Here is a 111,459-nt window from a genome sequence, read left to right on the forward strand (position 1 = left end):
TCGCCCGAGCGCCAAGCGGGTTGCCGGGACCGCCTGCCATGAACCGCGGCAGATAGGGCTGACGCGAGACCATCTCCGCAGGCGGATGCCAGTCCGGCCATTCTGCCTTGCGAGCCACCGTCTGCTCACCGGACCATGTGAAACCTTCGCGGCCAACACCGATGCCGTAGCGCAGTGCTTGCGCGTCGTTCAGAACGAGATAGAGGAATGTGTTCTTGGTATCGATGATCACGGTGCCCGGAGTCTGGCGGCTGGCGTAGTCAACCACCTGCCGAACGAATGCTCCGGGAACGTCGGCCGCTTTGGGCGGTTCGACCAGAGGCGCCGGGGCCGGAAGCGGAGCCGGAGCCGGGGCTGACGGTGATGCATGAACTGGCGTTGAGACGTAAACCGGAGTTGACGACGCTTGGGCTTCGTGCGCGGACGACTTTCGTGTCGGTTGCACGTTCGCCGGCCCGGACAGCAAACCGTACCCCAAGGCGGCGACGGCCACGGCGCCAATTGCAACTCTTGCGGCCATCGGGATTGCGAACGTCTCCGCCTTTCCGCGTTTGGCCCGCTTACCCATACTCTTTCCCCCAGGTCACCATGCCCACGAGAGGTACCCAGTAAAATTTAAGAAACTTCGAAGCGATTTCGCTCAGGCTGGAACCTCAGCGATGGTTAACGCCGGCTCTCGTTCGCAAGATAGGGTTCCCTCGCCTCGCGGATCGCCCGCGCCGCTGGCCGCGGCTAAACTCTCCCGATTCGTGGAGACCGTTTTGGCTTTCCTCTTCGTCCTCATCGTCGGCCTCGTCGCAGGCACCATTTCCGGCATCGTCGGCACGGGCTCGTCGATCATGCTGATGCCGGTGCTGGTCTATGCTTACGGGCCCAAAGAGGCGGTGCCGATCATGGCGGTGGCCGCTGTCATGGCCAACTTCTCACGAATCCTGGCTTGGTGGCGCGAGGTCGACTGGCGGGCCTGCGCGGCCTATTCGGTGACAGGCATTCCGGCCGCCGTGCTCGGCGCGCGGACGCTGCTGGCCCTGCCCTCGCACGCCGTCGATCTTGCCATCGGCGTCTTCCTGATCGCGATGGTGCCGGTGCGCCACTGGCTGGCGCGGCACGATCTCAAGGCCAATCTCTGGCATCTGGCGATCGGGGGGGCCGTCATCGGTTACCTCACCGGCATCGTCGTCTCCACCGGCCCGCTCAGCGTCCCGCTATTCCTGTTCTACGGCTTGTCCCGGGGCGCCTTCCTCGCGACCGAAGCGGCTTCTTCGCTCGGGCTCTATGCCGCGAAATCCGTGACCTTCGAACGGTTCGGGGCGCTGACCGGCGACGTGTTCGTCAAAGGCCTGGTCGCAGGATCGTCGTTGATGGCGGGCGCCTTCATCGCCAAACGCTTCGTGCTGCGCCTGAAGCCGGAGATGTTCCGCGTGGTGATGGACGCGATCATGATCGTGGCCGGCCTCTCCATGCTCTGGAACGCCGCGCAGGCGTAGCCGGGCTTCGGGATGCGCCCGGGCTCACTCTCTCGACCCGTCATTCCGTGCTATCAGCAAACCTGAAACTCCCGACTCGCTGTCCCGAACTCGCTGTCCCCATGGCCAAGAACACACTTTCCTTCGTCTGCCAGAACTGCGGCGCGGCCTATAACCGCTGGCAGGGCAAGTGCGAGTCCTGCGGCGAGTGGAATACGCTCGCGGAGGAGGACACGACCGGCAGCGTGCCGGTGTCGATCCGCTCCAAGCGAAAGGGGCGGACCTTCGCGCTGGAGAGCCTGTCCGGAAAAACCCAGGACGCCCCGCGTCTGTCCTCGGGCATGACGGAGCTCGATCGCGTCACCGGCGGCGGCTTCGTCCGCGGCTCGGTGCTTCTGGTCGGCGGCGATCCCGGCATCGGCAAGTCGACGCTGCTGACGCAGGCCACAAGCCTGCTCGCGCGCGCCGGGCACCGCGTCGTCTATATCTCCGGCGAAGAGGCGGTCGCGCAGGTTCGGCTGCGCGCCGAACGGCTCGGGCTGTCGGATGCGCCGGTGCAGCTCGCCGCCGAAACGTCTGTTGAGGACATCGTCTCGACGCTGTCTGAGGGCGCGGTGCCCCGGCTGATCGTGATCGATTCGATCCAGACGATGTGGACCGACACGGTGGAATCGGCGCCCGGCACGGTGACGCAGGTGCGCGCCTCGGCGCAGGCCCTGATTCGTTTTGCCAAGAGGACCGGCGCGGCCATCATCCTGGTCGGCCATGTCACCAAGGACGGCCAGATCGCCGGCCCCCGCGTGGTCGAGCACATGGTCGATGCGGTATTGTCGTTCGAGGGCGAAGGCTCGCAGCAATTTCGCATCCTGCGCGCCGTGAAGAACCGTTTCGGGCCGACCGACGAGATCGGCGTGTTTGAGATGACCGGGCTTGGCCTGCGTGAAGTCACCAATCCCTCCGAGCTGTTCTTGTCGGAGCGCGATCTCGGCACGCCCGGCACCGCAGTCTTCGCGGGCATCGAGGGCACAAGGCCCGTTCTGGTCGAATTGCAGGCGCTGGTGGCGCCCACTTCGCTCGGCACCCCGCGCCGGGCCGTGGTCGGCTGGGATCCGAGCCGGCTGTCGATGGTGCTGGCGGTGCTGGAAGCCCATTGCGGGGTCAAGCTGTCCGGCCACGACGTCTATCTGAACGTCGCGGGCGGCCTGCGCATCCACGAGCCCGCGGCCGATCTGGCCGCCGCCGCGGCGCTGGTGTCCTCGCTGGTTAATGCGCAGTTACCCACCGATGCGGTCTATTTCGGCGAGATCTCGCTGTCCGGCGTGGTGCGCCCGGTGGCGCAGACCCCGGCCCGGCTGAAAGAAGCGGCAAAACTCGGCTTTCAGCGTGCCGTGCTGCCCGAATCGGCCCGGGGCGAAGCCGGCGGCGATGCCGGCCTGTCGCTGAACGCGATCAACAGCCTGACGACATTGGTCGCCGAGATCGCCGCACGCGGCTCCCGGCGGGGCGACTCAAGTGCGCCGGCAGAGAAAAATGCCACACCGGCAAGATTCCGCCGTGGAGAGGGTTAGCCGGTGGTGACGTCTCCCGCCCCCGCCGCTATACAGCCGTCACAAAAGCAGCATGGGATTGCGTGGTTGCGGCCTTGCCGGGAACGTCGTCTGGCCTTCACTTAGGGCGGCGGCCAAGCACCGATTCGCTGAGCACCTTGAAGTACGAGCGGACCAGACCAGCCGATGCCAGTAACCATCCTCGACCTGATCCTGCTCGGTGTGATGCTGATTTCGGGCCTGCTCGCCATGGTTCGCGGCTTCATGCGCGAAATCCTGTCGATCGCGGCCTGGGGCACGGCGGCAATCGTCACCCTTTATTCATTCTCGAAGCTGCTGCCGACCGCAAAGACCTATTTCAACAACGATACCGTCGCGAGCGTGGTCGTGGTCGCCGGCGTGTTCGTGGGCACTTTGGTCGTGGTCTCCGTGATCACGGTCCGGATCTCCGACATGATCCTGGATTCGCGCATCGGCGCGCTGGACCGCACCCTCGGCTTTCTGTTCGGGCTCGCGCGCGGGCTTTTGATCGTCGTGGTCGCGTTCCTGTTCTTCACCTGGCTGGTGCCGGACAAGCAGCGCCCGGACTGGGTCACGGGGGCCAAATCCCGCGTGGTGCTGCAGGGAACCGGCGATTGGCTGATGGCCCTCTTGCCTGACGACCCCGAGAACACCATCTTGAAGAGATTCAAGAAAAACAAACCAGATGAAGAGCAAACTGATTCCGAGCAGCAGCCTTCGGGCAGTGGCGACGGATACAGCAAACCGGCTCGTGACAGCCTTAAAAAGCTGATCGAGAAACCCGCGGCGCGTTGATAAGCCCTAACGAGAGGCTCGGACGAGATGCGAAATCCTGACCAGGACGCCCTACTTGATCTCGGCCCGGCCGCGCTGGAACTTCAAGACGATCTGGAGGGGGATACGCTGCGCGAGGAATGCGGCGTCTTTGGCATCTACGGCCACCCCGATGCCGCCGCCATCACGGCGCTCGGCCTCCACGCCCTTCAGCACCGCGGCCAGGAAGCCGCCGGCATCGTCTCCTATGACGGCGGCCGCTTTCATTCCGAACGCCGCCTCGGTCTCGTCGGCGACACCTTCTCCCGCCGCGAGGTGATCGACCGCCTGCCCGGCACAATGGCAGTCGGCCATGTCCGCTATTCCACCACGGGCGCGACCATCCTGCGCAACGTGCAGCCGCTGTTCGCCGAACTGAATGCCGGCGGCCTTGCTGTCGCCCACAACGGCAACCTCACCAACGGCCTGACGCTGCGCCGCGAGCTCGTGAAGAACGGCGCGATGATGCAGTCGACCACCGACACCGAGGTGATCCTGCATCTGGTCGCGCGCTCCAGGCGCAGCCGCTTCATCGAGCGCTATATCGACGCGCTGCGCGAGATCGAGGGCGCCTATGCGCTGGTGTCGCTGACCAACAAGAAGCTGGTCGGCGCGCGCGATCCGCGCGGCATCCGCCCGCTGGTGCTCGGCGAACTCGATGGTTGCCCGATCCTGACCTCCGAGACCTGCGCCCTCGACATCATCGGCGCACGCTTCGTCCGCGACATCGAGCCCGGCGAGGTGATCGTGTTCGACGAGAACGGTCAGGACATTCACAAGCCGTTCCCGCCGATCGCGCCGCGGCCCTGCATCTTCGAGTACATCTACTTCTCCCGTCCGGACTCCATCGTCCACGGACGCTCGGTCTACGAGGTGCGCAAGGCCTTCGGTGCCCAGCTCGCGCGCGAGAGCCACGTGCCGGTCGACGTCGTGGTGCCGGTGCCGGATTCCGGCGTGCCCGCGGCGGTCGGCTACAGCCAGCATTCCGGCATCCCGTTCGAACTCGGCATCATCCGCAACCATTATGTCGGCCGCACCTTCATCCAGCCGACGCAGGCGATCCGCGAATCCGGCGTACGCATGAAGCATTCGGCCAACCGCGCCGCGATCGAAGGCAAGCGCATCATCCTGATCGACGATTCGCTGGTGCGCGGCACCACCTCGAAGAAGATCGTGCGCATGATGCGCGATGCCGGCGCCAAGGAAGTGCATTTCCGCCTCGCCTCGCCGCCGATCCTCTATCCCGACTATTACGGCATCGACCTACCGGACCGCGGTGGTCTTCTTGCGGCGACACATTCGCTCGAAGAGATGCGCGAGATCATCGGCGCCGACTCGCTCGCCTTCCTGTCGATCGACGGCATGTACCGCGCCATGGGCGAGCCCGGCCGCGACCCCGCCAATCCGAAATTCTCGGATCATTGTTTCACCGGGGCCTATCCGACCCACCTCACCGACCAGACCCAGACCGAGCAGCAGCCCCGGCAATTGTCGCTGCTGGCAGAGGCGAGCTGACGGCGCAGCCGTCATCCCGGGCGGTCCGCAGGATTGTCTTGCAACCTCTGGATTGCGGGTTCGATGCTTCGCATCACCCCGGAATGACGGCGTATTGGGGGCTTGTCCCGGCCATCTACGCCTGTAAAACCCCGCCATGACAAATCCCCTCGCCAACCGCATCGCTCTCGTCACCGGCGCCTCGCGCGGCATCGGTTTTGCCACGGCCAAGGCGCTGGCCAAGGCCGGCGCGCATATCGTCGCCGTGGCGCGCACGCAGGGCGGGCTGGAAGAGCTCGACGACGAGATCCGCAAGGACGGCGGCACCGCAACCCTCGTGCCGCTCAACCTCACCGATTCCGACGGCATCGCGCGGCTCGGTGCTGGCCTGCACGAACGCTACGGCAAGCTCGACATCCTCGTCGGCAATGCCGGCGTGCTTGGCCCCTCCTCGCCGATCGGCCATATCGAGCTGAAGGCCTTCACCGATGTGATGGCGGTCAACGTTTCCGCGAACTTCCAGCTGATCCGCTGCATGGAGCCGCTGCTGAAGCAGTCCGACGCGGGCCGGGCCGTGTTCGTCACTTCAGGCGCTGCCAACAAAGCCACCGCCTATGTCAGCCCCTACGCCGCCTCCAAGGCGGCGCTGGAAACGCTGGCGCGCGCCTGGGCGCAGGAGACCGCGAATACCAAGCTGCGCGTCAACCTGTTCAATCCCGGCCCCGTCCGCACCCGCATGCGCGCGACGCTGATGCCGGGCGAGGATCCGGCGACGCTGGATACAGCCGAGCAGGTCGCCGAATTGATCGTGCCGATGTGCGCGCCTGATTGGACCGAGACCGGCAAGTTCTACGACTACGAGAGCCGCAGCCTGATGAGCTTCCGCTCGCCGGCCTGATTGACTTGACGGCCTCCCCGCGATTGACTGCCCGCGCTCAAGCGGCAGCAAGCTGCAGGCCAAAAAGGGAGGTTGCCATGGCGTCATGGCGGAATCGCGCAGGCTCAACGAATGCGCTCGCAAATGTCTCTCGCGTCCTCTCCGTCCTGATCGCGGCTATCGCGTTTGCGCTTCCGGGCGCGGCTATCGCCAGCGATGTCCCGACCTTCGCGGTCGATGCTTCCTGGCCGAAGCCGTTGCCGAACAACTGGATCCTCGGTCAGGTCGGCGGCATCACCGTCGACTGGCAGGGCCACATCTGGGTGATCCATCGGCCGCGCTCGCTCACCGACGACGAGAAAGGCGCGAGCCTCACCCCGCCGCGCTCGAAATGCTGCGTCTCGGCGCCGCCGGTGCTCGAATTCGACAGCGACGGCAATCTGCTGCGATCGTGGGGCGGCGCGGGCGAAGGCTATGAATGGGTCGGCCGCGAGCACGGCATCGAGGTCGACGAGCGCGGCTTCGTCTGGGTCGGCGGCAATGCCGACAACGACAACGCTATCCTGAAATTCACGCTCGACGGCAAGTTCGTCGCCCAGATCGGCAAGATCGCGCCGAGCCTCGGCAGCAGCGACACGACGCAGCTCGGCAAGCCCGCCGAGACCGCGATCGACAAGGCTGCCAACGAAATCTACGTCGCCGACGGCTACGGCAACCGCCGCGTCATCGTCTTCGACGCGACCACTCTCGCCTACAAGCGGCATTGGGGCGCCTACGGCAACAAGCCCGACGACACCAAGCAGGCGGCGTACGATCCCAAAGCGCCGGTGTCGCAGCAGTTCGGCAATCCCGTCCATTGCGTAAAGCTCGCCAATGACGGTCTCGTCTACGTCTGCGACCGCATCAACAACCGCATCCAGGTGTTCAGGAAGGACGGCACCTTCGTGAAGGAGTTCTTTTTCGAGAAGAACACGCTTGGCAACGGCGCGGTGTGGGACATCGCGATCTGGCCCGATCCGAAGCAGACCTGGCTGCTCAGCGCGGACGGCGAAAACAACGAGATCAGGGTCATCAAGCGCGAGGACGGCAGCGTGGCCGGAAGCTTCGGGCACAGCGGCCGCAACGCCGGACAATTCCACTGGGTGCATGCCATGGCGATCGACGCCAAGGGTAACGTCTATACCGCCGAGGTCGACACCGGAAAGCGCATCCAGAAATTCAAGCTGACGTCGGACGCGCTGAAATAGCGTCTCGACGCATTTTGCCCAAAAGTTAACGGAGGGATGACGCTCCGACTCAGCGTCATCCGGCTTTAGGCGCATTGCCGCCGGCCGTGGGACACGGTAGAGCCATCAGCCGGAACAAGGCTCCCATCCAAGAGAGCTGTCCGCATGTTTGACAATGGAGGAAACCTTTTATGACGACGACGTTCGCGCGCCGCTCCGCGGCCCTTCTGGCCTGTGCCGCCTTCGGTTTTGCCACATCCGCCTACGCCCAGGACAAGACCGTCAAGATCGGCGTGCTCAACGACATGTCCAGCCTCTATGCCGACATCGGCGGCCCGAACTCCGTGGTCGCGATCAAGATGGCGGTCGAGGATTCCGGCCTGCTCAAGAAGGGCTGGAAGATCGACGTGCTGAGCGGCGACCACCAGAACAAGCCCGACATCGGCGTTAACATCGCCCGGCAATGGATCGACAACGACAAGGTCGATGCGATCGCGGACACGCCGAGCTCCGGCGTGGCGCTCGCGGTGAGCAACCTCGTCAAGGAGAAGAATGCGGTGCTGCTCAATTCGGGCGCCGCCACCGCGGACCTCACGGGTAAGGCCTGCACACCGAACACGGTCTCCTATACTTACGACACCTACATGCTCGCCAACGGCACCGGCAAGGCGTTGACCAAGGCCGGCGGCGACAGCTGGTTCTTCCTCACCGCCGACTACGCGTTCGGACATGCGTTGGAGCGCGATACCAGCGCCGTCGTGACCGCCAATGGCGGCAAGGTGCTCGGTGGTGTCAAGCATCCGCTCAACACCGCAGACTTCTCCTCCTTCCTGCTGCAGGCCCAGTCGTCGAAATCAAAGATCGTCGGTCTCGCCAACGCCGGCGGCGACACCACCAATGCGATCAAGCAGGCCGCCGAGTTCGGCATTGTGCAGGGCGGGCAGAAGCTCGCGGCGCTGCTGCTGTTCATCAACGACGTGCATTCGCTGGGTCTGAAGACCGCCCAGGGCCTGACCTTCACGGAATCCTTCTACTGGGACATGAACGACCAGACCCGCGCCTGGTCGAAGCGCTTCTCGGCGCTGGCCAGCAAGAATGCGATGCCCTCCATGACCCAGGCCGGCAATTACGCGATGGTGCTGCATTATCTGAAGGCGATGGACGCGCTCGGCGGCAACCCGCATGACGGTGCCAAGGTCGTCGCCAAGATGAAGGAGCTGCCGACCGACGACCCGCTGTTCGGCAACGGCCCGCTGCGCGCGGACGGGCGCCGCCTCATCCCGGCCTATCTGTTCGAGGTGAAGAAGCCCGAAGAATCGAAGGGACCGTGGGACTACTACAAGCAGATCGCCACGATCGCGGCGGAAGACGCGGCCAAGCCGCTCAAGGACAGCGAGTGCCCGCTGGTGAAGAAGTAAGAAGTCGTAGGGTGGGTTAGCTCTGCGGCTGCGCAAAGCGCAGTCCGCAGGGCGTAACCCACCTCTTCTCGCGCGTCGGACAAGGTGGCGGATTACGCTTCGCTAATCCGCCCTACGGTTCTGATCTCGCCGCTCCCAGCGCCCGCACCGCGATCGCCACGCACGCCACCATCAGGACCGCCGCGAGCAGGAACGGCGCCCCGGGCAGCTGCCATGGCGCGCTGGCGCCGATGAAGTATGAAAACGTCAGCGTGAACAGGAACGGGCCGACGAGCTGCGACACGCTCTGCACGCTCGCGGTCGCGCCCTGCAACTGGCCCTGCTGATCGGGCGCGACCAGGCGCGTCATCAGTGATTGCATGGCGGCGCCGGAGATGCCCCACAGCGACATCACGGGAATGCCGATCCAGAACAGCGGCCCGGTCGGCGCCGCGCCGAAGATCACGAAGCCGATCGCGCCACAGCATAGGCCCATCAACAAGGCGTTGCGCTCGCCGAGCACGCGCACGATCGGGCCGATCGCGAGCCCCTGCACCACCATGGCGCAGATGCCGACCATCGCCAGCGTCAACCCCACGGTTTTCGAATCCCAGCCGTAGCGATAGGTGGCGTAGAGCACGAAGGTCGAGGGAAGCACGACATGCGCGACCTGCGCGATGAAGTTGACGACGGACAACGCAGCGAGCACCGCGTTGGAACGCAGCAGGCGGAGCGCACCGAGCGGATTGGCGCTCCTCCAGCGGAACGGCGCACGCTTGTCCGGCGCCAGCGATTCCGGCAGGACGAAGAGCCCATAGAGCGCGTTGGCAAAGCTCAGGGCCGCCGAGGCCCAGAATGGCAGGCGCGGATCGATATCACCGAGCAGGCCGCCCAGCGCCGGGCCCAGCACGAAGCCGGCGCCGAACGCAGCCCCAATCCGGCCGAACACCGCCGCGCGCCGCTCCGGCGGAGTGATGTCGGCGATATAGGCAAAGGCGGTCGAGATGCTCGCCGAGGTAATGCCCGAGATGACGCGGCCGATGAACAGCCAGAGCAGCGACGGCGCCAGCGCCATCAGCACGTAGTCGGCCGCGAGCCCGAAATTCGACAGCAGCACCACCGGCCGCCGCCCGAAGCGATCCGACAGCGCGCCGAGCACCGGCGAGAACACGAACTGCATCAGCGCCCAGGCGGTGCCGAACAGGCCGAAGATGCGGGCCGCATGCGCCGTGTCGTTGTCGACGAAGCTCTCGATCAGTTTTGGCAGGATCGGCATGATCACGCCGAGCGCGAGCATGTCGAGCAGGATGGTGACGAAGATGAAGGCGACCGCACCGCGCCGGACCGGCGCTGCGCCCTGCGCCATCGCCTCGCCGGCATCGTTGCTCACGACGGCCGCTTGCGCTTATGGGCGAACGGATTGGCCTTCTCGCGCAGGGTGATGCGCACCGGCGTACCCGGTAGCTCGAAGGCCTCACGCAGCGAATTGGTGAGATATCGCAGATAGGACTGCGGCACCGCGTCTGCGCGCGAGCAGAACAGCACGAAGCTCGGCGGGCGCGCCTTGGTCTGCGTGATGTAATTCAGCTTGAGGCGTCGGCCGGACACGGCCGGCGGCGGATTGGCCTGGACCGCCTCCTCGAACCAGCGGTTCAGCGCCGCCGTCGACACACGCCTGTTCCAAAGCGCATAGGCATCCTGGATCGCCTGCATCAATCGATCGATGCCCTCGCCCATCAAGCCGGAGACGGCGACGATCGGCACGCCCTTGATCTGCGGCAGCAAGTGATCGGCATCGCGGCGCAGGTTCGAGATCGCACCGCCGCCCTTGCTCTCCATCAGGTCCCATTTGTTGACGGCGAGCACGACGGCGCGACCCTCGCGCTCGATCAGGTCGGCGATGCGAAGATCCTGCTCTTCGAAGCGGTTCTGCGCATCCATCATCACCACGACGACTTCGGCAAAGCGCACCGCGCGCAGTGCGTCGGCGACCGAGAGCTTCTCGAGCTTCTCCTCGATCCGCGAGCGCCGGCGCAGACCTGCGGTGTCGAACACGCGAAACTCGCGGCCCTTCCAGTTGATTTCGACTGCGATGGAATCCCGCGTGGTGCCGGCCTCCGGGCTCGTCAGCAGACGCTCCTCGCCCAGCAGATGATTGATCATCGTCGACTTGCCGGCGTTGGGCCGGCCGACGATCGCGACCCGGATCGGACGCGTGGCGGCCTCTTCCTCGGTCAGCGGCTCGTCATCTTCGAACTCATCCTCCTCCACCGGCTCCGGCATCAGCACCCTAAGAGCGTCGTAGAGCTCACCCATGCCCTCGCCGTGCTCGGCCGAGATCTGGATGGGATCGCCGAGGCCGAGCGCGAAAGCCTCCATCGCGCCGGCATCGCCATGCTTGCCTTCGCTCTTGTTGGCGACGAGCAGCACCGGCTTGTTGGCCTTGCGGGCGAAATCGGCGAAGGCGCGATCGTTGGGCGTGAGGCCCATACGGGCATCGATCACGAAGAACAGCGCGTCGGCCTGTGCGATCGCGGCCTCCGTCTGCTCCTGCATGCGGGCGGTCAGCGAACCCTTGGCACCTTCATCGAGGCCGGCGGTGTCGATGATCGTGAAGTCGAGATCGCCGAGCCTGGCCTCGCCCTCGCGGCGGTCGCGGGTGACGCCGGGCAGATCATCGACAAGCGCGAGCTTCTGCCCGACGAGGCGGTTGAACAGCGTCGACTTGCCGACATTGGGCCGGCCGATAATGGCAATCTTAAAGGACATGGGTCATTCGTGCGCTGCCGGAGCCGCGCCTGTCAATGAAATGAAAAATCAGCGCGAGAAGCTGCCGCTCGGCATCGGCGCCGGGAAGGCGCCCTGCGTTTGCTGCTGGGTGGTCTGGGTCGGCTGCGCCTGCTGGACAGGCTGATCGGGCGGCGGCGCGGTGGTGCGCTTGCGCACGATCTTCTGCCTGGGCGGCGGAGTGGCCGCGGGCGGTGCGGCCTCGGGCTGGGCCTCGCCATCGACTTCGCCGGCGGGCGCCTCAGATGGCGCGACGGCCGCGCTGGCCGGCTGCCTGGTCTTTTTCGCCTTGGCGCCCTTCGCCGGCTTCGGCTCGGGCTGGGGCTCCACAGGCAAGGCCACGACGGCGGGTCCGTTCGGATCGGGCTGTTGCTGCGCGCCCTTGTACATATCCTTGGGCACACCCTGCTCGAGGCCCGGCACGCCTTCCGGGAACACCGGCTTACGGTCGCCCGGCAGCTTCTTCTTGGTATCGAGGAAGTCGAGCATGTCGCTCGGATCGAAGCTGGAGCAACCGCCCAGCACGCCCGTGAAGGCGATCAGGACGGCGGCTGCGATCAAGCGTGGCGTGCGGCGCATATCGGTATCTCGTCTCAGCTCTCGGCTCAGCTCTTCGCGACGGGCGGCAGCAGGGCCTGCAGCGCCTCGGCGCGTGAGCGCAAGCCGGGCGGCGTTTCGCCATCCTCGGCAATTGCGTCGAGCCATTTGCGGGCGGCAGTCATGTCGTTGTTGCGCCAGGCCGACAGCGCCAGCATTTCGCGGGCGGTATGACGGAAGGTCGATTTGGGCGCGGTGGAGGCTTCCAGCCGCTGCTGCATGTCGGCATAGCCGGCGCTGTCGAGCAGGAGACCGGCCGCGCGAATCTTTGCCAGATCCTGCCACTCGCCGCCCACGCTGCGGTCGGCGGCGATGTCGTCATACAGCTTGGCGCCTGCCTTGGGATCGCGGGCTGCCGCCTCGGCCGCGGCACGCAGCCGCGCCAGGGTGCGATAGCCCGAGGGAGCCTTGGCTGCGAGCTCGGTGAAGGCCGCCTCGGCCTCCGCATGCTTGTCCTGCTCGGACAGCTCGGCGGCCTTTTCGAAGGCGGCGCCGGCCTCGGCAGCCTTCTTGGCCTCCACATACTGGTAAGCGCGCCAGCCACCCAGGGCGGCGACGATCAGCACCATCAGGGCGATGAAGACAATCGAATACTTGTCCCACAGCTTCTTGAGCTGTTCGCGACGTACTTCCTCGTCGACTTCGTCAAATAATTCAGACACTTATGCTAATCCCATGCCCGTCCGGGTGCGCGCGCCAAAGCGTTCGCGTCAGGAATCCCGTCCCCCACGTGGCGGCGGGGTACCCTAACGATATGGCGGTGGCAAGGCAAAGCGAGCCCGATCAAGGCGTTAACCACCGGGACAGCCCGGAGAGACGCCTCGCCGGGTCAGGCTCCCAACAGCTCCCGCAGCCGCCGCTTCAGCACCTTGCCATTGGCATTGCGCGGCAGCGGCTCCGCGGTGATCACCATCGTTTCCGGGACCTTGTAGTCGGACAACCGCTCCGCGCACCAGGCGCGCAAGGCCTCGCTGTCCACCGGCGCGCGCGTCACCACCACGGCGTGGACGCGCTCGCCCAGCACCGGGCACGCCTTGGCGACGATCGCGCTCTCGACCACGGCGGGATGGCCGGCCAGCACGGATTCGACCTCGGCCGAATAGATCTTCAGGCCACCGCGATTGATCATGTCCTTCTGCCGGTCGAACACCCGGACATATCCTTCCGTGTCGACCGAGCCGAGATCGCCGGAATGCCAGAACCCGCTGGTGAAGCTTTCGGCCGTTGCTTTTGGATTATTCCAATAGCCCTTGATCACGGAGGCACTCTGGATCCAGAGCTCACCGATTTCGCCAGGCGGCAGCTCACGCCCGTCCGCCCCCATTGCCAGGATGCGCGCACCCGGACACGGCAGGCCGACGCTGTCGATATGGCTCGCCGTCAACTCGCCCGGCATGATCGTGGACGGCGACGTGGTCTCGGTCGCGCCGTAGCAGTTCGCAAGCTGGAGGCCGGGAATGATCGCCTTGAGCTTCTCGATGGTGGCGACCGGCATTGGGGCACCGCCAAAGCCTCCGATACGCCAGCTCGACAGATCGTAGCTCTCGAAATCGGGCTGGAGCAGGCAGAGATTGTACATCGCCGGCACCATCACCGTATAGGTGACGCGCTCGCGCGCGGCGAGCTTGAGATATTCGCCGGCCTTGAACTCCGGCATGATGATCAGCGCGCCGCCGCAGCAGATCATCGTCGTGATGTTGGCGACGACGCCCGTGACGTGGCCGAGCGGCACTGCCGCGATCGAAAGGTCGGCTTGCGTCAATTGCAGGCAGGACACGAAGATCATCGAGGAATGGACGATGTTGCAATGGGCCAGCATCGCGCCTTTCGGCTTGCCGGTCGTCCCCGAGGTGTAGAGGATCATCGCGGTGTCCTCCTCGCTCGTCTCGACCGGCGCCGCGGCCGGCGCGTTGTCGACGAGCACAGCGAAATGCGACAGAGCCGGATCGTAATCGACGGCGATGCGATGGACCATTTCGGGCACATCCCGTGCATCCGGCAGCCGCTCCGCAAGTGCCGCCTCGTGGATCAGGATTTTGGCACCGCAGTCGGCGAGCACATAGGCGATTTCCGGCTTCTGCTGCCGCGTGCTGAGCAGCACCGTGACAAGCCCCTCATGCGCGGCAGCGAACAGCAGCAGCGGAAATTCGACGCGGTTGCCGAGCAGGATCGCGACACGATCGCCCCGCTGCAATCCGAGCTTGCGAAATCCCGCCGCGATCCGCGCAGCCTGCTCCGCGGCCTGCCGCCAGCTCAGCCGGACATCGCCCGAGATCAGCGCTTCGCCGTCGGGATTGCGCGCGCAGGCATCTGCGATCATGGCCCATATGCTCACGGGGCGGTCGGCGAAGGCCGGCACCACGCGATCGCCAAAGCGCGTCTCGAGCCGCATCGGCGGGATCTGAGAATGCGACCAGTCCATCGGGATGCCCTCGGCTTGTTGCTCTTGTTACCTTCCGCGCATGGGCATGCCGGTGCTGTCTTGTGCTGATCGGCTAGCCGCCGATCACGGGAACACCGATCACGACCGGATGGAACGCAAACGCCAGCGCCAGATATGCGACGATTCCAACCACGATCGCGATCAGATCGTTGGTGACCCCGCCCACCGGAATCGGCGGACCGCCACCATCGGTGCGACGCTTCAGCGTGATGCGATCATATACCGCCCAGCCGAGGAAGGAGCCGAACAGGATGATGGAGCCGAGGTCACCATTGGCCAGAAGATGCGCCGCCGCCCACAGCTTGATGCCGGCCAGCATCGGATGCTTCAGCGTCGCATAGATGCGGCCGCGCAGATAGGACGCAACCACCAGGATGACCGCGGGCAGCATCAGCGCGAGCGTGATGTGCTTCAGCGCCTTCGGCGGATACCAGACGTCGATCCAGCCCGTCGCACGATAATGCGCGAAGCCCCAGATGATCAACGCGAGCCCCGCGAGCGAGGCAAGCGAATAGAGGATCTTGTAGGTCCCCTCGCCCAGCCTCGCGATGGCCTGCGCGCGCGCCTCGCGTTTCGTCGTGAACACATGCGCCGTAAAAAACAGCGCAAGCCCCAGGATCATGACCAGCAGACCCACGAGATTCTCCCCTCAACCAGCGCCCCAGCCCATGGCGTATCATCGATTGGCCGCGGGTCGCAACTGATGGGCTACTTGCCGATCTGGCGATTGTCGACATACCGGATCGCGATCGGCCGCCCGGCGAGGGCGCCGCCAAGACTGCCGGTGAATTTCAGCGGCAGGCAGGCTTTCAGCGATGAATTGATCGCATTGAGATAGGTGGTTCTCGTCTCGGCGGGCACGCCCGCGGTCGCAAAGGTCAGGCGCGGCGGGCCGATCAGGCCGCCCGACTTGTTGAAGCTGAAACGCACGGCCATCTGCATGCCCGCGCGCGCATTGTCCGATGGCGGCGACCAGCAGCTGCGCAGCTCGGCGAAGAGGTCGCCGATCGTATCGAGATCGTGATCCGGCTTTTGATATTTGCCGCGATCCGCCTCCGGTGGCACGCTTTGGATCGTGAGCTGGAGGTTCTGGCCGTAGGGATAGTCGATCTCGGGAATACAGGGACCAGGCTCGAGCGGGCTGCAATAGGACGGCGTGCAGGGCCTGCCGTCGAGCACGCTGCACGGCTCGTGCGAAAACGGAATCGGGTTGATTTGCCGCGGCCGCGCGTCGGCGGCGATCGTCGAGATCGCCAGCAGGAGGAAAACAAGGATGCCGCGCCACATGACCAGAACGTGGCATCGCCGGAGAAGCCGTCAAGCCCGCAAGCGTTCACATGCTCGCGCGTACACGCGGTGTCGTCGTCCGACTTGACCGGACGACCCAGTATTCCAGAGGCGTTTGTGATTGAGCCGAGAGGCTGCGGCGTGCTGGATGCCCCGCTTTCGCGGAGCATGACAGCGGGGGGAGTGGCTGCAGAACGGGCGAAGCCCCACCCTACCCCTTCTTCTTGACGTCCTTGACGTTGGTGAACTCGATGCCCTCGGCCCGTTCCCTGGTGTAGCCGAGATAGAACTCGTTCCGCGCCAGATAGACGGGATCCCCGTCGACATCATCGGCGATGCTGGAGGTGTTGGCCGCGATGAAGGTATCGAGCTTCTTGCGGTCGTCCGAAGAGACCCAGCGCGCAAGCTGGAACTCGCTGATCTCGAATTCGACCGGCAGGGAATATTCCGCATCCAGCCGCGCCTTGAGCACGTCGAGCTGGAGTGCGCCGACGACGCCAACCAGCGCGGGCGCGCCGTCGCGCGGGCGGAACACCTGCACAACGCCCTCTTCCGACATCTGCTGAAGCGCTTCCTTCAGCTTCTTCGCCTTCATCGCATCGGTGAGACGCACGCGGCGGACGATTTCCGGCGCGAAGCTCGGCACGCCAACGAAGTTGAAATCCTCACCGTCGGTCAGTGTATCGCCGATGCGAAGCGTGCCGTGATTGGGAATGCCGACGACGTCGCCGGCATAGGCTTCGTCCGCGACCGAACGGTCCTGCGCGAAGAAGAATTGCGGGCTGGACAGCGGCATGCTCTTGCCGGTGCGCACCAGCTTCGCCTTCATGCCGCGGCTCAGCTTGCCGGAGCACAGCCGCGCGAAGGCGATGCGGTCGCGGTGGTTGGGATCCATGTTGGCCTGGATCTTGAACACGAAGGCGCTCATGCGCGGGTCGGTGGCTTCGACCTTGCGCTGGTCGCTCTCCTGCGCGCGCGGCTCGGGCGCGAACTTGCCGAGCCCCTGCAGCAGGTCGCCGACGCCGAAATTGCGTAGCGCGCTGCCGAAATAAACCGGCGTCAGATGGCCCTCGCGAAACGCTTCGAGCTCGAACGGTTTTGAAGCCGCGGTGACGAGCTCGAGCTCGTCCTTGACCGCCGACACGTCGAGATTGGCGTTGAGCTTTCCGAGCTCGGCGATCTCGATCTGCTGCGCCGCGCCGGTCTTGGCGCCGCCGCCTTCGAGCAGGCGCACGCCGCCATTGACGACGTCGTAGGTCCCGAGGAAATCGCGGCCGCGGCCGACAGGCCAGGTCATTGGCGTGGTATCGAGCGCCAGCGTCTTCTCGATCTCGTCGAGGAGCTCGAACACGTCGCGGCTCTCGCGGTCCATCTTGTTGATGAAGGTGATGATCGGGATGTCGCGAAGACGACACACCTCGAACAGCTTTCGCGTCCGCGCCTCGATGCCCTTGGCGGCGTCGATCACCATGACGGCGGAATCGACCGCCGTGAGCGTGCGATAGGTGTCTTCCGAAAAGTCCTCGTGGCCCGGCGTGTCCAGCAGGTTGAACACGAGGCCCTCGAACTCGAAGGTCATGACCGAGGTCACGACAGAGATGCCGCGCTCGCGCTCGATCTTCATCCAGTCCGAACGCGTATTGCGCCGCTCGCCCTTGGCCTTGACTTGGCCGGCCAGATTGATGGCGCCACCGAACAGCAGCAGCTTTTCGGTCAGCGTGGTCTTGCCGGCGTCCGGATGCGAGATGATCGCAAAGGTACGCCGCCGCGACACTTCAGCGGCAAGCGAGGAACGGGCCGTCGATTCGGCTGTGGTGGCGATGTCGGACATTGCGGCAGCGTTTGGCAGGGAAAATGAGCCTGATCAAGCCTCATCTGGTGATTGCGGAGCCTTCCGGCCAGCCCCATATCGGGCTTGGGTTGGGAGGACGGCCTTCCCCTCCCACAGCACACCAGTCGCGGGGACGACCCTGCCTTGAATGGAGGGTCGTCATGGCCTGGAGCATCCTGTTCGTCGCCGGTCTGCTGGAGATCTCCTGGGCGATCGGCCTCAAATATACCGAGGGGTTCTCCAAGCTCGTTCCGTCAGTCCTCACGCTCGGCGCCATGGCCGGCAGCATCATCCTGCTCGGGCTCGCCCTCAAATCGCTGCCGATTGGAACCGCTTATGCAGTCTGGACCGGCATCGGCGCGGTCGGTACCGCGACGCTCGGCATCGTCCTGTTCGGCGAGCCGGCCACCGCGTTCCGCCTCGCTAGCATCGGGCTGATCGTCGCCGGGATTGTCGGACTGAAGCTGGTTACCTGACGAAGAGCTTGACCGCCCACCAGCTCAGCGCGGCGACGATGGCCGAGGCCGGCATCGTGATCACCCAGGCATAGACGATCGAGCTGGCGACGTTCCAGCGCACCGCCGAGAGGCGGCGGGCGGCGCCGACGCCGACGATGGCGCCGGTGATGGTGTGGGTGGTCGAGACGGGAACGCCGAGAAAGGTCGCCATGAACAGGGTCGCGGCACCGCCTGTCTCGGCGCAAAAGCCCTGCATCGGGGTCAGCTTGGTGATGCGCAGGCCCATGGTGCGAACGATGCGCCAGCCGCCCATCAACGTCCCCATCGCCATCGCGGCCTGGCAGGAGAGCACCACCCAGAAGGGGACGAAGAATTCGCCGCCGAGCTGGCCCTGCGAATAGAGCAGCACGGCGATGATGCCCATGGTCTTCTGCGCGTCGTTGCCGCCATGGCCGAGCGAATAGAGCGAAGCGGAGGCGAATTGCAGGATGCGGAAGGCGCGATCCACGGCAAAGGGCGTGGAGCGCACCGAGGCCCAGGACACGATCGCAACCAGCACCATCGCGAGCAGGAAGCCGACCAGCGGAGACAGCACGATGGCGATCACCGTCTTGGACAATCCGCTCCAGACCGCCGCCGAAAGGCCGGCTTTGGCCACGCCGGCACCAAACAAGCCGCCGATCAATGCATGAGACGAGGACGATGGGATGCCGAGCGCCCATGTCACCAGGTTCCAGACGATGGCGCCGACGAGCGCGGCGAAGATCACCTGAGCATCTACGATCGCGGGATCGATGATGCCGGTGCCGATGGTCTGGGCGACGTGCAGCCCGAACACCAAGAAGGCGACGAAATTGAAGAACGCGGCCCAGAACACCGCGTATTGCGGCCGCAGCACGCGGGTGGAGACGATGGTCGCGATCGAATTGGCGGCGTCGTGCAGGCCGTTCAGGAAGTCGAACAGCAGCGCGACGGCGATCAATCCGACCAGGACGGGAAGACCCAACGCAACATCCACGGCGTGGCCCCTGCCCTAAACTTGCTCGATGACGATGCTGTTGATCTCGTTGGCGACGTCGTCGAAGCGGTCGGCGACTTTCTCGAGATGGTCGTAGATCTCTGCGCCGACGATGAAATCCATCGCGTTGCCGTCGCGATGCTTGAGGAAGAGTTCCTTCAGCCCGATATCATGGAGATCGTCGACGCGGCCTTCCAGCTTGCCCAGCTCTTCGGTGATCGCGGTCAGCATCGCCACGTTCTGACCGATCTTCTGCATCAACGGCAGCGCACGGCCGACCAGATTGGCGCATTCGATCAGGAGCCCGCCGATCTCCCGCATCGGCGGCTCGAAGCTGCGGACCTCGAACAGCATCACGGCCTTGGCGGTCTGCTGCATCTGGTCGATGGCGTCGTCCATCGAGGTGATCAGGTTCTTGATGTCGCCACGGTCGAACGGGGTGATGAAGGTACGGCGCACCGCCGTCAGCACCTCACGGGTGATGTTGTCGGCATCGTTCTCGAACTGGTTGACGCGCTGGCAATAGACCGGCGTCTCCTCGCCCCCGTTGAGCATGCTCTGGAGCGCGATCGAGCCCTGGATCACGGTCTGGGCGTGGCGGTCGAACAGGTCGAAGAACCGTTCTTCCTTGGGCAGGAAAGCGCGAAACAATCGCATCATGGGGGAGAGACTACCGGTTGGATTATGGCCTGGCCCAAGCGGGCCGTCATGAAACTGTCATAGACCATTTTCGATCCACGCGCGTGCCACCTCACGCCCGTGGAGCCGGATCATCCACCGCTGTCGCGTGTCAACACATCTTACATTATATCAATAACTTACAGCGACCGCCGGAAGTAATGCGCGATTTCACCGATGACGCCGCGGCGGAAGGTGAGCACGCAGATCACGAAGATCGAGCCCTGGATCACGGTCACCCACTGGCCGAACCCCGCCAGATATTGCTGCATGGCGATGATCACGAAGGCACCGACCACGGGACCGAACACGGTTCCGAGTCCGCCGACCAGCGTCATCAGCACGACTTCGCCCGACATCGACCAGTGCACGTCGGTGAGCGAGGCATTTTGCGCCACGAAGACTTTCAGCGCACCGGCAAAGCCGGCCAGCGTGCCCGACAGGACGAAAGCCAGGAACTTGTACTGATCGGTCCGGTAACCCAGCGAGATCGCCCGCGGCTCGTTCTCGCGGATCGCCTTCAGGACTTCGCCGAACGGCGAGTTGATGATGCGGAAGATCAGCAGGAAGCCGGCGAGGAAGCCGACCAGAACCACGTAGTAGAGCACGGTCGGCTTGGTCAGATCGAACAGGCCAAACATACGTCCCTGCGGGATACCCTGGATGCCGTCTTCGCCATGGGTGAACGGCGCCTGGAGGTAGATGAAGTACAAGAGCTGCGACAGCGCCAGCGTGATCATCGAGAAATAGATGCCCTGGCGGCGGATCGAGATATAGCCCGTGATGAGCGAGAGCACGAAGGCACCGGCGACGCCGACGAGGATGCCGAGTTCCGGCGGCAGCGCCCAGACCTTCAGCGCATGCGCGCTGCAATAGCCGGCGGTACCTAAGAACATCGCATGGCCGAAGGACAGCAAGCCGCCATAGCCGATCAGCAGGTTGAAGGCGCAGGCGAGCAGCGCGAAGCACAGCGCCTGCATCACGAAGAACGGGTAGACTCCGGTGAATGGCACCGAAGCCAGCAGCAGCGCCATCACCACGAACACGATCATCTCGTCGCGGATCGAGCGCGGGGTTGCCGGCAGCGTGTCGTCCGTCAAGGCTGTCATATCAGGCCGCCCTTCCCGTCAATCCCGTTGGCTTCACCAAGAGCACCAGCACCATGAGCACGAACACGACGGTGTTGGAGGCCTCGGGGTAGAAATACTTGGTCAGGCCCTCGATCACACCGAGCGCGAAGCCGGTGATGATGGAGCCCATGATCGATCCCATGCCGCCGATCACGACCACCGCGAACACCACGATGATGAGGTCGGCGCCCATCAGCGGCCGCACCTGGTTGATCGGCGCCGACAGCACGCCGGCGAGCGCGGCAAGGCCGACACCGAGGCCGTAGGTCAGCGTGATCATGCGCGGCACGTTGACGCCGAAGGCGCGCACCAGCGTCGGGTTTTCGGTGGCGGCGCGCAAATAGGCGCCGAGCCGGGTCTTCTCGATCAGAAACCAGGTCGCGATGCAGACCACCAGCGAGAAGATGACGACCCAGCCGCGATAGACCGGCAGGAACATGAAGCCGAGATTCATGCCGCCCTTGAGCTGATCCGGAATGGCGTAAGGCAGGCCGGAGGAGCCGAAGTAGTTCTGGAACACGCCCTGCACGATCAGCGCAATGCCGAAGGTCAGGAGCAGACCGTAGAGATGATCGAGCCCGGTCAGCCATTGCAGCATGGTCCGTTCCAGGATCATGCCGAAGATGCCGACAATGATCGGCGCAAGCAGCAACGCCCACCAATAGTTGATGCCGCCGAGGTTCAGCAGGAAATAGGCGACGAACGCGCCCATCATGTAAAGCGCACCGTGGGCGAAATTGATGATGTTGAGCATGCCGAAGATCACGGCAAGCCCGAGACTGAGCAGCGCGTAGAACGAGCCGTTGATCAGTCCCACCAGTAGCTGAGCGTAAAGAGCCTGCATCGATCCCGCACCCGGTCCCTTCGGCGTTACCTGAAAGTCGCCCGCAGTCCTGATGGCCTGCGGGCGGTTATCTTACTTCTTCAAGAGAGCGCACTTGCTCTCGGACAGCGGCGTGAAGGCCTGGTCGCCCGGCACCGTGCCGACCAGCTTGTAGAAGTCCCACGGTCCCTTGGACTCCGAGGGCTTCTTCACCTCGAACAGATAGGCATTGTGGATGGTGCGGCCGTTGGGCTGGATCTCGCCCTTGCCGAACAGATCGTCTTCCGTCGGCATCGACTTCATCTTTTCGACGACCTTGGCGCCGTCATGCGGGTTGCCGCCGAGCGCTTCCAGTGCCTTGAAATAGTGACGCACGCCCGCATACACGCCCGCCTGCACCATGGTGGGCGGCGCGTTGTTCTTCATCTTCTCGGCGAAGCGTTTGGAGAACGCCCGGGTCTGGTCGTTCATGTCCCAGTAGAAGGTCTCGGTGAAGTTGAGGCCCTGTGCGGTCTCGAGGCCGATCGCCTTGACGTCGGTGAGGAACAGCAGCAGCGCCGCGAGCTTCTGGCCGCCCTTGACGATGCCGAATTCGGCCGCCTGCTTGATCGTGTTGGTGGTGTCGCCGCCGGCATTGGCAAGGCCGATGATCTTGGCCTTGGAGGCCTGCGCCTGCAGCAGGAAGGACGAGAAGTCCGGCGTGTTCAGCGGGTGCTTGACGCCGCCGACCACCTTGCCGCCATTTGCGGTAACGACAGCGGTGGTGTCGCGCTCCAGCGCCGCGCCGAAGGCGTAATCCGCGGTCAGGAAGAACCAGGTGTCGCCGCCGGCCTTCACCAGCGCCTGGCCGGTGGTGTGGGCCAGCATGTAGGTGTCGTAGGTCCAGTGCACCGTGTTGGGCGAGCACTGCGCGTTGGTCAAATCCGAGGTCGCCGCGCCCGAGTTGATATAGACGCCGTTCTTTTCCTTGATGACGTTGTTGACCGCAAGCGCCACGCCGGAATTCGGCACGTCGACGATGAGGTCGACCTTGTCGACGTCGAACCACTGCCGCGCGATCGCGGTGCCGATGTCGGGCTTGTTCTGGTGATCACCCGAGATGATATCTATCTTCCAGCCCTTCGCGACCAGGCCGGAATCTTCAATGGCCAGCTGCGCGGCGAGCGTCGAGCCGGGTCCGCCGAGGTCGGCATAGAGCCCGGACTGATCGGACAGCGCGCCGATCTTGACGGTCTTGTCCTGCGCGAAGGCTGCACCGGTGGCAGTCACGGCCAGCGCCGTGCCGAGCAGAAACGACGCAATCGACTTTGTGATCATGCTACTTCCCTGTGAATCTTTTTGTTCTAGACGCCGAGATAGGTGTGGAGCTTGTCCATGTTGGCGGCAAGCTCCGCATTGGCAAATCCGTCGATGATCTTGCCGTGCTCGACCACGTAATAGCGGTCGGCGACGGTGGATGCGAACCGGAAGTTCTGCTCGACCAGGAGGATCGTAAAACCCTCCTTCTTGAGCCGCGCAATGGTGTGGCCGATCTGCTGGATGATGACGGGCGCGAGACCCTCGGTCGGCTCGTCCAGCATCAGGAAGTTCGCGCCGGTGCGCAGGATGCGCGCGATCGCGAGCATCTGCTGCTCGCCGCCGGAGAGTTTGGTTCCCTGGCTGTTGAGCCGTTCCTTCAGGTTCGGAAACAGATCGAAGATCTGTTCGAGCGGCAATCCGCCGGGACGCACCACCGGTGGCAACAGCAGGTTCTCCCGGACATCGAGGCTGGCGAAAATTCCCCGCTCTTCCGGGCAGAATGCGATTCCCATCCGCGCGATCTTGTCCGAGGTCGTGCGGATGATGTCCTGGTTGTTGAACTTCACCGAGCCGGTGCGCTTGCCGATGATGCCCATGATCGACTTCAGCGTGGTGGTCTTGCCGGCGCCGTTGCGCCCGAGCAGGGTGACGACCTCGCCCGCGTTCACGTCGAAGTTGATCCCGTGCAGGATGTGGGACTCGCCGTACCAGGCTTCGAGGTTGCGGACCTGGAGGAGGTTGCCGCCGCTCGCGGCCTTTGCGGGAGCTTCCGCCGATGCAGTCTCAGCCATGACCGGCTCCCAGATAGGCTTCCTTGACGCGTTCGTCCTTGGTGAGCTCGCTGTAATGGCCCTGCGCGAGCACCTGCCCGCGCGTCAACACGGTGATGATGTCAGAGAGATTGGCCACGACGCTCAGATTATGCTCGACCATCAGGATGGTATATTTCGCGGAGATGCGCTTGATCAGCGCCGCGATCTTGTCGATGTCCTCGTGGCCCATGCCGGCCATCGGCTCGTCCAGCAGCATCATCTCTGGGTCGAGCGCGAGCGTGGTTGCGATCTCCAGTGCGCGCTTGCGCCCGTAGGGCATCTCGACCGCGGGCGTATTGGAAAACTCGCTGAGGCCGACATCGTTCAACAGCTCGCGCGCGCGATCGTTGAATTGGTTGAGCACGGATTTGGAGCGCCAAAAATCGAAGGAGCTACCGTGCTGGCGCTGAAGCGCGACGCGGACGTTTTCCAGCGCGGTGAGATGGGGAAATACCGCCGAGATCTGGAACGAGCGAACCAGCCCCAGGCGGGCCACGTCGGCGGGCGCCATCGCGGTGATGTCCTGTCCCTTGTACAGGATTTTTCCGGCAGACGGTTTGAGGAACTTGGTCAAAAGATTGAAGCACGTCGTCTTGCCGGCGCCGTTCGGGCCGATCAACGCGTGAATGCTCCCACGGCGAACCTTGAGCGCAACGTCGCGGACGGCGAAGAAGCCCGCGAACTCCTTGGTCAAGCCTTCCGTTTCGAGAATGAACTCATCGGCCAAACAGTTTTCCCCCTGCCCGCACAACGCGCGTGGCTATCCTTGTTGCTTCGGCTTTCCGGAGGCCTTGGAGCCACTCCTTGGAGCCCATCCGGAACGCCGCCTCCGGGCGCGGAATATGCCGGAGGTGACGGGGGTTAGGCAAGGCGGAAAGCTGAGCAGGTCAGGCCTCCGGCCGGGAGACTTATGCTCCCTTAGTCGGACGTGTTTTGATGTCGCGCCTGCCCGGCCTCCCGGTTCGCAAAGCGCCGGTCATCAAGCCGTCGTTAACGGTCTTTCGTTCCCTACGCCAGCCTTCATAGAAAATTTTCCCGCAGCGAGGATCATGCGCGGGTTTCATGCGTCCGGAATTTCTATTCGCCGGGAATATTGTCTTGGATTTTGCAAGCGCGGCTCCTTCCGTGGTCAAGTCGATCAGGCAGCGTGATCTCCTGAACACGTGGCTGCGGCTTTATGCGCGCCAGCAGACGGCCCCGGCGATCTGGGAGTACCAGCCTGCGCGGCTCGAGGAAGAGCTCTCCGATCTGATCTATTATACGGTGGATGCGTCGACGCCGACGCCGCGTCTGACCATCCAGAGCGAAGGTACGCGAATCTCTCGCGCCTATGGGCACACCGGCAAGGGCGTTCTGCTCGACGAGTATATCGGGCCGCGTCTCGTGCCTTTGGTGATGCCGGTCTATCATGAATGCGTGGCGCGCGGGCTGCCTGTCTACAGCGTTGCCGACATCGATGACATCTACGGCCGCATCGTCGCCTATGAGCGCCTGCTGCTGCCTTTCCAGACCGACGGCAAGGTCTGTCACATCATCGCATCGCTCAAGACCTTCTGCGAGGACGGCGGCTTCGAGATCAAGAATCTGATGCGCGGAAATGACGCGCTGCCGCGCCCGAGATTGCGCGCGGTGATCGACCGCGACCTGTTCCATCGCACCCCCGGCCGCATCGCGCCCGCCGAGCCGATCGAGTTCGCGGACCAGCAGGGCTCCGGTGTTCCCACCGAGATCATCGAGCTGAACTAGCGGTCAGCGCGATTTGGCGCCGCCTTCCTTGGTCGTGACTTCCTTGGCATAAATGTCCGGCTTGAAGCCGACCAGCAGCTTGCCGCCAACTTCAAGCACCGGCCGCTTGATCATCGATGGTTGCGCTAGCATCAACGCCAGCGCCTTTTTCTCGGAGAGGCCTTCCTTGTCGGCATCGGGCAGCTTCTTGAAGGTCGTCCCGGCGCGGTTGAGCAGCGTCTCCCAACCGACCTTGTCGCTCCACTGCTTGAGCTTGTCCTTCTCCACGCCCGCCGTCTTGTAGTCGTGAAACGCGTAGGCGACGCCATGGGTGTCGAGCCAGGCGCGCGCCTTCTTCATGGTGTCGCAGTTCTTGATGCCGTAGATGATATTGGGCAAGACAGTCCTCGCGCATGCGTCGTATCGTGATGCTTCGGCGTTGTACGCAACTCCGGTTCGCGCGACAATGTTACGAACGACGCCAGCTCCCCGAACGGACACTCCATGCACGTCACCCACGATCCAGCCGCGACCGCGTCGCCGACCATCGACTTCAACGCCTTCCTCGCGGTCGATATCCGTGTCGGCACCATCATCGATGCAAAGCCGTTCCCGGAAGCGCGCAAGCCGGCCTGGCGGCTGTGGATCGACTTCGGTCCCGCGATCGGCGTCCGCAAGAGCTCGGCCCAGATCACCGAAAATCATCCGCTTGAAACGCTGGTCGGCCAACAGGTAGCTGCGGTCGTGAATTTCCCGCCGCGCCAGATCGGCCCTGTTGTCTCGGAGGTGCTGACCCTCGGTTTCCCCGATGCCGAAGGCAAGGTCGTGCTGGTGCAGCCGAGCAAGCCGGTGCCGAACGGCGGACGGCTGTTCTAGCCTCAAGCCGCTTCGAACCTCACGGCCGCTTCGGAATGTTCAGCCCGCGCTCGACCGCCGGACGCGCCAGCCCGCGTTCGAGCCAGGCCGCGACGGATTGGAACTGGCTGAACTCGACGAGATCGCCTGCGCCGTAGAAACCGATGAGGTTGCGCACCCAGCCGAGCATGGAGATGTCGGCGATGGTGTAATCGTCGTCCATGAACCATTGCCGGCCGGCAAGATGCATCTCCATCACCCCGAGCAGCCGCTTGGCCTCGCCCACGTAGCGCTCGAGCGGCCGCTTGTCCTCGAAATCCTTGCCGGCGAATTTGTGGAAAAAGCCGACCTGGCCGAACATCGGCCCGATGCCGCCCATCTGGAAATGCAGCCACTGGATGGTCTGGTAACGGCGCGCGGCATCCTGCGGCAGCAGCTTGCCGGTCTTCTCCGCGAGGTATTGCAGGATCGCCCCGGATTCGAACAGCGGCAGCGGCCTGCCGCCAGGACCATCGGGATCGAGGATCGCCGGGATCTTGCCGTTCGGATTGAGCGAGAGGAATTCCGGCGTCTTCTGGTCGTCCTTGCCGAAATCGACGAGATGGACTTCGTAGGGAAGCCCGATCTCCTCCAGCATGATCGAGACCTTGACGCCGTTCGGCGTCGGCAGCGAATAGAGCTGGAGCAGCTCCGGGTGCTTGGCCGGCCAGCGCTTGGTGATGGGAAAGGCGGACAGATCGGACATCAGGACCCCGGCTTCGTTCACGAGATGCCGCCTAGTCTAGGCGAGCGAACGAACGACGCAAGGTCGAGTGGTCAGATCATTTTCCCGCGCAGGTCACAACGGCCGCAGCAAATGGTTGGTGGCGTGCATCACATCGCGCTGTGCGCGTTGCTCGATGAAGAGCTGGCCGGTGACGAGCAGTGCTCCGGTGAAGACGAGCGCAAGCATCGCGGTCGCGAATTGACTGGCATCCCTCATCGGACGAGCTTCTCCCTGGTCGGTTCGCAGGGGAACGCGGGCCGGCCGTCGTCAGTTCCTGCAAGCTTCAAATAATTGCAGCTTTTTCCCGAACCGCCACACAGACGGCCTCAATAATTGATCTCCATCCGCAAGCCCCGCGGATCGGCCTCCTCCCCGCCGACACATTGCGTGCTGTCGCGCGCTGCGACGGCGCAGGCACAGGCATCGATGAGATCGTCACGGCCGATGCCGGTGCCATGTCGCTGAGTCAGCCATTTTGGCAAGCGCGCGAAGCCGCGCTGCTCCAGGAGCGCGATACGCTGCTCGCGGCCCTCCGCCGATGTCTTCTTTGCAAGCCGGACCTGCCCAGCCAGATTCCAGAAAATCAATTCCGGATGCGCTTCGCCGAAGGTCGCCTGCCGCGTCGGCGTCATGATCTCGTCGACCTCCCTGATCTTGTCCCTGATGTTCCAGAGCTGCGCCGACACGCCCCTGCCCTTGCCCTCGCGCTCCCAGTAGTGGCGATTGGCTGCCGGCATATCGGCGAATGTCCAGAGATCACGGCGCGCGCCGAGAAACACGGCGGGACCGACCAGCTCGCGCGCGCGCAAATCGCAGATGCGATAGCCGCTCGGCTTCAAGCCGACCGGCATGTCGATCATCGCGCGCGCATGCGGCAGCGCGAGCAGCCGCGCGAGACCCGGCGAATAGTCGAAGCCATGATCGCCGCACTCGTCGATCCATGCGGCGACCCAGCCGAAGTGAAATCCGTCAAGGCCGAGATAGTTTGGCAAGCTCCTGATCCCTGACGGGCATCCGCCCGCTCCTCTATCCCAGTTCCTCGCCCCGATGCCGCTCGAACAGGCGCTGTGCCAGCAACGCATGGCCGAGCGTACCGCCGGCGCGGACCGCCGCCGCGATCAGCGCGGCTTCCGCGATTTCTTCGCGCGTTACACCGGCCTTCGCCGCCTGCGCCGTGTGCACATCGAGGCAATAGGCGCACTGCGTGGTGAGCGCGACCGCGAGCGAGATCAGCTCGCGATATTTTGGCGAGATCAATCCGTCCTTGCGCTCGACCGCGTGGTTGAACGCAAGGAACGCGTTGGCCTCGACCGGCGCCAGCGCCACGAAGGCCGGGATGGATTTCAGATCGTCAGGGCTTTGATAATCGGTCACGGCTCATCTCGTCAGGTATTCGCGCATCAGCGCGCGGGCGCGATGCAGGCGGGCCTTCACAGTCTGCCGGGTCGCGCCGAGTGCGACGGCAATCTCGTCGATGGTCATTTCCTTGACGTCGCGCATCAGCGCGACATCGCGGTAGTGCGACGGCAGCGCCTCGAAGGCCGCTGCGACGTCGAGCCGCAAATCGGCTTCAGGACGCGACAGCAACAGCGCCTCCGCCTCTGCGTCTTCGATCGCCGGCGCGAGGCCTGCCTTACGGGCGAGCCGCAGGCATTCGCGGCGGACAACACTGAACAGCCAGGCCGAAAACGCGAGCCATGAGCGGATCGTGCCGACATGGCGAAACAGGATCCACAGCGCCTCCTGCGTCGCATCCTCGGCATCCGCCGAGCTGCGACAGGTGGCGCGGGCATAGCGGCGGATGTTCGGCTGCGCCGTCTCGAGCAGAGACGCGATCGCCTGGGCATCGCCGAGGCGCGCGGCCTCGAACAGGTCCGGCGAGATCACAGCGGCGCTCACGAGACGCCTCCTCTTCCGATGCCGGCCATCGCGCACATCGGACAATAGCCGACGAGGCCCGTCAGCGCGAAGCCGCCACCGCCGAGCGCCACCAGCCATGCCGCGGCGCCGGTGAAATAGACGAATGCCGCGACGGCCACCGCGGCGCCCAAGGCGATCCGCACGGCCTGATGCAGGCCCCCGATGTTCTTCCTGTAAAATGCCATCCCATCCTCCGACATAAGCCGAAGCAAAATGCCTCGGCCGTCAAGAGAGGGCGCGACGACCGGAAAGGATTCGCGGGAACGTGCAATTTTTTTCGCGATCAGCCTCCGACAGCCTGATAGGCCAGACGCTTGAATTCGAAGAAGAACGGATTCCAGAAGCCCATGTAGCGCTGCGCCATCAGCACACCGGCGGTATTGGCCTGCGGGCAGATCCACCAATGGGTGCCGGCAAGGCCGCCCCACTGGAATTCGCCGGTCGAGTTGGGAGGATCGAACGGCATCGGCGCGAAGGTGACGGCGCCGCCGAGGCCAAAGCCCTTGCCGGGGATCGGGCCGAGATTGGCGAAGCGGATGTTCTCGCCGGCGGGCAGCTGGTTCGTCATCATCTGCCGCAGCGTCTCCGGCTTCAGTAGCGCATCCGAGCCGGGGAGCAGCGCCCGTATCAAAGCGAGCATGTCGGGCAAGGTCGAGACCAGTCCGCCGCCGCCCGACAGCCGCGGGAATTGCCGCCGATAGGCCTGCGGATAAGGCAGGTCGTCGGCCCGGGTGAGGCCGGGCTTCATGGGATCGAGCACATCCGTGCCGTTGTAGAGCGCGACCAGCCTGCCCTGCTGCTCGTCCGGCACGTGGAAGCCAGTGTCGGTCATGCCGAGCGGATCGAAGATGCGCGCCTTGACGACGGCGTCGAGCGGCTTGCCGGAGACGAGCTCCACGACACGCCCAAGCACGTCGGTCGCCACCGAATATTCCCAGGACGCGCCGGGATGAAAGGACAGCGGCAGATCGGCGAGTTGATCGATCATGGCCGCCAGCGGCGTCGACGGATTGAGAACGCGCGCCTCATTATAGCCTTTGAACAGCACCATACCGGGATCGAAGATGCCGTAGCTGAGGCCGGAGGTGTGGGTCAGAAGCTGCCGGATCGTGATCGGGCTCTTCGCCGGCTCGACGTCGGCAAGGCTCAAAGCACCCGGCTTCAGAACCTTGCGATTGCCGAGTTGCGGCAGGAATTTCGCGACAACGTCATCGAGCCCGATCCGGCCGTCCTCGACCAGCAGCATGATCGCGCAGGTGACGAAGATCTTGGTATTGGAGAACGCGCGAAAAATGTGATCGGGCCGCAGCGCGGTGCCCGCCTCGCGATCGGCGAAACCGACGCATTGCTGATCGACCACCTCGCGGCCCCGCAGCACCGCCCAGGATGCACCTGGAATGATCTCCTGATCGACGTAACGCTGCATTGCTGTCCGCGTGGCGGAAACATCAGGTGTTCTGGCGTCCATGTGTTTCCCCAATGATGGCCGGGATCGATATAGCGTGAATTCGCCAGATGAGAAGCCTGTCCGGACGGCGCAGCTCATTCCTGCTTCATGAACGCAGTCACGTGCAGGCTGCGCCGAATCCACATCCCCTGCCGCTCGTACAGCGCGATGGCCGAGGAGTTGCTCGAGAACACGTGCAGGAACGGAATTTCGCCGCGCGCCTCGATCTGGCGCGCGACCGCCGCCAGCAGCGCCTGCGCGTAGCCCCGCCCGCGATGGTCGGGGCGGACGCAGACAGCCGTCATCTCGACGAAATTGCCGGGCCTCATACGCTCGCCGGCCATCGCGACCAATTCGCCGCCGGCGCGGATGCCGAGAAACGTTCCGAGCTCGTGCGTGCGCCGCGCAAATGGACCGGGCTTCGTCAACTCCGTCAATGCCATCATGGCGGGAACGTCGGCCGCACCCAGCTGGACGATCTCGGCATCGCGAAGCGGACTGTCGGCCGGAGCACCGATCATCTGCTCGCAGGGTCCGGCCAGCACGACCTTGAAACCTGCGGGAACATCGACGGCCTCCGGTGTGAACAGTGCGGCGACCTGCGAGCCCGACAGGAGATCACGGAGCGCGGCAAAGCTCGCCTCGGACATGTCGACCATGTCAGCAAAGGGCGTCACGTCCACCGGATAGCGCAACGCTCGCGGGCCACCTTCGGCCAGATGTTTGTGGCTGGTCGTCAGCGCGCTCCAGATCGGGCGATCCAGCAGCGTCACGTCACTGTTGGACACCGGCCTAGTCCTTTTCGAAGCTGACGATGACGGCGGCATTGGCGATGAGGATGGGGTCGTTGCCCTGTTCCGGGGCCGAGGGAATCTCCAGTCCGCCCTTCACCGCGTTGACGGTGACCGTGCCGTAAGGCAGCTCCTTCGCGACCGCATCCTTGTCGACGGCTTCGGGATTCGGCACCGCGATCGTGACGTCCACGAACATGTCGTTCGCAGTCTTGTCAATCATCCGGAAGAAGCCGAGGCTCGAATGCCTGATGGCATCAGAGACGGCACGCTTCGCCGCCTTGGTGGCGTCCCTGCCATGGACGTCGACACCCATGCCCATCTCGGTGATACAGCGAACGCGAGCCATGTCTTTGTCCTGTGATTGATTAGATTGGTTGATGCAAGTTGTTATCGCATTTTGGTTGATCGTCATACTCCGTCATTGCGAGGAGCGAAGCGAGGAAGCAATCCAGACTGCCCCTGCGGAAAAAGTCTGGATTGCTTCGCTTCGCTCGCAATGACGACGGAGGCAACCGCATCGCACAAACTCACGCCTTCGACTTCTCCCGCGCCCGCAGTTCGTCGACGAGCACCCGCACATTCTCCGAATAATCGATTGGGATCACGACCAGATGCACGCCGCCCTCCTTGAAGGCGGCATCCAGCGTCGGGCCAAAAGTGTCGATGCTCTCGATGCGATGTCCCTTCGCTCCATAGGCCCTCGCGTACAGGACGAAATCGGGATTGCCAAAGGTCATGCCAAAATCGGCGAAGTGATCGACGGCCTGTTTCCAGCGGATCATGCCGTAGGCGTTGTCCTCGAGCACCAGCACGACCAGATTGAGCTTGAGGCGGACGGCGGTCTCCATCTCCTGGCTGTTCATCATGAAGCCGCCGTCGCCGGCGACCGCGAGCACGCGGCGCTCCGGATAGAGCATCGCGGCCATCATCGCCGACGGCAGGCCGGCGCCCATCGTCGCCAGCGCATTGTCGAGTAGCAGCGTGTTGGCGACGCGGGTGCGATAGTTGCGCGCGAACCAGATCTTGTACATGCCGTTGTCGAGCGCGACGATGCCGTTCTCCGGAATGACCTGCCGGATGTCGTGCACGATGCGTTGCGGCGTCGGCGGCCAGCGCGCTTCGGTGGCGCGGTCGGCGATCTGCGAGAGAATCTTTTCGCGCAGTGGCAGTAGCGCGGCGGCTTGCGGCAGCTTGCCTTCGAGCCGGTCGGCGAGCAGCTCCAGGCTCGGGCCGACATCGCCGACGACTTCCGCATCGGGAAAGTAGACAAGCTCGACGCTGGCCGGCGTGTAGCTAACGTGAATCACCTTCGGGCCCGACGGCCCCATGATGAAGGGCGGCTTCTCGATCGGGTCGTGGCCGATCGCGACGATCAGATCGGCGGCGTCGATCGCGTCATGAACGTAGTCGCGCTCGGACAGCGCGGCGGTGCCCATGTAGAGATTGGTGCCGCCGGGCACCGTGCCCTTCCCCATCTGCGTGGTGAAGAAGGGAATGCCGGTCCGCCGCACGAAGCTGGCGATGCCGTGGGTCGCGCGCGGCCGGCTGGTCGCGGCGCCCATCATCACCAGCGGGTGCTTCGCGGCCAAAATCATCTCGGCGGCGCGGTCGAGCGCGGCGCGATGGGCGACCGGGATCTCGATCGGATGAACCGGGATTATCGGGACATCAGGCACTTCATCGCCTGCGATGTCCTCAGGCAGTTCGAGATGCACCGGCCCCGGTCGCTCCTCCATCGCCACGCGAAACGCGTCGCGGACCACGGTCGGGATGCTGGAGGCGCTGATGATCTGCCGTGACAGTTTCGTCAGCGGCTTCATGGTGGCGACCACATCGACGATCTGGAAACGCGCCTGCCGGCTGCTCATGATCGGCTTCTGGCCGGTGATCAAAATCATCGGCATCGCGCCAAGATGCGCATACGCCGCGCCCGTCGACAGATTGAGAGCGCCCGGGCCGAGCGTCGAAAGACATACTCCGGGCTTGCCGGTCAGCCGTCCGTGCGTCGCGGCCATGAAGGCGGCGGCCTGCTCGTGACGGGTCAGGATCAGTTCGATTTTGGAGGTGCGGAGCGATTCCACCAGATCGAGATTCTCCTCGCCGGGCACGCCGAAGATGCGGTCGACACCTTCGTTCTCCAACGCGGCGACAAACAGGTCGGATCCTTTTGCTTTGCGTTCCTGCCCACTCATGTCGCCTCCCGGTCACAATGTCGGCTCCCGTGTTCCACGGCAGCCGGTGCATGGTAACGGTCCGCGGCGCGGGCACAACTCACAAAGAGGCGCGCAGCTGCATCATCCCCGTGGCGACAAGCTCATCCCTTCGTGTCCTTGCAAGCCCCATGCGCTGTGCTATCGCTCAGGCGATGACTCCCAAAACTTTCGAAACCCGCTGCCTGCGCCTGCCCGCCGTCACCAAGGTGGTGCAGTGGGAGGGCACCTCCGTGTTCAAGGTCGGCGGCAAGATGTTCGCACTCGGCGGCGGCTTTGCCGCGCGCTCCGGCGGCTACATGTTCAAGGTCTCGAACATGGCCTATGCCATGCTGATCGAGCACGGCCTCGCGCGGCCGGCGCCGTATCTAGCGCGCGCCAAATGGGTGCAGCTCGTCGGCAACAACGCACTGCCGGACGCCGAGCTCACGGGCTATCTGGCGCAGGCGCACGCGCTGATCGCGGCGAAACTCACGCGGAAGTCCCGCAAGGCGCTGGGCCTCGACTGAAGCGCAGCCGCAGCTGAAGCGAAAGCCTGCACAGATTGACTCCGATGATATGCCTGACTAAAGTCAGACATCATGCTCGACCCTGTTTCCCGCGTCCGCCGCTTCAACCGCGCCGTCACGTCCGCTGTCGGCGCGCTCGACACGTCGTTCCTGGGACGCGGACGGCCATTGGGGGCGGCGCGCGTGCTCAACTCGATCGGGCATGGACGTTCGGACGTGGCCGAGATCCGCGACTATCTGGCACTCGATTCCGGCCTGATGAGCCGTCTGCTCCGCAGCCTCGAGGATGAAGGGCTGGTCGAGACCAACGCGCATGACGACGATGCCCGCCGCCGCGTGGTATCGTTGACGCGTGCGGGCCGGCGCGAGTTCGCGGCCTATGAGGCGCTGTCGAACACGCAGGCCGAGGGCTTCCTCGCACAACATTCGCAACGCGAGGCGCTGCTGGCGGCGATGGATTTGATTGCTTCCGCATTGACGCGCGAGCGCGTCGCGCTGGAGGAGATGGATCCGCGCAGCGAACAGGCCCGTTATTGTCTCGGCGAATATTATGGCGAGCTCGGCCGCCGCTTCAAGCAGGGGTTCGACGTCTCGCTGTCGCGCGATCCTGACGCCAAGGACATGCGCCGCCCGCGCGGCACCTTCATCGTGGCGATGTCGGACACGCTGCCGGTCGGCTGCGTCGGGCTGAAGGGCACGGATCACGGCTATGCCGAGATCAAGCGGCTGTGGGTCGCACCGGCGGCGCGCGGATTGCGGCTCGGCCGGCGCCTGATGGACGCGACCGAGGATGCCGCGCGCGGGCTCGGCATCAAGCTGCTGCGGCTTGACACCAACAGCGCGCTGGCGGAGGCCGGCCAGCTCTACCGGCGAAGCGGCTGGAGCGAGATCGCCCGCTTCAATGACGATCCCTACCCGGACCTGTTCTTCGAAAAACGTCTGTGAGCGCCGGCGCCGATCGCAGCGTTGCCGCGTTATGGTCGGAGCCGCAGGAGCAACGCCATGACCAGGTCAGACCTCGCCGACATCTTCCGCAACTACATCGCCTGCCTGAACCGGCAGGATTGGCCCGCCCTCGGACAGTTCGTCCACGATGACGTCGTCCACAATGCGCGACCGTTCGGACTGTCCGGCTATCGAGCCATGCTGGAGCAGGATTTTCGCGAAATTCCGGATCTGCATTTCAACGTCGAGCTGCTGGTCTGCGATCCGCCCCACATCGCGTCCCGGCTGACGTTCGATTGCACGCCGGCTGGAACGTTTCTGGGGCTGGATGTGAACGGCAGGCGCGTGTCCTTCTGCGAAAACGTGTTCTATCAATTTCGCGACGGAAAAATACGGCAGGTGTGGTCCATCGTCGACAAGCCCGCGATCGAGGCGCAGCTCTAGCGCTGCGCCTCGATGAACCTGCTTAGGCCGCCGCGGGCGCCAATTCCGCTCGCGGCTTCGGGAACGGCTTGAAATTCATCGCCATCAGGAAGGCGCCGAGGCCCATCGCCCAGGAGGCGATATAGAGCCAGACGTAGCTCGAGAACGCATCGTAGATCAGGCCGCCGGCGAGCGGGCCCGTGGCCATGCCGAGACTGCCGGCCATCGCGGTGCCGCCGATCACCGTCCCCATCATCTTGAGCGGAAAGTTTTCGCGGATCAGCACCGCGTAGAGCGGCATGGTGCCGGCATAGATGAAACCGAAGACGGCCCCGACCGCATAAAATGTCGTGAGCTGGTGCGCGAAGACATAGGCGAGTGCGCCAAACGCCTGCAGCAGCAGGCCCGAGACGAGCACGCGCTTGGCGCCGAAGCGGTCACCCATCAGGCCGAAGGCGATGCGTCCGCCGAGGCCGGCAAAGCCCTCGATGCTGTAGATCGTCACCGCCGCGACCAGCGGGATGCCGCAGCTCACGGCATAGGAGACGGTGTGGATGATCGGGCCGGAATGGGTGGCGCAGCAGAAGAAGTTGGTCGCGAGCAGGATCAGGAATTGCGGTGAGCGCAGCGCCTCTCCCATCGACATCTCACCTTGCACGGCGCTCTCGCCCGCTGGCGCGACGGCGGCGTGCGCGAGCGCCGGCGGGCGGCGCACCAGGAACGAGACCGGGATCATGATGGCGCCGACCACCAGCGCCACGATCTGCATCGAGGTGCGCCAGTCGTGGCCGGAGACGAGCCAGGCCGCGAGCGGCGCCATCGTCATCGGCGCCATGCCCATGCCGGCCGAAACCAGCGAGACCGCAAGGCTGCGATGGGTGTCGAACCAGCCGGTCACGGTCGCCATCATCGGCGCGAAGATCGCGGCACAGGACGCCCCGACCAGAAGGCCAAAGACGAACTGAAACGCCAACAGCGAGGTGGCATGGCTCGCCGCGAACAGGCTCACGGTCAGCGCCGTGGATCCCGTCAGCACCACCGGCCGCGGCCCGAACCGATCCGTCAACGTGCCCCAGGCCATGCTGGTGCAGGCCATCGCCAGAAAGCCGATCGTCATCGCGCTCGAGATGCCGGTCACGGACCAGCCGGTATCCTTTGCGATCGGCTGCAGGAACACCGGCAGCGAAAACATGCCGCCGATGGCGACGCAGCCGAGCAAGCCGCCCGCGGCGACGATCACCCAGCGATAGGAGGAAGAGTTCATTTTGGTTTCCCGTCAGGTCTGTCTGGGTGGAAGACGAATGGGAACATGGTGGACCGGCAGCCCGGCGCAAGTTTTTGCGGCACGCTTTTGCGACCTGCCAAACAAAAAATGCGAAAACAACCCCATGCACAGTAGCCGGACGCTTTGGGATCAAGGACTTACAGCGCAGCTCTTTGGGGTGCGAGGAACCGGCGTTTGACTCGTCGGGCAAAACACCTGCATGATGGCAGCATCCCGCAAATCCTATAGCAAGGCTTCAAAGCGCAAGGCTTCAAACAGCCTCGCTGCGCCGCCACTCGCCGACCGTGAGCCAGATCGCCGAGACCAGGAAGTAGAGCGCACCAACGCCGGCATATCCCGCGACAGTCGCGATCGAGGGAACCGCAGGCGTCGTCGCCTGAACGATGAAGAAGCCGCCTGCAAGCGCCGACTGGCCACCGCTGAGCACCATGGCCCATTGCGCGCCAAAACTCCGCCAGCGGCGGATGGCCGTCCCCAACTGCAGCAGTCCAGACACAATCGCCCACGCCCCGAAGATTCCGAGCACCCAGTTCATGCTCGACTGGAGGGCGACGACGACCGCGATGGTTGCCGCAACGCTTGCCATAGCGTTGAAAACCTGGGTGCGATTCTGATCGAAGCCGCCGCTGCGCAAGGCGTCCGCGAAGTTGGCCGCGGCGTCCCATGCCGGATAGAGGACCAGCAAGGCGCCGGCGATGACTGGAGAAGAAGCCCCGGCGGCAAACGCAGCAGCAACCCAGGCGACCGAGAACGCCGCTCGCACGAAGTAGTATTGCTTCAGCCATCGCGCACGATCGGCACGAACCAGATCCAATTGATATTGCGCCACTGCAGTCTCTCCTATACCTACTAGTTGGTAGTCTCGCACGCAGCGAAGCCGACTTCGCTCCAGCCCACCTGCGAGCTGCGTTCGTTCGCTGATGTCTCTCAGTGCTTGTTGGACAGCCGGTCCAGCAACGGGGTGGTGATCACACCGAACATTTTTGGATCGCCATAGGCACGCGCCGACAGCATCGCGCCGTGAATGGTCGCCATGAATCCTTCCGCCTCGACCCGGGCTGTGCCGGAGAGCTTGAGTTGCCCCTTCCGCTTGCCACGCTCCATGACGGCCGTCAGCCAGGAAGCCAGTGAGCGGAAGTGCGCACGGACTTCGAGCGCGACCTCCTCCGGCAAGATCGGGAGCTCGCTCGCCAGCAGCGCGCAGACGCAGAACGGCGCCGTCGCATCATTGATGCACGCCTTCCAATACGCGACATAGTTTTCGAGCTGGTCGCGCGGATCAGGGACATTGCGCTCGAGCGCGGACAGTCCGGCCTCGGCTTCGGCGCGGTAGCGCGACACGAGGGTGCGGACCAGATCGACCTTGCTGGCGAAATGGTGGTGGATGCTTGGCTTGCGGATGCCGACCACATCGGCCACGTCGGCGTAGCTGAAACCATTATAGCCGCCCGCGATGATCAAGCTGCGCGCGCAGGCCAGGATGTCGTCGGCAGTCGAGGAAACATTAGTCATGACCTTAAGCTACCTTCCAGTTGGTAGGGCGTCAAGAACAGGATGCTTCAACCATCCGTGAGTGCTAGGAGCCTGCATGACCATCCGCCCGATCGTCGGCTATCCCGACCGCCGCCTCGCGATGCCGGCCCGCCCCGTCACCGCATTCGATGCAACGCTGCGCGAGCTTGCAGCGGATCTGCTCGAGACCATGCGCGCCGCGCCCGGCATCGGCATCACGGCGCCGCATATCGGCGTGCCCTTGCGCGTCGTCGTGCTTGAGCTCGACGCCAAGGAGGGTGCGCTGACCTTGGTCAATCCGGAGATCGAATGGGCCTCACCCGAGATGATCCTGCATCGCGAAGGCAGCGTCTCGATGCCCGGCGTCAACGACGAGGTGCAGCGCCACGCCCGCGTGCGGATCAGCTATCAAGATGTCGACGGCAACGTGCACAGCGAGGAGTCGGAAGCCTTGCGGGCCGTCTGCCACCAGCACGAGATCGACCAGCTCGATGGCATGTTCTGGATCCAGCGGCTGTCGCGGCTCAAGCGCGAACGGCTGGTGAAGAAGTTCGAGAAGATGTCGCGCGGGTGAGCGCGCCGGCGAAGATCGGACTTGTGTGAAATCGCGCCGCCTGTTCGATGTGGAGAAATCAAACCAGCCTGATATGATCAGACCGGTCGGCCCCGTCGGGAGCGAGACGAATGACATATTCAGGTCGTTGCGCCTGCGGCGCGGTTTATTACACCATTGCGTCCGCGCCGATCCGCGGCTTCCAATGTCAGTGCTGCGACTGTCAGCGCGATACCGGCAGCGGCCACAGCTCCATCTTCGTGTTCGCGCGCAGCGCAGTCTCGGTGACAGGCGAGGTGCGCGAAATCGAGCGCATTGCCGACCGCGGCGCAGTCAAGCGCAAGGGGTTCTGTCCGAACTGCGGCTCGCCGATCTACAACAAGCCGGACGAGAAGCCGGAGTTCATCGGCATCTATGTCGGCACGCTGGACGATGCCAGCACGTTCAAACCGTCCGTCGTGCTGTTCTGCTCGCGCGGATATGCCCGGGATCACCTCGATCCCGAGATCTCCAAACTCCCGGAATGGCACTCGGGATCGCGCTGATTTCTTGCAGATTGGGGGACAGCCAATGGCGATGAGCTTCGAGCTATCGATGCTGGCCGCCGCAATCGTCTGGGGCTTCGTACAGCTTGTCGCGGCCGCGCAAGCCGCAAACCTGCAGTACGGCCTCAGATGGGCTGCGAGCCCGCGCGACACCGAGATGCCGCCGCTCAAGCCCATACCCGGCCGGCTCAACCGAAATTTCCGCAACTACATGGAGACGTTTCCGTTCTTTGCCGCCGCGATCCTCATCTCTCATTCCGCAGGCGTTCACAATGAGCTGACTTATTGGGGATCGATCGCCTATCTCGGCGGACGCATCGCCTACACCGCGCTTTACTTATCCGGCATACCGCTCGTCCGCTCGCTGTTCTGGAATATCGCCAGCTTTGGCATGCTTGCAGTTTTGGCCGCGGCTTTCGTGCCTCACTGAAGCGGCGCCATAGCGACTTTGCCGTTGCCGCGATGCCTTCACGCCCGCTTGCCGCTCCGCTTGGTCATTGGCGCGTTACGACGCTCGCGTTTGCCGCGTGCGATCTCCGTCGCCAAGGCGTCCAGCTTCGGCTCCCAGAAGTTCCTGAACTGGCCGATCCACGCGTCGACCGCGCGAAGCCCCGCGACGTCGACCGAATAGAGCCGTCGTTGCGCCTCCGCCCGAACGGTCGCGAAGCCGCTCTCGCGCAGCACCTTGAGGTGCTGCGACACGGCGGCCTGCGTGATCCCGAACTCCGCCCCGATCGCCTCGACGACCTCACCGGACGCCATCTCGCAGTGCGCAAGCAGTTCGAGGATGCGACGGCGGACGGGGTCAGCGAGGACCTCGAAGATTTGCATCAGCTTCCTGTGCCCGGATGCGCGACGTCGGGCAGCGTCTCGCCGCGATAGAAAGCGATGGTGCGGTCGGACCGCTGCTTCGCGGAGGCAGGATCCACGCCGCTAGCGACATGCGCCGCGCGCCAATACTCGCCGCTGCTCGTCATGAATTCCTTACCCGCGGGAGAGCCCATCCATGCCTCGGCCGTCTCATGGTCGACCGATGTCCCGGTCGCAACATATCGCTCTAGCCCCGCAATTGCGAGATCCCAGCCGATGCCTACCGCCCCTGGACCGAACTGCTCCCAATGATCCTCGATGATCGCGGTGTGCTCAAGCGTCAACCGCGCCTGGTTTCGTTCTGCCGTCAGCTTGACATCGATCCAGCTCATCGCACCGCCGAATTCCCACGTCGCCGCAAAATGGGTCGGCGGCGTACACGTCGTGATGGTCCCGGCTGCATTCCCCTTGAGCTGGTACTTTCCGCCGAGCCGGAGGTCTCCCTCGACCGGCAGAAACCAGCGCGGAATGCGTTGCTCGCTGGTCACTGCGTCCCAGAGATCGTCGACGCTGGTCTCGTAAAGCCGCGTCAGTGTCACCGCACTGGCCGCTTTCCCGTCCTTCTCGAAATTCCTCACCGACCGCGTAACCAGCCCCAATACCCTGACGACGTCGATCTCCATGGCGCTCCTCCTTGTCGTTTCGTGCCAGGATGAATATCGGTCGACGCTAATATAAATCAACTCTTATATTTTGGGAAGATACCGCTCAGATATTTCCCCGGCGGTTTCCCGAGCGCCTTCTTGAACATGGTGATGAAAGCCGCGACGGAGTCGTAGCCGAGACCCGAACGGATCGGGCCTGCCACCCTGGCCCGCCTATGACGAGAACGACGTCGTGCAGATCCTTGGCACACCGATCGAAGCCCGCCCCAATCCGCAAGCCGCCCGCTTCCGCTTCCTCGACAGTTTCAGGCAGGATGGCATTTTGCCGATGCGCTGGCGGGAGCTGCCGTAGGCGCGCTCACCCGCCCGCCATCAGCTCCTTCGCCAGCGCCATGTAGGCCGGCAGCGTCACGGGGTCGTTGGCGGCGTTGCCCGCTGCGGGGTGCGAGGCGTAGCGCGCGATCACCATCTCGGCCCTGGGATCGACGTAGATGCCCTGGCCGTGAACGCCGCGCGCCACGTAGGCGCCGTGGGCGTTGTGCGTGACCCACCATTGATTGCGATAGGACGCACCGGGCAACGTAGTGTAGCCGGCCGGCTTAAATTTTTCGGGATCGCCGCCGCGCGCGATGTCCTCGACGACAGATGAAGGCACGATCTGCCTCCCGTTGAAGCGGCCGTGATTGCGCATGGTCTCGCCGAAGCGGGCGAGATCGCGCAAGGTGGTGGAGAGGCCGCCGCCGCCGCTTTCGGTGCCGATGCGATCGACGTGGTAATGCGCGTCCTCCTCCGCGCCGATACGGGTCCAGATCCGTTCCGAGAGAAAATCGGACAGCGTCATGCCGCTGGCGCGCCGGATGATCCAGGCCAGCACATCAGAATTAACGGTCTTGTAGGCGAAGACCTTGCCGTGCTCACCCTGCTTCTTCTGACCGACGAGGAAATCGAAAATGTTGGTCGCGCCGTCATAGCCCGGTTCGATCGGCGCCATGCCGTTCGCCCGCCGCAATCCCCACACCGCGGAATTCCTGTCGGTGTAGACTTCGGTGTAGGCGAGCCCGGTTGTCATATCCATGGCCTCGTGCACGCGCGCATCGCCGAACGCGCTGGCCTTCAGCTCCGGCACATACTCAGTGACAGGCGCCTGCGGATCGATCTTGCCTTCGGCGACCAGAATGCCGGCGAGCACGCCCGTGAACGACTTCGTCACCGACATCGCGATATGCGGCTTGTGTGGCTTCAACGCGCCGAAATAGCGCTCATAGATCAGCCTGCCCCGATGCAGCACGACGATGCCGTCGGCATAGGTTTCCTCGAGCATCTTCGCGAACGTCATGGGCCGGCCGTCCATCGTGGTCGACGCGGAGGCGCCGATGTCATGGTCTTGGCGCGGCAGCACCGATGCAGGCTCCGCCCCACGCCAGACGTTCACGGTCGGCACCAGCTGGCGGATGTTGCTCCAGGCCCAGCGCAGCTCGGGGAAGCTACGGAACGACCCGTTCTGGAAGCTGATGGTGCGGTTTTCCGGTGGCGGGAAGCCCTTCATCCAGCCGACTGTTTCCGGATCGGTTTCGGCGGCGGTTGCGGGCGGCTGACTCGGGGCGGTGGCGGCGGACATGAATATTGGGCTCCGGAAGCGAACGACGGGGATCTCGTATCATGGCGATCGGTGGCGAACATCCAGTGTTTACGCCGAGGTGACCGTCGCCGCGCGCTGGGCACCAACCGTCTCCTGCGCTCCACCATCGTCCGCGCCATCTGCGTCAAACCGCCCCGCAAGGCGCGTTGAACAACACTTGCCTGGTGCTTCTATCGTCCTCAACCCTCCAACTTTGAAAAGATGGAAGACATCTCATGCAAGTTCGCAAGTTTGCCATCTCGGACGCAACGCTTGAGCGTTCGCCGGGACAGGACGGCGACATATTCGTCGGCAATGTGATCGACCAGCGTCACGACGCGCCGATCACCATCGGCTACGGCCGCTACGCGCCGAACCAGATCCTCGACGAGAAAATCGCTGTCGACGACGTCATGGTCGTGCTCGAAGGGAAGCTCTCGGTGTCAAGCAACGCCGGCACCGTGACCGCCGGTCCGGGCGAGATCGTCCACATGCCCAAGGGTGCGCAGGTCACCATCCGCTCGCATGAGCAAGGCGCCGTCACCGCCTATGTCACCTATCCGCACTGGCAGGAGCCGCGCGGGTGAGGCAGGCCCTCGCGCACCGCACCCCGTCATGAACTGGTCTGATCGACGGCGCAGAGCCCCGTCTATCAAGCCCCAGCGGGTTCGTCGTCACGTCAGGCGCACCGACATGCCGCCGTCAACCGTCATGGGGCTGCCCGTCATGAACGATGCCCGGTCGCTCAGGAGAAAAACGGCTGCCTGCGCGATCTCCTTGGGAGTGGCCATCCGCTTCATCGGATGAAGCCCGGCGATGAAATTCAGGGCGTCGGGATTTCCTGCGCCTGCCGCCGGGGTGATGGTCCCTCCAGGCAGAAGCGCGTTGACGCGAATGCCTTCGGCCGCATGCTCGGCGCCCAGCGATTGAGCCAGGCCGATCAGTCCTGCCTTTGAGGCTGCGTACGCCGCCATTCCCGGCATGCCCCCGTTGCTGAAGCCAACGAAGGACGAGGTGAAAACGATCGAACCGCCGCCCTGCTTGCGCAGCGCCGGGATCTGCGCCTTCGCGCCGAGGAATGCCGAGGTGAGATTCACCGCAAGCACATCGGTCCAGTTTTCGACGCTCATCTCGGGGACCGGCGTCATGTCGCCGACGATGCCGGCATTGTCGAAAGCGCCGTCAAGTTTTCCGAAGGTCTTGACGGCGTGCTCGACAAGGCGGGCGGCATAGCCGGTGTCCCGAACGTCGCCCGGGAGAAAAGTCGCGCGCCCTCCGGCGCTCTTGATGCTTGCAACAACGGTCTGCAGCTCGGGGGCGCGACGAGCCCCGAGCACCACATCGGCGCCTTCGGACGCGAACAGCGACGCCGCGGCAGCACCGATACCGCTGCTGGCGCCGGTTATGATGATCGTTTTGTTTGCCAGTTCCACCGCGAAACTCTCCTGATGTCAAAAGTAGCCGAACAAGACATCAGGCACCTGCGAGCCGCCACCCGTTTTCCGAGTTGAACGCGGGATCACGTCGTGGCGGTATTGATCGGGAATGGTGGCCTGCCGGCTGCTTGCGACCGAAAGGCCACGCCGCCTCCAGGGCTATTTCAGCGGCAGAAAGAGCTCCGCGACCGTCTCGTGCTCCGGCACCTCCGGGAAAAAGCTCAGCCGCTGGCAATAGATCGGGAAGTCACGTGCTTCCTCGCCGCTAGCCGGAAGCCAGTCGCGATAAAGGAAGAGCGCGGCCGGCTCGAGGTTGTCGGTGTAGCCGATAACGCGCAGCACCGCGCAGCGTCCGCCGGGGATGTCGCCGGCCTTGATTTCTTCGCCGTTCGCCACGATCGGCTGGTCGGTCCCGACGCAGAGGTCGACGCTGTAATCGGCGGGTGACGCAGGCCGCCGCTCGGAGCGCCAGACCGTGAAGGTCGGACTTGTCCTGGGGTGCAGGTTCGCCGCCTTGCGCCACGCGATGAAGCGCTGGATCGTGGCGGGAAGCGTCGCCGGGTCGCCGCGATGCTCCATGATCGCCACCTTGGTGGGTTGCACATCGCGGATCGTCACGTCTTCGTTGGTAAAGGTCTTCTGCATGAGCTTGCTCCTCGCATTGTCGAGAGGCCCGAAGGCCGCAAGCCACGGCTCCCAGTCGGGAGACTTCCGGAACGACGACGGCGATTGCCAGAACCGTTGCCGAAAGGCGCGGGCGAAGGCATCCGGTGCCTCGTAACCGGCATCCATCGCAATCTCCGTGACATCAAGGGCGTCCAAGTAGGCCAGCTGGTGCGACGCGCGCTTCATGCGGGCCAGCTGGACATAGCGATGCACTGATAATCCGACGGTTGCGGAGAACTGCCGGTGGAAATGAAATTTTGAGAAAGCCGCAACAGCACTCACCGTGTCCAGATCCAGATCATCGTCGAGATGCCGGTCGATATGATCAAGCACCCGTCGCATCCGGTCCTGATAGTTTCGCAGTGCCGCCTTCATCGTCCCTCCTCCGTGGCGGCTCCATCTAGTCGCTGACGGCCATGACACGCTCGACCGATCTTGCGGTTTGGCATTGAGCCGACCTTGATCCCCGCGGCTCGTACGGGACGAAGCTACAGCCCCCTACGCCTTCATTGCTTGAAGCAATGCTCGCGGTGCCACTTCAAAAAATGGGGGTGAGGCCGATCTGATAATCGCTTTGGCTCAAGCGCGCGACTAGTCTTGTTGATGACTGCTCGGACTCCGTCAAGATCGTTTGTCTGACGCGAGATCAGTATGCCCAGATCATCAGCCAAGCTGATCAAACCACGATCGAACATCCAATGAGCGGTACCCGACAAAGCGATCCCACTGCTTACAATGTCCGGTCCATTCGCCTCCACAGACCGTATATGCGCCGCCGCGACCTCCGCGCGTCCCATTCCGTTTATGAGCTTCAGCCCGGTAATGGCGCAACGTTCGTCGTAGGCGCGCACTACAATCCGACGAAAAACCCGATCACGTAGTACTCTCGATACCGTAAGGCTCACACGATCTCGCTGCTGCTCGAATTTGAAGGGCGCCTGCTCTTTTTCAGCGAGTTGAAATTGAACATCAGCATCAACGCGCGGCAGCACCGGCGCGCCCTCCGCGAATCCAAGCTCGAATATTCGATTGAAATCGTCGGGTGAGATTGGGCGAACCGCCGACTGAGCACGCCCTGAAATTCGTCCCTGCTCGTTCAGCAGGCCCCGTTCCAGAAGACCGGTCGGCCCGTTGAAAGCCACCGGATTGGCAAAATCGAGATAGCTTCCGGGTTCCATCAAAGCGAGATACATCCCGGAAGTACCGGGATCGGGAATGACCTGCTGAACCCGAGCAATTGCAAAGTAACCGCGCGTTTCAGCAACCTTGCTCGGTTCGTAATATACTATCCAATCGCCGATGCAGGCTTCAACGCGATGAAGATATTGACTGGGAAATTGATATTGTTCAGCGGGGCTGTCATCGTAGATCGAGTCCAATCGATGGATGAATACCCCAAATCCCATGACCTAAGCGGCGCTGCCTCTCCAGGAAACAACACCCAGCAACGCTGGTTCAATAGCAGTCACAACCCTACTCTCACTCGATTGTTCTGAAGCACGATAACGCATTGATCTGTCGAGGCAACCTTTACGCCCGTGACCCGCCGCGCGTCAGTCGCGCCCCCGCCAGCCCCGCGAGCAGCGGAGCGTACGCGGCGAGCCGGCGGGATACGAACTCGGTGAAGAGCCGCACGCGCTTGGTTTTGCGTGTCTCCCCCTGTGTGAGAAGCCAAACCGTTCCGTACATGTGCAACTCGGTCCCCGGCACCCGCACCAGCAGCGGGTCCGCATCGCCGACGAAGCACGGCAGTGTGGTGATCCCCAGACCTTGCCGGACGGCAGCGATCTGCCCCCCGGCGTCGCTGGTCCTGAATGGAACGCCCGTGGTGCGAACCTCGCCCGCGCTGGCCCAGTCCGGGATGCCATGCATGCTGATGACGATCCACCGGATGGGATCAGGCGCGCCGGCACGCCACGCGGCCAGCCGATCCCTGGACATGTAGACGGCGCCGAACAGCTCCGGTCCCTTCATGCCGTGAAGATTGAGCGGCAGGGTTTTGCGGTCGTAGACGACGCGGATCGCGACGTCGGCCTCACGGTTGGTCAGGTTGGCCAGCTCGCCAAACGACAGGATATCCATCTCGATATCAGGATGCAGACGCGCGAAATCGGCGAAATCGGGCATGAGCAAATGTGTCGCCATCGGCGGCGCCAGCGTCACCCGCAGACGCCCGCGCACGCCCTGGTCGCGCCCGAACACGCGCGTCTCCAGCTGATGCGACGACGCTTCCATCTGGTCCGCGAATTCGAGGACCTCCTCGCCCGCAGCCGTCAGGCGGTAGCCCGAAGGCAGCTTTTCGAACATCTGGACCCCGAGGCGTTCCTCGAGCTGGGCGATGCGTCGCAGCACGGTCGCATGGTTCACATCGAGGCGCTCGGCGGCAGCCCGCACCGAGCCTCCGCGCGCGACGGCTAGAAAGTAGCGAACGTCGTCCCAGTCGATCATGGTGCGATCCCGCACCGCGCGGTGCGCCTTCCAAAGCTCGTACCTGAGGCATCTAACAGCAGTCCGGCGGTGATCATAGCCTCTGCCGGCAAGAACGGCACAATTGCGAACGGCGGACGCCGATGGTGACCGCTGGTGTCAGCCGTCGGGCCGGATCGATTTCGCACCACCGATGTGCGCGCTTCCGCACTCAATGCCTGACGCCGGCGGACCTATGTCGGGGACGTCGGGGGCAGATGCTGTCCCGACACCACGACAGGAGAACTTATGGGAAAGCTCGACGGCAAGGTTGCGGTCATCACGGGTGGCGCGACCGGCATCGGCCGCGCCGCGGCAAAGCGTTTCATCGAGGACGGCGCCTTCGTCTTCATCTTCGGACGCCGACAGCAAGCGCTCGACGCAGCTGTCGCCGCCCTCGGGCCCAACGCCCGCGCGGTGAAGGGCTCGGTCTCGGATGAGGCCGACCTCGACCGGCTCTTCGCGGCGGTGAAGGCCGAGCGCGGAAGGCTCGACATCGTCTTCGCCAATGCCGGAGCGGGAAGCCAGCTTGCGCTCGGCAAGATCACGGCCGCGCACATCGACGAAACCTTCGACACCAATGTGAAGGGTACGATCTTCACGGTGCAGAAGGCGCTGCCGCTGATGCGCCGGGGCGGTTCGATCATCCTGACCGGATCGAGCGCCGGCACCACGGGCGCGCCGGCCATGAGCGCCTACAGCGCCAGCAAGGCGGCCGTGCGCAACCTCGCGCGGACCTGGGCGGAGGACCTGAAGGGCAGCGGCATCCGCGTCAACGTGCTGTCGCCGGGGGCGACCGCGACCGAACTCGCGAAGGAAGCGCTGGGCGAAGAGGGACAGAAGGTCTTCGCCGCGATGACCCCGCTGCAGCGCATGGCCGATCCCTCGGAAATTGGTGCCGTGGCGGCCTTTCTCGCCTCATCGGACAGCAGCTTCATGACCGCCAGCGAAGTCGCCGTCGACGGCGGACTTGCGCAACTCTGACTCCCGGCGCGGTCCCGCGCCAGGCTCACACATAACGAAAGAGAAACGACATGAAAAAACTAGAAGGCAAGATCGCAGTCGTCACCGGCGGAAGCAGCGGGATCGGGTTGGCCACAGCCAAGCGCTTCGTGGACGAAGGTGCGCACGTGGTGATCACCGGGCGACGCGAGAAAGAGCTGAAGGAGGCCGCAGCGTTCATCAAGACAAACGTGACGACGGTCGTGAGCGACGTCTCTCGCTTGGAAGACCTGGACCGGCTCTATGCCATCGTGAAAGAGAAACATGGTCACATCGACATTCTCTTCGCGAACGCGGGCGCGGGGACGATCGCGCCGCTCGCGCTAGCGACCGAGGCCCATTTCGACCAGACCTTCGATGTGAACGTGAAGGGGCTGTTCTTTACGGTGCAGAAGGCCCTCCCCCTTTTCAAGGACGGCGGTTCGATCATCCTGAACTCATCGGTCTCGAACGTGTTGGGGCTGCCGGGATTCAGCGTCTACGCCGCGAGCAAGGCGGCTGTGCGCAACTTCTCGCGCGCTTGGACGCTGGAGCTGAAAGACCGAAAAATCCGCGTCAATACGATGAGCCCCGGACCGACCGAGACCCCTGCCCTGGAGACGACGACGGGCCTGACCCGCGAGCAAGCCGAGCAAGCGGCCGCTCAGTTTGCTTCACAGACCCCCATGGGTCGCAGGGGCAAGCCGGAGGAAATCGCGGCTGCCGTCACGTTCCTCGCCTCCGATGAAAGTTCTTACATCACCGGCGTGGATCTCGCCGTCGATGGCGGCATGGCGCAGGTCTGACCGCGGCATCAACACAAAATCAGAGAAACATCATGAGCTACGCAATTATCGGCTTCGGCCATATCGGCCAGGCGCTGGCCAGGGCGTTTGCCCGCAATGGCATCGAAGTCTCCGTCGCAACCACGCGCGATCCGGAAAGCTTCGCAGCCGATGCGGCCGCGATCGGACCCACGATCATTCCCAAAACACTGTCGAGCGCGGTCAAGACGGACATCATCTTTTTGGCGGTCCGTTTCGAGTCGCACCAGGATGTCGCGAAGGCGCTGCCGACGTGGCAGGGCAAGACGATCGTCGATGTGACCAATGCCTACGGCGTGCCCCCGGAGAAACTGGGGGGACAACCTTCGTCCAGGGCCGTCGCGCAAGCTTTCACTGGCGCTCGGCTGGTCAAGGGCTTCAACCATCTGGGTGCTGCCGTGCTTGGCCAGCATCCGGCCGTCCATGGTGGCAGGAGAGTCGTGTTCCTGGCGAGCGACGATGACGCTGCCACAGGCGGAGATTGGCACGCTTACCGAAAAGCTCGGCTTCGCGCCGATCAAACTCGGCGGGCTTTCGGAAGGTGGACTGCTCGTGCAGGCGCGCGGAAACAGCTGGGGTCACCTGATCTTCAAGGATCTGGTCAAGTTCGGCTGACGAACACGACGTCCCCACCCTTGGGGAGACGACGCACGGGATCGGATCGCGCGCGATCCGATCCGAGTGAAATGGAGAGATTCACATGAGCATCGAGACAAACATCCAGATCGTGAAGGACTTCTTCGCCGCGATCGGCCGCGGCGACAGCGAGGCTCTGCTGGCGCTGGTCACCGTGGACATCGAGTGGATCATTCCGGGTGAGGACTGGCCGCTGGCCGGCACGCATCGCGGGCACGACGGGGTGACGGATCTGCTGGAGACGGCATCCAGATCGATCGAAACGTCCACCGAACCCCGGGAGTTCGTCGCGCAAGGCGACCGGGTTCTGGTCGCCGGCTTCGCGAAGGGAAAGATCAAAGCCACGAACAAGATTTTCGAGGACGACTGGGTCTTCGCCATCACCGTTCGAAACGGCAACCTGACGAACATCCGGGAGTACATCGACACGCAGGCACTGGCACGAGCCGCGCGCGTGTCGAATGCCCGAGCTTAAAGGAGATCCAGATGTACGACCAATCCAAGCTGTCCGAGTTGATCCGGTTCGCACGCATCGATGCGGGCGCCACCGTCATCGACGTTTACCCGGGCGATGGCGACTGGACGCGTCTCTTCTCCGAGATCGTGGGACCCGAAGGACGGGTTGACAGCTTCGTGCCGGCCGAAGTCGCGCACTTCAAGAACGATCCGCTCGGTCGCATGCGCACGCTTGCGAAGGCGCCGGGCCGAGAGAACGTCGAAGCCATCTCGGCGGACCTGGTGGCGATGCCGCAGGCCACGCAACCAGCGGACGTCCTGTGGTTGCACCTGTTCTACCACGATCTCCACACCGCGCTGATCCAGGCCCGGGGCGCGACCGCTGCCGACTTCAATCGCGCCGTCTACGAGCGGCTGAAGCCCGGCGGGTGCTACGTCATCGTCGACCACGCCGCCGCGCTCGGCGCGGGCACCAGCGACGCCCAGTCGCTGCATCGAATCGAGCCTGCCTCCGTTCGCGAGGAGGTGGAGGCGGCCGGCTTCGTGCTGGACGCGCAAAGCACCCTGCTCGCGAACAAGGACGACCCGCACACGATCAAGGTGTTCGATCCCGCGATCAAGGGCAAGACCGATCGCTTCGCCTATCGGTTCGTGAAGCCGTGAGAGAGATCGTAGGGCGGATTAGCGAAGCGTAATCCGCCATCTTGAGCGCGACTCGGCGAGAGTGGGCGGATTGCGCAGCCGGATCACTTTTTAGTCGTGCCCTCAGATGGCTGCGCTGCCGACCCGCCGATTTTCGTCGAGACCACGTAGACGTCGACGGCGCTCATCGAGCATTCCTCGCTTGATGCCTGGTTTTTCGTGATGACCTCGATCGTCCTGCCATCCTTGGTGTGAAACGTGATGTCGTAAACCTGCTGGTGGAGGTCCTTGCCGATCTTTTCGGACGCGAGACGAACGGCCTTGGTCTGCGCCTCGATCACTGATGGGATATCAATCAGGCCGGCGTTCTTGAGGTGCACGAGGGCCATGTTCCTGGGCCAACTCGCGCAGTCCGGAGACTTCGCCAGAGCCACCGCAGCCGGCATGGCAAATATTGCGGCCATCACCACTTTCAACGCGGCGCGCATCAATGCAACACCTTGATGGTGTGGTCACCACTTTCACATATCTGCTTGCGCCTATCGATCGGCAGGACGGCAATGGACATGCCGTCGCGGTCGCCGTGCTTGCAAAGCTTCTTGCCAGGTTTAAGGTTCTGCTGGACTGCACTCACAGTAACACCAGCGCCCCTTGCACCGCCACGCGGGTTGGGCATCATATACCCCTTATCGAATAGCTCAGGCTCGGGATGAAGGAGATATTCCAAATTCGTTCGATCATTGCTTGTGCCGTTTTCAATGCAAGCTGAGTGTCCGTTGCGTTCGGCGAATATTTCAACTTATGGACGACCTTATTCCGAAACCCTCGAACGGTGTCTATGTCTTTGAATAAAGAGTTTGGCAGCACATCCCAAAGCTCAAGCAGATTGGAGACCATGCTAATGGTGAAATCGCGGCCAACTAGAAAATCATGCCTCTCACGATTGATCTTCTTTTGGCCATTCTCAAATTCACGATTGAGGCTAGCGAGGTGACGCTCCCACAAGTGGGCAATGCTCCCCTCAGTGATGAACCATGCGAGAATTAAGGACGTCTCGTAGTTTCCAATTTTGTACTCGCTTAGCCCCTTCGCGAAGGATGCCAAGTCTTTTTCGGAACCTGGAGAACTAATGACTGAAGCAAACACAGTCGAGGCATGCTGAATGACGTCCATAGAGACGACATGCCGCATCATAATCCTTGAGTCGTACTCGATTGCCACTCCATGCGAGTAGTTTGAAAGGTACCGGCCCATTTGGAAGACAGATGCAACGCTTTCCATTGCTATGTTTTCGCCGACACTCTTACCGTCTTCGTAGCGGACACGGAATGCATCTCGGTTGGCGATCTCATGGAGATCAAAATAGGCAAAATTGGCGACTTCCAGCATCGCCGAGTCGAGCAGCAGATAGAAAGCGTTCAGGAAATCGAGATAGTCGCCCCACCTCCTTACGATGTCTTCAATCCTCCCAGGTTGGTCCTGTTCCTGACCTCCTTCCAAAGCCTCAATGCGGAGCATGATCCGACCGTCCCTGCAAATCTTTATCGTGTAGGAATCCGTCTCACACGAAAAGACTTCCTCTGCCATTTGGTCATGAAACCAGCCTTCGCGCTCCCGGCTTGAGAAGTCGAGTTTACTGCACGCCCAAAATGGCCTTGATGGGTAGAAGGCAGTGAATTGGCCGATTGGCACGGAGTGGCACTCCTTGATGATGGTCAGCGCGTCGTAGGAGGGGTGGAGCAATGCGACACCGGTCCTAGGCGCTGGGTGAACGATTTCCCGTTGTCGCGCCGCCAGAAACCCCACCAACGTGGTTCACTCTGGGACCAGGCATAGAGGTCAGCCGCCAACTGACGTACGGCTGGCTTGAACGTTTCGTCGTCCCGAATCGCAGCTAAAATCTTTGGGCTATCTTGATGTCCACCCAAGAGAGGCATCAAGCTGTAACCAAAGCTCGGACGTTCAAAATCACTGTCCGGCAACATCGACAAAAGCTTACCAATATCTTTTGGTCCAAAGGCTAGGACTTTTGCGACGGCCGGCCGGCGAATCTCTGGAGGAATCTGACCGGAGTAATAACCGATGTCGTCGTGTCCAAGCAGCTTAGCCAGCCCCAGGGGGAGATTAAGAGTTAGTTGATCCACAGGCCTCGAGCGAAACGCGTCAATGAGACAGTCCCAAGCAGAGGCTTCACAGTAGTACCGCGCCGGAATTGTACGAACACCGATGTCGTGAGTTTCAATATCGTTGGAGACAACCCAGTCGCACAATCTTTCAAGCGGAACATTTGGCGCTTCTCCCAAGAGGGTCGGAACCAGGATTGCGGCAAAATCAGTATCGTCGAACCTATTCCAGAGCGCCTTCGTAAAATTGAATGTCGTGCCCGACTTTAGACTCGATCTCCGAAACTCGGTCGAGATCGCTTGCAGATTCACCCACCAAGCAGCCATTTCAGTAGGATCATAGACGACCCCCAATGTGAGAAGGTCATGCTCTGCCCGAAAGCGGATATGGGCAGCCGTCGCCGGTAAATGACAGCGATCAGGTGAAACGTAGCTCGCGCCGGACTTGATCTGGAAAGCGACTTCCCGAGGCCGAACATGACCATCCACAACCAACACCATTGTGGCGTCTTGTCCAAAGTCATGCTGAAGATTGATTTCTTTGAATAGACTTCCCGCCCCTTCCACAACGCCGCGCACAAAATTCACGCCCGCGCGTTCTGTGACGACGTTTCCGCGCGTCTTCATCAAATGACCGCCACGATGCTGCGACCCGTTCTCCGACGTAGAGCCACCCGGCATTTTGGGTGGCAGCTTCAATCTACTCCCACTCAATCGTCCCAGGCGGCTTGCTCGTCACGTCGTACACCACCCGGTTCACGCCCTTCACCTCGTTGATGATGCGCGTGGCGGTCTCGCCCAGAAACTTCATGTCGAACTGGTAGAAGTCCGCGGTCATGCCGTCGGTGGAGGTGACGGCGCGCAGGCCGACGACAAAGTCGTAGGTGCGGCCGTCGCCCATGACGCCCACGGTCTTCACCGGAAGCAGCACGGCAAAGGCCTGCCAGATGTCGTCGTAGAGGCCGTGCTTGCGGATCTGGTCGATGTAGACGGCATCGGCCTTGCGCAGGATGTCGAGTTTTTCGCGCGTGATCTCGCCGGGGCAGCGGATGGCGAGGCCGGGGCCCGGGAACGGGTGGCGGCCGACGAAGATTTCGGGCAGGCCGAGCTCGCGGCCTAACTTGCGGACCTCGTCCTTGAACAGCTCGCGCAGGGGCTCGACGAGCTTCATGTTCATGCGTTCAGGGAGACCGCCGACATTGTGGTGCGACTTGATCGTCACCGAGGGGCCGCCGGTGAAGGAGACGCTCTCGATCACATCAGGATAGAGCGTGCCTTGCGCGAGGAAGTCGGCGCCGCCGATCTTCTGGGCCTCCGCCTCGAACACCTCGATGAAGAGACGGCCGATGGTCTTGCGCTTGGTCTCGGGGTCGGTGACGCCTTCGAGCTCGCCCAAGAACTGCTTCGAGGCATCCACGTGCACGAGCGGGATGTTGTAGTGGTGGCGGAACAGGTCGACCACGGTCTTGGCTTCGTCGAGACGCAGCATGCCGTGATCGACGAACACGCAGGTGAGCTGCTCGCCGATCGCTTCGTGGATCAGCACGGCCGCGACCGCGGAATCGACTCCGCCGGAGAGGCCGCAGAGCACCCTGCCCTTGCCGACCTGGGCGCGGATCTTGGCGATCTCCTCCTCGCGGAACGCGCGCATGGTCCAGTCGCCGGAGAGGCCTGCGATCTTGCGAACGAAATTGCGGATCAGTTTTGCACCGTCGGGCGTGTGCACCACTTCCGGGTGGAACATCAGGCCGTAATATTTGCGCGTCTCGTCCTGGATGATCGCGAACGGCGCGTTCGGCGAGGTGCCGGCGACCGAGAAGCCCGGCGGCATCTTGGTGATGCGGTCGCCATGGCTCATCCAGACCTGGTTCTTGCCGCCTGGTGACCAGACATCCTCGAACAGCTTGCTCGGCGCCTTCACCTCGACATCGGCGCGGCCGAATTCGCGGTGATGGCCGCCCTCGACCGTGCCGCCGAGTTGCTCCGCCATCGCCATCTGGCCGTAGCAGATGCCCATCACGGGCACACCGGAATCGAAGATCGCTTGCGGCGCGCGGGGCGAGCCCGCCTCATGCACCGACTCAGGGCCGCCGGAGAGAATAACCGCCTTCGGCTTCATCTCGTTGAAGGCTTGTTCGGCCTTGTTGAACGGGACGATCTCGCAATAGACGCCGTCCTCGCGCACGCGACGCGCAATGAGCTGCGTCACCTGGCTGCCGAAGTCGACGATGAGAATCTTGTCATGCGCCGAGGCCACCGAGGGCGTCGACGCGGAGCGGTCGGTCTGTGCTGCTGTCATGGCAAGCAAATACGCGACGGGGGCTTTTCCCGCAACCGCGCGGGCCGCGCGCCCACATTCTTCTTTGGGCATGACAAATCAATATAGGTAAGTATTATTGACCTAATCGCCCCATCCTCAAACAGGGGCCAATCAGGGAGAACGCTCGTGTCAAAACACCATCAGCCATCACAGCTCGCCGCGCTCGGCCGGACCTGGGTCGAGGCCTGGAACACGCGCGATCTCGAGCGCGTGCTCACGCTCTATGACGAGGATGCCGTGATGACGTCGGACCGCATCCCCATGTTGGGATTCGATGAAAGCGGCACCGTGCGCGGCAAGGATGCATTGCGCGCCTATTGGGGCAAGGCGCTCGCCCTGGTGCCGAACCTGCATTTCTCGCTGATCGAATTGTTTGTCAGCCCTGATAGCGTGGTGGTGTTCTACGAGAACGAGCGGAGAAAGCGGATCTGCGAATATCTGCGGGTGAATGCGGCCGGAAAGATCGTGCAGGGATCGGCGAATCATCCGGTGCATTGACGCTCGCTGGGTTGGACGACGCGCCCTCACCCACCGCTGGATTCCCCGCGAAGGCGGGGAATCCAGCGGTGCCGCGGCTTTTCCATATCACGGCACGGCCTCTGGAATACTGGATCGCCCGGTCGAGCCGGGCGATGACACCGAGAGTGAGGCGCGAGCGTGCCTCAAGCTCGTCATTGCGAGCGCAGCGCGCAGCCAAGCAATCCAGGCTGCCGCTGCAGATGCATCACTGGATTGCTTCGCTGCGCTCGCAATGACGGAGACTGCTGGACGAGCGTACGCTAACAACGGCACTGCCGGCACCGAGACAGGACACTCCATGAAGCTCCCCACCTCCCCCTTCACCGTCACCGACTGGAGCAAGGTCGAGCCGACCATCCATCCCGGCGAGACCGGGCAGGCCCAGTGGCGCACGCTCAACATCGGCGATCTCCGGGTGCGGATGGTCGAGTATACGCCGGGCTATCTCGCCGACCATTGGTGCGACCGCGGCCACGTGCTCTACGTGTTGCAAGGCGAGCTCGACAGCGAGTTGCGCGACGGGCGCAAGTTCAAGCTCACGGCGGGGATGAGCTACCAGGTCTCGGATTTCGGCGACGCCGCGCACCGGTCCTCGACGGCGACCGGGGCGACGCTGTTTATCGTCGATTGAGCGCCCTGGACGGGTTAATTTGCACCGCAAAATAGCAAAATACGGGGACATCCCGAGCGGCGGGTGGTGCCTTGAAGTGGCCCCAAAATCTCGCTATATTGTGATCATCGATACTTGGCCGAACGACTGGGCCGCTTCGCTTCGTTGCTGACGGGCGCGCACGCTTCAGATGATTTCTCCAACATCGACTGATCAGGACTATGGGCGCAATAATGCGTACCGGTCCGCGTGTTAACTTCTTAAGCAAAGGAAATTCCCATGGCTATGGGCACCGTGAAGTGGTTCAACAATCAAAAGGGTTTTGGTTTCATTCAGCCGGATGACGGCGACAAGGACGTGTTCGTGCACATCAGCGCCGTCGAGCGCGCCGGCCTCTCGACCCTCAACGAAGGTCAGAAGGTCTCGTTCGACATCGTCGCCGATCGTCGCAGCGGCAAGTCCTCGGCTGACAATCTCCGCGTCGGCTAACGCCAGCGCACCGTTCTGACCACGGACGTACCGGCAGAACGTACAGCTAGAAAACCCCGCGACCGGGTTCCGGTTCGCGGGGTTTTTGTTTTGGGGGCCGCCGCACCCGCGGTGACGGGGGGTGGGTTATGCCTTCTTCAAGACCGAGACGAAGAACCCGTCCGTCCCCGTCCGCCGCGGCGTCATCAGCCACCCTTCGGCGGATCGTAGCGCGGCTTGCTCAAACTCCTCCGCCTTGTCCCAGAGCACGCTCGCGGTCTGCTCGGGCGGCACCACCGCGAACTCGGGATGGCGGGCGGTGAACGCCCTCACCTGCTCGCCGTTCTCCTCTGAAAGCACCGAGCAGGTGATGTAGGCGATGCGGCCGCCGGCCTTGACCAGCGGAACCGCGCGGTCGAGCACCTCGGTCTGGTCCCGCAAGCGAATCTCCAGCGCGCCCGGGCGCATGCGCCATTTGGCATCTGGGTTGCGGCGCCAGGTTCCGGTTCCCGTGCAGGGCGCGTCGATCACGACGAGGTCGGCGGTGGCGCTGATCTCGGCCAGCGGATCGGCGTCGCCCTTCGGCGTGCGCACATCGGCATTGTGGACGCCGGCGCGCGACAGGCGTTCGTGGATGGGCGCGAGTTGCCGCTTGTCGCTGTCGGTCGCGATCAGCCGGCCCTTGCCCTGCATCATCGCGGCGAGCGCCAGCGTCTTGCCGCCGGCTCCCGCACAGAGATCGATCACCTGCTCGCCGGGTTTTGCCGCGGTCAAGGCAGCCGCAAGCTGCGACCCCTCATCCTGGACTTCAATGGCGCCCTTGATGAAATCCTCCTCGGCCTGGATGCCGGGGTTGCGCGCATCGGCCGAAAGCTCGATGCGCAGCCCGGTTGCGGACCACTGCGTTGGTTTCGCATGAAGATGAGCAAGCGCGCCCAGCACCTTGTCGCGATTGGATTTTAGCGTGTTGACGCGCAGGTCGAGCGGCGCCCGGCTCGCCATCGCGGCCGCCTCCGCGACACGCTCGTCGCCGAACGCCTTTGCCAAATACGGATCCAGCCATTCTGGATAGTCGCCGGCGATCGCGGCCGGGGCCCCTTCAAGCGACCGCGAGGCGAGCGCGGTCTGCTCGGCCTCGGTCAACGGCGCGGGAGCAAAGCGGCTGCCGTCGAACAGCGCGGCCATCGTCGCCGCATCCATGTTGCGCTCGAGGCGAAGCATGCCGATCAGCCGCGACCGCGCGGTGTCCGAATCCATCAGGTAGGCGCTCGAGGCATAGCGGCGCAGCACGTCCCAGACGAGGCCGGCAATGGCGGCGCGGTCGCCGGATCCGGCGAAGCGGTGCGCGGTGCCCCACTCCTTCAGCGCCTTGGCCGCGGGCACGCGGTCTTTCTCGATGGTGTCGATCAGTTCGATGGCTGCGGACAGCCGGGCAGCGGGAGTCATTTGAATCTTTCAGATCAAATCCGACGGCTAACCGTCAGATCAACAAGAGCATCTTCAGTGCGAAGTAGATCCACATCGCGAGCAGCACGAGCACGCCGGCGAGCCAGATCGTGGAGCGGCGTCCGAGATTGTTGGAGGAGACGAAAATTCCGGCATGGACGAAGCGCGTCACCACGAACACCCAGGACATCAGCACGATGAACAGATCGGCATGGCGCAACGGGAGCGCCAGCGCGATCAGGGCGTAGAACAGCACCGGCAGTTCGAACTGATTGCGGTAGCAATTGGCGAATTGTGTGGCCCCCTTCGGCCAGTTGGGCTCGCCCAGCGCAATGTCACGGCTCTTGGTCTCGCCGGACACGAGCGCGCGCCGGCGTCCCATCGCCATGGCGATCAGGAGCGCGAAGGTGAGACCGACCTGCACGAAAACCGGCAGCAAAACCATTTGAACGGACATCGGAATTTCCCGGGATTTCCCAACCGGCGGAAGCCGCAGCTAGCGTCCATTAGCGGTCACCGCTGGTCCTGACAATCAACGAGTTGAACCGGCGTTCCCGATGAGGCGACCAACTGTCGACAGTTAAAGCGATTTTGCCCCTTGGGGCGCGCAAGGCGAGAGACCGCCATGAACACCCTCTTCAGCCAGATCGGCAGCCTGACCGGTGCTTTGACCGAGTCCGCCGACGGCCAGTTCGGCATCCTGATGTCGGCACTGGCCGGCATCGCGACGGCGCTTGCGGTGGCGCTGGCGATGACGGTCTACTTCCGAATGAGCTATCGGACCTGGCGTGATGTCCTCAGGCACGGCCTCGCTGCGCTCGCCGCCCTCGCTCTGTTCGCGTTTGCCGCCTACGACATGCGCCATGCCGCGCTCGCCTATCTCGGCCTCAATCCCTCGAAACCCGCGATCGAGTTCGAGATCCGCATGCCGAGAGAGACCTTGGCGGCCGTGTCCGACACCCAGATCGAGCTGCATACCGACCGCAACCAGACGCTGGCGCTGGTCGACGGCGTGCGGGAGCTCGGTGATGGCCGCTCCGTGCTGCGTGGCGTGGTGGCGCTCAACCATCGCACCGCAGACCGCGTGCTGATCGTGAATCTGCCCGGCAAGGGCACCTTCGAATTCCGCCTCCGCCTGCCGGCCGAGCCGCATCGCTCCGAGCAGTCCGGCACCCAGTTCGGCCCTCAGTTCGGTCCCTGGCACCTCGCCGACCGCATCGCCTCGCCGCTGGCAAGCCCGGTCGCGCCGCAGGACGCCTACACGATCCGCTACCGCGTGCTTTAAACATTGTTCGATCGCGGACCGCGGACGCGCCGTCATCGTTCCGACGTCGGGCGGGGCCTATGATCGATCCATGTCCGAATTTCGCCTGACGCAGATCTCCGACACCCATCTTGGCCGGCGCTTCCCTGGCCTGATCGCCAACTTCCAGGCGCTCAGCGAGCATATCGACACCGATAGGCCCGATCTCGTCGTCAACACCGGCGACGTCTCGTTCGACGGACCGACCAGCCGCGACGATGTCGAATTCGCCAAGGGCCTGCACGACGCCCTGCCTGTCGCCTGCCGCTACATTCCCGGCAATCACGACATCGGCGACAATCCGACCGCGATCGGCCCTGCGCCGAAGCCGCCGGTCGCGGAAGCGCACCGTCAGCAATTCCGCGGGATCATCGGCGAGGACCATTGGTCGTTCGAGGCCGCGGGCTGGTGCTTCATCGGCCTCAACTCGCTGGTGATGAACTCAGGGCTCGCCTTCGAGGCCGAGCAGTTCGTTTGGCTCGCCTCCGAAGTGTCGCGCACGAACGGCAAGCCGGTCGCGCTGTTCGTGCACAAGCCGGTATTTCTCAACCTGCCCGACGACCCTGAAACACCGGAGACGTCGATCCGCTACGTGCCGCAGCCGGCCCGTGCGCGACTGATCGAGATGTTTGCACATGTCGACCTGCGCCTCATCGCCAGCGGTCACGTGCACCAGCGGCGCGACTTCACCTGGCGCCACACCCGCCACGTCTGGGCGCCGTCGGCGGGCTTCAAGATCAACGATGCGCGCCAGGACCGGATCGCGATCAAGGAGGTCGGGCTCGTGGAGTACCGCTTCCAGCCCGACGGCTTCGAGCTTCGCCACGTCAGGGCCGCGGGCCAGGTCGATATCGATATCGAGGAGCTGCTCGCCCAGATGGGCGGCGAGCATTAGCGCTGCCCATCGCTGCTCAAGCGACGCTCTTGAGATCCTGCTGGATCGCGGCAAGCAAGAACTGCAGAGCGTCGCTGTTCACCGGCTTGGCCCCGGTATTGGCGGGCTGAACATTGGCAGGCCGCGCGGCTTTGACCGGACGCTTGGGGAATGGCGGCGTGGGTATGCTCATCGCGGATTGCGCGAACACGTCCTCGGTGTGAACGAACTTGCCATGAATGACGTCGTCGCGACGGCCCATGACAAACATCGTCGCCCAATAACCGGCAGCCAGCAGGATTACGCAGAAAACAACAAGCTCTAACATCATCGCACCTGAAATATGCGCAATGATTCAATGCCTTCGCCTGCCCGTCAATGAACCGACGGTCACATCTGCGGCTTTTACGGGCAGGTGTGGCCGATCGGTCACTCTTTGTTAACGATACCCGGCCCCGAGGGGGCCGAGAGCAGCGGATCAAGCCTTATCCGGCCCGACCCGCACCAGCTGCTTGCCGAAATTGGCCCCCTTCAGAAGCCCCATGAAGGCCTCGGGCGCGCTCTCCAGGCCCTCGGTGACGAACTCCTTGTACTTGACCTTGCCCTCACGGACCCAGCCGGACATGTCGCGCAGGAAGTCGCCATGGCGTGAGGCGAAGTCGGAGACGATGAAGCCGCGGAAGGTCAGCCGCTTGGTCAGGGTCGCGCGCATCATGCTGGCGGCCCATTTCGGCGGCTTCGCTTCGGTGTCGTTGTAGTGGGCGATGAGGCCGCAGACGGGTACGCGCGCAAACGCATTGAGCAGCGGGAACACCGCCTCGAACACCGCGCCACCGACATTCTCGAAATAGACGTCGATGCCCTTCGGGCAGGCATCCTTCAGCTTCGCCGCCAGATCGGGATCGCGGTGATCGATGCAGGCATCGAAGCCGAGCTCCTCCACGACGTACTCGCATTTGTCCTTGCCGCCGGCGATGCCGACCGCGCGTGCGCCCTTGATCTTCGCGATCTGTCCCACGGCCGAACCGACCGCACCGGAGGCACCGGCGACGACGACGGTCTCGCCTGCTTGCGGCTTGCCGATGTCGAGCAGGCCCGTGTAGGCGGTCATGCCGGGCATGCCGAGCACGCCGACGGCCGTCGAGATCGGCGCGAGCTTCGGGTCGATCTTGTTCAGCCCCTTGCCGTCGGAGATCGCGTGCGTCTGCCAGCCCGCGCGCGAAAGCACGATATCGCCCTTGGCGAAGTTCGGATTGTTGGAGGCTGCGACCTCGCAGACCGTGCCGGCTTCCATCACGCCGCCGACGGGTACCGGCGTCGCGTAGGACGGACCGTCGCTCATGCGCCCGCGCATATAGGGATCGAGCGAGAGCCAGATGGTGCGCAGCAGGACTTCACCTGCCGCAGGCGTCGGCACGGCGAATTCCTCGATGCGGAAATCGGACGACTTTGGCTCGCCGACGGGACGCGCGGCGAGAACGATGCGTTTGCCTTGGGACATGATGGCTTCCTCCTGAGTTTTCTTCGTCGCGAACGGAAGCGGAGCGAGCGGAGCACGTCAATACAAAAGCGACGGAGCGTAGTTGCAGGACAGCGCCGCAAATGGAGTTTAGTACACGCCAACCACGCCCTCGCTGTCATCGCCCGACTTGATCGGGCGATCCAGTATTCCAGAGGCGGTCGTGGTCGAGCCGAGAAGCCGCGGCGTACTGGATGCCCCGGTCAAGCCGGGGCATGACAGCGGAATGTGGAGCGCCTAACCCCCACCCGGATAGTTCGGCGCCTCGCGCGTGATGGTGACGTCGTGGACGTGGCTTTCGCGCAGGCCCGCTCCGGTGATGCGCACGAACTGCGCCTTGTTGTGCAAGTCCTGGAGCGTCCCTGCACCGACATAGCCCATCGCAGCGCGCAGGCCGCCCGCGAGCTGGTGCATGACATTGCCGACCGGGCCCTTGTAAGGCACCTGCCCTTCGATGCCTTCGGGCACGAGCTTGAGCGTGTCCTTGATGTCCTGCTGGAAGTAGCGGTCGGCTGAGCCGCGCGCCATCGCGCCGACCGAGCCCATGCCGCGATAGGCCTTGTAAGAGCGGCCCTGCCACAAGAACACTTCGCCGGGCGTCTCGTCGGTGCCGGCGAGCAGCGAGCCGACCATCGCGATGTCGGCACCGGCAGCGAGCGCCTTGGCAAGGTCGCCGGAGAACTTGATACCGCCGTCGGCGATGACGGGGATGTCGGACTTCTTCGCCGCCTCGACCGCATCCATGATCGCGGTGAGCTGCGGCACGCCGACGCCGGCGACGATGCGCGTGGTGCAGATCGAGCCCGGGCCTATGCCGACCTTGATGCAGTCCGCGCCCGCATCGATCAGCGCCTGCGCGCCCTCCGAAGTCGCGACGTTGCCGGCAACGACCTGCACGGAGTTGGACAGGCGCTTGATGCGGTTGACCGCATGGAGCACGTGACGGGAATGGCCGTGCGCGGTGTCGACCACGACGAGATCGACGCCGGCATCGATCAGCCGCTCGGTGCGCTCGAAGCCGCTATCACCGACCGTGGTGGCGGCGGCGACGCGCAGGCGGCCCTGCGCGTCCTTGCAGGCCAGCGGATGCGCGACCGCTTTCTCCATGTCCTTCACGGTGATCAGGCCGACGCAGCGATATTGCTCGTCGACCACGAGCAGCTTCTCGATGCGGTGCTGATGCAGCATCCGCCGTGCCTCGTCCTGGCTGACATTCTCCCGCACCGTGACGAGACCTTCGTGCGTCATCAGTTCGGAGATTTTTTGCTGGCGGTCGGTGGCGAAGCGGACGTCGCGGTTGGTGAGAATGCCGACCAGCTTGCCCGGCGTGGACTTGCCCGCACCGGTGACGACGGGAATGCCCGAGATGCCGTGATCGCTCATCAGCTTGAGCGCGTCGTCCAGCGTGGCGTCGGGGCTGATGGTGAGCGGGTTCACCACCATGCCCGACTCGTAGCGCTTGACCTGCCGCACCTGGGCGGCCTGCCCTTCCGGATCGAAATTGCGATGGATGACGCCGATGCCGCCGGCCTGCGCCATGGCGATCGCCATGCGGGCTTCGGTGACCGTGTCCATGGCGGAAGCCATGATCGGGATGTTGAGCGGAATGGCGCGGGTGACGCGGGAGCGGATGTCGACCTCGCCCGGCATGACGTCCGACAGGCCCGGCTTCAGCAGCACGTCGTCGAACGTGAGGGCTTCGCGAATGCCTTGTTGCACCGTGGCCATGTGCCAACTCCTTCCGCGGCCCTGCCGCAAATAGCTATGGATGAGCGCCGCCCTCGGCGTACCTTGCGGCAACGCCGGAGAATCGGAGCCCATCGGTGGGGTTGACGCGGGTCGATAGCACGGGCGGGCGACGAATCAAAGCAATTCGGACCGCCGGCCAGCCATGCACAGGCTATTTTGGGCAGGTTCGGCGGCGGCTCGTGCTGGCGGATGGCGTCCGCGACCTCCGGTGCCGATAGATCATCGCCATCTCCGGCACGGGGCGCGCACCCACCTGGGCTCACGCAGGATTTAGGTGCCATGCGTCGATCCGCAATGGTCGCGGCCCAGCGGCGGTGATAAGCCGCAATTCGCGCCCTCCTTCCGATTTCCCTTACCAATCCGTCATGGTCGACAAGCAACGCGTCATCCCGCTGATCGTGGCCACTGCTCTCTTCATGGAGAACATGGACTCGACGGTGATCGCCACGTCGCTGCCCGCGATCGCGGCCGACATTGGCACCAGCCCACTGACGCTCAAGCTCGCGATCACCTCCTATCTGCTGTCGCTTGCGGTGTTCATCCCGGCGAGCGGCTGGACCGCCGACCGGTTCGGCGCGCGCATGGTGTTTGCGATTGCCGTCGGCGTGTTCATGGTCGGCTCGGTCGGCTGCGCCCTCTCGACTTCGGTCACCGACTTCGTGTTCGCGCGCATCCTGCAAGGCATGGGCGGGGCGATGATGACGCCGGTCGGGCGCCTCGTGCTGTTGCGGTCGGTCGACAAGAGCGCGCTGGTCAATGCCATGGCGTGGGTGACGGTCCCTGCCCTGATCGGCCCCGTGATCGGGCCCCCGCTCGGCGGCTTCATCACCACCTATGCGTCGTGGCACTGGATCTTCCTGATCAACATCCCGATCGGGTTGCTCGGCATCTTCATGGCCTTGCGCTTCATCGATCCCATCAAGAGCGAGGAGCGGGAGCCGTTCGACCTCTACGGCATGGTGCTCGCCGGCCTCGGGCTCGCCGGCATCGCCTTCGGGCTGTCGGTTGCCGGCCTCAATCTGCTGCCATGGAGCACGGTTGCCGCCCTGGTCGTCGGCGGATCGATCTCGATGACGCTGTATGTCCTCCACGCGCGGCGAACGGGGTCGCCGGTGCTGGACTTCACGCTGCTAAGGCTGCCGACGCTGCGCGCGGCCGTTCTCGGCGGCTTCATGTTCCGGCTCGGCATCGGCGCGCTGCCGTTCCTGTTGCCGCTGCTGATGCAGATCGGCTTCGGCCTCTCGCCGTTCAAGTCCGGCCTCGTCACGTTTGGCTCCTCGCTGGGCGCCATGGGCATGAAGGCGCTGGCCGCACGCATCATCCGCGCTTTCGGCTTTCGCAACCTGATGACGGTGAACGCGATCATCAGTGCGGTCTTCCTCGCCGCCTGTGCGCTCTTCACCGTGACGACGCCGCTGCTGATCATCATGATCATCCTGGTGGTCGGCGGCTTCTTCCGTTCGCTCGAGTTCACCGCGATCAACACCGTCGCCTATGCCGAGGTCGAGCACGCGCAGATGAGCCGCGCAACCACGCTCGTCAGTGTCAACCAGCAGCTCGCGGTATCAGCCGGCGTCGCGGTCGGCGCCGCGTCGGTCGAGACGACGATGTGGCTCAGCCACGCCAGCGAGCTCAACGCCACGGTGTTCGCGCCGGCCTTCCTCGTGGTCGCCCTGACCTCGGCGGCCTCGAGCTGGTTCTTCTGGCAGATGCCGGCTGATGCCGGCCACGAAGTCTCCGGCCGCAAGGCGGTGGAGATCGCGAGCCGCAAAGGTGCCGGCAAGGGCGCGGAGAAGGCGGCCGTGAAGGCCGCAACCGAGGATACGCAGGACGTGCGGGATCAGCGGCTGGGGTAGCCCAACTCGTCATTTCGAGCGAAGCGAAGCAATCCAGAATCCCTCCGCGGAGACAGTCTGGATTGCTTCGTCGCAAGAGCTCCTCGCAATGACGGAGTTTGTTGCTATTCCGTCGCCCCGCCCCGAAACCCCGTCGCCAGCACGTAGCGCTCCGAGGAATCCGCACGGCTTGCGGCCGGCTTGACGTGACGCACCGTCGCGAAATCGCGCTTGAGCTGGGCGAGCAGCTCGGCGTCGGCCCCGCTCTGGAACGCCTTGGCGAGGAAGGTCCCGCCCGGCTTCAGCACATCGCAGGCGAACGCCGCAGCGGTCTCGATCAGGCCGACGATGCGAAGCTGGTCGGTCTTGCGATGACCGGTGGTGTTGGCAGCCATATCGGACATCACGATGTCGGCGCCGCCATCGAGCATGGCCTTGAGCTTGTCCGGCGCGTCATTGTCCATGAAGTCGAGCTGTGCGAACTCTACCCCGGCAATCTCGGGGATTTCCAGCAGGTCGATCGCGATGACCTTCCCCTTGCCGTCGACCGAGCCGACGCGCTTGGCGGCGATCTGGCTCCAGCCGCCCGGCGCCGCGCCGAGATCGACAACCGCCATGCCGTGCTTGAGCAGCCGGTATTTGTCGTCGATCTCGAGCAACTTGAACGCGGCGCGCGAGCGATAGCCCAGCGCCTTCGCCTTCACCACATAGGGATCGTTGAGCTGCCGCTCCAGCCACAGCTTGGACGACAATTTGCGCTTGCCGTGGGTCTTGACCTGGACGTGCAAGCGGCCGGTGGTGTCCTTGGCCATCTCACCAGCTCCTGAGCGCGCCGTCTTCGCGCATCATCTCGACCAGCATGCCTTCGCGCAGGCCCCGGTCGGCGACGCGCAGGCGTGGCAGCGGAAAGGCGCGGCGGATCGCGTCGAGGATGGCGCAGCCGGCCAGGACGAGATCGGCGCGCTCGATGCTGATGCAGCTGTTGCCGGCGCGCTCCTCGTAGCTCATGCCGAGCAGCTTGTTGATGGTCGCGGTGACGTCGGTATCGTTCATCCAGACGCTGTCGATCCGGCGGCGGTCGTAGCGGGCGAGGTTGAGATGGATGCCGGCGAGGGTCGTCACAGTGCCTGACGTGCCGAGCAGATGCATGTCGGCGAGATCGCCGCCATGCTGTTCGGCGAACGGCTTGATGTGGTGGGCGACCTCGCGCTCCATCGCGGCGTAGATGTCCGGTGTCACGTCGCGCCCGCCGAACTGCTCGGCAAGGGTGACCACACCGAACGGAATCGACATCCAGGCTATGATGCGCGGCTCCGGATTTGCGGCGTCGCGCTCGATCCGCACCAGCTCGGTCGAGCCGCCGCCGATGTCGAACAGGATCGCGCCGCGGCCCCTGGGATCGACCAGCGGCGAGCAGCCGAGCACGGCGAGCGCCGCCTCGGTTTCGCGGTCGATCACCTCGAGCTCGATCCCGGTCTCCGCCGCGACGCGGCTGCGAAAGCCTTCGGCGTTCGAGGCGGCGCGGCAGGCTTCGGTGGCGATCAGCCGCAGCCGCCGCGCTTTGCGCAGATTGATCTTGTCGCGGCAAATGCCGAGCGCCACGATGGCGCGCTCGATCGCGGCCTCGCTGATGCACCCCGTTGCCGAGACGCCCTCGCCGAGCCGGATGATGCGCGAAAAAGAATCGACCACGCGAAAGCCGTCGTGGGTCGGACAGGCGATCAGGAGCCTGCAATTGTTGGTGCCGAGGTCGAGCGCCGCGTAGACGCCGGTTCCCGGCGCTTGCGCGCCGACGGCCGGTTCAGTGGCGAACGCCGCCGCCATCGACCCCAGCTCACCGTGCGGCGCAAGGCCGTCGCGGAGCCGCGTGTGGTCATTCATACAAACTGTCTTTCCGCGGCCGGTTGGGCCGATCTGGAATTGCTTTTTCGCCTGAAACATTAGCAGCGCGCCAATCCTGCGCAACAACGCATCACATGGGACCATGCCCATTCGTGCGTTGTCGTGAACGGGCCGGTAGGTTATTTTTGAAGGGTCCGGTCCCCCAGGCGCCCCCCAAACCGCGCAATTGCCGGCTTTTCAGGTCCATTCCATGCAAGAACACACCAAATCCTCCACGCTCGAAAACGCGATTGCACTGCAAAAATATGGCGTCGGGCAGCCGGTCCGCCGCAAGGAGGACGATACCCTGGTGCGCGGCAAGGGCCGCTACACCGACGATTTCAACCTGCCCGGCCAGGCCCATGCCATGATCGTCCGCTCGACCCATGCCCACGGCGTCATTCGCGGCATCAACATCGATGCCGCCAGGGCGATGCCGGGCGTGCTGGGGGTCTGGACCGGCAAAGACCTCGATGCGGCCGGCTACGGCCCCTTCACCTGCGGCCTGCCGCTGAAGAGCCGTGACGGCTCTCCCCTGCTCCAGACCAACCGCCAGCCGCTCGCAACCGACAAGGTCCGCTTCGTCGGCGATCCCGTCGCCTTCGTGGTGGCAGAGACGCTGGCCCAGGCGCGCGACGCGGCCGAGGCGGTCGAACTCGATATCGATCCGTTGCCGGCGGCGACCGATCCCGAGCAAGCCGCAAAACCCGGCGCCCCGCAACTCTACGACCACATCCCGAACAATGTCGCGCTCGACTACCACTACGGCGACATCGAGAAGGTCAATGCGGCCTTCGCCAGCGCCGCTCACGTGACCAAGGTCGACATCGAGAACACCCGCGTCGCAGTTGTCTCGATGGAGCCGCGCGTGGGGCTCGCCTCCTTCGACAAGAAGACCGAGCGTTACACACTTCAGGTGCCAACGCAGGGGGTGGCGGGTAACCGCGCCAATCTCGCCAAAAACCTGAAAGTGCCGACCGAGAACGTGCGTATTCTCACCGCGAACGTCGGCGGTTCGTTCGGCATGAAGAACATCAACTACCCCGAATACATGTGCATCCTGTACGCGGCCAAGGAATTGGCACGGCCGGTGAAATGGCTGGACGAACGCTCGACCAGCTTTCTCTCCGACAGCCACGGCCGCGCGCAGAGGATCCATGCCGAACTGGCGCTCGACCCCGAGGGCCATTTCCTCGCGGCAAAGCTCGAAGGCTACGGCAATCTCGGCGCCTACATCACCGGCGTTGCGCCCGGCCCGCTTTCGCTCAACACTGGCAAGAATTTTTCCAGCGTCTACCGTACTCCGCTGATGGCGGTGGACATCAAGGTGGTGCTGACCAACACCACGTTGATGGGCGCCTATCGCGGCGCCGGCCGGCCCGAGGCCAACTACTACATGGAACGGCTGATCGACCGCGCCGCCGACGAGATGGGCATCAACCGCCTGACCTTGCGCAAGCGCAACTTCATCAAGCAGAACCAGATGCCGTTCGCCGCGTCCTCCGGCGTCACCTATGACAGCGGCGACTTCCAGGCTGTCTTCAACAAGGCGCTCGAAATCTCCGATCACGAGAATTTCGCCAAGCGCAAGAAGGAGAGCAAGAAGTCCGGCAAGCTGCGCGGCATCGCCGTCGGCTCCTATCTGGAGGTGACCGCACCTCCCGGCGTCGAACTCGGCAAGATCGTGTTCGATCCCGATGGCTCGGTGCAGCTCATCACCGGTACGCTCGATTACGGCCAGGGCCACGCATCCGCATTCGCGCAGGTGCTCTGCCAGCAGCTCGGGGTGCCCTTCGACAGCGTCAAGCTGGTACAGGGCGATAGCGATATCGTCCACACCGGCAATGGCACCGGCGGCTCGCGCTCGATCACTGCGACCGGCATGGCGATCGTGGGCGCCGCCAAGCTCGTGATCGAAAAGGGCAAGCGCGCCGCAGCGCACATGCTGGAGGCATCGGAGGCCGACATCGAATTCGAAGGCGGCAACTTTACGATCGCCGGCACCGACCGCAGCATCGACATCATGGAACTCGCCAAGCGCCTGCACGACGGCAAGGCGCCGGAGGGCGTGCCCGACAGCCTCGACGTCGATCACACCAGCGAACCGGTGCCGTCGGCCTTCCCGAACGGCTGCCATGTCGCCGAGGTCGAGATCGACCCTGAGACCGGCGTGGTTCAGATCGTGCGCTACAGCGCGGTCAACGATTTCGGCACGGTGATCAATCCGCTGCTGGTCGCGGGCCAACTCCATGGCGGCGTCGTCCAGGGGATCGGCCAGGCTCTCATGGAGCACGTTCGCTACGACGAGAGCGGCCAGCCGATCACGGGCTCGCTGATGGACTACGCTCTGCCGCGCGCCGAGGACGTTCCGAACATGACGGTCGGCGACCACCCGGTACCGGCCACGACCAATCCGCTCGGCAGCAAGGGCTGCGGCGAAGCCGGCTGCGCCGGCAGCCTGTCGACAGTGGTGAACGCGGTGATCGACGCGCTCTCCGACTACGGCATCAAGCACATCGACATGCCGCTGACCCCGGAACGTGTGTGGCGCGCGATCCAGGATGCGAAGGGGAAAGCGGCGTAAGTCACGCTCTCTCCTTCGTCATGGCCGGGCTTGACCCGGCCATCCACGCCGTGAGGCATCAAGAACGTGGCTGCCCGGGACAAGCCCGGGCATGACGGTGTTGTGGCGATGTGCCTTTTGCGCGCCTACGCCGCCGCCTGCTCGCGCGGCTGGTAGATCGCGGTGTGCTGGCAGTGCGCCAGCGGTGTCGTGCCGTTGGCGACCACCAGCGCATCGAGCTCGACGAAGCGGTGGCCCTTCTTCTCGTAGTTCGCAGTGACTTTGGCCCGCGCGGTGATCTCGTCACCGGCGCGTGCGGCTGACAGCAATTGCATGCGGCTGCCGACATGGATCCACGGGCCGAGGATCGTGTTGTCCACCAGCACGCGGTTCATGACGCGCTGGATCAGGCCGGGGTGGCCGAGCCCCTCGCGCGTGAAGATCGGATCGGCCTCGCGGATGTCGGCGAGATAGTCCGCCGCATCCTGCCCGGCCCAGCGGCGCGGCGTCGTGCCCAGCCATTTTCCGGTCTCGAAGGTTGCCGGGTTGACCGGTTTGCGCTCGGCAACCGCGGGGACCTCAACGTAGTCGCTCAACGACACCGCAGTCGCAGTCGCCGGCAGCGACGCCGTCCCCGTCGCGCAGAGCTCGGTGCGGCTGAACACCTCGATCGTGAGCAGGCCGTTGTGCTCGGTCGCATCGACGTCTGCGATCTCGCCGTCATAGACCGGCTTGATGAAACGGGCCTCGATTAGCCCACGCGACAGGAAATCGCGGCCCCAACGCGCCACCGGCACATGCATCATGTAGGCGAAGACGTCGACGCCGGGGACCAGCCCGCCGGAGAACCCGAAGCGGCGCGCCACATTGTCGTCATGCATCTTGTTTTCGGATTGCTTGGCCGTGTTGTAGGCCTCGACGCGATAGGTTTCGAGTCGGTTCGGCATGGCTTGGCTTTCCCCAAATTCTTGTTGTTTCGGGCCGATCGTAGGCCCTGAGGAACCGGGGTCAATCCCCTCGCCTTTGCGGCCCGAATGGGGTACCACGCGGCTGCTGCGGAACCGCTTCGCAAGCCCCATCTACGGACCATGACGAACCCTCAAAACACCACCCGCATCTATGTCGACGCCGACGCCTGTCCGGTGAAGGACGAGATCTATCGCGTCGCCGGCAGGCACGGCCTGCCCGTGAGCGTGGTCGCGGGCAATTTCATCCGCGTGCCCCAGGATCCGCTGATCGAGCGGGTCGCCGCGGGTGCCGGCATGGACGCAGCCGATGACTGGATCGCGGAACGCGCCGGGCCCGGCGATATCGTCATTACCTCGGATATTCCGCTCGCGAGCCGCTGCGTGAAGGCCGGCGCCGATGTGATCGCGTCCAACGGCAAGGCGTTCACCGAGGAATCGATCGGGATGACGCTTGCGGTCCGCAACCTGATGACCGATTTGCGCTCGGCCGGCGAAGTCACCGGCGGGCCGAAATCGTATTCGCCGCGCGACCGCTCGACGTTTCTGTCGACGCTCGACCAGACCATCCGCCGCATCCAGCGCCGCCGCGCCGACCAGGCCGCAACAAGACAGGACTGAGACACCGCATGGCGCCACCGCTGATTCAACTGCGCGATATCAAGCTGACCTTCGGCGGCACACCGCTGCTGGCGGGCGTCGAGCTGTCGGTTTCGACCGGCGAGCGCGTCTGCCTGATCGGCCGCAACGGTTCCGGCAAATCGACGCTGCTCAAGATCGCCGCCGGCCTGGTCGAACCGGATGGCGGCAGCCGTTTCGTGCAGCCCGGCGCCACCATCCGTTACCTGCCGCAGGAGCCGGATTTTTCCGGTTTCTCCACTACGCTTGCCTATGTCGAGGCCGGCCTCAATGCCGGCGACGACCACTATCAGGCGCGCTATCTGGTCGAGCAGCTCGGTCTCAGCGGCGAAGAAGATCCGGCGCATGTCTCCGGTGGCGAAGCGCGCCGCGCCGCGCTGGCGCGCGTGCTGGCGCCCTCGCCCGATATCCTGCTGCTGGACGAGCCGACCAACCATCTGGATCTTCCGACCATCGAATGGCTGGAGGGCGAACTGGAGAGCCGCCGCTGCGCGCTGGTGATCATCAGCCACGATCGGCGCTTCCTGGGCAATCTCTCGCGCAGCACCGCCTGGCTCGACCGCGGGCAGATCCGGCAGATCGACCGCGGCTTCAGTGCCTTCGAGGCCTGGCGCGATGAGGTCCTCGCGGAGGAAGAGCGCGACCAGCACAAGCTCGACCGCAAGATCGTCAACGAAGAGCACTGGTTGCGCTACGGCGTCTCGGGCCGCCGCAAGCGCAACGTCAAGCGGCTCGGCAATCTCCACGCACTACGCGACCAGCGCCGCACCCATCGCGGCGCGACGGGCAACGCCAACCTCGCGGCTGCCGAAGCCGACAAATCCGGCAAGCTCGTCATCGAGGCCAAGAATATCAGCCGGTCCTATGGCGAGCGAAAGATCGTCGACGGCTTCTCGATCCGCGTCCAGCGCGGCGACCGCATCGGCATCGTCGGCCCGAACGGCGCCGGCAAGACCACGCTGATCGAGATGCTGACCGGCGGCAGCGCACCGGACAGCGGCAGCATACGGCTCGGTGCCAACATCGAGATGGCGACGCTCGACCAGCATCGTGAAAGTCTCGATCCGAAGACGACGCTGGCCGAAGCGCTCACCGGCGGCCGCGGCGACCATGTCATGGTCGGCGGCAAGCCGAAGCATGTCGTCAGCTACATGAAGGACTTCCTGTTCGCCCAGGAACAGATGCGCACGCCGCTGGAGGTACTGTCGGGCGGTGAACGCGGCCGGCTGATGCTGGCGCGCGCGCTGGCGAAGCCCTCCAACCTCCTGGTACTGGACGAGCCGACCAACGACCTCGACCTCGAGACCCTCGACGTCCTCGAGGAAATGCTCAGCGACTACGAGGGCACCGTGATCCTGATCAGCCACGATCGCGATTTTCTCGACCGCGTAGTGACGTCCGTGATCGTCCCCGAGGGCAATGGACGCTGGCTCGAATATGCCGGCGGCTATACCGACATGCTGGCCCAGCGCGGCGCCGACGTGAAGCGCGCGACAGCGAAGGCCGTCGAAGAGACGAGAGAACAGCGATCAGCCGCGCCTTCCGGCGTCGCGAGACGACGGCTGACCTTCAACGAACAACACGCGCTGGAGACGCTGCCCAAGACCATCGCCAAGCTGCAGGCCGAGATCGCCAAGCAGCAGCGCTTCCTTGACGACCCCGATCTCTTCCGCAAGGATCGCAAGCGCTTCGATCAGGCCTCCGACGCCCTGACGAAGGCGCAAAAGGAATTGGCCGAGGCCGAAAACAAATGGCTGGAGCTCGAAGTGCGGCGCGAAGAGATTGAACAGGCCTAGCGTGCATTTCGCAAAAGTGGGCACCGCTTTTGCAAACAGATTGCGCGCCAACTCAGAGACTTCCATGACAACGACCCTTGCCGCCAAGATCGCCCGCGAATACGGCACGCCCTGCGCCGTCATCGACATGGACAAGGTCGAGCGCAACATCGCCAGGATTCAGAAGGCTTGCGACGACGCTGGGATCGCCAACCGTCCTCACATCAAGACGCACAAGAACCCGACGATCGCCAAGATGCAGATCGCGGCCGGTGCCAAGGGCATCACCTGCCAGAAGCTCGGTGAAGCCGAGATCATGGCCAATGCCGGTGTCGACGACATTCTGATCAGCTACAATTTGCTCGGCGATGAGAAGATGGCGCGCTTAGGGGCGCTGCAGGCAAAGGCCAACATGACCGTCGCCGCTGACAATTCGACCGTCGTTGCCGGCCTGCCCAAGGCCGCCGCGGCCTCAGGCCGATCGCTGTCGGTCGTGGTCGAATGCGATACCGGCCGCAAGCGCGCCGGCGTTGAGACCCCCGCCGAAGCAATCGCGTTGGCGCAGGAGATTGCTGCATCCAAGGGGCTCGAGTTTGCCGGCTTCATGATGTATCCGACCGAGACTGGCTGGGCGGATGCGCAAAAATTCTACGACGAAGCTCTCGCTGGCGTGCGCGCGCACGGGCTGGATGCAAAAATCGTCTCGACCGGCGGAACGCCGAATCTGAAGAATCTCGGCAAGCTCAAGGGTGGCACCGAGCACCGCTTCGGCACCTATATCTACAACGACCGCATGCAGGTCGCCGCCGGCTCCGCCACCTGGGACGATTGCGCGCTGCACATCTATTCGACCGTGGTCAGCCGCGCCGCGCCTGAGCGCGGCATCCTCGACGCCGGCTCGAAGACGCTGACGACGGACACAGGCGGCCTCGATGGCCACGGCCTGATCCTGGAGCACCCCGAAGCCAAGATCGCGCGCTTTGCCGAGGAGCACGGCTTCCTCGACCTCTCCCGCAGCAACACCCGGCCTAACGTCGGCGACGTTGTCCGCATCGTGCCCAATCATGTCTGCGTCGTCGTCAACATGATGGACGAAGTCGTGATGGTGCGCGGCGAGGAGATCATCGGCACGCTGCCGGTGGCGGCACGGGGGAAGCTGCGGTAGGGCTCCGTGGGATGAGTAGAGCGCAGCGAAACCCATCGAGCCTACCTGAATGATGGGTTTCGCTGCGCTCTACCCATCCTCCAGGGCGAGCCGTCGCAACACACTCCTGCCCGCCACAGCCCCCGTCGCAAACGAAGCCTGGAGCAAATAGCCACCGGTCGGCGCCTCCCAGTCCAGCATCTCACCGGCTGCGAACACGCCCGGCAGCTTGCGGATCATGAAGTCGGTGTCGAGCTCGTCGAACGAAATCCCGCCGGCGCTGGAGATCGCGCGCGCGATCGGCGCGACGCCCATGAGCTTGACCGGCACGGCGTTGATGAGCTCCGCCAATTGTTCAGCCGACATTGCCGACAACGAGTGGCCAGCACCGATGGCGGCTTCCTGCAACAGCCCGCCCGCGACCGGAGACAGCTGCGCAGCCTTGCGCAGGAAGTTGGAGAATGATTGCTTGCCGCGCGGGACGGATAGGCGCTTGACGAGCTCGCCATGATCGACATCCGGGCGCAAGGCGACGTGCAGGACCGCTTCGCCGTTCGCCGCGATGGCGTCGCGCAGTTCGGCCGACAACGCATAGATCGCCCCGCCCTCGATCCCGGTGCTTGTGATCATGGCCTCACCACGCGCGCGGTGCGGACTGAAGGACAGCGTAATACCCTTGAGCGGCTCGCCTTCGAAGCGCGTGCGGAAGATTTCGGACCATGTGACGGTGAAGCCGCAGTTCGCCGGCCGCAGCGGCGAGATCGCAATGCCTTTGTCCGCCAGGATCGCGGTCCAACTGCCATCGGAGCCTAGTCGCGGCCAGCTTGCGCCGCCGAGCGCAAGCACCGTAGCGTCCGCGGCGACGGTGGCGCCGCCGCCGGGTGCGCCAAAGACCAGTCGTCCCTCCCCGTCCCAGCCAATCCAGCGCTGGCGAAAGGCAAAGCGCACGCCGGCAGCATCGAGGCGTCGCAGCCAGGCCCGCAGCAAGGGCGAGGCCTTGAACGCTTTCGGAAACACACGGCCGCTGGAGCCGACAAAAGTCGGCTCGCCCAGCGCCTCGCTCCAGGCGCGCAGCGCGTCGGGCGGATAGGCGTCGATCGCCGCTGTTAGCTTCGGCGCCGCCTCACGATAGCGCGCCAAAAACTGCGGCAGCGGCTCGCTGTGGGTGAGATTGAGTCCGCCGCGGCCGGCCATCAGGAATTTGCGGCCTGCGGACGGCATCGCGTCGTAGACGGTGACGCGAGCACCGCCCTGCACGAGCACCTCCGCCGCCATCAGCCCGGCAGGGCCGGCGCCGATGACGGCGACGGCTGTCAGAGTTTAACTCCGGCACGCGCCGCCGCCTGCGCCACATACTTCTGCGTCTGCTCGAAAGCCCCCTGCAGCGCCTTCGCCTTCGACATGTCGCTGATCTCGGCGAAATGCGCCGCGATCGCGTCCGGGGTCCACTCGGACTCCGGCAGGTTGATGCCTTCGCTCTCGACGATCTTGATCACCGCGAACGAGCCGGCACCGGCGCCCATGATGGTGCGGGTCGGCGCGTCCTCGCTCAGCATGTACTCGACCGCGGGCGTGATCGCGTTCGGCTTCATCAACTGCAGCGCCTGCGGCGGCAGCAGCTCTTCCGTCATGCGGGTTGCCGCAGTTGGCGAGATGATGTTGACGCGGATGTCGGACTTGCGGCCCTCCTCCGCCAGCACGTTCATCAGGCCAACCATGCCGGACTTGGCCGCTCCATAATTGGCTTGGCCGAAATTGCCGTAGAGGCCGGAGGACGACGTCGTCAGCACGATACGGCCGTAGTTGCGATCGCGCATGCCGGCCCAGGCCGCCTTGCAGCAATAGAAGGTGCCGACGAGGTGTACGTCGAGCACCTTCTGAAAATCGGCCGCTTCCATCTTGCCGAACGACTTGTCGCGCAAAATGCCGGCATTGGCACACAAGAGGTCCACGCTGCCCCACTCCTTGGTGGCGCGCTCGACCATCGCGGTGACTTGCTCGAAATTGGAGACGTCGGCGCCGTCGGCCATCGCGGTGCCGCCGGCCTTGCGGATCTCCTCGACGACGGTCTCCGCAGGCGACAGCGAGCCGCCAGTGCCGTCGCGCGCGCCGCCGAAATCGTTGACCACGACTTTGGCGCCGCGGCTGGCCAATCCCAGCGCATGCGCCTTGCCGAGACCATTGCCCGCACCGGTGACGATGGCGACGCGCCCGTCGAACCTGATTGCCATTGTGCTTCCTTGTGCTGTCTTCCCTTCTCCCCTTGCGGGAGAAGGTGGCATAGGCGGCCAACGGCCGCCGTTCCTAGTTAAAACGCCAACGCGTAGCGTTGGCTACGGCGCCGGATGAGGGGTCTGTCTCGGCAGATGAGCGTGTGGAGAGATACCCCTCACCCGGCTTCATCTCGCTCCGCTCGATTTCGCCACCCTCTCCCGCAAGGGGAGAGGGTGCACCGAGCGCGATTTGGACAACTTTTGAGCAGCGATGGGCTGCCGGGTCAAGCCCGGCAGCGACGGCCCAATCAGGCGAAATAGATCAACCCCAGCCAGTCCGCGACCAGCGCGGGCTTGTCCTCGCCTTCGATCTCCACGGTGACGTTGGTGTGCGACTGCAATTCATTCGGCTTGCGCAGCTTGGCTTCCGCCAGCACGAAACGGCCGCGGACGCGTTTTCCGGATCGTACCGGCGAGATGAAACGCAGCTTGTCGAAACCGTAATTGACGCCCATCGTGGTGCCCGCGATGACGGGCATCACCTCGTAGGACATGATCGACAGCAGCGACATCGTCAGGAAGCCGTGTGCGATAGTGGTGCCGAACGCCGTTTCCTTCTTCGCACGCTCCGGATCGACATGGATGAACTGGTGATCCTCGATCACGTCGGCATAGGTGTCAATGCGGGGCTGATCGACCAGGTGCCACGACGACACCCCGATCTCCTTGCCGACCATGGCTTGATAGGCCTGAAGCGTAATCGGCGGCTTCTTCCAGACTTCGTTCACTTAGGTCTCACTCCGTGTTTTCGGCAGCTCCGGAAAATCCTCTTCGCGGAATTCCCGGCCGCGCAGAGGATCGTTGCGGTCGTCGTCGCGCTCGAGACGTCTGAGCTGGACGCGGCGGATCTTTCCCGAGATCGTCTTCGGCAGCTCCGTGACGATCTCGAGGCGACGGATGCGCTTGAACGGCGCAAGGCGCGTGTGCAGATGCCTGAAGATGGAGAGCGCAGTTTCCGGCGAGCGCTCCGCGCCGGATGTCAGCAGCACAAAAGCCTTGGGAATCGCGAGCCGGATCGGATCCGGGCTCGGCACCACGGCGGCTTCTGCGACGAGCTCGTGCTCGAGCAACACGCTCTCGAGCTCGAACGGGCTGATGCGGTAGTCGGAGGATTTGAACACGTCGTCGGAGCGGCCGACGAAGGTGAGATAGCCATCGTCGTCCTCGAACACGACGTCGCCGCTGCGATAAAGCTCGCCTTCGGCGCCGGACAGCCCTCCGTTGTCGCCCTGATAGCCCTGCATCAGGCCGGCGGGGCGGTTTTCGCCGAGCACCAGAGCCACCTCGCCCTCCTTGGCCGGATGACCATCGGCGTCACTGACCTGCACGCGATAGCCCGGCAGCGGCCGGCCCATCGAGCCAACCTTGATCTTTTGACCCGGCGAGTTGCCGGCGAGCGCCGTCGTTTCGGTCTGGCCGTACCCGTCGCGGATGGTGAGGCCCCAGGCGGCCTGCACCTGGTCGATCACTTCCGGGTTGAGCGGCTCGCCGGCGCCGCAGACCTCGCGCAAGGCGACCTTGAACGACGCAAGGTTCTCCTGGACGAACAGCCGCCACACCGTCGGCGGCGCGCACAGCGTGGTGACGCCGCAGCGGCCGATGGTGGCAAGCAGGCCCTTGGCATCGAAGCGCGGCTGGTTAAGCACGAACACGGTCGCGCCCGCATTCCACGGCGCGAAGAAGCAGCTCCAGGCATGCTTGGCCCAGCCGGGCGAGGAGATATTGAGATGGACGTCGCCCGGCTTCAGCCCGATCCAGTACATGGTCGAGAGATGGCCGACGGGATAACTGCGCTGGCTGTGCCGCACCAGCTTCGGCTTCGCGGTCGTGCCCGAGGTGAAATAGAGCAGCATCGGGTCATCGGCGTTGGTCGGGCCGTCGGCTCTAAAGCTGTCCGACGCCTTTGCCGCGTCATCATAGGTAAGCCAACCGTCGGAGGGCTCGCCCACGACGATGCGGACGATATTTTCGGCGCCAAGACTTGCGAACTTCGCAACCTGGTCCTGCGCTGCCACCACCGCCTTTGCCTGGCCGCGATCGAGCCGGTCGCGCAGCTCGTCGGCGGTGAGCAGCGTCGTCGCGGGAATCACGACCACGCCAAGCTTGATCGCGGCCAGCATTGTCTCCCATAGCGGAACGACGTTGCCGAGCAGCAGCAGGAGATGATCGCCGCGCCTCAAGCCCTGCGCGCGGAGGAAATTCGCGACCTGGTTGGAGCGGCGCGACAGGGCCCCGAACGAGAGCTTGGTCTGCCGGTCCTGCGCCGCATCGACGATCCAGAGCGCAGGACGATCCTTGCTGTCCGCATTCGCCGCCAGCTCGGCGTCGAACCAGTCGAGTGCCCAGTTGAAGGGAACCGGATCCGGCCAGCGGAAGCCGTTGACGGCTGTCTCGTAGTCCGTGCGGTTGTGAAGCAGAAACGCGCGCGCTTCCTGAAATGTCGTCATCAGGCTTTCCCGGCTAGACTCCTAACGTGCTTGATAATTCCGGAAAAATCCACCCCGCCGTGGCCGGCTGCGTCGAATGACTGATAGATCTCCTGCGCATGCTTGCCGAGCGGTGTTGCCGCGCCGGCGGCCTTGGCGGCGTCCTGCGCCAGCGTCAGATCCTTCACCATCAGCGCCGAAGCAAAGCCCGGCTTGTAGTCGTTGTTGGCGGGCGAGGTCGGCACCGGCCCGGGCACCGGGCAATAGGTCGTCAGCGACCAGCACTGGCCCGACGAGGTCGAGGCGACGTCGAACAGCGCCTGATGCGAGAGCCCGAGCTTCTCAGCCAACGCGAACGCCTCGCTCACCGCGATCATGGAAATGCCGAGGATCATGTTGTTGCAGATTTTTGCCGCCTGGCCCGCGCCGGCACCGCCGCAATGCACGATCTTCTTGCCCATGTTCTCCAGCACGGGCTTTGCCGCTGCAAACGCGTTGTCCTCGCCGCCGCACATGAAGGTGAGCGTCGCACCCTTGGCGCCGCCGGTGCCGCCGGAGACCGGCGCGTCGACCGAAAGCACCCCGTGCTTGGCCGCCAGCGCATGCGCCTGGCGCGCGCTCTCGACGTCGATGGTGGAGGAGTCGATGATCAACGCGCCCTTGGCCATGGCGGGAACGACCTCGCCCCACACGCCGAGCACATGCTTGCCGGCCGGCAGCATGGTGACGACCACGTCGGCGCCTTTCACGGCGGCCGCAGCGCTCTCGGCGATGCCGGCACCGTCGGCCTTGGCCTGGTTGCGGGAGGCCTCGGCGAGATCGAAAGCGACGACCTTGTGGCCGGCCTTGACCAGATTGGCGGCCATGGGGCCGCCCATGTTGCCGAGACCGATGAATGCGATCGTGGCCATCGTGATTTCCTCCGCTGAACGTTTCGTTGATTAGTTGAGCTTCAATTCGTCTGGGCCGATCTCGGCGAGATAGTGCGCAAGCATGTCGGGCGTGACGTCCTCGATCCGCGACGGCGACCAGGTCGGATTGCGATCCTTGTCGATCACGGCGGCGCGCACGCCTTCGCGAAAGTCGTCGCTGCGGAAGACTTCCAGCGCAGCGCGATATTCGCGCACCAGGCATTCTTCCAGGCTCGACGCGGTGCGCGCGAGCCGGAGCAGCTTGAGCGTCACCACCATGCCGCGCGGCGATTTTTCGTTGAGCGTCTTCAATGTCCCCAGCGCGAACTCGGAGCCGTCGCGCCTGAGCGCGGCAAAGATGTCTTCCATGCGGTCGAAGCCGAACAATGCGTCGATCGCCGGCTCCTTTGCGGCGACCGGCCCCGCGGTCTCCCCGGTCGCAAAACCGTTAATCAACTTGCTCACATCGGCCGCGGAGACGCCTTGGCGAACCTTGGTCAGCGCGTCGCGTAATTCCGGCCATTTGGCTGCCTGCACCACCGCGTCGGCAAACCTGGCGTGGATCGCATCGGGGCCGTTCATGGTCTGGCCGGTCAGGCCGAAATAAGTGCCGATCTCGCCCGGCGCGCGTGACAACAGCCAGGTGCCACCGACATCTGGGAAGAAACCAAGCCCGACCTCGGGCATCGCGAGCCTGGTGCGGTCGGTCACGATTCGATGGCTCGCATGCGCCGAGAGTCCGACGCCGCCGCCCATCACGATGCCGTCCATGAAGGCGACATAGGGTTTTGGGAATTTCTTGATCCGGGCGTTGAGGATGTACTCTTCCCGCCACAAAAGCTTGCCGAGGTCACCGTCGACCTTCGAGCTCTCCCAGAGCGCGCGGATGTCGCCGCCGGCACACAGGCCGCGCTCGCCGGCACCTTCCAGCACGATCAAGGCAACGGCTGGATCGGCCTCAAAACGGTCGAGCGCCTTGTCGATGTCGCGAAACATCTCCAGCGTCACGGCGTTGATGGCCTTCGGACGGTTGAGCCTGACAATGCCGGCCGAGCCCTCGACCCGTGCGACGAGATCGCCCTCCTCCGTTCCACTCATCGGGCGCCCTCGATCAATTTGCGCGCCACGATCAGCCGCATGATTTCATTGGTGCCTTCGAGAATCTGGTGCACGCGCAAATCGCGCACGATCTTCTCGATGCCGTATTCGCTGAGATAGCCGTAGCCGCCATGAAGCTGGAGCGCCTGGTTGGCAACCTCGAAGCCGGCATCGGTGCCAAAACGCTTGGCCATCGCACAGAGCATGGTGGCGTCCGGATCCTTGCGATCCAGCGCGGCTGCGGCACGCCAGAGGAAGGTGCGCGCTGCCTCGAGCTCGATCGCCATGTCGGCAAGCTTGAATTGCAGCGCCTGGAATTCGTCGAGACGTTTTCCGAAGGCCTTGCGCTCCTTCATGTAGGCGCGCGCCTTGTCGAGCGCGGTCTGCGCGCCGCCGAGCGAGCAGGCCGTGATGTTGAGACGGCCGCCGTCGAGGCCCGCCATCGCGATCTTGAAGCCGACGCCCTCCTCGCTCAAGCGATTGGCGACCGGAACGCGCGCATTCTCGAAGATCACGGCGCGAGTCGGCTGCGCGTTCCAGCCCATCTTGCGCTCGTTGGCGCCGAACGAGACGCCCGGCGTCTTGCCGTCGATCACGAGGGTCGAGATGCCGCCGGGACCGTCGCCGCCAGTGCGCACCATCGCGACCAAAAGGTCCGTGCCGCCGGCGCCAGAGATGAACTGCTTCTGGCCGTTGAGGACATAATGATCGCCGTCGCGCACGGCACGGGTGCGGAGCGCCGCCGCATCCGAGCCGGCGCCGGGCTCGGTCAGGCAGTAGCTCGCGATCAGCTCCATGGTGCAGAGCTTGGGCAGCCATTTGTGGCGTTGGGTATCGCTGCCGTAGGCATCGATCATCCAGGACGCCATGTTGTGGATGGAGATGAAGGCCGAGGTGGTCGGACAACCCGTCGCCAGCGCCTCGAAGATCAGCGCGGCATCGAACCGCGTCATGGCGGAGCCGCCGACATCCTCGCGGATGTAGATGCCGCCCATGCCGAGCGTGGCGGCCTCGCGCATGACCTCGACGGGAAAATGTTTCTCCTCGTCCCAGCGCAGCGCGTGCGGCGCGATCTTCTCCGCCGCAAACGCCAACGCCATGTCGCGAACCGCGATCTGATCCTCGTTCAGAGCGAACTGCATGATGGGCTGCTCACTGTTCTCGTCATTGCGAGGAGCGAAGCGAAGCAAATCCAGTGTGTCCGAGGAGAAAGTCTGGATTGCTTCGCTACGCTCGCAATGACGGGCTGGGCTACAGCCTTACTTCATCAGCGGGATCGAGAACTCCGCGCCTTCCTTGACGCCGGACGGCCAGCGCGAGGTCACCGTTTTGGTTTTGGTGTAGAAGCGCACCGAATCCGGGCCGTGCTGGTTGAGATCGCCGAAACCGGATTTCTTCCAGCCGCCGAAGGTGTAATAGGCGATCGGCACCGGGATCGGCACGTTGATGCCGACCATGCCGACATTGACCTTGGCCGCGAAGTCGCGCGCAGCATCGCCGTCGCGGGTGAAGATCGCAACGCCGTTGCCGTAATCATGCTCCGACGGCAGCGCCAGCGCTTCCTTGTAATCGTGCGCGCGCACGACCGAGAGCACGGGGCCAAAAATCTCTTCCTTGTAGATCCGCATGTCCTTGGTGACGTTGTCGAACAGCGAACCGCCGAGATAGAAGCCGTTTTCGTAGCCCTGCATCTTGAAGCCGCGGCCGTCGACGGCGAGCGTCGCGCCTTCCTTGATGCCGATGTCGATATAGCCTTTGACCTTCTCGACCGCCTCGCGCGTCACGAGCGGACCGTAATCGGCGGACGGATCGATCGAGGTGCCGATCTTGAGGCTCTCGACGCGCGGGACCAGCTTTTCCATTAGGCGGTCGGCAGTGGACTTGCCGACGGGAACGGCGACCGAAACCGCCATGCAGCGTTCGCCGGCCGAACCGTAGCCGGCGCCGATCAGTGCGTCGACCGCCTGGTCCATGTCGGCGTCTGGCATGATGATGGCGTGGTTCTTGGCGCCGCCAAAACACTGGCAGCGCTTGCCGGTCTGGGCTGCGCGCTCGTAGATATATTGCGCGATCGGCGTGGAGCCGACGAAGCCGACGGCCTTGATATCGGGATCGTCGAGGATGGCGTCGACCGCTTCCTTGTCACCGTTGACGACATTGAGGATGCCGGCGGGCAGGCCCGCCTCGATCATCAGCTCGGCAAGCATCATCGGCACGCCGGGATCGCGCTCCGACGGCTTCAGGATGAAGGCGTTGCCGCAGGCAATTGCGGGAGCGAATTTCCACATCGGGATCATCGCCGGGAAATTGAACGGCGTGATGCCGGCGACGACGCCGAGCGCCTGACGCATGGAATAGATGTCGATGCCGGGGCCGGCGCCTTCGGTGTATTCGCCCTTCATCAGATGCGGAATGCCGCAGGCGAATTCCGCGACTTCGAGGCCGCGCTGGATGTCGCCCTTGGCGTCCGGGACGGTCTTGCCGTGCTCGCGGGCGAGCAGTTCGGCGAGCTTGTCGTAGTCGCGCTGCACCAGTTCGACGAACTTCATCATGACGCGGGCGCGGCGCTGCGGGTTGGTCGCAGCCCATTCCGGCTGCGCGGCGCGGGCGTTCTCCACGGCGGCGCGGACCTCGGCCTTGGACGCCAGCGCCACCTTGGCCTGGACGTCACCGGTCATCGGCTCGAATACGTCGGCGGTGCGGCCCGAGGTGCCCTTGACCTCCTTGCCACCAATGAAATGTCCGACTGAACGCATGGAATGGTCTCCTTGAGGCGAGCTTGAACACTTTGACAAATCCTATCGACCTGCATTTTATAGGATTCAAGTCTGAGATAATGCACCATAGATGTGCGAAAATGCTGGATCAAGGCGCTATCGACTGGGACGACTTCCGCTTCGTGCTGGCCATCGTGCGGGGCGGCTCGGTTTCGGCTGCGGCAAAACAGCTCGGCGTCGACCATGCCACCGTGATCCGCCGTGTCGACCGGCTGGAGAAGCACCTGTCGGCCAAGCTGTTCGACCGTCGCAAGACCGGCTACCTGCTGACAGAGGCTGGCCAGCGCGTCGCAGACAGCGCGGAAGCCATGGAATCGACCATCGTCGCCAACCAGGAGCAGGTCGGCGGGTCGGTGGCGCGGTTGACCGGCACGGTGCGGATCGGCGCCCCCGACGGCTTCGGGACCGCGTTCCTAGCGCCGCGGCTCGGAGCCTTCGCCGACCGGTATCCCGATCTCGATTTGCAACTCGTGGCCACCGCGCGGCTGTTCAGCCTCTCCAAGCGCGAGGCCGATATCGCGATCAGCCTGACCATGCCGAAGGAAGGCCGCATCGTCGGCCGCAAGCTGCTCGACTACCGCCTCGGGCTCTATGCCGCGCCCGCCTATCTCGACCGCTTCCCGAAAATCACCTCGCGCGAGGTCCTGCCGCAGCATCGCTTCGTCGGCTATATCGAGGAGCTCTTGTTCACGCCCGAGCTCGACTATCTGCCGCAGGTGTCGCCGAAGATCTCCGCACGCTTGCGCAGCGCCAATCTGATCGCGCAACTCAACGCCACGCTCGCCGGCTTCGGTATCGCCGTGCTGCCGCATTTCATGGCGGGCGACTATCCGCAGCTGATTGCGGTGCTGGCGGAAGAGGTGTCGATCACCCGCACCTTCTGGATGCTGATGCACGCCGACAGCAAGGATCTCGCGCGAATTCGCGCGGTGGCGGATTATATTTCCGAGATTGTAGAATGCGAGCGCGCGCTGTTTGCGGGGCGGACTTCGTAGGGTGGGTTAGCCCTGCAGATGCGCAAAGCGCATCTGCTCGGCGTAACCCACCAACTTCGTCCAGCGCTCAGTGAAGCATGGTGGGTTACGCCTTCGGCTAGCCCACCCTACGCATTCAACGGCACCTACTCGCTAACTCTGCTTCGCCTTCTTCGCAACCGCAGCCTTCGGCTCGCGGCGGCCGCCATCGAGCGCACTGTCCTTACCCGTCTTCAACACCTCGTCCGACAGCTCGCTCGAGCCGGCGATGCGCGCCAGCAGCATGGTGCCGGCCATGGTCGCCAGCGTCGCGATCGCCTGCTTGCGCGCGGCCTTGCGCGGCAGATTCGGGATGAAGTCTGTCATCATCTCGATCATCTCGTCGAGCTTGCCGGCAAACGCCTTTCGCGTCTTCGGGCTCTCGCGGGCGATCTCGGCGCCGAGCGCGGGGATCGAGCAACCGTGACCGGGGTTGTCGCGATGCACCGTCGAGAGATAGGTCTCGACGATCTGACTGAGCTGCTTTTCCGGCGCGACCTGATCGGACTGCTTGCGCCAGTGCTCCATCGAGCGATTCATGGCGTAGTCGAACGCCTCGATCACCAGCGCCTCGCGGGAATCGAAATGGGCGTAGAAGCCGCCGTGGGTCAGGCCCGCTTCCTTCATGAGGTCGGCGACACCGATGCCGTGGGCGCCTTTTTCGCGCAGCCGCACGGATGCCTTCTTCACGATGCGGTCGTGGGTTTCCTGCTTGTGTTCCCGGGAATAGCGCATGCGGATCTCATTGGATGTCGAAGGTCATCTAATAACACGGATATCGGCCGGACGGCGCATTAATTCCCGGTAAAATTGTTGCCGATCATGGAAAAGGTCGCCGTTGCGTGCACCGCAAGTGCCCCCTTACCGTCGCGGACGAATCCCTCGGTGTAGCTGCTCTGGCGTCCCAGCTTGATCACCTTGCCTTCGGCGGAGATCAACCCGGACCGGACCGAGAGCGGACGCAGGAAGGTCATTTTCAGATCGAGGGTGACGGAGCCCTGCCCGGACTCCAGCCTGGTCGAGATCGCACACCCCATGGCGGTGTCGATCAGCGCGGCGGCTGTGGCTCCGTGCAGGAGGCCGATGGTATTCTCGAGATCCTCACGCGGCTCGAGTTCCATGACGATCCGGCCCGGCTCGACCACGGCCATGACGAAGCCGATCAGCTTGGCAAAGGGCGGCGGCGGCAGCCTTCCGTCGCGGATGCCCAGCATCGCATCCATGCCTGACAGGCCCATCGCGACTTTCGCAATTGGCGCAGGCACCTGCCACTCCACCACCCGCTCGCGCCGCTGCGCGGGCGAAAACAGGTCGAGTTGATCGTTGCTGGTCATCATGGCCCCTTTGTATGATTTTCATCATACTATGCTGCGGACTTCGCGCTGGCAACTCCCGCCCGCCCGCTTGACAAGCACTGCGTTTCGGCCCGGAAGTGATCCCGACCGGCGTACCCTTGCGCGCGTCCACAAAACTCAGAGATCCCATCATGGAAATGCTCAACCACCACTGCGGCGTGACCCGCGATGCGCGCGGCGTCGTTCATGTCGCCATCTGCAACGCCGGCTCGCTGAACATTTTGGGCTCGCCCGTCACCGATGCGGTGCGCGAAGGCTTGCAGCAGCTCTCGTCCGACCGCAGCATCCGGGTTGTGGTGCTGCGCGGCCAGAGCGAGAAGAGCATGATCGGCGGCGCCGACATCAAGGAGATGGCCAGCCTCGACCAGAAGTCCGCCGAGGCCTTCATCAGCCGCCTGCGCGACCTCTGCGAGGCAGTGCGCCAATTCCCGGCCCCGATGATCGCGCGCATGCCCGGCTGGTGCCTCGGCGGCGGGCTCGAAGTGGCTGCCGCCTGCGATTTCCGCATCGCAGCGCATGATGCGCATTTCGGCATGCCGGAGGTGCGCGTCGGCATTCCCTCGGTGATCCATGCCGCGCTGCTGCCGCGCCTGATCGGCTGGGCCCGCGCGCGCTGGCTGGTGATGACCGCCGAGAACATCGACGCGCCGACGGCGCTGGCCTGGGGGTTGGTCGACAAGGTCGCGCCGGAGGGCGGGCTCGACGCCGAGGTCGAGCACCTCGTGACGGCCCTGCTCGAATGCGGCCCCGAGGCGCTGCGCTCGCAGAAGGCACTGCTGCGGCAATGGGAGGAGCTGCCGCTGACCGAGTCGGTGAATTTGAGCGTCAAAGTCTTCGGCGAGTCGTTCCTGACGGACGAGCCGACGCGGCTGATGGGCGCGTTTGTGAATCGGAAGCGGTAGGCGCTCTCCGCCTCGTCCGTCCGAACGAGCAAATCTCATCTGACCCACGACAATTTCTCATGCCGGACGCGGTTGCATTTTTTGCGCCGCATCATATGATGATCATAATCTTAAATATCCGACATCTGAGGGAGTCTCCCCATGGCCGAAGCCGCCGATCCCGTCGTCATCGTCTCCGCCGTCCGAAGCCCGCTCGGCCGCTTCATGGGCGAGTTGTCGCCGCTCTCCGCACACAAGCTCGGTTCACACGTGATCGGCGCGGCACTGGAGCGTGCCAAGCTTGCGCCGGAGAAGGTCGACGAAGTCTTCATGGGCTGCGTCCTTCCCGCCGGCCAGGGCCAGGCCCCGGCGCGCCAGGCTGCGCGTGCCGCCGGCCTGCCCGACGCCACCGGCGCCACCACCGTCAACAAAGTCTGCGGCTCCGGCATGAAGGCGACCATGCTGGCGCACGACATCATCCGCGCCGGCTCGGCCGAGATCGTCGTCTCCGGCGGCACGGAGAGCATGAGCAACGCGCCATATCTCCTCGCCAGGGCCCGTGGCGGCTATCGCGCCGGCCACGACCGCATCATCGACCACATGATGATGGATGGCCTCGAAGACGCCTACGAGACCGGCCGCTCCATGGGCGATTTCGGCGAGGCCACGGCAGAGGCCTATCAATTCACCCGCAAGGACCAGGACGCCTATGCGATGGAAACGCTCAGCCGGGCGCGCAAGGCGGTCGAGGGCGGCGCGTTCAAGGCCGAGATTGCGCCGATCACGCTGAGCGAGAAGGCAGGCCCTCGCATCGTCGCCGATGACGAGCATCCGCTGAAGGTCGATCCCGCAAAAATCCCCGGGCTGAAGCCGGCGTTCCGCGCCAACGGCACCATCACGCCGGCGGCCTCCTCCGCCAATGCCGACGGCGCCGCTGCGCTGGTGTTGACGAAGCGGTCGCTCGCCGATCGCAGCGGCCTGCCGGCTCTCGCCGTGATCAAGGGCCACGCCACCCACAGCCAGGAACCGCAATGGTTCACCACGGCGCCGATCCCGGCGATCCGCAAGCTCTTGGACAAAGTCGGCTGGAGCGCCGCCGACGTCGATCTGTTCGAGATCAACGAAGCCTTCGCCGTGGTGGCGATGGCGGCGCAGCGCGACCTCGGCATTCCCCGCGAGAAGCTCAACATCAACGGCGGCGCCTGCGCGCTCGGCCATCCCATCGGCGCCACCGGCGCACGGCTGATCGTTACGCTGCTCCATGCGCTTGAGGCGCGAAACCTCAAGCGCGGCGTGGCGGCGCTCTGCATCGGCGGCGGCGAAGCCACCGCGATCGCGGTGGAGCGCTTGACGCACTGACGTGAAAGTCCGGAAGTGAGGGAACTCTGTCATTTTCGACAGACGCGTCCCGTGCCATTCTGCAAACTTGCGCAGGCCTCTCGCCTGCCCATTAAGATTGAGGCCCAATGATCTCGAACTGGCTCGCGGCAACGCTCGGCCGCCGCAATATCCACTACGGCTGGGTGATGGTCGGCGTGACCTTCCTCACCGCGCTGATCAGCGCCGGCACGGTCGGCGCGCCCGGCGTGTTCATCGTTCCGCTTCAGCAGGAATTCGGCTGGAGCACGGCGGAGATCTCCTCCGCACTGTCGATCCGCTTCATCCTGTTCGGGCTGATGGCGCCGTTCGCGGCTGCCCTGCTCAACCGCTACGGCCTGCGCAACGTCACGCTGACCGCACAGCTCATCGTGGTCTCGGCCCTGGTGCTCTCGCTCGGCATGACAGAGGTCTGGCAGCTCGTCGCGCTGTGGGGTGTGGTGATCGGGATCGGCACCGGCATGACCGCGCTGGTGCTGGGCGCCACCATCGCGACGCGCTGGTTCGCGGCGCGGCGCGGCCTCGTCGTCGGCATCATGACCGCGAGCGTCGCCACCGGTCAGCTCGTGTTCCTGCCGCTGCTGGCGAGCCTCACCGAACGTTTCGGCTGGCGGCTGGCGCTCGGCTTCGTCTGCATCGCGCTTGGTGTTTCGGCCCTCGCGGTCCTGCTCGCGATGCGCGACCGTCCGAGCGATCTGGGCCTGCGCCCGTTCGGCGACGAAGGCACCACACCCCTGCCCGCGCCGCCCGTCAGCCACGGCTCGATCACCGGCGTTGCGCTCGGCACGCTGCGCGACGCCTCGAAGAGCAGCGCGTTCTGGATCCTGTTCGCGACGTTCTTCGTCTGCGGCGCATCCACCAATGGCCTCGTGCAGGTGCACCTGATTCCGATGTGCCTCGATTTCGGCATCCCGCAGGTGCAGGCCGCGGGCTTGCTGGCCGCGATGGGCATCTTCGACTTCTTCGGCACCATCATGTCGGGCTGGCTGTCGGACCGCTACGACAACCGCTACCTGCTGTTCTGGTATTACGGCCTGCGCGGGCTCTCGCTGATCTTCCTCCCGTTCAGCGATTTCTCGTTCTATGGGCTCTCGATCTTCGCGATGTTCTACGGGCTCGACTGGATCGCAACCGTGCCGCCCACGGTGCGGCTCACCGCGCAGAAATTCGGGCCCGAGCGCGCCAATCTGGTGTTCGGCTGGATCTTTGCCGGCCACCAGCTCGGCGCGGGCACCGCCGCCTTCGGCGCCGGCTTCTCGCGGACGGTCTATCAGAGCTACCTGCCCGCCTTCTTCATCGCCGGCGCGCTCTGCGTGTTCGCCGCGCTGATCGTGCTGACGCTGTCGCGACAACCGAAGCCGAAGCCGCAAGCCGCGATGGCTTAGGACCTGATCGTGGTGGTGACGCCGAAGACCGCGGCGTCACCGATCCGCGCGATACCGGCTTCTTCGGGTTCGGGATGCCGCGCGCTGGGCGGAAGACGTACTGGAAGGCGCGACCAGCGCTCAAACAAAAAGTGCGAAAACAACCCCATGCACAGTAGCCGGGGCGTGGCGGATCAATGACTTACGCCTTTCCGAAAACGATTTGACTCGTCGGGCAAAACAGGAGCAGGATGTCATCGTTGGGCATCTGCGTCGTCATCGCCTTCAACCTGCAAAATGGTCTCCGACAGCAGAGCGGCAGCCTTTTGCAGCGGGCCTATGAACCGGTCCAACTCGACGAAGCTGACGCGTGCCACCGGCACGGAGACGCCCAGGCAAGCGATCAGCTCTCGATCCGGGGACAGGATGGGCACGGCACACCCCACCACGCCTTTCACGTACTCTTCGTTCGTTTTGGCCCAGCCGCGCTGCCGCGTCTCTTCGAGCACCTTCATCAGCGCGTGGACATCGACAATCGTCGTTTCCGTGAATTTGATCAGAGCGAGTGCGCGGCAGAGCTTCGCCCGGGTCCGCTCGGGCAATCCGCTCATGTAGATCTTTCCGGTGGACGTGCAGTGTAGCGGCGCCGCTTCTCCCGGATTGAACTGAAGACCTTGCGGCTCCGAAACGCGAACGCTGTCCACATACGCGACGGAATTATCGCGCACGACGCCGATTTCGCATTGTTCGCCGATTTCTGCCGCGACAGCTCGAAGTACCGCGTGCCGCCGCGCTGTGCGGAAGGCCGCTCCGATCACCGTCGCGGACAGCGTGACGAGTTGATTACCGACAACGTAACGCTTGGTCCCCAACGCCTTCTGAAGCAGTCCGCGACCTTCAAGATTTCCGACCAACCTGTGCGCCGTTGGAAGAGGCAGCGAGAGAGCCTTCGCGATCTCTGCCGCTGAGACGGCTTTGCGTTGGTCAGCAACATGCCGAACGATCGCGAGGGCGCGGTCCAAGGGTCCATCCCTCTCAACTTGCTTCGTCATTTCCCTACCGGTTGGGAGGCAGCAGAATATACAACAATGACAGTAATTATCATTTTTCGGAATAAAATCTATTGATATTCGACAATTCTATTTGTCCCGATCCGGAAAGCTCATATTCTTGGCGCTGCGGGCGATTGACCAAAAGTTGTGCAACGCAGTCTCGCCGTTTCGAAATGTCGCTCCGTCGCTTGGCCGACTGCCAAGTCCGACGGCGCGCTCAACAGGAGATGTGCATGTCTCGTCACTACGACGTGGACGCCGTGAGGAAGGAATTCCCTGCCGTTGAACGGATGGTTTATCTGGACTCGGGATTTCAAACGCCGCTCGCGCGCCCGGTGAAAGCCGCGATCGAGCTCTTCCTCCGCGAGGGCTTCGAGACGGCTGGCCCGAAAAGCGCATGGCTCGACCGGGTGGAGCAGACCCGCGCCAAGGTCGCTCGCTTTCTCGGCGTGACAGCGGACGAGATCGCCTTCACGAAAAACACGTCGGAAAGCATGAACATCGCGGCAAACGCACTGCCGCTCCAGGCCGGTGACAATGTTCTGATGATCCATGGCGATCATCCGAACAACGCCTACGCGTTCCTCAATCTGCAGCGGAAGGGCGTAGAAATCCGCTTCGTTCCGATGACGGATATCGTCGACGGCGACAGCTTTGCTGGCTTCATTGACGACAAGACGCGTGCGATTTCGATGTCGCATGTGACCTTCCATGCCGGTCACTGCTTTGACATCGAGAGCGTCGGCGCGATGTGCGCCAGGAAGAAGCTCTACTTCGTCGTCGATGTGATGCAGGCGATCGGCGTCGTACCTGTTGACGCGAAGGCGATCGGCGCCAGCTTCATCGGCTCCGGCAGCCACAAGGGACTGCTCGTTCCGCAAGGGCTCGGGCTTCTCTATTGGGACAAATCCCTTGGAGAGCTGGAACCGACCTATATGGCGGCCGCGAGCCTCGCCGACATGCCCAGCGACCTCATCGCGCGTCCCGACAAAATGGCGCTCTCTCCGACCGCCAGGCGCTTTGAACTTGGCAACTTCAATCTGCCCGCGATCCATGCTCTGGGTGCTTCCCTCGACATGATCGAGCAGATCGGGGTGCAGAACATCCAGAACCACTGCTTCGACCTCGGCGATCACCTGATCGCGCGCCTGGACGAACTGGACGTCCGCCTGGTTGGCCCACGCGAGCGACAACACCGCGCTCCGCACATTTACGTCATCGCCCTGCCCGCAGCGGACTGGCTCGGGCATTTCGAGGAGAACGGCGTGCGCGTTTCGCCCGAACGTGACGGCATCCGCGTCTCGCTCGGCATGTTCAACACCGCGACGGATATCGATCGCCTGATCGACGTCATTCGCCGGCGAGGGCTCGGACGCCCTTCGGTTGCAGCTTGAATTTGACAAACGATGGGATGGCAAAAACCATGAAACAGCTCGTTCAGGTATTGGGACTTCTCCCGGCGCTCTTAGCTATCAACGCAAGCCCATCCGCGGCGGCGGATAGCCCGACGCTGGACAAGATCAAATCCAGCGGTTCGATTACGATCGGCCACCGTGAGGCCTCGATACCGTTCTCGTACCTCGGGCCCGACCAGAAGCCCGTCGGTTTCTCGCTCGATCTCTGCGCGGCGATCGTCGATCGCGTCAAGGAGGAGCTGAGATTGCCCAATCTCAAGGTCAGCTTCACCCCGGTGAACTCGTCGAACCGGATACCGCTGATCCAGAGCGGGACCGTCGACATCGAATGCGGCGGCACCGCGAATGACAAGAAGCGGCAGGAACAGGTCTCGTTTTCGGTCGCCACGTTCGTCAGCCAGCCGCGATGGCTGGTCAAGGCCGCCAGTGGCGTCAAGACCGCCGGCGACCTGAAAGGCAAGACGATCGTCGTCACCCAAGGCTCCAACGCGGTCGGCTTCGCGCAGGGCGTCAACGCCAAAGAACAGCTCGGGCTCAACATCGTCCAAGCCAAGGACCATGCGGAATCCTTCCTCATGTTGAACACCGGCCGTGCGGCCGCCTTCATGGAGGACGATATTCTCCTCGCCGGGCTCAAGGCTGCGGCGCCTAATCCGGACGCACTCCTGTTCCTTCCCGAGGGTTACGCGAAGATCTACTACGGGCTGATGTTCACGAAGGGCGATGCCGGCTTCAAGGCACTCATCGACGACGTTCTCTCCAAGCAAATGGCATCAGGCCAATTCGAGAAGACCTACGCAAAATGGTTTACCAAGCCGATCCCGCCAAAGGGTGAGAATCTCGCATTTCCGCTCACCGACGAGTTGATGGGCCGGATCGCGCATCCCAGCGATGCTGTCGACTGACTGACGGAGCCGATCGTCTCGCTAGATCATCCTCGTCCGCACCTGCAACTTTGAGGACTCGCGATGTTCGGAGTGCTTTTTGAACAGACGGCGGACGGCCAGCGCTATATCGACTGGCTGCTGTCGGGCCTCGGCTGGACACTCGCTCTCGCCTTCTTCGGCTGGTGGATCGCCTTCGGCATCGGGGTGATCGTCGGCGTGGGCCGCACGGTGCAAAATCGCGTCTTCGCGATACCGGCCCGGCTCTATGTCGAGATATTCCGGAACATCCCTGTCCTTGTGCAGATGTTCCTCTGGTATTTTGTTTTCCCAGAGGTGGTGCCAAGCGCAATCGGAGATGCAATCAAGCAGATCCCGCCGCCATGGGCATCGTTCTTCCCGGCACTTCTTTGCCTCGGGCTCTACACGGCTTCCCGCATAGCCGAGCAGGTCCGGGCCGGCATCGAGGCGCTCCCAAAGGGACAGCTCGAAGCCGCCAACGCTCTCGGCCTCAGCAGTTACCTCACCTATCGACACGTCATCGTGCCGCAGGCCTTGCGCCTCATCGTGCCGAGCCTCACCAGCGAGGTGATGGGCATCTACAAGAACACCTCCGTCGCACTCACGATCGGCTTGATGGAACTGACCGCCCAGGCACGCCAGATCAGTGAAGCGACGTTCCAGACATTCACTGCCTTTGGCGCGGCGACCGTCGTCTATCTCTGTCTGGCACTGATTGCCTATCAAGCCATGGCGCTGATCGACAGAGCGGTCCGGATTCCGGGTAGCGCGCCCGCCACGCTCCCAGCTGACCAGGATCTCGCCAGCGAAGTGCAGCAAGGCGGCTTGCCCCACGTCATGGAGGCCGCGAAATGAACGCCCTCGATTTCTCGATCGTCGCGCAATCATGGCCCTATCTCTGGTCGGGCCTGCTGTTCTCACTGTCGCTCACGGCCGCCGCGTTCGCCATCGGCATGATTCTCGGAACCTGCCTTGCGCTGGCGCAGCACTTCGAGATTCCCGTGGTTGCCCAGATCATCCGCGGCTACGTTGCGATCATCCGGTCGATCCCGCTGATCCTCGTTCTGTTCTGGTTTTTCTTTCTGGTGCCGATCGTGCTTGGGCACCTTAGCGGCAACGGCCGCCCGATCCCGATCGGCGCCACCTATACCGCCTTCATCACTTTCGGCTTGTTTGAGGCGGCCTACTATTCCGAGATCATCCGCGTTGGACTGCGTGCCGTGAACAAGGGCCAGTTTGAGGCCTGCCAGGCCCTCGCGCTGTCCACCTACGACACCTACCGCCACATTGTCCTCCCGCAGGTCCTGCGGGTGGCAAGCCCGATTATCCTGAGCCAGACGATCATTCTGTTTCAGGACACGTCTCTCGTCTATGTCCTGTCGTTGACGGATCTTCTCGGTGCCGCCTCCAAGCTCGCGCAGCTCAACGGCCGCCTCGTCGAAATGTACCTCGTCATAGCTGTAGCCTATCTCGTCATCAGCTCTGCGACGTCCCAGTGCGTCGCCATCCTTCGCAAGCGATATGCTGTTGCCGCTGCCCGCTGACCATCGGGGTACCGAACGGCCTCGCATTTGGGAGACGAACATGCCTCGAGCGACTGTCAGCAATGCCACACGACCCGCCGAGATCGTCGTCGTCGAGAACGTAGTGAAGCGGTTCGGCGCGTTCACCGCGCTGAACGACGTTACCCTCAAGGTCGACAAGGGCGAGAAGATCGTGCTCTGCGGACCATCAGGCTCCGGCAAGTCCACCCTCATCCGGTGCATCAACCATATCGAGAAGCACGATGCAGGCAGGATCATCGTCGATGGTGTCGAACTGACCAACCGCATCGCCGACATCAACAGCGTACGTTGTGAAGTCGGGATGGTATTTCAGAGCTTCAACCTTTTTCCGCACCTCACCGTCGCGGAGAACTGCATGCTGGCTCCGATCAGGGTTCGCGGGATTTCGCAGTCCGAGGCGCGCGATCGCGCACTCGGCCTGCTGCGGAAGGTCCGCATTCAGGATCAGGCCGGCAAGTATCCCGCGCAATTGTCGGGCGGTCAGCAGCAACGTGTCGCCATCGCGCGAGCGCTGTGCATGCAGCCCAAGATCATGCTGTTCGACGAACCGACATCGGCTCTCGACCCCGAGATGGTCAAGGAGGTACTGGAAACCATGGTCGAGCTGGCGAAAGAGGGAATGACGATGGTGTGCGTGACGCACGAGATGGGATTCGCCCGGGAGGTCGCCGACCGGGTGGTCTTCATGGATCGTGGCAGCATCATCGAAGAGGCCGAGCCCGAAACGTTCTTCAAAGCCCCTCGCACGGAACGGGCGAAGGCTTTTCTGAACCAGATCATTCACTAGCTGAATCGGCAGCGCCCGATAGAGTGCGGCTTGTCGAGGCGGTGCCACAGCCCCGTTCACGACGCCCCGGAGCGCTTGGTTTCCGCGCCGATTCGAAAGTCCGATTTTGCAGCGGTGAGCGCTGCGGCGAGCTCGTCGATGTGGTAGGGTTTCGACAGGATCCGGATCCCGGCCATTTCGGCCTCGTGAACCGCGGCTTCGGCGTATCCGCTCGTCAGCAGGACCGGGATGTCGCTTCGCCTTCTCCTGATCTCGCGCGCGAGTTCGACACCGTTCATGCCGCCCGGCATCATGATGTCGGAAAACACCAGATCGACAGAGCGGCCGTCCGCTAGGGCACCGAGAGCCGCCGCAGCGCTGGCCGCGCGCGTGACCTGGTAACCAAGCTGCGCAAGCATTTCGCTGACCAGCGCGGCGACCTCGTCGTCGTCTTCGACGAGGAGAACCCGGCCGTGATTGGCCTTCTTGGGACGCGCCCTGTTCAGGTCGATGAGATGCCGTTCACCCGAAGGAATATTCCTGGATCGCGGCAAATAGAGCTCGATGCTGGTGCCCTCGTCGACGATCGATTTTATTCGAACCATCCCGCGTGATTGCGTCGCAAATCCGTGGACCTGCGCAAGCCCCAGGCCCGAGCCTTTCCCGACATCCTTGGTCGTGAAGAACGGTTCGAAGACCCGCGCCAGGATCTCGGGGCTCATTCCAACACCTCTATCGATCACGGACAGACGAACGTAATCGCCCGCGATCTCGTCCTCGGCCAGGCCGGCCAGGTTCTCGCCGCGGACAACGATCGTGCCACCGTTTGGCATCGCATCGCGGGCATTGACCGCCAGGTTGAGAATGACCAGTTCGAGCTCTCCCGGATCGACCTCCACCGGCCAAAGCCCCTCCGGAAAATCGAACTCGACGTGAACGTCGCCTCTCAGGCTCCGATCGAGCAATTCGCGCATGCCGCCGATTTGCGCCGGGATGTCGACGGCCTCGGGCCGGAGCTTCTGCCGCCGTGAAAAAGCCAGAAGCTGCCTGGTCAGGCCGGCACCACGCTGCGCCGCCTGAACCATTCCTTCCAACAGACGACGCCGCCGATCAGGATCCGTCTGCCTGTCGAGCATGTCCAATCCACCGGAGATCACCATCAGCAGATTATTGAAGTCGTGAGCTACTCCGCCGGTCAATTGCCCGATGGCTTCGATCTTCTGGGCCTGACGAAGGGTCTCCTCGACGCGGGCACGCTCTTCCATTTCGGCCCGCAGATGCTTGTTGGCCTCCTCGAGCGCGCGCGTGCGCTCGACCACGAGCTTCTCGAGCTCCTGGGCCGTCCGCTCGCGCGCCTGCAGCAAGGTCCGAATTTCATATTGCCGCCGGCGGGCCCGCATTGCGGATTGAATTGCGCTCGTCAGCGTGATCGGCTGAACCGGGCGCTCGAGCAGGGAAACGTTGCGGAGTGTCTCGATGATGCCGCGGCGCCAGGCAACCACCGCCGGCTGCTCGCGGTGGCTGGTGAGAATGACAAAGGGCAGGTCGGACCAGGGCGGCTGCCGCTCGATCCAATGTGCCAGCGGCTGGGTATCCTTCCCGAACAAGCCCTCCTCGGCGAGAAGCACCGCGCCCACGCCGGCCGACATCTCGCTGACCAGTTCAGGCAGACCACGACAATTGATTGCCAGGAGATTCGAATTACGGAAAAGCTCGACCGATGCCGGTCCGTCGCGGCCGATCGGAGCAAACACCAGGACGCAATGATCGCGGTCGGCGCTCATTCCGACAGCCCTTCCGGCATCTCCGTGCCCGAGTATCGCGGATTCCCGGAAAAGATGCCGCTGAATCCGGTCAGCGGAGGACCGACCGTGATGCCGGCACTGCCAAGACGAAACTCGCGAATGGAATTTTCATGATTGCCGCTGCGCTTCTTCACGACCGAGAGGGCACGCCGCACCGTTCCGCCGACTTCGAAATAGCGCAGCATCAGCACGGCATCGCTCAAATAGCTGATATCGAGTGCCGTTTCCATCGGACCGACCAGCCCATGCTGAGCGAGGATCAGGACGGTCAGCACGCCTTTCTGTCCGAGATAGCTCAGGAGCTCATGCATCTGGAGGATGAGAAATCGCTCATCCGGCATTGCGTTGAGGTAGCCGTTCAGACTGTCGATGATAACAATTCGGGCGTTATCCTTTTCGACGCTGTTGCGCACATTGGCGGCGAATTCGCCGGGGGACATCTCGGCGGGATCGATCTGTTTAAATCGGATGAGTCCCGATTGCAGATGGCTTTCAAGGGGCAGGCCCAGCGTTCGAGCCCGGGCCTCCACCGTACCGCGACCTTCATCGAAGGCAAAGAACACCGTATGCTCACCGCGATCTGCTGCCGCGATCGCGTAGGTCAGCGCGAGAGAAGACTTGCCGACACCGGCGGCGCCCAAAAGCAGCGCACTGGTGCCGCGCTCGAGCCCTCCTCCCAGGAGCTGGTCGAGTTGCACATTGCCGCTGGGCGTCAACTCACCGATAAACGAGGTGTGATGTTCCGCCGCTACCAGACGGGGGAATATCCGCACCCCTCCCGCTTCGATCGTAAAATCGTGGAAGCCGCCGCGAAATCGAATGCCGCGCATCTTGATCACGCGAAGCCGCCGGCGCTCCGCTCCATAATCAATGGCGAGCTGTTCGAGCATCACGACGCCATGCGCGATCGAATGGAGTTGCAGATCGTCCTGGGACGATGAGAGATCGTCGAGGAGGATGACGGTGCAATTGCGGTTGGTGAAAAAGTGCTTCAGGGCCAGAACCTGGCGCCGGTACCGCAGCGGGTTCTGCGCAAGGAGGCGCAGTTCGGACAGGCTGTCCAGCACCACGCGCGCGGGATTGATCCGTTCGACCTCCTTGAATATCAGGCCGGTGGTTTCGCTCAGCTCCATTTCGGCGGGGTGGAAGACGGTGAGCTCGCGCTCCGGATCGAGCGTCGTCTCCGGCGGCACCAGTTCGAAGATGTCGACGCCTTGCAGCGACCAGCCGTGCCGCTGTGCAACCAGCGTCAGCTCACGCTTGGTTTCCGACAGGGAGATATAGAGCACGCGTTCACCGCAGCGCGCGCCCTCGAGAAGGAATTGAAGCGCCATCGTGGTCTTGCCCGAGCCGGGCCGACCCTCGTAGAGGTACATGCGATTGGGATCGAGCCCGCCGTACAGGATATCGTCGAGGCCGTCACTGCCGGTCGAAATCCTGGGCAACTCTCCGGGGTCGCTGGTTTGCGCCCGGCTTGATGAATTGGTCATTGAACCCCCGTGAAGCTCCATCGCCGACAGTGCGCTCCGGCCCCGAGAAGGGACGCGCGGTCAGCGGCCCGGTCCCAGCCGTAAGGCGAAATCTGGCAAAGAACGCCTAAGCCGGGTTCCAAGTTCCGCCCCCGGACGCATGTCCGCCAGACCGCCTGCCGCGGAACCGTTCCGGGCGCCCACTTCACCTTTTGCGGTCTGACTGGCGGTCCTAGACGGTCATCGACAAGGCAGTTCGCCAGCCCAAAAGCCGCACGGGCTCACTGCATCATCGCGGCCGCGATCTTCTCCGCCGACATCAGGACCGGAAAATTGGTGTTGGCGCACGGCACCACCGGGAAGATCGAGGCATCGACGACGCGCAGGCCCTGCACGCCCTTGACGCGCCCCTCCGGATCGACCACCGCCATCGGATCGTCCGCCCGGCCCATGCGGCACGAGCACGAGGCGTGCCACACGCCGATGGTGGCCTTGCGCACGAAGGCTTCCAGGGCCTCGTCATCGTTGATGACGTCGTCGAAGGTGAAGCCCTCGACCACGAAATTGTCGATCATGTAGTGGCGCAGCACTGCCGGTCCGTCCATCAGGGCTGCGGCGATCTTGGTCAGAATCCGATTCCTGGTGTTGACCACGCCGATCTTGCGCACGCGGTCGGTATAGGAGGCCGGGAACGGCTTGTCCGTCACGGCCCTGACGACGTCACTCATCTGCACGGCCGCCATCTTGCGGAAACCGCTCATCAGGCGATCGAGGTCGCGCCGGTCGGACAACAGGTTGAACTCGACGATCGGCTCGGCTGCCGGATCACGCGAGGCAAGCTTGACCTGTCCGGTCTCGGAAAAGGTCTTGTTGACGAACGTCAGCAGCGATCCGATCTGCTCACCGACCGCGTGCCAGGCCGATTTGCTGAGCAGGACGACGAACATGTCGCCTTTCGGTACGCCTTCGAGCCCGGAAGAGTAACGCAGGCCAAGCTGCATGTGGCGCCTGGTGTGCTCGTTCATCCGCGCGCCGCGGCGGACAAAGGACGACAGCGAGATCGAGGGATGATCCATCAGGCGCTGGCCGACGCCCTGCAGTCCCATCAGCACGGGAATGCCCATATCCTTGAGGTGACCGACCGGGCCGATGCCGGCGCGCAACAGATGCGCCGGCGAATGGATGGCGCCGCTGGAGAGAATGATCTCGCGGGCGCGGAATTCCTGCTCGCGCCCGTCGACGACAGCCTTCACGCCGACGCACCGCGTGCCTTCGAACAGCAATTCCCTGACTTGCGTGTTGGTGGAGATCGTCAGGTTGGCGCGCTTGCGCGTGTCGCGATCAAGATAGCCCATGGCAGCCGAGACGCGTTGCTCGGCCTGGTTCGAGTGCGTCACCGGGAAAAACCCGTCGACGAACTCGCCATTCTGGTCGGCCACGAACTGATGTCCTGCCTGCTGGAAGGCTTGCGCGAACGCCTGCGAATGCCGGGTCCAGTGCTCCCTGGGGATTCGGCGGACGGGAATGCGGCCGTCCTTGCCGTGGTAGGGCCCGTCGAAATCGAGGTCGCGCTCGACCTTCTTGAAGAAGGGCAGCACATCGTTCCAGTTCCACCCCGCAGCGCCGCGCGCGTCCCATTCGTCGTAGTCGGTCGGCGCGCCGCGGTTGGCCATCTGGCCATTGATCGAGGAGCCGCCCCCAAGCACGCGTGCCTGCTCGTATTTGCGTAAGGGCGGACGCCCTTCGTTCGGATTGTTGTGGCTGACGATCTGCGTCGTGACCTTGAGCTCGGTCCAGTGGAAGCGCGGATCGAAATAGGCCGTCCCCGGATAGCTGTCCCTGATCTCGGCCGGCTCGTCTCCGGGTGGTGTGTCCTGTCCGGCCTCGCAGAGCAGGACCTTGTTGGCGCTCTTCGCGGAGAGCCGGTGGGCCAGCACGGACCCCGCCGAGCCGCCGCCCACGATAATGAAGTCATACACGATTAGCGCTTCCTCTTGTTCTTGCCCGGGAAGCGTAGCGCGTTATTGTTTTGAGGTCACGTCATCGCAGCCGCGACAAAGCGCGAGCTCAGCCCACGATGGCTTTGCCTATCGCCTGGTCGCGATGCTCGCGGGCTCTACCGCTTGCTCGTTAAACTCGCCCGCAATCGCTCGGCGAACCAAACGGCAAAAATCGCAGCGAACGACAGACCGAAATAGATGGCTGTCCAAAGCAGCGCGTTTCCCGCGTTTGTCATGGCGTTCCTCCCCTTGTTATCGGCGAGAGGCTTGCAGACAATGGGGCGCGAGGCTTTGCGCTAGATCAATTTTGCCCGATTGTATCGGGCTGAGGGCAGGCCGACCCTACGGCCTGATCGAGAAATTCCCCGGCGGCCCTACCTTTCGCAGCGGCTCCGCCAGCCGCGCGAACTCGCACAGCAGCGACCGCGTCTTCCTGGGATCGATGATCTCCTCCACCCAGAACTTTTCAGCGGAGCGGAATGGCGAGCGCAGTCTGTTGAGGCGGTCCTCGATCTCTTTCAGTTTCTCCGCCTTGTCCTCAGCCGCGTCGATGTCCGCGCGATAGGCGGCTTCGATGCCGCCTTCAAGCGGGAGCGAGCCCCAATAAGCCGACGGCCATGCGTAGCGGATCGAGAAGCGATCGGCCGGCTGATGCACCACGCCGGCGACGCCGAAGGCATTGCGCAGAATCACCGTGCACCAGGGCACCGTGGTCTGGTTGACCGCGGCCATGGCGCGAACGCCATGGCGGATGGTGCCCGCCTTCTCCGCATCCAGGCCGATCATGAAGCCGGGGCAGTCCATGAGATAGACGATCGGCAAATGGAAGGTCTCGGCGAAGTCGACCCAGCGGACCACCTTCTGGCAGGCATCCGCGGTCCAGGAGCCGCCATAGTGAAAGCTGTCGCTGGCAAGCACCATCACCGCTCTGCCCTCGAGCCGCGCGAGGCCGACAATGATCGGCTTGCCGAAATTCTTGGCGACCTCGAAGAACGAACCCTTGTCCACGACCTGTTCGACGATCGGCCGTATCTTGTAGACCTGCTTGCGGTTGCGTGGCACCGCGCTCATCAGCGCCTCTTCGGTGCGCTCCGGATTGTCGGTGCAGGGCAAGGTCGGCGGCAGCCCGTCAACCGACGACGGCAGATAGGACAGGAATCGCCGCGCGCAGGCAAAGGCCTCCTCCTCGGTGTCGACGGCATGATCGACCGCGCCGGCGCGGGTCTGGATGTCGGCGCCTCCGAGCTCTTCCTTCGAGAGGTCCTGCCCCAGCGCCTTCACCACCGGCGGCCCCGCGACGAACATCGCGGACTTCCGGGTCATGATGGAATAGTGGCTGGCGGCAAGACGCGCGGCACCGAGCCCTGCGACCGAGCCGAGGCCGAGCGCGACCACGGGCACGCGCGACAAATTCTCCGTGGTGAAGCGATACCAGCGTGTGCCGCCGATGCCGCCCGGCAGATTCGCCGCGCCCTTGGTCTCGATGGTCTTGACCGAGCCGCCGCCGCCGGAGCCTTCGATGATGCGGACGATGGGCAGGCGGAGATCATGCGCCATCTCCTCCGCCATCAGCGGTTTTGCGGAGATGGACGCGTCCGCCGAGCCGCCGCGCACGGTGAAATCGTCGCCGACCACGACGACGGTGCGGCCCTCGACGCGCGCGCGGCCGAACACGCAGTTCGCCGGCGTCAATTTCTGCAACTCGCCGCTGGAATCGTATTCGCCGACGCCGGAGACGGCGCCGATCTCGTGAAAGCTGCCCTTGTCGGTCAGTCTGTCGATACGTTCCCGAACAGTCAGTCGGCCCTGATCATGCTGACGCTTGACCTTGTCAACGCCGCCCATCTCCCGCGCGAAGGCTTCGCGCCGGGCGAGCTCGTCGAGTTCCGGCTTCCAGTTCATTCACTCCCTCCGAATTGATCGGCTTGTTATTGTTGTGCACGGCCATGGCGACCGGTTTGCGCGAGATGCGATTGTTGAAGACGTCGCCTTCCGCGCCGTCCATCAGGCTGCCAAGCGAGCGGCCAAGCGCGAGCATCAACGGGGCGACCTCGGCATGCAGGCGCTGCTCGTCATACATCGACGACAGAAGACCGATCGTGATGACGACGAAGGTCTGGTATTGCGGCGACCAGATCGGCACCGCGAGCCCATTGATATGCGGGCTCCACAGGCCGCAGGCCACGACATAGCCGCGCTCGTGGAGCGACTGCCGGTTGGCCTCGATGCGGGGCCGCAGGATCTTCGCAGCCTCGGGAGCTTCCCGCTCCATGTCCGCGATGAAGGCGTCGCCGACCTCGGGCGCCAATGCCGCGGTGTAGGCTGCGCCCGCAGCCGTCGAGGCCATCGAGATGCGGCTGCCGGTGCCCTCGTGCAGGCCGAGTGCCGAGGCCGAGCGCGCGAACTGGAGATAGACCAGATGGAAACGATCGGGGACCACGAAGCCGACCGTGCCCGGCAGTTGCTCGGCGACTTCCTGGAGCCGCTGGCGGATCATGCTGCGCAGCTGCGCGCCCTTCATCATCGAGGCGCTCATCGCCACCGCGCTCGGGCCGATGCGATACTTCTGATCGCGCGGCAGATAGACCAGCTGACCCATTCGGGTCAGCGTGTGCGTCAGCCGCGATACCGTCGAGCGCGGCAGGCCGCAGCGATTTGAAATCTCGAGATTGCCGAGCCTGCTATCGTGGCCCTCGAAGCATCGCAACACGTCGAACGCGCGCGACACCACCTGGATGACATCACCCTCACCGGCTTCGCCAGCGAGCGCACCTTGCCTACTCAACCGCTCCGAACGTCGTCCCATGTTCCCTACCGCTTGTTCCGCTGTGCGGAATTAAATTCCGCTTGCAGAAGAAACTACCTCAGGCATTTTGCGACCACAACAAAAAGGCGATGGCATGCCAGAAATTAAGATCGTCACCGAAATCGCCGGCCGCGTCTGCGCAACTCCCGTGCAAGTTGGAGGAACCGTTGTAGATGGTGATGAGATTGTGGTGGTCGAAGCGATGAAGATGGAGATCCCTGTGCTTTCTCCTGTGAGCGGCGAGATCACGTCACTTCTAGTGAAGCTCGACGACGTCGTTGCCGAGGGACAGGCGATCGCGATCGTCGTGAACTGACTGCATTATCCCGTCGTTTCCGCGACAATCTGTCAGCCTCGTTGCTGGGTTCGCGGTACGGCGTTGCCATCGCTTGATGGCGATGACATGATCCGTTTCAAACAAAACCTGTTTCAAACAAAGAAAGAAAATCGTCGCGGCAAACGCGAGGATCATTGGAGGGAAACATGCTTCGTGGGCTGATCATGCTCGCGCCTGCCTTGGTGGCGGGCATTTCTTTTGCGTCTACACGCTATGCGTCCGCCGAAGACATCAAGCTGCCGGCGACATTGACGTTCACCGCCTATGACACCGGCACCGCCGGCTTCAACATCGCGGTCGGCGTCGGCAAGATGATGAAGGACAAATACTCGAGCGACGTGCGCGTGCTCCCCGCGGGCAACGACGTCGCGCGTCTCGCGCCGCTGCGCGCCAAGCGTGCGGTCTCCGCGGCGATGGGATCGGGTACCTATTTCGCGCAGGAAGGCGTGTTCGAATTCGGCTCCAGGGAATGGGGCCCGCAACCGCTCCAGATCCTGCTCTCATCCGTCGACTGCAATTGCGGCACGCTCGGCGTGGCTGCGGATACAGGCGTGAAGGAGCTCAAGGACCTCAAGGGAAAGCGTGTCGGATTCGTCGTCGGCTCGCCGGCGCTGAACCAGAACTCGCTCGCGGTGCTCGCCTTCGCCGGCCTGACTCAGAAGGACGTCAAGGTCGTCGAGTTCGCAAGCTACGGCGCGATGTGGAAGGGCCTGATCAACAACGACACCGACGCGGCGTTCGGCACTACCATCACCGGCCCCGCCAAGGAAGCCGAGACCTCGCCGCGCGGCCTGATCTGGCCGCCGCTGCCCGCCAAGGACAAGGAAGGCTGGGCGCGGATGCAGAAGGTCGGCTCGTTCTTTTTCCCGCAGACCGCGACCTGCGGCGCCGGGATCTCGCCGGACAAGCCGATCGAGCTCGGCAACTACCCCTACCCGATCTTCGTCGCCTACGCCTCGCAACCGGCCGACCAGGTCTATGCGATCACCAAGGCGATGATCGTGAACTACGATTCCTACAAGGATTCCGCGCCTGGCGCGGGCGGGCTTGCGGCCGACCGCCAGACCAAGAACTGGGTGGTGCCGGTGCACCCCGGCGCGGTGAAGGCGCTGAAGGAAGCCGGGCAATGGAGCGACGCGCAGGACGCGCACAACCACAGGCTGATCAAGCGCCAGGAGGTGCTTGGCGCCGCGTGGACCGATTACGGAAAATCCAATCCGCCCGCGGATGACAAGGCGTTCCTCGACGGCTGGATGAAGGCGCGTGCCGCGGCGCTTGCGAAGGCCGACATGCCGAACGGGTTCGAGGATTAGTTCTCAGCGGTAATTGCCCACGCGCGGGGTCGATCATGTCGTCTGCTTCAGTCTCCACCGCCCCGCAGGACGAGGCCAAGCGGATCGTGTTCGACGATCCGCATGGCGCGGCCGGCAACATGCAGGAGGCGGAGGTCACGCGCGTGCGAAGCTTGCTTGGGGCCTGGCGCTGGACGCTCGTCGTCGCGACCGCAGCGACCATCCTGCTCTGCATCAACCAGCAATTCTCGCTGCGCTTCTTCGTCGGCTACACCCAGCTCAACACGGAGTACTTTTATCTCCTGATCGCCCTGATGCTGCCGTTCACGTTCCTGATCTTCCCGGGGACCCCGCGCGCGCCGCTTAACCGCATTCCCTGGTATGACCTTCTCTGCTTTGTCGTGACTTTTGCCGCGGCGCTCGTGTTGATGTCGAACGTCCGCAAGGCCGCGGAGGCCGGCTGGGAATTCGGCGGCGCGCCGAACAGCGTGACCGCCGCGGGTCTCGTGATGTGGGTGATGCTGATGGAGGCGCTGCGCCGGACCGGCGGCTGGAGCCTGCTTCTGAGCGTGCTTCCCTTCACCGTTTATCCGCTGTTCGCGGAATCCAGCTGGTTAGGTCCGTTCCGCGGCACGCAGTCGACGCTGGAGCAGGCGACGGCCTATCACGTGCTGTCGGGCGAGAGCCTGCTCGGCATTCCCATCCAGGCGTTTGCCGACACCGTAATCGGCTTCCTGGTATTCGGCACCGCGTTGATGATGACCGGTGCCGGAAAGTTCTTCATCAATCTCGCCTTCGCACTGTGCGGCACCTTCCGCGGCGGCGCGGCCAAGGTCTGCATCTTCGCCAGCGGCCTGCTCGGCATGATGTCCGGCTCGATCATCTCCAACGTGCTGACCGCCGGCACCATGACCATTCCGGTGATGAAGAAGAGCGGCTTTCGCGCGTCCTATGCCGGCGCGATCGAGGCCTGTGCCTCGACCGGCGCGGTGCTGGCGCCGCCGGTGATGGGCGCGACCGCCTTCGTGATCGCGCAATTCCTCAATGTCAGCTACGCCGATGTCGCGATCGCGGCGATCATTCCGGCGGTGCTCTATTACATCGGCCTGTTCATGCAGGTCGATTCCTACGCCGCGCGACACGGGCTGAAGGGCATTCCGCGCGCCGAACTGCCGCGGGTCATGGATACGATCAAGGACGGCTGGTACTACGTCTTCGTGATCGCGCTGCTGATCGTGATGCTGCTCTACTTCAAGCGCGAGAGCCATGCGCCATTCTACGCCACCGCCCTGCTTCTGGTCCTCAACCAGCTGTTCTCGAAGGACACGCGCTGGACTGTCGCGACCATCGGCAAATTCCTCGAGGTCAACGGCCGCACCTTCGTCGAGCTCGTCGGCATTCTCGCCGGCTGCGGCCTGCTGATCGGCGCCTTCTCGATGACCGGCGTGGTGTCGAGCCTCGCCAACGACCTGCTGCGCATCGCCGGCGACAATCCGTTCCTCCTGCTCGGCATGTGCGCCCTCACCAGCCTGATCCTTGGGCTCGGGCTGACCACGACGGCCTGCTACATCTTCCTCGCCATCCTGGTCGCGCCGGCGCTGGAGAAGCTCGGGCTGAACAGGATGGCCGTGCACATGTTCATCTTCTACTGGGGCATGCTGTCATCGATCACCCCGCCGGTCGCGATCGCCTCGTTCGCGGCCGCAGGCATTGCCGGCTCGCCGGCGATGAAGACGGGCTGGGAATCGATGTGGGTCGGCAGCATCATCTATTTCATCCCGTTCTTCTTCGTGCTCAATCCGGCGCTGGTGCTGCAGGGGCCGAGCCCCTATCTTGCCGGTCTCGGGCTGATGGCGCTTGCGGCGTTCGGCACGCTCTTCATCTGCGGCGGCATCCAAGGCTACCAGCCCTTCGTCGGCGATCTCCGCGGCGCCGGCGCGCTGGAATGGCCGATCCGCGTGCTGCTGGTGATCGGCGGGTTCGTGGTGGCCACCCCCGGCGGCGGCATCATGCCGCTGTCGCAGATGCAGGTGACGCTGCTCGGCCTCGCCATCCTCGTCCCCACGGTTTTGCTCGCCCTGCTGCTGGTCCGGCGGCAGACCATGGTGCCGGACGGGTTGCGCGTGCCCTGATTGCGTTGCACAAAGAGAGGCGATGAAACCGCTTTCGCCTCTCGCCACCGCCTGGACCCGTTCGAAGCCGCCTTTGCTGCGGTTTCTGGACAATTGCCTCAACCAATTCTCGGCGGAGACCTCGGGCGCGGTCGCCGACTACATTCCCGAGCTCGGCAAGGCCGATCCTGCCTGTTTCGGCATCAGCCTCGCGACCCTGGACGGTCATGTCTACGAGGTCGGCGACTCCAGGGCGCCCTTCACCATCCAGTCGATGTCCAAGCCGTTCGTGTTCGCACTGGCGCTGGACCTGCTCGGCGCAAACAGGGTGGAGAGCGCGATCGGCGTCGAACCTTCAGGCGATCCCTTCAACTCGATCCGGCTCAATTCGGAGAACCATCCATTCAACCCGATGGTCAATGCCGGCGCGATCGCCTGCACCGGGCTGATCCACGACAGCAAGGGTCCGGATGCCTTCGAGCAAATTTGCCTCGCGCTCAGTCGTTTTGCCGGCCGCGATCTCGCCGTCGACGAGGCCGTCTACGCTTCCGAAAGCCAGACCGGCGACCGCAACCGTGCCATCGGCTATCTCCTCAAGACCAATGCGGTGATCTCGGACAATGTCGCTGCCGTGCTCGACGTCTATTTCCGGCAATGCGCGGTGCTAGTCACCGCGCGCGACATCGCGGTGATGGCGGCAACGCTCGCCAACCGCGGTCTCAACCCGGTCACGGGCGAGCAGGTGCTGAGCGCTTACGCGATCTCGCGCACGCTGTCAGTGATGACGTCGTCGGGCATGTACGATTATGCCGGCGAATGGATCTACCGGATCGGCATCCCTGCCAAGAGCGGCGTCGGCGGCGGAATTCTCGCTGCCCTCCCCGCCCGCCTCGGGCTCGGCAGCTACTCGCCAAGGCTCGACAAGCACGGCAACAGCGTGCGCGGCATCAAGGTGTGCGAGGCTCTGTCCTCGCATTACGATCTGCACATGCTCAACCGCAGCGACGATGCACGCAACGCCGTCATCGCCGATTACGACATCGGCAAGAGCCCGTCGCGGCGCGTGCGCCGCCCACAGGAGCGCGATATTCTCGCAGCCCACGAGCAGGACGTGCGGATCATCGAGCTGGTCGGCACGCTGTCGCTGTCGGCGGTCGACTATGTCTCGCGCCGGCTTGCGGGCCAGCCGCGACCGCAATTCGTGATCTTCGATCTCCACCGCGTCACCTCCACCACGCGCGCCGGGGCGCGGCTGGTGGCCGAAGCATTCGAGGAGCTGGCGGCGCTGAATGTGACCGTCGTCCTGTCAGGCGTCAGGCGCGCCTCCAAGGAATGGGACAGCCTGCGGGAATGGACCGCGGAGCTCAAGAACGTCCGCGATTTCTACCTGCTCGACACCGCAATCGAATGGGCCGAAGACCAGATCGTCTACCGCTACGGCGGCTCGATCGACTTCCATGAGACCACCGAGCTCGCCGAACAGCCGCTGCTGGCCGGTATGAGCGAGGAAGAGCTGACCGACCTCGCCTCGATCTGCACGATCCGGACCTATCAAGCCGGGACAAAGATCCTCACCACCGGCGATCCTGCCGATGCCCTGTTCTTCCTGCGCAGCGGCGCGGTGCATGTCACCCTGCCCGACGGAGTGCGGCTCGCAACACTCACAGCCGGCATGGCCTTCGGCGAAATGGCCCTGATCGAGACCACTCGCTCCGCCGACGTCTTCGCGGATATGGCTGCGACGGCGTTCGAGGCGCCACTGAAAGCGTTCGAGCGCTTCCGCAAGCAGCACCCGCACGCCAGCGAACGCATCATGCGCAATCTTGCGCAGCTTCTCGCCGACCGCTTGATCGTCGCCAACGCCAGGGTGGATATCTTGACCTCGACCTGAGCGGCCTAGCGGCTCGCCGCCTCGCTGATCCGCCGCTTGATCTTGGCGGCGCTGGTCTTGAGCAGCTCGGATGGCTGCTGGCCGGTGGCCACGCACAGGCAGGCCCAGTAGTAGATGACATCGCCCAGTTCATCGACGAGGCCGGCCTGGTCGAGCCAGTCATCGCGGAGCAGCTTCTTGATGTGCTCGGCCACCTCGCCGGATTCCCCGGCGAGTCCGAGGCCCAGATAGGCCAGCCGTTCGTTGGACGGACGCTCATCGACTTTCGCAATCGTTGCAGCCCAGGCGGCATATTCATCGATCGTCATGAGCATCCCTCACAGCAATGCCTCGATCAGCCTACCACTTCGGTGACCGGCTGAAGGTCGATCTCAAAGGTCTCCAGAAATTTCGACGTCATGATGTAGAAGCCGACAGAGAGCTGCAGCTCGACGAGCGCGGCCGGCGTCAGTTTCGATGAGATCGCCTTGAAGGTCGCATCGGTCGGCTTGTTCAGCTTGACGATCTCGTCGGTGAAGGCGAGCGCGGCGCGTTGCGTCTCGTCGAAACAGCTCGCGGCCTGCCAGTTCTCGAGCGCCTCATTCTGCTCGTCGGTGACGCCAACATTCTTGCCGATGCGCTTGTGCGCGACGATCTCATACGGCGCCTCGCACAGGATGCCGGTGCGGGTGATCGCGAGCTCGCGCACGATCGGATCGAGCTCGCCCTTGTGCCGGATGGCGCCGCCGAGCCGGCAGTACTGCTCGAAATAGCTCGGCGAATGCGACATCATCCGGAAGATATTGGCATTACGGTTCTTGTCGAGGATTTCGCGGGTGCGGTCGGATGCCTTGGACGGGTCGCTGTAGTTGATGCGGGCCATGATTTTCCTGAAGTTTTCCCTAAGCCTTTGATGTTTTTTGTCGTTAGCGGCGATAGTTCCACGAAACTGTATTCTTGCGCGTCCGCAGGAGCAACAACATCGAGTCAAAATGCCGCCGCATTGCTGAACGACCTTGGCACAGTCGATATTCGCCGCGTGGGGACTTGATCGCGGCGGATACTCGCAAGGGGTGTTCCGAGTAAAAACAATTGGCCGTCGGGCGCTAACCGCGCATCGATGAGTCACGCCCAAGTCTAGGGAGAAAATGGCATGAAGGAAGCCACCAAGGGGGCGGCCTCGGAAGCGTTCGCGCATATGCTGGCGGTGATGGCGATGCTCGTCATCGCCAGCATCTTGTTCTACGGGCGCTAGTTAAGAGTCGGGTGAGAGCTTTCGTCATTCCGGGGTGGCCCTCGCACAGGTCAGGCCCAGAATTCCCGTTCCAGGCTCGGTCTCTCAGGACCGCCCCCGAATGACGAATCCTACTATGATCTCTTCGTGAAAAACGGCACAATCTTCCCAGCGAACAGTTTGAAGCTCGCACTGACCTCATCGCCGATGGCGAGATTATTCTCACCATGCGCCATCATGCGAAAACCCTCGGCGCAATCGACCAGCAGGATGTTGTAGGGCACGTGGGACCGCGTCTCAGGCGTCGCGGCGCGGCAGACCAGCGAGGCCGCGTAGACCCTGCCTTTGCCGCTGGCGCGTTGCTCGCGCGGATCGGACGCGCCGCAGGCCATGCAGAAGGCGCGTCGAAAATACTGCACATGGCCGCATGCGCCGCAGGTCTGATAGGTGACGGGGTGTTCGCCATTGGTCCAGTCGCCCAGACGCTCGCTCATCGCATCCGCTCCAGGAACATGGTCACGTGAGACGACAGCACGCCGCCGTCGCCGTGCAGCAGCGCGATCGAGGCGTCGCGCACCTGACGATTCGCCGCCCGCCCCGTCATCTGCAGATGCGTTTCGACAAGATGCGCCATGGCGCCACCGACGCCGCAATGACCGTAGCTGAGCAGGCCGCCATGGGTGTTCAGCGGCATCGCGCCGTCACGGCTGAAATGGCCGGCGCGCACGCGCGCGGCTGCCTCGCCCCGGCCAGCAAGGCCGAGGTCTTCCAGCAGCATCGCGAGCGTGATCGTAAAGCTGTCGTAGATCGCGGCGTAGCGCACGTCGGAAATCGCGAGGCCGGTGGCCTCCCTGGCGCGGGCGACGGAGATCTCGGCGCCGAGCTCACTCAGGGCGGGCGCTGCAGTGACGTGCTGATGGGTATGAGCCTG

General features: G+C 63.9%; 112 protein-coding genes and 3 pseudogenes (2 of these 115 cut by a window edge). 45 read left to right on the plus strand and 70 right to left on the minus strand.

From position 1 onward, the window contains the following. Window positions 1-568: the 5' portion of a L,D-transpeptidase gene (locus GWG67_RS00560; protein ID WP_275167227.1), read on the minus strand. 299 nt of this gene lie to the left of the window's left edge; the window shows 568 of its 867 coding nt (coding positions 1-568); it begins with the start codon at window positions 566-568; its stop codon lies beyond the left edge, outside the window. Window positions 569-761: 193 nt separating this feature from the next. Between GWG67_RS00560 and GWG67_RS00565 the strand changes: the two genes are divergently transcribed. From GWG67_RS00565 to GWG67_RS00595, 7 genes are all read left to right on the plus strand, one after another. Then, window positions 762-1,487 carry a sulfite exporter TauE/SafE family protein gene (locus tag GWG67_RS00565; RefSeq protein ID WP_275167228.1) on the plus strand — a complete coding sequence of 242 codons (726 nt, stop codon included), beginning with the start codon at window positions 762-764 and terminating at the stop codon, window positions 1,485-1,487. Between the two features lie 101 nt (window positions 1,488-1,588). Then, window positions 1,589-3,034: a DNA repair protein RadA gene (radA, locus tag GWG67_RS00570; RefSeq protein ID WP_027517500.1), complete on the plus strand. Its 1,446-nt coding sequence runs from the start codon at window positions 1,589-1,591 to the stop codon at window positions 3,032-3,034. Between the two features lie 165 nt (window positions 3,035-3,199). Beyond that, a complete protein-coding gene (locus GWG67_RS00575) occupies window positions 3,200-3,829 on the plus strand; it encodes a CvpA family protein (RefSeq protein WP_007592055.1) in 630 nt (209 codons plus the stop codon). A gap of 27 nt (window positions 3,830-3,856) precedes the next feature. Further along, window positions 3,857-5,362 (plus strand): amidophosphoribosyltransferase, encoded by a 1,506-nt coding sequence (gene purF / locus GWG67_RS00580; RefSeq protein WP_007609288.1) that lies wholly within the window; start codon window positions 3,857-3,859, stop codon window positions 5,360-5,362. A gap of 136 nt (window positions 5,363-5,498) precedes the next feature. Next, window positions 5,499-6,239: an SDR family NAD(P)-dependent oxidoreductase gene (locus tag GWG67_RS00585; RefSeq protein ID WP_275167229.1), complete on the plus strand. Its 741-nt coding sequence runs from the start codon at window positions 5,499-5,501 to the stop codon at window positions 6,237-6,239. A gap of 77 nt (window positions 6,240-6,316) precedes the next feature. After that, window positions 6,317-7,465, plus strand: coding sequence for a hypothetical protein (locus tag GWG67_RS00590; RefSeq protein WP_275167231.1), 1,149 nt, complete (start codon window positions 6,317-6,319; stop codon window positions 7,463-7,465). A 170-nt stretch (window positions 7,466-7,635) separates the two neighbouring features. Beyond that, window positions 7,636-8,862: an ABC transporter substrate-binding protein gene (locus GWG67_RS00595; RefSeq protein ID WP_275167232.1), complete on the plus strand. Its 1,227-nt coding sequence runs from the start codon at window positions 7,636-7,638 to the stop codon at window positions 8,860-8,862. Window positions 8,863-8,974: 112 nt separating this feature from the next. Here the strand turns inward: GWG67_RS00595 and GWG67_RS00600 are convergent, their stop codons facing one another. From GWG67_RS00600 to GWG67_RS00635, 8 genes are all read right to left on the minus strand, one after another. Next, a complete protein-coding gene (locus tag GWG67_RS00600) occupies window positions 8,975-10,231 on the minus strand; it encodes a TCR/Tet family MFS transporter (RefSeq protein ID WP_275167233.1) in 1,257 nt (418 codons plus the stop codon). Beyond that, the gene (der, locus tag GWG67_RS00605) at window positions 10,228-11,610 is read right to left on the minus strand and encodes a ribosome biogenesis GTPase Der (protein ID WP_275167235.1); all 1,383 of its coding nucleotides are present in this window, start codon (window positions 11,608-11,610) and stop codon (window positions 10,228-10,230) included. Before der ends, GWG67_RS00600 begins: the two co-directional genes overlap by 4 nt. A gap of 48 nt (window positions 11,611-11,658) precedes the next feature. Next, window positions 11,659-12,207, minus strand: coding sequence for a hypothetical protein (locus GWG67_RS00610; protein ID WP_275167236.1), 549 nt, complete (start codon window positions 12,205-12,207; stop codon window positions 11,659-11,661). Between the two features lie 26 nt (window positions 12,208-12,233). Further along, the gene (locus tag GWG67_RS00615) at window positions 12,234-12,887 is read right to left on the minus strand and encodes a tetratricopeptide repeat protein (protein ID WP_275167237.1); all 654 of its coding nucleotides are present in this window, start codon (window positions 12,885-12,887) and stop codon (window positions 12,234-12,236) included. A gap of 167 nt (window positions 12,888-13,054) precedes the next feature. Then, window positions 13,055-14,647 (minus strand): class I adenylate-forming enzyme family protein, encoded by a 1,593-nt coding sequence (locus GWG67_RS00620; RefSeq protein ID WP_275167238.1) that lies wholly within the window; start codon window positions 14,645-14,647, stop codon window positions 13,055-13,057. 73 nt (window positions 14,648-14,720) lie between these two features. Beyond that, window positions 14,721-15,305, minus strand: coding sequence for an NnrU family protein (locus tag GWG67_RS00625; RefSeq protein ID WP_275167239.1), 585 nt, complete (start codon window positions 15,303-15,305; stop codon window positions 14,721-14,723). Window positions 15,306-15,376: 71 nt separating this feature from the next. After that, window positions 15,377-15,955: a hypothetical protein gene (locus tag GWG67_RS00630; protein WP_275167240.1), complete on the minus strand. Its 579-nt coding sequence runs from the start codon at window positions 15,953-15,955 to the stop codon at window positions 15,377-15,379. A 211-nt stretch (window positions 15,956-16,166) separates the two neighbouring features. Further along, a complete protein-coding gene (locus GWG67_RS00635) occupies window positions 16,167-17,786 on the minus strand; it encodes a peptide chain release factor 3 (protein ID WP_275167242.1) in 1,620 nt (539 codons plus the stop codon). Window positions 17,787-17,947: 161 nt separating this feature from the next. Here GWG67_RS00635 and sugE point away from each other — a divergent pair, with 161 nt between their 5' ends. Beyond that, window positions 17,948-18,262 (plus strand): quaternary ammonium compound efflux SMR transporter SugE, encoded by a 315-nt coding sequence (sugE, locus tag GWG67_RS00640; protein WP_275167243.1) that lies wholly within the window; start codon window positions 17,948-17,950, stop codon window positions 18,260-18,262. On the opposite strand, the gene GWG67_RS00645 is transcribed toward sugE, so the two are convergent. The 7 genes from GWG67_RS00645 to GWG67_RS00675 form a co-directional block, all read right to left on the minus strand. Next, entirely contained in the window at window positions 18,255-19,262 is a 1,008-nt protein-coding gene (locus tag GWG67_RS00645; RefSeq protein WP_275167244.1) for an inorganic phosphate transporter, read from the minus strand. The two genes, sugE and GWG67_RS00645, sit on opposite strands and share 8 nt — an antisense overlap. Before the next feature lie 15 nt (window positions 19,263-19,277). After that, a complete protein-coding gene (locus GWG67_RS00650) occupies window positions 19,278-19,922 on the minus strand; it encodes a DUF47 domain-containing protein (RefSeq protein ID WP_007609240.1) in 645 nt (214 codons plus the stop codon). Between the two features lie 158 nt (window positions 19,923-20,080). Further along, complete coding sequence (locus GWG67_RS00655; protein WP_275167245.1) at window positions 20,081-21,049, minus strand: branched-chain amino acid ABC transporter permease; 969 nt, start codon at window positions 21,047-21,049, stop codon at window positions 20,081-20,083. A 1-nt stretch (window position 21,050) separates the two neighbouring features. Beyond that, window positions 21,051-21,914, minus strand: a complete 864-nt coding sequence (locus GWG67_RS00660; protein WP_275167246.1) for a branched-chain amino acid ABC transporter permease — start codon at window positions 21,912-21,914, stop codon at window positions 21,051-21,053. 72 nt (window positions 21,915-21,986) lie between these two features. After that, window positions 21,987-23,210, minus strand: coding sequence for an ABC transporter substrate-binding protein (locus tag GWG67_RS00665; RefSeq protein WP_275167247.1), 1,224 nt, complete (start codon window positions 23,208-23,210; stop codon window positions 21,987-21,989). A gap of 26 nt (window positions 23,211-23,236) precedes the next feature. Then, entirely contained in the window at window positions 23,237-23,983 is a 747-nt protein-coding gene (locus GWG67_RS00670; protein WP_275167248.1) for an ABC transporter ATP-binding protein, read from the minus strand. Then, a complete protein-coding gene (locus GWG67_RS00675; protein ID WP_018459153.1) occupies window positions 23,976-24,731 on the minus strand; it encodes an ABC transporter ATP-binding protein in 756 nt (251 codons plus the stop codon). The genes GWG67_RS00670 and GWG67_RS00675 overlap by 8 nt, the downstream gene beginning before the upstream one ends. 335 nt (window positions 24,732-25,066) lie before the next feature. Here GWG67_RS00675 and GWG67_RS00680 point away from each other — a divergent pair, with 335 nt between their 5' ends. Continuing rightward, complete coding sequence (locus tag GWG67_RS00680; RefSeq protein ID WP_275167249.1) at window positions 25,067-25,750, plus strand: PAS domain-containing protein; 684 nt, start codon at window positions 25,067-25,069, stop codon at window positions 25,748-25,750. Window positions 25,751-25,753: 3 nt separating this feature from the next. Here the strand turns inward: GWG67_RS00680 and GWG67_RS00685 are convergent, their stop codons facing one another. Beyond that, on the minus strand, window positions 25,754-26,128 hold the full coding sequence (locus GWG67_RS00685) for an ArsC family reductase (RefSeq protein WP_275167251.1): 375 nt from the start codon (window positions 26,126-26,128) through the stop codon (window positions 25,754-25,756). 105 nt (window positions 26,129-26,233) lie between these two features. Here GWG67_RS00685 and GWG67_RS00690 point away from each other — a divergent pair, with 105 nt between their 5' ends. Then, window positions 26,234-26,605, plus strand: coding sequence for a tRNA-binding protein (locus GWG67_RS00690; protein ID WP_275167252.1), 372 nt, complete (start codon window positions 26,234-26,236; stop codon window positions 26,603-26,605). A 19-nt stretch (window positions 26,606-26,624) separates the two neighbouring features. Here GWG67_RS00690 and GWG67_RS00695 read toward each other — a convergent pair whose 3' ends face one another. The 10 genes from GWG67_RS00695 to GWG67_RS00740 all read right to left on the minus strand — a co-directional run bounded on the left by GWG67_RS00695 (window position 26,625) and on the right by GWG67_RS00740 (window position 33,703). Further along, window positions 26,625-27,329: a glutathione S-transferase family protein gene (locus tag GWG67_RS00695; protein WP_275167795.1), complete on the minus strand. Its 705-nt coding sequence runs from the start codon at window positions 27,327-27,329 to the stop codon at window positions 26,625-26,627. Between the two features lie 93 nt (window positions 27,330-27,422). Then, window positions 27,423-27,566: a hypothetical protein gene (locus GWG67_RS00700; protein ID WP_007609210.1), complete on the minus strand. Its 144-nt coding sequence runs from the start codon at window positions 27,564-27,566 to the stop codon at window positions 27,423-27,425. Between the two features lie 110 nt (window positions 27,567-27,676). Next, on the minus strand, window positions 27,677-28,342 hold the full coding sequence (locus GWG67_RS00705; RefSeq protein WP_275167253.1) for a DUF429 domain-containing protein: 666 nt from the start codon (window positions 28,340-28,342) through the stop codon (window positions 27,677-27,679). Between the two features lie 34 nt (window positions 28,343-28,376). After that, window positions 28,377-28,724: a carboxymuconolactone decarboxylase family protein gene (locus GWG67_RS00710; protein WP_275167254.1), complete on the minus strand. Its 348-nt coding sequence runs from the start codon at window positions 28,722-28,724 to the stop codon at window positions 28,377-28,379. 3 nt (window positions 28,725-28,727) lie between these two features. Next, window positions 28,728-29,249 (minus strand): RNA polymerase sigma factor, encoded by a 522-nt coding sequence (locus GWG67_RS00715; RefSeq protein ID WP_275167255.1) that lies wholly within the window; start codon window positions 29,247-29,249, stop codon window positions 28,728-28,730. Beyond that, window positions 29,246-29,455, minus strand: coding sequence for a DUF2892 domain-containing protein (locus GWG67_RS00720; RefSeq protein ID WP_275167256.1), 210 nt, complete (start codon window positions 29,453-29,455; stop codon window positions 29,246-29,248). Before GWG67_RS00720 ends, GWG67_RS00715 begins: the two co-directional genes overlap by 4 nt. A 98-nt stretch (window positions 29,456-29,553) precedes the next feature. Continuing rightward, window positions 29,554-30,738, minus strand: a complete 1,185-nt coding sequence (locus tag GWG67_RS00725) for a serine hydrolase domain-containing protein (RefSeq protein WP_342761010.1) — start codon at window positions 30,736-30,738, stop codon at window positions 29,554-29,556. Between the two features lie 74 nt (window positions 30,739-30,812). Next, window positions 30,813-31,505, minus strand: coding sequence for a GNAT family N-acetyltransferase (locus GWG67_RS00730; RefSeq protein ID WP_275167258.1), 693 nt, complete (start codon window positions 31,503-31,505; stop codon window positions 30,813-30,815). Between the two features lie 4 nt (window positions 31,506-31,509). Continuing rightward, the gene (locus tag GWG67_RS00735) at window positions 31,510-31,857 is read right to left on the minus strand and encodes a Lin0512 family protein (protein WP_275167260.1); all 348 of its coding nucleotides are present in this window, start codon (window positions 31,855-31,857) and stop codon (window positions 31,510-31,512) included. Window positions 31,858-32,038: 181 nt separating this feature from the next. Next, window positions 32,039-33,703, minus strand: a complete 1,665-nt coding sequence (locus tag GWG67_RS00740; RefSeq protein WP_275167261.1) for an acetolactate synthase large subunit — start codon at window positions 33,701-33,703, stop codon at window positions 32,039-32,041. Between the two features lie 173 nt (window positions 33,704-33,876). Between GWG67_RS00740 and GWG67_RS00745 the strand changes: the two genes are divergently transcribed. The 3 genes from GWG67_RS00745 to GWG67_RS00755 all read left to right on the plus strand — a co-directional run bounded on the left by GWG67_RS00745 (window position 33,877) and on the right by GWG67_RS00755 (window position 35,619). Continuing rightward, window positions 33,877-34,230 (plus strand): MmcQ/YjbR family DNA-binding protein, encoded by a 354-nt coding sequence (locus GWG67_RS00745; protein ID WP_275167262.1) that lies wholly within the window; start codon window positions 33,877-33,879, stop codon window positions 34,228-34,230. A gap of 72 nt (window positions 34,231-34,302) precedes the next feature. Next, window positions 34,303-35,175 carry a bifunctional helix-turn-helix transcriptional regulator/GNAT family N-acetyltransferase gene (locus tag GWG67_RS00750; RefSeq protein ID WP_275167263.1) on the plus strand — a complete coding sequence of 291 codons (873 nt, stop codon included), beginning with the start codon at window positions 34,303-34,305 and terminating at the stop codon, window positions 35,173-35,175. 57 nt (window positions 35,176-35,232) lie between these two features. Beyond that, window positions 35,233-35,619 (plus strand): ester cyclase, encoded by a 387-nt coding sequence (locus GWG67_RS00755; protein WP_275167264.1) that lies wholly within the window; start codon window positions 35,233-35,235, stop codon window positions 35,617-35,619. Between the two features lie 22 nt (window positions 35,620-35,641). On the opposite strand, the gene GWG67_RS00760 is transcribed toward GWG67_RS00755, so the two are convergent. The 3 genes from GWG67_RS00760 to GWG67_RS00770 all read right to left on the minus strand — a co-directional run bounded on the left by GWG67_RS00760 (window position 35,642) and on the right by GWG67_RS00770 (window position 38,395). After that, window positions 35,642-36,862, minus strand: coding sequence for an MFS transporter (locus GWG67_RS00760; RefSeq protein ID WP_275167265.1), 1,221 nt, complete (start codon window positions 36,860-36,862; stop codon window positions 35,642-35,644). 271 nt (window positions 36,863-37,133) lie between these two features. Beyond that, entirely contained in the window at window positions 37,134-37,712 is a 579-nt protein-coding gene (locus GWG67_RS00765) for a DUF308 domain-containing protein (RefSeq protein ID WP_275167266.1), read from the minus strand. A gap of 98 nt (window positions 37,713-37,810) precedes the next feature. Further along, complete coding sequence (locus GWG67_RS00770; RefSeq protein ID WP_275167267.1) at window positions 37,811-38,395, minus strand: TetR/AcrR family transcriptional regulator; 585 nt, start codon at window positions 38,393-38,395, stop codon at window positions 37,811-37,813. Between the two features lie 76 nt (window positions 38,396-38,471). On the opposite strand from GWG67_RS00770, the gene GWG67_RS00775 reads away from it, so the two are divergent. The 3 genes from GWG67_RS00775 (at window position 38,472) to GWG67_RS00785 (ending at window position 39,923) form a co-directional block, all read left to right on the plus strand. Then, the gene (locus tag GWG67_RS00775; RefSeq protein ID WP_275167268.1) at window positions 38,472-38,969 is read left to right on the plus strand and encodes a peptide deformylase; all 498 of its coding nucleotides are present in this window, start codon (window positions 38,472-38,474) and stop codon (window positions 38,967-38,969) included. Window positions 38,970-39,079: 110 nt separating this feature from the next. Continuing rightward, complete coding sequence (locus GWG67_RS00780) at window positions 39,080-39,493, plus strand: GFA family protein (protein ID WP_275167269.1); 414 nt, start codon at window positions 39,080-39,082, stop codon at window positions 39,491-39,493. A 25-nt stretch (window positions 39,494-39,518) separates the two neighbouring features. Then, entirely contained in the window at window positions 39,519-39,923 is a 405-nt protein-coding gene (locus GWG67_RS00785) for an MAPEG family protein (RefSeq protein WP_275167270.1), read from the plus strand. 38 nt (window positions 39,924-39,961) lie between these two features. Here GWG67_RS00785 and GWG67_RS00790 read toward each other — a convergent pair whose 3' ends face one another. From GWG67_RS00790 to GWG67_RS00805, 4 genes and pseudogenes are all read right to left on the minus strand, one after another. After that, complete coding sequence (locus tag GWG67_RS00790) at window positions 39,962-40,324, minus strand: helix-turn-helix transcriptional regulator (protein ID WP_275167271.1); 363 nt, start codon at window positions 40,322-40,324, stop codon at window positions 39,962-39,964. Next, window positions 40,324-40,986, minus strand: a complete 663-nt coding sequence (locus GWG67_RS00795) for an SRPBCC family protein (protein WP_275167272.1) — start codon at window positions 40,984-40,986, stop codon at window positions 40,324-40,326. Before GWG67_RS00795 ends, GWG67_RS00790 begins: the two co-directional genes overlap by 1 nt. Window positions 40,987-41,042: 56 nt before the next feature. Continuing rightward, window positions 41,043-41,147: pseudogene (locus tag GWG67_RS00800) on the minus strand (AraC family transcriptional regulator); the annotation flags it as partial. Window positions 41,148-41,326: 179 nt separating this feature from the next. After that, window positions 41,327-42,586, minus strand: a complete 1,260-nt coding sequence (locus GWG67_RS00805) for a serine hydrolase (RefSeq protein ID WP_275167273.1) — start codon at window positions 42,584-42,586, stop codon at window positions 41,327-41,329. Window positions 42,587-42,822: 236 nt separating this feature from the next. On the opposite strand from GWG67_RS00805, the gene GWG67_RS00810 reads away from it, so the two are divergent. After that, a complete protein-coding gene (locus GWG67_RS00810; protein WP_275167274.1) occupies window positions 42,823-43,173 on the plus strand; it encodes an ethanolamine utilization protein in 351 nt (116 codons plus the stop codon). A gap of 87 nt (window positions 43,174-43,260) precedes the next feature. Here GWG67_RS00810 and GWG67_RS00815 read toward each other — a convergent pair whose 3' ends face one another. The 4 genes from GWG67_RS00815 to GWG67_RS00830 form a co-directional block, all read right to left on the minus strand. Further along, window positions 43,261-44,019 (minus strand): SDR family oxidoreductase, encoded by a 759-nt coding sequence (locus GWG67_RS00815; protein ID WP_275167275.1) that lies wholly within the window; start codon window positions 44,017-44,019, stop codon window positions 43,261-43,263. A gap of 162 nt (window positions 44,020-44,181) precedes the next feature. Beyond that, window positions 44,182-45,063, minus strand: coding sequence for a GyrI-like domain-containing protein (locus GWG67_RS00820; RefSeq protein ID WP_275167276.1), 882 nt, complete (start codon window positions 45,061-45,063; stop codon window positions 44,182-44,184). Window positions 45,064-45,194: 131 nt separating this feature from the next. Continuing rightward, window positions 45,195-46,094, minus strand: a complete 900-nt coding sequence (locus tag GWG67_RS00825; RefSeq protein ID WP_275167277.1) for an HNH endonuclease — start codon at window positions 46,092-46,094, stop codon at window positions 45,195-45,197. A gap of 124 nt (window positions 46,095-46,218) precedes the next feature. Continuing rightward, window positions 46,219-47,136, minus strand: a complete 918-nt coding sequence (locus GWG67_RS00830; RefSeq protein WP_275167278.1) for a LysR family transcriptional regulator — start codon at window positions 47,134-47,136, stop codon at window positions 46,219-46,221. A 267-nt stretch (window positions 47,137-47,403) separates the two neighbouring features. On the opposite strand from GWG67_RS00830, the gene GWG67_RS00835 reads away from it, so the two are divergent. From GWG67_RS00835 to GWG67_RS00855, 5 genes and pseudogenes are all read left to right on the plus strand, one after another. Further along, window positions 47,404-48,138 carry an SDR family NAD(P)-dependent oxidoreductase gene (locus tag GWG67_RS00835; protein ID WP_275167279.1) on the plus strand — a complete coding sequence of 245 codons (735 nt, stop codon included), beginning with the start codon at window positions 47,404-47,406 and terminating at the stop codon, window positions 48,136-48,138. 50 nt (window positions 48,139-48,188) lie between these two features. Continuing rightward, window positions 48,189-48,941, plus strand: coding sequence for an SDR family NAD(P)-dependent oxidoreductase (locus GWG67_RS00840; RefSeq protein WP_275167280.1), 753 nt, complete (start codon window positions 48,189-48,191; stop codon window positions 48,939-48,941). 32 nt (window positions 48,942-48,973) lie between these two features. Next, window positions 48,974-49,574, plus strand: a pseudogene (locus tag GWG67_RS00845) (NADPH-dependent F420 reductase). An 85-nt stretch (window positions 49,575-49,659) separates the two neighbouring features. Further along, complete coding sequence (locus tag GWG67_RS00850) at window positions 49,660-50,070, plus strand: nuclear transport factor 2 family protein (RefSeq protein WP_275167282.1); 411 nt, start codon at window positions 49,660-49,662, stop codon at window positions 50,068-50,070. A gap of 11 nt (window positions 50,071-50,081) precedes the next feature. Next, on the plus strand, window positions 50,082-50,714 hold the full coding sequence (locus GWG67_RS00855; protein WP_275167283.1) for a class I SAM-dependent methyltransferase: 633 nt from the start codon (window positions 50,082-50,084) through the stop codon (window positions 50,712-50,714). 83 nt (window positions 50,715-50,797) lie between these two features. Here GWG67_RS00855 and GWG67_RS00860 read toward each other — a convergent pair whose 3' ends face one another. The 4 genes from GWG67_RS00860 to guaA form a co-directional block, all read right to left on the minus strand. Next, window positions 50,798-51,181 carry a hypothetical protein gene (locus GWG67_RS00860; RefSeq protein ID WP_275167284.1) on the minus strand — a complete coding sequence of 128 codons (384 nt, stop codon included), beginning with the start codon at window positions 51,179-51,181 and terminating at the stop codon, window positions 50,798-50,800. Window positions 51,182-51,368: 187 nt separating this feature from the next. Next, entirely contained in the window at window positions 51,369-52,385 is a 1,017-nt protein-coding gene (locus GWG67_RS00865; RefSeq protein WP_275167286.1) for a hypothetical protein, read from the minus strand. Between the two features lie 23 nt (window positions 52,386-52,408). After that, complete coding sequence (locus GWG67_RS00870; protein ID WP_275167287.1) at window positions 52,409-53,515, minus strand: DUF4365 domain-containing protein; 1,107 nt, start codon at window positions 53,513-53,515, stop codon at window positions 52,409-52,411. A gap of 1 nt (window position 53,516) precedes the next feature. Continuing rightward, on the minus strand, window positions 53,517-55,115 hold the full coding sequence (gene guaA / locus GWG67_RS00875; RefSeq protein WP_275167289.1) for a glutamine-hydrolyzing GMP synthase: 1,599 nt from the start codon (window positions 55,113-55,115) through the stop codon (window positions 53,517-53,519). 147 nt (window positions 55,116-55,262) lie between these two features. On the opposite strand from guaA, the gene GWG67_RS00880 reads away from it, so the two are divergent. The 3 genes from GWG67_RS00880 to GWG67_RS00890 all read left to right on the plus strand — a co-directional run bounded on the left by GWG67_RS00880 (window position 55,263) and on the right by GWG67_RS00890 (window position 56,754). Beyond that, window positions 55,263-55,634: a nuclear transport factor 2 family protein gene (locus GWG67_RS00880; RefSeq protein ID WP_275167291.1), complete on the plus strand. Its 372-nt coding sequence runs from the start codon at window positions 55,263-55,265 to the stop codon at window positions 55,632-55,634. A 319-nt stretch (window positions 55,635-55,953) separates the two neighbouring features. Then, entirely contained in the window at window positions 55,954-56,286 is a 333-nt protein-coding gene (locus GWG67_RS00885; protein ID WP_219683300.1) for a DHCW motif cupin fold protein, read from the plus strand. 258 nt (window positions 56,287-56,544) lie between these two features. Continuing rightward, window positions 56,545-56,754, plus strand: a complete 210-nt coding sequence (locus GWG67_RS00890) for a cold-shock protein (protein ID WP_007592195.1) — start codon at window positions 56,545-56,547, stop codon at window positions 56,752-56,754. Window positions 56,755-56,880: 126 nt separating this feature from the next. Here the strand turns inward: GWG67_RS00890 and GWG67_RS00895 are convergent, their stop codons facing one another. Beyond that, window positions 56,881-58,179 carry an RsmB/NOP family class I SAM-dependent RNA methyltransferase gene (locus tag GWG67_RS00895; protein ID WP_275167292.1) on the minus strand — a complete coding sequence of 433 codons (1,299 nt, stop codon included), beginning with the start codon at window positions 58,177-58,179 and terminating at the stop codon, window positions 56,881-56,883. A 34-nt stretch (window positions 58,180-58,213) separates the two neighbouring features. Continuing rightward, window positions 58,214-58,636 (minus strand): MAPEG family protein, encoded by a 423-nt coding sequence (locus tag GWG67_RS00900; RefSeq protein WP_275167293.1) that lies wholly within the window; start codon window positions 58,634-58,636, stop codon window positions 58,214-58,216. A 168-nt stretch (window positions 58,637-58,804) separates the two neighbouring features. Here GWG67_RS00900 and GWG67_RS00905 point away from each other — a divergent pair, with 168 nt between their 5' ends. Then, on the plus strand, window positions 58,805-59,464 hold the full coding sequence (locus tag GWG67_RS00905) for an acriflavin resistance protein (RefSeq protein ID WP_275167294.1): 660 nt from the start codon (window positions 58,805-58,807) through the stop codon (window positions 59,462-59,464). Window positions 59,465-59,534: 70 nt separating this feature from the next. Next, window positions 59,535-60,377 (plus strand): metallophosphoesterase, encoded by an 843-nt coding sequence (locus GWG67_RS00910; RefSeq protein WP_275167295.1) that lies wholly within the window; start codon window positions 59,535-59,537, stop codon window positions 60,375-60,377. A gap of 16 nt (window positions 60,378-60,393) precedes the next feature. Here GWG67_RS00910 and GWG67_RS00915 read toward each other — a convergent pair whose 3' ends face one another. The 3 genes from GWG67_RS00915 to guaB form a co-directional block, all read right to left on the minus strand. Further along, the gene (locus GWG67_RS00915; protein WP_275167796.1) at window positions 60,394-60,684 is read right to left on the minus strand and encodes a hypothetical protein; all 291 of its coding nucleotides are present in this window, start codon (window positions 60,682-60,684) and stop codon (window positions 60,394-60,396) included. A gap of 150 nt (window positions 60,685-60,834) precedes the next feature. Beyond that, entirely contained in the window at window positions 60,835-61,857 is a 1,023-nt protein-coding gene (locus GWG67_RS00920) for an NADP-dependent oxidoreductase (RefSeq protein ID WP_275167296.1), read from the minus strand. A gap of 255 nt (window positions 61,858-62,112) precedes the next feature. Next, a complete protein-coding gene (gene guaB / locus GWG67_RS00925; protein WP_275167297.1) occupies window positions 62,113-63,603 on the minus strand; it encodes an IMP dehydrogenase in 1,491 nt (496 codons plus the stop codon). Between the two features lie 386 nt (window positions 63,604-63,989). Between guaB and GWG67_RS00930 the strand changes: the two genes are divergently transcribed. Further along, window positions 63,990-65,480, plus strand: a complete 1,491-nt coding sequence (locus tag GWG67_RS00930; protein WP_275167298.1) for an MFS transporter — start codon at window positions 63,990-63,992, stop codon at window positions 65,478-65,480. A 104-nt stretch (window positions 65,481-65,584) separates the two neighbouring features. Here GWG67_RS00930 and GWG67_RS00935 read toward each other — a convergent pair whose 3' ends face one another. Both GWG67_RS00935 and GWG67_RS00940 read right to left on the minus strand, forming a co-directional pair. Next, window positions 65,585-66,271, minus strand: a complete 687-nt coding sequence (locus tag GWG67_RS00935) for an RlmE family RNA methyltransferase (RefSeq protein WP_007592230.1) — start codon at window positions 66,269-66,271, stop codon at window positions 65,585-65,587. 1 nt (window position 66,272) lies between these two features. Beyond that, on the minus strand, window positions 66,273-67,340 hold the full coding sequence (locus tag GWG67_RS00940; RefSeq protein ID WP_275167299.1) for a Ppx/GppA phosphatase family protein: 1,068 nt from the start codon (window positions 67,338-67,340) through the stop codon (window positions 66,273-66,275). Between the two features lie 211 nt (window positions 67,341-67,551). Between GWG67_RS00940 and GWG67_RS00945 the strand changes: the two genes are divergently transcribed. Then, window positions 67,552-69,924 (plus strand): xanthine dehydrogenase family protein molybdopterin-binding subunit, encoded by a 2,373-nt coding sequence (locus GWG67_RS00945; protein ID WP_275167300.1) that lies wholly within the window; start codon window positions 67,552-67,554, stop codon window positions 69,922-69,924. Window positions 69,925-70,049: 125 nt separating this feature from the next. Here the strand turns inward: GWG67_RS00945 and GWG67_RS00950 are convergent, their stop codons facing one another. Next, window positions 70,050-70,850, minus strand: a complete 801-nt coding sequence (locus GWG67_RS00950) for a hypothetical protein (RefSeq protein ID WP_275167301.1) — start codon at window positions 70,848-70,850, stop codon at window positions 70,050-70,052. A 141-nt stretch (window positions 70,851-70,991) separates the two neighbouring features. On the opposite strand from GWG67_RS00950, the gene GWG67_RS00955 reads away from it, so the two are divergent. From GWG67_RS00955 to GWG67_RS00965, 3 genes are all read left to right on the plus strand, one after another. Continuing rightward, window positions 70,992-71,489 (plus strand): YaiI/YqxD family protein, encoded by a 498-nt coding sequence (locus GWG67_RS00955; RefSeq protein WP_007609125.1) that lies wholly within the window; start codon window positions 70,992-70,994, stop codon window positions 71,487-71,489. A gap of 8 nt (window positions 71,490-71,497) precedes the next feature. After that, window positions 71,498-73,303, plus strand: a complete 1,806-nt coding sequence (locus GWG67_RS00960) for an ABC-F family ATP-binding cassette domain-containing protein (protein WP_275167302.1) — start codon at window positions 71,498-71,500, stop codon at window positions 73,301-73,303. 64 nt (window positions 73,304-73,367) lie between these two features. Continuing rightward, window positions 73,368-74,447, plus strand: a complete 1,080-nt coding sequence (locus tag GWG67_RS00965) for a D-TA family PLP-dependent enzyme (RefSeq protein ID WP_275167303.1) — start codon at window positions 73,368-73,370, stop codon at window positions 74,445-74,447. A gap of 69 nt (window positions 74,448-74,516) precedes the next feature. Here GWG67_RS00965 and GWG67_RS00970 read toward each other — a convergent pair whose 3' ends face one another. From GWG67_RS00970 to GWG67_RS01005, 8 genes and pseudogenes are all read right to left on the minus strand, one after another. Continuing rightward, the gene (locus GWG67_RS00970) at window positions 74,517-75,743 is read right to left on the minus strand and encodes a TIGR03862 family flavoprotein (protein ID WP_275167797.1); all 1,227 of its coding nucleotides are present in this window, start codon (window positions 75,741-75,743) and stop codon (window positions 74,517-74,519) included. Continuing rightward, entirely contained in the window at window positions 75,740-76,657 is a 918-nt protein-coding gene (locus tag GWG67_RS00975) for an SDR family NAD(P)-dependent oxidoreductase (protein ID WP_275167304.1), read from the minus strand. Before GWG67_RS00975 ends, GWG67_RS00970 begins: the two co-directional genes overlap by 4 nt. 290 nt (window positions 76,658-76,947) lie before the next feature. Further along, window positions 76,948-77,427: a MaoC family dehydratase gene (locus GWG67_RS00980; RefSeq protein WP_275167305.1), complete on the minus strand. Its 480-nt coding sequence runs from the start codon at window positions 77,425-77,427 to the stop codon at window positions 76,948-76,950. Beyond that, a complete protein-coding gene (locus GWG67_RS00985; RefSeq protein WP_275167306.1) occupies window positions 77,428-79,146 on the minus strand; it encodes an AMP-binding protein in 1,719 nt (572 codons plus the stop codon). Beyond that, a pseudogene (mmsB, locus tag GWG67_RS00990) lies at window positions 79,146-80,045 on the minus strand (3-hydroxyisobutyrate dehydrogenase); the annotation flags it as partial. The pseudogene mmsB and the gene GWG67_RS00985, both read right to left, overlap by 1 nt. A gap of 21 nt (window positions 80,046-80,066) precedes the next feature. Continuing rightward, on the minus strand, window positions 80,067-81,134 hold the full coding sequence (locus GWG67_RS00995) for an enoyl-CoA hydratase/isomerase family protein (RefSeq protein ID WP_275167307.1): 1,068 nt from the start codon (window positions 81,132-81,134) through the stop codon (window positions 80,067-80,069). After that, a complete protein-coding gene (locus GWG67_RS01000; protein WP_275167308.1) occupies window positions 81,131-82,276 on the minus strand; it encodes an isobutyryl-CoA dehydrogenase in 1,146 nt (381 codons plus the stop codon). The genes GWG67_RS00995 and GWG67_RS01000 overlap by 4 nt, the downstream gene beginning before the upstream one ends. Before the next feature lie 117 nt (window positions 82,277-82,393). Then, window positions 82,394-83,890 carry a CoA-acylating methylmalonate-semialdehyde dehydrogenase gene (locus tag GWG67_RS01005; RefSeq protein ID WP_007592262.1) on the minus strand — a complete coding sequence of 499 codons (1,497 nt, stop codon included), beginning with the start codon at window positions 83,888-83,890 and terminating at the stop codon, window positions 82,394-82,396. A gap of 101 nt (window positions 83,891-83,991) precedes the next feature. Here GWG67_RS01005 and GWG67_RS01010 point away from each other — a divergent pair, with 101 nt between their 5' ends. Next, a complete protein-coding gene (locus GWG67_RS01010; protein WP_275167309.1) occupies window positions 83,992-84,906 on the plus strand; it encodes a LysR family transcriptional regulator in 915 nt (304 codons plus the stop codon). 132 nt (window positions 84,907-85,038) lie between these two features. Here the strand turns inward: GWG67_RS01010 and GWG67_RS01015 are convergent, their stop codons facing one another. After that, window positions 85,039-85,659, minus strand: a complete 621-nt coding sequence (locus tag GWG67_RS01015) for a TetR/AcrR family transcriptional regulator (protein ID WP_275167310.1) — start codon at window positions 85,657-85,659, stop codon at window positions 85,039-85,041. 59 nt (window positions 85,660-85,718) lie between these two features. Beyond that, window positions 85,719-86,258 (minus strand): PaaI family thioesterase, encoded by a 540-nt coding sequence (locus GWG67_RS01020; RefSeq protein ID WP_275167799.1) that lies wholly within the window; start codon window positions 86,256-86,258, stop codon window positions 85,719-85,721. Between the two features lie 152 nt (window positions 86,259-86,410). Between GWG67_RS01020 and GWG67_RS01025 the strand changes: the two genes are divergently transcribed. From GWG67_RS01025 to GWG67_RS01035, 3 genes are all read left to right on the plus strand, one after another. After that, the gene (locus GWG67_RS01025) at window positions 86,411-87,181 is read left to right on the plus strand and encodes an enoyl-CoA hydratase (RefSeq protein WP_275167311.1); all 771 of its coding nucleotides are present in this window, start codon (window positions 86,411-86,413) and stop codon (window positions 87,179-87,181) included. 141 nt (window positions 87,182-87,322) lie between these two features. Beyond that, window positions 87,323-88,519, plus strand: coding sequence for an acetyl-CoA C-acyltransferase (locus tag GWG67_RS01030; protein ID WP_275167312.1), 1,197 nt, complete (start codon window positions 87,323-87,325; stop codon window positions 88,517-88,519). A 107-nt stretch (window positions 88,520-88,626) separates the two neighbouring features. After that, complete coding sequence (locus GWG67_RS01035; RefSeq protein ID WP_275167313.1) at window positions 88,627-89,922, plus strand: MFS transporter; 1,296 nt, start codon at window positions 88,627-88,629, stop codon at window positions 89,920-89,922. 233 nt (window positions 89,923-90,155) lie between these two features. Here GWG67_RS01035 and GWG67_RS01040 read toward each other — a convergent pair whose 3' ends face one another. Beyond that, entirely contained in the window at window positions 90,156-90,953 is a 798-nt protein-coding gene (locus GWG67_RS01040; RefSeq protein WP_275167314.1) for an IclR family transcriptional regulator, read from the minus strand. Between the two features lie 233 nt (window positions 90,954-91,186). Here GWG67_RS01040 and GWG67_RS01045 point away from each other — a divergent pair, with 233 nt between their 5' ends. The 5 genes from GWG67_RS01045 (at window position 91,187) to GWG67_RS01065 (ending at window position 95,625) form a co-directional block, all read left to right on the plus strand. Continuing rightward, window positions 91,187-92,347: an aminotransferase class V-fold PLP-dependent enzyme gene (locus GWG67_RS01045; protein ID WP_275167315.1), complete on the plus strand. Its 1,161-nt coding sequence runs from the start codon at window positions 91,187-91,189 to the stop codon at window positions 92,345-92,347. A 29-nt stretch (window positions 92,348-92,376) separates the two neighbouring features. Beyond that, window positions 92,377-93,273 (plus strand): amino acid ABC transporter substrate-binding protein, encoded by an 897-nt coding sequence (locus tag GWG67_RS01050; RefSeq protein ID WP_275167316.1) that lies wholly within the window; start codon window positions 92,377-92,379, stop codon window positions 93,271-93,273. 63 nt (window positions 93,274-93,336) lie between these two features. Further along, a complete protein-coding gene (locus GWG67_RS01055) occupies window positions 93,337-94,128 on the plus strand; it encodes an amino acid ABC transporter permease (protein WP_275167317.1) in 792 nt (263 codons plus the stop codon). Then, window positions 94,125-94,817 (plus strand): amino acid ABC transporter permease, encoded by a 693-nt coding sequence (locus GWG67_RS01060; RefSeq protein ID WP_275167318.1) that lies wholly within the window; start codon window positions 94,125-94,127, stop codon window positions 94,815-94,817. The genes GWG67_RS01055 and GWG67_RS01060 overlap by 4 nt, the downstream gene beginning before the upstream one ends. 40 nt (window positions 94,818-94,857) lie before the next feature. Beyond that, window positions 94,858-95,625 (plus strand): amino acid ABC transporter ATP-binding protein, encoded by a 768-nt coding sequence (locus GWG67_RS01065; RefSeq protein WP_275167800.1) that lies wholly within the window; start codon window positions 94,858-94,860, stop codon window positions 95,623-95,625. Between the two features lie 56 nt (window positions 95,626-95,681). Here GWG67_RS01065 and GWG67_RS01070 read toward each other — a convergent pair whose 3' ends face one another. The 5 genes from GWG67_RS01070 to GWG67_RS01090 form a co-directional block, all read right to left on the minus strand. Further along, on the minus strand, window positions 95,682-97,388 hold the full coding sequence (locus tag GWG67_RS01070; RefSeq protein WP_275167319.1) for a response regulator: 1,707 nt from the start codon (window positions 97,386-97,388) through the stop codon (window positions 95,682-95,684). Further along, window positions 97,385-98,899 (minus strand): ATPase domain-containing protein, encoded by a 1,515-nt coding sequence (locus tag GWG67_RS01075; protein ID WP_275167320.1) that lies wholly within the window; start codon window positions 98,897-98,899, stop codon window positions 97,385-97,387. The genes GWG67_RS01070 and GWG67_RS01075 overlap by 4 nt, the downstream gene beginning before the upstream one ends. A 260-nt stretch (window positions 98,900-99,159) precedes the next feature. Next, a complete protein-coding gene (locus GWG67_RS01080; RefSeq protein WP_275167321.1) occupies window positions 99,160-100,857 on the minus strand; it encodes a GMC family oxidoreductase in 1,698 nt (565 codons plus the stop codon). Window positions 100,858-101,220: 363 nt separating this feature from the next. Beyond that, the gene (locus tag GWG67_RS01085; protein WP_275167322.1) at window positions 101,221-102,780 is read right to left on the minus strand and encodes an acyl-CoA carboxylase subunit beta; all 1,560 of its coding nucleotides are present in this window, start codon (window positions 102,778-102,780) and stop codon (window positions 101,221-101,223) included. Then, window positions 102,710-103,684, minus strand: a complete 975-nt coding sequence (locus GWG67_RS01090) for an IclR family transcriptional regulator (protein ID WP_275167323.1) — start codon at window positions 103,682-103,684, stop codon at window positions 102,710-102,712. The genes GWG67_RS01085 and GWG67_RS01090 overlap by 71 nt, the downstream gene beginning before the upstream one ends. 94 nt (window positions 103,685-103,778) lie before the next feature. Between GWG67_RS01090 and GWG67_RS01095 the strand changes: the two genes are divergently transcribed. The 4 genes from GWG67_RS01095 to glsA all read left to right on the plus strand — a co-directional run bounded on the left by GWG67_RS01095 (window position 103,779) and on the right by glsA (window position 109,315). Continuing rightward, on the plus strand, window positions 103,779-104,000 hold the full coding sequence (locus GWG67_RS01095) for an acetyl-CoA carboxylase biotin carboxyl carrier protein subunit (RefSeq protein WP_275167324.1): 222 nt from the start codon (window positions 103,779-103,781) through the stop codon (window positions 103,998-104,000). A gap of 167 nt (window positions 104,001-104,167) precedes the next feature. Then, on the plus strand, window positions 104,168-105,334 hold the full coding sequence (locus GWG67_RS01100) for a TAXI family TRAP transporter solute-binding subunit (protein WP_275167325.1): 1,167 nt from the start codon (window positions 104,168-104,170) through the stop codon (window positions 105,332-105,334). A 35-nt stretch (window positions 105,335-105,369) separates the two neighbouring features. After that, the gene (locus tag GWG67_RS01105; RefSeq protein ID WP_275167326.1) at window positions 105,370-107,445 is read left to right on the plus strand and encodes a TRAP transporter permease; all 2,076 of its coding nucleotides are present in this window, start codon (window positions 105,370-105,372) and stop codon (window positions 107,443-107,445) included. Window positions 107,446-107,467: 22 nt separating this feature from the next. After that, a complete protein-coding gene (gene glsA / locus GWG67_RS01110) occupies window positions 107,468-109,315 on the plus strand; it encodes a glutaminase A (protein WP_275167327.1) in 1,848 nt (615 codons plus the stop codon). A 5-nt stretch (window positions 109,316-109,320) separates the two neighbouring features. On the opposite strand, the gene GWG67_RS01115 is transcribed toward glsA, so the two are convergent. From GWG67_RS01115 to GWG67_RS01130, 4 genes are all read right to left on the minus strand, one after another. Then, entirely contained in the window at window positions 109,321-109,623 is a 303-nt protein-coding gene (locus tag GWG67_RS01115; RefSeq protein ID WP_007609049.1) for a nucleoside triphosphate pyrophosphohydrolase family protein, read from the minus strand. Window positions 109,624-109,649: 26 nt separating this feature from the next. Further along, window positions 109,650-110,177, minus strand: a complete 528-nt coding sequence (locus GWG67_RS01120) for a carboxymuconolactone decarboxylase family protein (RefSeq protein WP_027517393.1) — start codon at window positions 110,175-110,177, stop codon at window positions 109,650-109,652. A gap of 485 nt (window positions 110,178-110,662) precedes the next feature. Beyond that, on the minus strand, window positions 110,663-111,022 hold the full coding sequence (locus tag GWG67_RS01125) for a Zn-ribbon domain-containing OB-fold protein (RefSeq protein ID WP_275167328.1): 360 nt from the start codon (window positions 111,020-111,022) through the stop codon (window positions 110,663-110,665). After that, window positions 111,019-111,459: the end of a thiolase family protein gene (locus GWG67_RS01130; protein WP_275167329.1), read on the minus strand. The gene runs 696 nt beyond the window's last position; the window shows 441 of its 1,137 coding nt (coding positions 697-1,137); the start codon falls outside the window, past its right edge; its stop codon occupies window positions 111,019-111,021. The genes GWG67_RS01125 and GWG67_RS01130 overlap by 4 nt, the downstream gene beginning before the upstream one ends.

Source organism: Bradyrhizobium sp. CSS354, from assembly GCF_029051725.1.
Classification (GTDB): domain Bacteria; phylum Pseudomonadota; class Alphaproteobacteria; order Rhizobiales; family Xanthobacteraceae; genus Bradyrhizobium.

What these genes read in the sequence shown, in the direction of transcription:
- GWG67_RS00890 (WP_007592195.1), top strand. Translation starts at nt 56,545, where the DNA reads ATGGCTATGGGCACCGTGAAGTGGTTCAACAATCAAAAGGGTTTTGGT.
- GWG67_RS00960 (WP_275167302.1), top strand. Translation starts at nt 71,498, where the DNA reads ATGGCGCCACCGCTGATTCAACTGCGCGATATCAAGCTGACCTTCGGC.
- GWG67_RS00895 (WP_275167292.1), bottom strand. Translation starts at nt 58,179, where the DNA reads ATGACTCCCGCTGCCCGGCTGTCCGCAGCCATCGAACTGATCGACACC.
- GWG67_RS00735 (WP_275167260.1), bottom strand. Translation starts at nt 31,857, where the DNA reads ATGGCTCGCGTTCGCTGTATCACCGAGATGGGCATGGGTGTCGACGTC.
- GWG67_RS00840 (WP_275167280.1), top strand. Translation starts at nt 48,189, where the DNA reads ATGAAAAAACTAGAAGGCAAGATCGCAGTCGTCACCGGCGGAAGCAGC.
- GWG67_RS00830 (WP_275167278.1), bottom strand. Translation starts at nt 47,136, where the DNA reads ATGATCGACTGGGACGACGTTCGCTACTTTCTAGCCGTCGCGCGCGGA.
- GWG67_RS00595 (WP_275167232.1), top strand. Translation starts at nt 7,636, where the DNA reads ATGACGACGACGTTCGCGCGCCGCTCCGCGGCCCTTCTGGCCTGTGCC.
- GWG67_RS00635 (WP_275167242.1), bottom strand. Translation starts at nt 17,786, where the DNA reads ATGTCCGACATCGCCACCACAGCCGAATCGACGGCCCGTTCCTCGCTT.
- GWG67_RS00855 (WP_275167283.1), top strand. Translation starts at nt 50,082, where the DNA reads ATGTACGACCAATCCAAGCTGTCCGAGTTGATCCGGTTCGCACGCATC.
- GWG67_RS01060 (WP_275167318.1), top strand. Translation starts at nt 94,125, where the DNA reads ATGAACGCCCTCGATTTCTCGATCGTCGCGCAATCATGGCCCTATCTC.
- GWG67_RS00915 (WP_275167796.1), bottom strand. Translation starts at nt 60,684, where the DNA reads ATGTTAGAGCTTGTTGTTTTCTGCGTAATCCTGCTGGCTGCCGGTTAT.
- GWG67_RS01065 (WP_275167800.1), top strand. Translation starts at nt 94,858, where the DNA reads ATGCCTCGAGCGACTGTCAGCAATGCCACACGACCCGCCGAGATCGTC.
- GWG67_RS00965 (WP_275167303.1), top strand. Translation starts at nt 73,368, where the DNA reads ATGACAACGACCCTTGCCGCCAAGATCGCCCGCGAATACGGCACGCCC.
- guaA (WP_275167289.1), bottom strand. Translation starts at nt 55,115, where the DNA reads ATGACAGCAGCACAGACCGACCGCTCCGCGTCGACGCCCTCGGTGGCC.
- GWG67_RS00590 (WP_275167231.1), top strand. Translation starts at nt 6,317, where the DNA reads ATGGCGTCATGGCGGAATCGCGCAGGCTCAACGAATGCGCTCGCAAAT.
- GWG67_RS00755 (WP_275167264.1), top strand. Translation starts at nt 35,233, where the DNA reads ATGACCAGGTCAGACCTCGCCGACATCTTCCGCAACTACATCGCCTGC.
- GWG67_RS00785 (WP_275167270.1), top strand. Translation starts at nt 39,519, where the DNA reads ATGGCGATGAGCTTCGAGCTATCGATGCTGGCCGCCGCAATCGTCTGG.
- GWG67_RS00745 (WP_275167262.1), top strand. Translation starts at nt 33,877, where the DNA reads ATGACTCCCAAAACTTTCGAAACCCGCTGCCTGCGCCTGCCCGCCGTC.
- GWG67_RS00835 (WP_275167279.1), top strand. Translation starts at nt 47,404, where the DNA reads ATGGGAAAGCTCGACGGCAAGGTTGCGGTCATCACGGGTGGCGCGACC.
- GWG67_RS00725 (WP_342761010.1), bottom strand. Translation starts at nt 30,738, where the DNA reads ATGGACGCCAGAACACCTGATGTTTCCGCCACGCGGACAGCAATGCAG.
- sugE (WP_275167243.1), top strand. Translation starts at nt 17,948, where the DNA reads ATGGCCTGGAGCATCCTGTTCGTCGCCGGTCTGCTGGAGATCTCCTGG.
- GWG67_RS00940 (WP_275167299.1), bottom strand. Translation starts at nt 67,340, where the DNA reads ATGAATGACCACACGCGGCTCCGCGACGGCCTTGCGCCGCACGGTGAG.
- GWG67_RS01100 (WP_275167325.1), top strand. Translation starts at nt 104,168, where the DNA reads ATGCTTCGTGGGCTGATCATGCTCGCGCCTGCCTTGGTGGCGGGCATT.
- GWG67_RS01005 (WP_007592262.1), bottom strand. Translation starts at nt 83,890, where the DNA reads ATGCGTTCAGTCGGACATTTCATTGGTGGCAAGGAGGTCAAGGGCACC.
- GWG67_RS01025 (WP_275167311.1), top strand. Translation starts at nt 86,411, where the DNA reads ATGGAAATGCTCAACCACCACTGCGGCGTGACCCGCGATGCGCGCGGC.
- GWG67_RS00910 (WP_275167295.1), top strand. Translation starts at nt 59,535, where the DNA reads ATGTCCGAATTTCGCCTGACGCAGATCTCCGACACCCATCTTGGCCGG.
- GWG67_RS00820 (WP_275167276.1), bottom strand. Translation starts at nt 45,063, where the DNA reads ATGAAGGCGGCACTGCGAAACTATCAGGACCGGATGCGACGGGTGCTT.
- GWG67_RS00750 (WP_275167263.1), top strand. Translation starts at nt 34,303, where the DNA reads ATGCTCGACCCTGTTTCCCGCGTCCGCCGCTTCAACCGCGCCGTCACG.
- GWG67_RS01010 (WP_275167309.1), top strand. Translation starts at nt 83,992, where the DNA reads ATGCTGGATCAAGGCGCTATCGACTGGGACGACTTCCGCTTCGTGCTG.
- GWG67_RS01125 (WP_275167328.1), bottom strand. Translation starts at nt 111,022, where the DNA reads ATGAGCGAGCGTCTGGGCGACTGGACCAATGGCGAACACCCCGTCACC.
- GWG67_RS00905 (WP_275167294.1), top strand. Translation starts at nt 58,805, where the DNA reads ATGAACACCCTCTTCAGCCAGATCGGCAGCCTGACCGGTGCTTTGACC.
- GWG67_RS00740 (WP_275167261.1), bottom strand. Translation starts at nt 33,703, where the DNA reads ATGAGTGGGCAGGAACGCAAAGCAAAAGGATCCGACCTGTTTGTCGCC.
- GWG67_RS00575 (WP_007592055.1), top strand. Translation starts at nt 3,200, where the DNA reads ATGCCAGTAACCATCCTCGACCTGATCCTGCTCGGTGTGATGCTGATT.
- GWG67_RS00620 (WP_275167238.1), bottom strand. Translation starts at nt 14,647, where the DNA reads ATGGACTGGTCGCATTCTCAGATCCCGCCGATGCGGCTCGAGACGCGC.
- GWG67_RS01015 (WP_275167310.1), bottom strand. Translation starts at nt 85,659, where the DNA reads ATGCGCTATTCCCGGGAACACAAGCAGGAAACCCACGACCGCATCGTG.
- GWG67_RS01105 (WP_275167326.1), top strand. Translation starts at nt 105,370, where the DNA reads ATGTCGTCTGCTTCAGTCTCCACCGCCCCGCAGGACGAGGCCAAGCGG.
- GWG67_RS00790 (WP_275167271.1), bottom strand. Translation starts at nt 40,324, where the DNA reads ATGCAAATCTTCGAGGTCCTCGCTGACCCCGTCCGCCGTCGCATCCTC.
- GWG67_RS01075 (WP_275167320.1), bottom strand. Translation starts at nt 98,899, where the DNA reads ATGACCAATTCATCAAGCCGGGCGCAAACCAGCGACCCCGGAGAGTTG.
- GWG67_RS01115 (WP_007609049.1), bottom strand. Translation starts at nt 109,623, where the DNA reads ATGACGATCGATGAATATGCCGCCTGGGCTGCAACGATTGCGAAAGTC.
- GWG67_RS00585 (WP_275167229.1), top strand. Translation starts at nt 5,499, where the DNA reads ATGACAAATCCCCTCGCCAACCGCATCGCTCTCGTCACCGGCGCCTCG.
- GWG67_RS00885 (WP_219683300.1), top strand. Translation starts at nt 55,954, where the DNA reads ATGAAGCTCCCCACCTCCCCCTTCACCGTCACCGACTGGAGCAAGGTC.
- GWG67_RS00650 (WP_007609240.1), bottom strand. Translation starts at nt 19,922, where the DNA reads ATGATGCGATTGTTTCGCGCTTTCCTGCCCAAGGAAGAACGGTTCTTC.
- GWG67_RS00930 (WP_275167298.1), top strand. Translation starts at nt 63,990, where the DNA reads ATGGTCGACAAGCAACGCGTCATCCCGCTGATCGTGGCCACTGCTCTC.
- GWG67_RS01040 (WP_275167314.1), bottom strand. Translation starts at nt 90,953, where the DNA reads ATGACGAAGCAAGTTGAGAGGGATGGACCCTTGGACCGCGCCCTCGCG.
- GWG67_RS00860 (WP_275167284.1), bottom strand. Translation starts at nt 51,181, where the DNA reads ATGCGCGCCGCGTTGAAAGTGGTGATGGCCGCAATATTTGCCATGCCG.
- GWG67_RS01090 (WP_275167323.1), bottom strand. Translation starts at nt 103,684, where the DNA reads ATGGGACGACGTTCGGAGCGGTTGAGTAGGCAAGGTGCGCTCGCTGGC.
- GWG67_RS00795 (WP_275167272.1), bottom strand. Translation starts at nt 40,986, where the DNA reads ATGGAGATCGACGTCGTCAGGGTATTGGGGCTGGTTACGCGGTCGGTG.
- GWG67_RS00935 (WP_007592230.1), bottom strand. Translation starts at nt 66,271, where the DNA reads ATGGCCAAGGACACCACCGGCCGCTTGCACGTCCAGGTCAAGACCCAC.
- GWG67_RS01085 (WP_275167322.1), bottom strand. Translation starts at nt 102,780, where the DNA reads ATGAACTGGAAGCCGGAACTCGACGAGCTCGCCCGGCGCGAAGCCTTC.
- GWG67_RS00760 (WP_275167265.1), bottom strand. Translation starts at nt 36,862, where the DNA reads ATGAACTCTTCCTCCTATCGCTGGGTGATCGTCGCCGCGGGCGGCTTG.
- GWG67_RS00805 (WP_275167273.1), bottom strand. Translation starts at nt 42,586, where the DNA reads ATGTCCGCCGCCACCGCCCCGAGTCAGCCGCCCGCAACCGCCGCCGAA.
- GWG67_RS00630 (WP_275167240.1), bottom strand. Translation starts at nt 15,955, where the DNA reads ATGTGGCGCGGCATCCTTGTTTTCCTCCTGCTGGCGATCTCGACGATC.
- GWG67_RS01050 (WP_275167316.1), top strand. Translation starts at nt 92,377, where the DNA reads ATGAAACAGCTCGTTCAGGTATTGGGACTTCTCCCGGCGCTCTTAGCT.
- GWG67_RS00780 (WP_275167269.1), top strand. Translation starts at nt 39,080, where the DNA reads ATGACATATTCAGGTCGTTGCGCCTGCGGCGCGGTTTATTACACCATT.
- GWG67_RS00850 (WP_275167282.1), top strand. Translation starts at nt 49,660, where the DNA reads ATGAGCATCGAGACAAACATCCAGATCGTGAAGGACTTCTTCGCCGCG.
- GWG67_RS01055 (WP_275167317.1), top strand. Translation starts at nt 93,337, where the DNA reads ATGTTCGGAGTGCTTTTTGAACAGACGGCGGACGGCCAGCGCTATATC.
- GWG67_RS00610 (WP_275167236.1), bottom strand. Translation starts at nt 12,207, where the DNA reads ATGCGCCGCACGCCACGCTTGATCGCAGCCGCCGTCCTGATCGCCTTC.
- GWG67_RS00810 (WP_275167274.1), top strand. Translation starts at nt 42,823, where the DNA reads ATGCAAGTTCGCAAGTTTGCCATCTCGGACGCAACGCTTGAGCGTTCG.
- GWG67_RS00900 (WP_275167293.1), bottom strand. Translation starts at nt 58,636, where the DNA reads ATGTCCGTTCAAATGGTTTTGCTGCCGGTTTTCGTGCAGGTCGGTCTC.
- GWG67_RS00955 (WP_007609125.1), top strand. Translation starts at nt 70,992, where the DNA reads ATGACGAACCCTCAAAACACCACCCGCATCTATGTCGACGCCGACGCC.
- radA (WP_027517500.1), top strand. Translation starts at nt 1,589, where the DNA reads ATGGCCAAGAACACACTTTCCTTCGTCTGCCAGAACTGCGGCGCGGCC.
- GWG67_RS00680 (WP_275167249.1), top strand. Translation starts at nt 25,067, where the DNA reads ATGCGTCCGGAATTTCTATTCGCCGGGAATATTGTCTTGGATTTTGCA.
- GWG67_RS01070 (WP_275167319.1), bottom strand. Translation starts at nt 97,388, where the DNA reads ATGAGCGCCGACCGCGATCATTGCGTCCTGGTGTTTGCTCCGATCGGC.
- GWG67_RS00695 (WP_275167795.1), bottom strand. Translation starts at nt 27,329, where the DNA reads ATGTCCGATCTGTCCGCCTTTCCCATCACCAAGCGCTGGCCGGCCAAG.
- GWG67_RS01095 (WP_275167324.1), top strand. Translation starts at nt 103,779, where the DNA reads ATGCCAGAAATTAAGATCGTCACCGAAATCGCCGGCCGCGTCTGCGCA.
- GWG67_RS00665 (WP_275167247.1), bottom strand. Translation starts at nt 23,210, where the DNA reads ATGATCACAAAGTCGATTGCGTCGTTTCTGCTCGGCACGGCGCTGGCC.
- guaB (WP_275167297.1), bottom strand. Translation starts at nt 63,603, where the DNA reads ATGGCCACGGTGCAACAAGGCATTCGCGAAGCCCTCACGTTCGACGAC.
- GWG67_RS00670 (WP_275167248.1), bottom strand. Translation starts at nt 23,983, where the DNA reads ATGGCTGAGACTGCATCGGCGGAAGCTCCCGCAAAGGCCGCGAGCGGC.
- GWG67_RS00985 (WP_275167306.1), bottom strand. Translation starts at nt 79,146, where the DNA reads ATGACGACATTTCAGGAAGCGCGCGCGTTTCTGCTTCACAACCGCACG.
- GWG67_RS00995 (WP_275167307.1), bottom strand. Translation starts at nt 81,134, where the DNA reads ATGAGTGGAACGGAGGAGGGCGATCTCGTCGCACGGGTCGAGGGCTCG.
- glsA (WP_275167327.1), top strand. Translation starts at nt 107,468, where the DNA reads ATGAAACCGCTTTCGCCTCTCGCCACCGCCTGGACCCGTTCGAAGCCG.
- GWG67_RS00700 (WP_007609210.1), bottom strand. Translation starts at nt 27,566, where the DNA reads ATGAGGGATGCCAGTCAATTCGCGACCGCGATGCTTGCGCTCGTCTTC.
- GWG67_RS01035 (WP_275167313.1), top strand. Translation starts at nt 88,627, where the DNA reads ATGATCTCGAACTGGCTCGCGGCAACGCTCGGCCGCCGCAATATCCAC.
- GWG67_RS00950 (WP_275167301.1), bottom strand. Translation starts at nt 70,850, where the DNA reads ATGCCGAACCGACTCGAAACCTATCGCGTCGAGGCCTACAACACGGCC.
- der (WP_275167235.1), bottom strand. Translation starts at nt 11,610, where the DNA reads ATGTCCTTTAAGATTGCCATTATCGGCCGGCCCAATGTCGGCAAGTCG.
- GWG67_RS00770 (WP_275167267.1), bottom strand. Translation starts at nt 38,395, where the DNA reads ATGACTAATGTTTCCTCGACTGCCGACGACATCCTGGCCTGCGCGCGC.
- GWG67_RS01120 (WP_027517393.1), bottom strand. Translation starts at nt 110,177, where the DNA reads ATGGCCCGCATCAACTACAGCGACCCGTCCAAGGCATCCGACCGCACC.
- purF (WP_007609288.1), top strand. Translation starts at nt 3,857, where the DNA reads ATGCGAAATCCTGACCAGGACGCCCTACTTGATCTCGGCCCGGCCGCG.
- GWG67_RS01000 (WP_275167308.1), bottom strand. Translation starts at nt 82,276, where the DNA reads ATGCAGTTCGCTCTGAACGAGGATCAGATCGCGGTTCGCGACATGGCG.
- GWG67_RS01020 (WP_275167799.1), bottom strand. Translation starts at nt 86,258, where the DNA reads ATGACCAGCAACGATCAACTCGACCTGTTTTCGCCCGCGCAGCGGCGC.
- GWG67_RS00775 (WP_275167268.1), top strand. Translation starts at nt 38,472, where the DNA reads ATGACCATCCGCCCGATCGTCGGCTATCCCGACCGCCGCCTCGCGATG.
- GWG67_RS00945 (WP_275167300.1), top strand. Translation starts at nt 67,552, where the DNA reads ATGCAAGAACACACCAAATCCTCCACGCTCGAAAACGCGATTGCACTG.
- GWG67_RS01045 (WP_275167315.1), top strand. Translation starts at nt 91,187, where the DNA reads ATGTCTCGTCACTACGACGTGGACGCCGTGAGGAAGGAATTCCCTGCC.
- GWG67_RS00655 (WP_275167245.1), bottom strand. Translation starts at nt 21,049, where the DNA reads ATGACAGCCTTGACGGACGACACGCTGCCGGCAACCCCGCGCTCGATC.
- GWG67_RS00920 (WP_275167296.1), bottom strand. Translation starts at nt 61,857, where the DNA reads ATGTCCCAAGGCAAACGCATCGTTCTCGCCGCGCGTCCCGTCGGCGAG.
- GWG67_RS01030 (WP_275167312.1), top strand. Translation starts at nt 87,323, where the DNA reads ATGGCCGAAGCCGCCGATCCCGTCGTCATCGTCTCCGCCGTCCGAAGC.
- GWG67_RS00975 (WP_275167304.1), bottom strand. Translation starts at nt 76,657, where the DNA reads ATGGCAATCAGGTTCGACGGGCGCGTCGCCATCGTCACCGGTGCGGGC.
- GWG67_RS00825 (WP_275167277.1), bottom strand. Translation starts at nt 46,094, where the DNA reads ATGGGATTTGGGGTATTCATCCATCGATTGGACTCGATCTACGATGAC.
- GWG67_RS00690 (WP_275167252.1), top strand. Translation starts at nt 26,234, where the DNA reads ATGCACGTCACCCACGATCCAGCCGCGACCGCGTCGCCGACCATCGAC.
- GWG67_RS00660 (WP_275167246.1), bottom strand. Translation starts at nt 21,914, where the DNA reads ATGCAGGCTCTTTACGCTCAGCTACTGGTGGGACTGATCAACGGCTCG.
- GWG67_RS00720 (WP_275167256.1), bottom strand. Translation starts at nt 29,455, where the DNA reads ATGGCATTTTACAGGAAGAACATCGGGGGCCTGCATCAGGCCGTGCGG.